Source organism: Planctomycetota bacterium (genome assembly GCA_016207825.1).
In the GTDB taxonomy this organism is placed as follows: domain Bacteria; phylum Planctomycetota; class MHYJ01; order JACQXL01; family JACQZI01; genus JACQZI01.
This window is the reverse complement of sequence record JACQZI010000012.1, coordinates 1-81,531: the sequence shown is the minus strand read 5'-3', so window position 1 is coordinate 81,531 and position 81,531 is coordinate 1. Positions and strand designations below refer to the sequence as shown.

64 protein-coding genes and 1 tRNA gene are annotated in these 81,531 nt (G+C 45.7%); 28 read left to right on the top strand and 37 right to left on the bottom strand.

The window, feature by feature from the left end:
- From HY811_06620 to HY811_06605, 4 genes are all read right to left on the bottom strand, one after another.
- On the bottom strand, positions 1-5,016 hold a 5,016-nt coding region (locus HY811_06620; protein MBI4834473.1), incomplete at its 3' end, for a PQQ-binding-like beta-propeller repeat protein.
- Between the two features lie 2 nt (positions 5,017-5,018).
- Positions 5,019-5,753 carry a hypothetical protein gene (locus HY811_06615; protein MBI4834472.1) on the bottom strand — a complete coding sequence of 245 codons (735 nt, stop codon included), beginning with the start codon at positions 5,751-5,753 and terminating at the stop codon, positions 5,019-5,021.
- Between the two features lie 8 nt (positions 5,754-5,761).
- A complete protein-coding gene (gene pyrF / locus HY811_06610; GenBank protein MBI4834471.1) occupies positions 5,762-6,664 on the bottom strand; it encodes an orotidine-5'-phosphate decarboxylase in 903 nt (300 codons plus the stop codon).
- A gap of 58 nt (positions 6,665-6,722) precedes the next feature.
- Positions 6,723-8,102, bottom strand: a complete 1,380-nt coding sequence (locus HY811_06605; protein ID MBI4834470.1) for an MFS transporter — start codon at positions 8,100-8,102, stop codon at positions 6,723-6,725.
- A gap of 119 nt (positions 8,103-8,221) precedes the next feature.
- On the opposite strand from HY811_06605, the gene HY811_06600 reads away from it, so the two are divergent.
- The 5 genes from HY811_06600 to secA all read left to right on the top strand — a co-directional run bounded on the left by HY811_06600 (position 8,222) and on the right by secA (position 15,572).
- Positions 8,222-9,211, top strand: coding sequence for a hypothetical protein (locus HY811_06600; protein ID MBI4834469.1), 990 nt, complete (start codon positions 8,222-8,224; stop codon positions 9,209-9,211).
- Between the two features lie 5 nt (positions 9,212-9,216).
- Positions 9,217-10,248: a WD40 repeat domain-containing protein gene (locus HY811_06595; protein MBI4834468.1), complete on the top strand. Its 1,032-nt coding sequence runs from the start codon at positions 9,217-9,219 to the stop codon at positions 10,246-10,248.
- A gap of 139 nt (positions 10,249-10,387) precedes the next feature.
- The gene (locus HY811_06590) at positions 10,388-11,896 is read left to right on the top strand and encodes a sodium-dependent transporter (protein ID MBI4834467.1); all 1,509 of its coding nucleotides are present in this window, start codon (positions 10,388-10,390) and stop codon (positions 11,894-11,896) included.
- Between the two features lies 1 nt (position 11,897).
- Complete coding sequence (locus HY811_06585; GenBank protein ID MBI4834466.1) at positions 11,898-12,098, top strand: MetS family NSS transporter small subunit; 201 nt, start codon at positions 11,898-11,900, stop codon at positions 12,096-12,098.
- Between the two features lie 867 nt (positions 12,099-12,965).
- Positions 12,966-15,572 (top strand): preprotein translocase subunit SecA, encoded by a 2,607-nt coding sequence (gene secA / locus HY811_06580; protein ID MBI4834465.1) that lies wholly within the window; start codon positions 12,966-12,968, stop codon positions 15,570-15,572.
- A gap of 92 nt (positions 15,573-15,664) precedes the next feature.
- Here the strand turns inward: secA and nrdR are convergent, their stop codons facing one another.
- Positions 15,665-16,126, bottom strand: a complete 462-nt coding sequence (gene nrdR, locus HY811_06575; protein ID MBI4834464.1) for a transcriptional repressor NrdR — start codon at positions 16,124-16,126, stop codon at positions 15,665-15,667.
- Positions 16,127-16,284: 158 nt separating this feature from the next.
- Between nrdR and HY811_06570 the strand changes: the two genes are divergently transcribed.
- The gene (locus tag HY811_06570) at positions 16,285-17,319 is read left to right on the top strand and encodes a hypothetical protein (protein MBI4834463.1); all 1,035 of its coding nucleotides are present in this window, start codon (positions 16,285-16,287) and stop codon (positions 17,317-17,319) included.
- Between the two features lie 54 nt (positions 17,320-17,373).
- Here the strand turns inward: HY811_06570 and HY811_06565 are convergent, their stop codons facing one another.
- Positions 17,374-17,562 carry a hypothetical protein gene (locus tag HY811_06565; GenBank protein ID MBI4834462.1) on the bottom strand — a complete coding sequence of 63 codons (189 nt, stop codon included), beginning with the start codon at positions 17,560-17,562 and terminating at the stop codon, positions 17,374-17,376.
- Positions 17,563-17,695: 133 nt separating this feature from the next.
- Between HY811_06565 and HY811_06560 the strand changes: the two genes are divergently transcribed.
- From HY811_06560 to HY811_06545, 4 genes are all read left to right on the top strand, one after another.
- Positions 17,696-19,240: a hypothetical protein gene (locus HY811_06560; protein ID MBI4834461.1), complete on the top strand. Its 1,545-nt coding sequence runs from the start codon at positions 17,696-17,698 to the stop codon at positions 19,238-19,240.
- A 63-nt stretch (positions 19,241-19,303) separates the two neighbouring features.
- Entirely contained in the window at positions 19,304-19,933 is a 630-nt protein-coding gene (locus tag HY811_06555) for a hypothetical protein (protein ID MBI4834460.1), read from the top strand.
- Positions 19,934-19,935: 2 nt separating this feature from the next.
- Positions 19,936-20,694, top strand: coding sequence for an energy transducer TonB (locus HY811_06550; GenBank protein ID MBI4834459.1), 759 nt, complete (start codon positions 19,936-19,938; stop codon positions 20,692-20,694).
- A gap of 16 nt (positions 20,695-20,710) precedes the next feature.
- Positions 20,711-21,502, top strand: coding sequence for a biotin--[acetyl-CoA-carboxylase] ligase (locus HY811_06545; protein ID MBI4834458.1), 792 nt, complete (start codon positions 20,711-20,713; stop codon positions 21,500-21,502).
- Between the two features lie 10 nt (positions 21,503-21,512).
- Here the strand turns inward: HY811_06545 and HY811_06540 are convergent, their stop codons facing one another.
- The 3 genes from HY811_06540 to HY811_06530 are packed head-to-tail and all read right to left on the bottom strand — an operon-like array spanning position 21,513 to position 25,677.
- On the bottom strand, positions 21,513-22,217 hold the full coding sequence (locus HY811_06540) for a hypothetical protein (protein MBI4834457.1): 705 nt from the start codon (positions 22,215-22,217) through the stop codon (positions 21,513-21,515).
- On the bottom strand, positions 22,214-23,869 hold the full coding sequence (rpoD, locus tag HY811_06535) for an RNA polymerase sigma factor RpoD (GenBank protein ID MBI4834456.1): 1,656 nt from the start codon (positions 23,867-23,869) through the stop codon (positions 22,214-22,216). The genes HY811_06540 and rpoD overlap by 4 nt, the downstream gene beginning before the upstream one ends.
- Positions 23,869-25,677 (bottom strand): DNA primase, encoded by a 1,809-nt coding sequence (locus HY811_06530; protein MBI4834455.1) that lies wholly within the window; start codon positions 25,675-25,677, stop codon positions 23,869-23,871. Before HY811_06530 ends, rpoD begins: the two co-directional genes overlap by 1 nt.
- A 181-nt stretch (positions 25,678-25,858) precedes the next feature.
- On the opposite strand from HY811_06530, the gene HY811_06525 reads away from it, so the two are divergent.
- From HY811_06525 to HY811_06475, 11 genes are all read left to right on the top strand, one after another.
- A complete protein-coding gene (locus HY811_06525; GenBank protein MBI4834454.1) occupies positions 25,859-26,932 on the top strand; it encodes a hypothetical protein in 1,074 nt (357 codons plus the stop codon).
- 60 nt (positions 26,933-26,992) lie between these two features.
- Positions 26,993-27,064, top strand: a tRNA-Ile gene (locus tag HY811_06520).
- A gap of 96 nt (positions 27,065-27,160) precedes the next feature.
- Positions 27,161-27,745 carry a class II aldolase/adducin family protein gene (locus tag HY811_06515; protein ID MBI4834453.1) on the top strand — a complete coding sequence of 195 codons (585 nt, stop codon included), beginning with the start codon at positions 27,161-27,163 and terminating at the stop codon, positions 27,743-27,745.
- A 5-nt stretch (positions 27,746-27,750) separates the two neighbouring features.
- Positions 27,751-28,776, top strand: a complete 1,026-nt coding sequence (locus HY811_06510; protein MBI4834452.1) for an alcohol dehydrogenase catalytic domain-containing protein — start codon at positions 27,751-27,753, stop codon at positions 28,774-28,776.
- A gap of 69 nt (positions 28,777-28,845) precedes the next feature.
- Positions 28,846-29,631, top strand: coding sequence for a 3-hydroxy-5-phosphonooxypentane-2,4-dione thiolase (lsrF, locus tag HY811_06505; GenBank protein ID MBI4834451.1), 786 nt, complete (start codon positions 28,846-28,848; stop codon positions 29,629-29,631).
- Between the two features lie 97 nt (positions 29,632-29,728).
- Complete coding sequence (locus tag HY811_06500; GenBank protein ID MBI4834450.1) at positions 29,729-30,301, top strand: flavodoxin family protein; 573 nt, start codon at positions 29,729-29,731, stop codon at positions 30,299-30,301.
- Positions 30,302-30,383: 82 nt separating this feature from the next.
- On the top strand, positions 30,384-30,977 hold the full coding sequence (nifU, locus tag HY811_06495) for a Fe-S cluster assembly scaffold protein NifU (GenBank protein MBI4834449.1): 594 nt from the start codon (positions 30,384-30,386) through the stop codon (positions 30,975-30,977).
- Positions 30,978-31,046: 69 nt separating this feature from the next.
- Positions 31,047-31,964 carry a glutamate formimidoyltransferase gene (ftcD, locus tag HY811_06490; protein MBI4834448.1) on the top strand — a complete coding sequence of 306 codons (918 nt, stop codon included), beginning with the start codon at positions 31,047-31,049 and terminating at the stop codon, positions 31,962-31,964.
- A gap of 24 nt (positions 31,965-31,988) precedes the next feature.
- The gene (locus tag HY811_06485; GenBank protein MBI4834447.1) at positions 31,989-32,348 is read left to right on the top strand and encodes a four helix bundle protein; all 360 of its coding nucleotides are present in this window, start codon (positions 31,989-31,991) and stop codon (positions 32,346-32,348) included.
- Positions 32,349-32,445: 97 nt separating this feature from the next.
- A complete protein-coding gene (locus HY811_06480) occupies positions 32,446-33,639 on the top strand; it encodes a pyridoxal phosphate-dependent aminotransferase (GenBank protein MBI4834446.1) in 1,194 nt (397 codons plus the stop codon).
- 80 nt (positions 33,640-33,719) lie between these two features.
- Positions 33,720-34,415, top strand: a complete 696-nt coding sequence (locus tag HY811_06475) for a hypothetical protein (GenBank protein ID MBI4834445.1) — start codon at positions 33,720-33,722, stop codon at positions 34,413-34,415.
- 420 nt (positions 34,416-34,835) lie between these two features.
- Here HY811_06475 and fusA read toward each other — a convergent pair whose 3' ends face one another.
- Entirely contained in the window at positions 34,836-36,926 is a 2,091-nt protein-coding gene (gene fusA / locus HY811_06470; GenBank protein MBI4834444.1) for an elongation factor G, read from the bottom strand.
- Between the two features lie 202 nt (positions 36,927-37,128).
- Here fusA and HY811_06465 point away from each other — a divergent pair, with 202 nt between their 5' ends.
- From HY811_06465 to HY811_06445, 5 genes are all read left to right on the top strand, one after another.
- A complete protein-coding gene (locus tag HY811_06465) occupies positions 37,129-37,653 on the top strand; it encodes an ORF6N domain-containing protein (protein MBI4834443.1) in 525 nt (174 codons plus the stop codon).
- An 8-nt stretch (positions 37,654-37,661) separates the two neighbouring features.
- On the top strand, positions 37,662-40,382 hold the full coding sequence (locus tag HY811_06460) for a valine--tRNA ligase (protein MBI4834442.1): 2,721 nt from the start codon (positions 37,662-37,664) through the stop codon (positions 40,380-40,382).
- 155 nt (positions 40,383-40,537) lie between these two features.
- A complete protein-coding gene (locus HY811_06455) occupies positions 40,538-42,232 on the top strand; it encodes a hypothetical protein (GenBank protein MBI4834441.1) in 1,695 nt (564 codons plus the stop codon).
- Positions 42,233-42,397: 165 nt separating this feature from the next.
- Positions 42,398-46,807: a PQQ-binding-like beta-propeller repeat protein gene (locus HY811_06450; protein ID MBI4834440.1), complete on the top strand. Its 4,410-nt coding sequence runs from the start codon at positions 42,398-42,400 to the stop codon at positions 46,805-46,807.
- A gap of 9 nt (positions 46,808-46,816) precedes the next feature.
- Positions 46,817-47,905, top strand: coding sequence for a terpene cyclase/mutase family protein (locus HY811_06445; protein MBI4834439.1), 1,089 nt, complete (start codon positions 46,817-46,819; stop codon positions 47,903-47,905).
- A gap of 82 nt (positions 47,906-47,987) precedes the next feature.
- On the opposite strand, the gene HY811_06440 is transcribed toward HY811_06445, so the two are convergent.
- The 10 genes from HY811_06440 to lepA form a co-directional block, all read right to left on the bottom strand.
- On the bottom strand, positions 47,988-48,680 hold the full coding sequence (locus HY811_06440; GenBank protein MBI4834438.1) for a hypothetical protein: 693 nt from the start codon (positions 48,678-48,680) through the stop codon (positions 47,988-47,990).
- Between the two features lie 468 nt (positions 48,681-49,148).
- Complete coding sequence (locus tag HY811_06435; GenBank protein ID MBI4834437.1) at positions 49,149-49,490, bottom strand: cupin domain-containing protein; 342 nt, start codon at positions 49,488-49,490, stop codon at positions 49,149-49,151.
- Positions 49,487-50,896 (bottom strand): NADPH-dependent glutamate synthase, encoded by a 1,410-nt coding sequence (gltA, locus tag HY811_06430; protein ID MBI4834436.1) that lies wholly within the window; start codon positions 50,894-50,896, stop codon positions 49,487-49,489. Before gltA ends, HY811_06435 begins: the two co-directional genes overlap by 4 nt.
- A 35-nt stretch (positions 50,897-50,931) precedes the next feature.
- Positions 50,932-51,801, bottom strand: coding sequence for a sulfide/dihydroorotate dehydrogenase-like FAD/NAD-binding protein (locus HY811_06425; GenBank protein ID MBI4834435.1), 870 nt, complete (start codon positions 51,799-51,801; stop codon positions 50,932-50,934).
- A gap of 35 nt (positions 51,802-51,836) precedes the next feature.
- A complete protein-coding gene (tatA, locus tag HY811_06420; GenBank protein ID MBI4834434.1) occupies positions 51,837-52,022 on the bottom strand; it encodes a twin-arginine translocase TatA/TatE family subunit in 186 nt (61 codons plus the stop codon).
- Positions 52,023-52,081: 59 nt separating this feature from the next.
- Entirely contained in the window at positions 52,082-53,512 is a 1,431-nt protein-coding gene (locus HY811_06415) for an adenylosuccinate lyase (GenBank protein MBI4834433.1), read from the bottom strand.
- A gap of 53 nt (positions 53,513-53,565) precedes the next feature.
- A complete protein-coding gene (locus HY811_06410) occupies positions 53,566-54,519 on the bottom strand; it encodes an FAD-dependent oxidoreductase (protein ID MBI4834432.1) in 954 nt (317 codons plus the stop codon).
- Positions 54,520-54,525: 6 nt separating this feature from the next.
- Positions 54,526-55,245 (bottom strand): LPS export ABC transporter ATP-binding protein, encoded by a 720-nt coding sequence (gene lptB, locus HY811_06405; protein ID MBI4834431.1) that lies wholly within the window; start codon positions 55,243-55,245, stop codon positions 54,526-54,528.
- 317 nt (positions 55,246-55,562) lie between these two features.
- Positions 55,563-56,951 carry a signal peptidase I gene (lepB, locus tag HY811_06400; protein ID MBI4834430.1) on the bottom strand — a complete coding sequence of 463 codons (1,389 nt, stop codon included), beginning with the start codon at positions 56,949-56,951 and terminating at the stop codon, positions 55,563-55,565.
- 1 nt (position 56,952) lies between these two features.
- Positions 56,953-58,767 carry an elongation factor 4 gene (lepA, locus tag HY811_06395; GenBank protein ID MBI4834429.1) on the bottom strand — a complete coding sequence of 605 codons (1,815 nt, stop codon included), beginning with the start codon at positions 58,765-58,767 and terminating at the stop codon, positions 56,953-56,955.
- Between the two features lie 205 nt (positions 58,768-58,972).
- Between lepA and HY811_06390 the strand changes: the two genes are divergently transcribed.
- On the top strand, positions 58,973-59,674 hold the full coding sequence (locus tag HY811_06390; protein MBI4834428.1) for an energy transducer TonB: 702 nt from the start codon (positions 58,973-58,975) through the stop codon (positions 59,672-59,674).
- A gap of 197 nt (positions 59,675-59,871) precedes the next feature.
- Here HY811_06390 and HY811_06385 read toward each other — a convergent pair whose 3' ends face one another.
- The 13 genes from HY811_06385 to HY811_06325 form a co-directional block, all read right to left on the bottom strand.
- Positions 59,872-62,730: a hypothetical protein gene (locus tag HY811_06385; protein MBI4834427.1), complete on the bottom strand. Its 2,859-nt coding sequence runs from the start codon at positions 62,728-62,730 to the stop codon at positions 59,872-59,874.
- A gap of 77 nt (positions 62,731-62,807) precedes the next feature.
- Complete coding sequence (locus HY811_06380; protein MBI4834426.1) at positions 62,808-64,154, bottom strand: hypothetical protein; 1,347 nt, start codon at positions 64,152-64,154, stop codon at positions 62,808-62,810.
- Between the two features lie 48 nt (positions 64,155-64,202).
- Positions 64,203-65,252 (bottom strand): hypothetical protein, encoded by a 1,050-nt coding sequence (locus tag HY811_06375; protein ID MBI4834425.1) that lies wholly within the window; start codon positions 65,250-65,252, stop codon positions 64,203-64,205.
- A gap of 49 nt (positions 65,253-65,301) precedes the next feature.
- A complete protein-coding gene (locus HY811_06370; GenBank protein ID MBI4834424.1) occupies positions 65,302-66,564 on the bottom strand; it encodes a hypothetical protein in 1,263 nt (420 codons plus the stop codon).
- A 190-nt stretch (positions 66,565-66,754) separates the two neighbouring features.
- Entirely contained in the window at positions 66,755-67,768 is a 1,014-nt protein-coding gene (locus HY811_06365; protein MBI4834423.1) for a hypothetical protein, read from the bottom strand.
- Between the two features lie 66 nt (positions 67,769-67,834).
- Positions 67,835-70,009 carry a hypothetical protein gene (locus tag HY811_06360; GenBank protein ID MBI4834422.1) on the bottom strand — a complete coding sequence of 725 codons (2,175 nt, stop codon included), beginning with the start codon at positions 70,007-70,009 and terminating at the stop codon, positions 67,835-67,837.
- Between the two features lie 102 nt (positions 70,010-70,111).
- Positions 70,112-70,357: a hypothetical protein gene (locus HY811_06355; GenBank protein ID MBI4834421.1), complete on the bottom strand. Its 246-nt coding sequence runs from the start codon at positions 70,355-70,357 to the stop codon at positions 70,112-70,114.
- 168 nt (positions 70,358-70,525) lie between these two features.
- On the bottom strand, positions 70,526-72,628 hold the full coding sequence (locus HY811_06350; protein MBI4834420.1) for a sigma-54-dependent Fis family transcriptional regulator: 2,103 nt from the start codon (positions 72,626-72,628) through the stop codon (positions 70,526-70,528).
- Between the two features lie 171 nt (positions 72,629-72,799).
- A complete protein-coding gene (locus HY811_06345; GenBank protein ID MBI4834419.1) occupies positions 72,800-73,573 on the bottom strand; it encodes a hypothetical protein in 774 nt (257 codons plus the stop codon).
- A 56-nt stretch (positions 73,574-73,629) separates the two neighbouring features.
- Positions 73,630-73,983, bottom strand: a complete 354-nt coding sequence (locus tag HY811_06340) for a hypothetical protein (GenBank protein MBI4834418.1) — start codon at positions 73,981-73,983, stop codon at positions 73,630-73,632.
- A gap of 115 nt (positions 73,984-74,098) precedes the next feature.
- Entirely contained in the window at positions 74,099-74,866 is a 768-nt protein-coding gene (locus HY811_06335; protein ID MBI4834417.1) for a trypsin-like peptidase domain-containing protein, read from the bottom strand.
- On the bottom strand, positions 74,838-75,029 hold the full coding sequence (locus HY811_06330) for a hypothetical protein (GenBank protein MBI4834416.1): 192 nt from the start codon (positions 75,027-75,029) through the stop codon (positions 74,838-74,840). Before HY811_06330 ends, HY811_06335 begins: the two co-directional genes overlap by 29 nt.
- 570 nt (positions 75,030-75,599) lie before the next feature.
- Positions 75,600-75,749 (bottom strand): hypothetical protein, encoded by a 150-nt coding sequence (locus HY811_06325; GenBank protein ID MBI4834415.1) that lies wholly within the window; start codon positions 75,747-75,749, stop codon positions 75,600-75,602.
- Between the two features lie 699 nt (positions 75,750-76,448).
- Between HY811_06325 and HY811_06320 the strand changes: the two genes are divergently transcribed.
- On the top strand, positions 76,449-77,657 hold the full coding sequence (locus HY811_06320) for a transposase family protein (protein ID MBI4834414.1): 1,209 nt from the start codon (positions 76,449-76,451) through the stop codon (positions 77,655-77,657).
- 279 nt (positions 77,658-77,936) lie between these two features.
- Here the strand turns inward: HY811_06320 and HY811_06315 are convergent, their stop codons facing one another.
- The 4 genes from HY811_06315 to HY811_06300 all read right to left on the bottom strand — a co-directional run.
- Positions 77,937-78,680: a hypothetical protein gene (locus HY811_06315; GenBank protein MBI4834413.1), complete on the bottom strand. Its 744-nt coding sequence runs from the start codon at positions 78,678-78,680 to the stop codon at positions 77,937-77,939.
- 17 nt (positions 78,681-78,697) lie between these two features.
- Positions 78,698-79,726: an RHS repeat-associated core domain-containing protein gene (locus HY811_06310; GenBank protein MBI4834412.1), complete on the bottom strand. Its 1,029-nt coding sequence runs from the start codon at positions 79,724-79,726 to the stop codon at positions 78,698-78,700.
- Positions 79,713-81,152 carry an RHS repeat protein gene (locus HY811_06305; protein ID MBI4834411.1) on the bottom strand — a complete coding sequence of 480 codons (1,440 nt, stop codon included), beginning with the start codon at positions 81,150-81,152 and terminating at the stop codon, positions 79,713-79,715. The genes HY811_06310 and HY811_06305 overlap by 14 nt, the downstream gene beginning before the upstream one ends.
- Positions 81,153-81,301: 149 nt before the next feature.
- Positions 81,302-81,531 (bottom strand): hypothetical protein (locus tag HY811_06300; protein MBI4834410.1); only part of this gene is annotated, 230 nt, incomplete at its 5' end.

The window sequence follows — 81,531 nt, the reverse complement described above, 5'->3', positions numbered from 1 at the left end:
AGTCTCTGTCCCGTCAAAGTTATTCAATAGACCTCTTTCAAAGGTGCAGCCGACTATCCAGTTCTTGGTGAAATTCGTATCCTGGCCGATGGTATCGGCCGTTGACACCGCCCCACCCGATGACACCTGGTATTGCTTTGATGCGTATAATCTGGTGGAATCCGTCACCTGGCTCGAAACCCCGGCCGTGGTCGTGGCGGTCCTGGTTCTTTCATTAGTTGCGCTTTCGCTGATACCATAGTTAAAGCTGTTTGTCAGTTCGGTCTTTTCCCCCACTTTATTCACCGAGCTCAAGCCCAATAATGCCGAATTGCCGTTCGTGCCGCTAGTCCCCTGGATATTTCCGGATAAATTATCCATAATCTGGATGGTTGAGCCCAAGCTTGTCTGGTGATTGGTCGGCCCCTTAAAGGTCGTCTGTTGGGACATATACATATTAACACGCTGGCTCAAGGCGTAATTCGCCCTGACTGCGCCGACCGAGGTATCGGAATTGGTTTCGCTCGTAATATTAGCGAGTTTATTCTCCACGCTCTGGTAACGGTATTCGCCGGAAAGAGTGAGCTTTTCCGTCATATTGTAATTTCCCTGGAGGCTCGTAACTTCTGTCTTTTCCCCTCCGACTAACGCACCTGAAACCAGGTTATAACTCTTCAAGAGTTCCTGGACATCATACCTGGCGCTAAGATTGAGTTTATCGGTCAATTTATCGCTAATGCTTGTCCCGTATTTGGCCGTGCCCTGCTGTATTACCGCGTTGGAGGACATAAATCCCGGCCGCAGGCGCTGGTAATAAACATCCGTGGTTATATTCTCTATCAGTTTTGAATCTGCCTTGATATAATACGCGCTTCCTTCTGAGGATGATAAATTAGTTACTTCATTAAAGGTCAATCCGCCGTTAAGTGAAACATAATTCGGGATGCCGCGCGATTCTGACTGGGCATATTCCGCCTTGACTTTAGTAGTTAAAGGCAGTTTTACCGTCAAATCCGCTCCGCCTAAGGTGTAATCCTTATCTAATTCCTCTTCGGATACATATCCCGTCCCGATTGTAACTTCGTCTATAGGCGAATAGGCCACCCTTCCCCCGTATACCCCTTCATTTAAATGAGTCCGGTCGGGCTCGTATTCGTAATCCACTACGATATACATCCCATTGCCGCTAAGGATATTGGTTGATATAATACTGCTTGTTGGGTCTACCGAATTAACAACCTGCTTAAATATAATACGCCCCATATCATAATCTATCTCGTAATCAACTCCCCTTGTTTTAATAATCGTCTGGGTGGGCAGATTGGTCAGTTGGTCGCGTGAGACAAGTTTTACCTCTTCGCTTCCCTCTATCACATTCTTGTGCTTAAGATAATAGAAGGAACCCCCGGTAGCGCGGAATTCATTGTGAGCGGCCACCTGGTATGCCCTGGCTCCAAACAGTTTTACCTCGGTATTCGGGATAAACAGATAATCAGCTCTATTATTATTCGTGTTCAAAGCCACCTTGGCTCCGTAAAGAGTCCGGTTATAGGCAAATAGCTCATTAGAAGCCAAGTCGGTCTGGTAATTACCCACCAATACCTGCGATGCCGAAGGCGTATGCTCGGCTGATAAATAGAACATCCCTTGCGTATTGGTGGCATCCCATGATACAGTGGAATCATCGCCGTATAGCGGATAATACTTGTCCGGGTCTATATAACGTGACATCGCCCGGTACCTATTACGATTGCTGTCGAATGATGAAGTAATCGTGTAGTCTTTATTATACGTGCCTGATAAATAATAAGCTAATCTGCCTCTGGCGTTAAACCCATCATCAAGCCCTTCGTTAACTTTATTCTTAGTTACGATATCTATATTGCCTGAGGTATCATTATAACCGGCAATGCCTTCGCCTAAGACAACGAGATTCAATTGCTTAATAGTTTCAGGGTTTAAACGTTCAAGTGTTGTCGGAACAGGAAAGTTCACTTTGCAAAGAAGCCCTTCCGTAACCCTGACCACTTTTGAACTATTGAACCCTTGAACTTGCATTAGATGCGTCCCGGGTGCTACTCCGGGCACGTGGTATTTGCCGTCTTTATCCGTGGTGATAATCGTGCCGTCTTCCATTATTATCTTGGCCTGGCCGACACCAACTTCCCCTTCATCCTGGATGCCGTTGCCATTGGTATCTTCAAACACCTTGCCGATAATCGTGCCCAAATCGAATATCGGGTCTGGCACGACCAGGACTTCCTCGCGGGCGATATTCGACGTGCCTTCGGTAACCGGGGGCTTGTTATACCAGAACCGGGCATAGGCGCGGTTTTCGTATTTGCCAAAGGCTACACCGCTTCCCACGACCAATTGATAAGACACTACCTTTGTGGTCGCCGTTGCGGTTGTCCCAAACCAGCCGGCATCATATGTTAGTGTATTTGTATCAAATCCGGTTGGGTCGGTCCGGGTGATATTACCAGCGCCGTCTATTAAAATGCTGGAACCCTTTATATATTTAAAGCCGGGCGGGATGCGGTCGATTAACTGGGTGGGGTTATTGATATCAGTAGGGTCAACTCCATTATTGGTTAAGGTTATCTTATATGTCACGACATCACCAACCATGGCCTTTTGCTTATTCGCCTTCTTGGTTATCTGGATATCTGCCGGGTCAAGAGGGTCGGCTCCTATAGCAACGACTTTATTTTGGGCACAACCACCGATATATATCATCCCATTTGAACCGATTGCAGGAGAAGATATGAACTCCATTGTTCCGGGAGGCGCCATTGTATACGACCAAAACCCATCTGGTCCCATAGCCATATAGACCTTTCCATCATCACATGAAAAAAACACATTGCTATGGCTATCCACAGCAAGCGCCGAACGAACTACGGTCGCAGATCCGACTGGTAAACTTATTGCCTCAACCGGTGCCCCACCGGTATCAGTAATACCATAAATCACAGGGTCTATTGCACCAGCCGCAGTCGTTCCAATATATATAGTTCCAAGAGGACCGATTGCCGGGGAGGAATAAATACTTCCCTGCGTATCAAACCTCCATTTAAGATTACCGGCAGTATTAATTGCATATAAATATCCATCTATGCTTCCAAAATATATTGTTCCATCTGAAGCAATGGCGGGCGATGAATAAACAGGGTCGCCGGAAGGCGTAGGATACATCCATTTTTCCGTACCATCAGGATTTACCGCGTATAAACGGCCATTAAAAGAACATGCATAGATGGTTCCGTCATCGCCGACAGCCGGTGAACCCTTAACTTCACCGCCTGTAGGAAAAGCCCATCTAAGTGTTCCTCCCGAAGTAATGGCATAAAGATTTCTGTCATCAGAACCGACATAAATAGTTCCGTCATTACTAATAGTGGGGGATGAAACTATCGGTCCTCCGGTTGCAAACGGCCATCCCGCTTTGGCAGAAGCATTATTAATATTATCTACTATAGCGTAAAGTTTCCCGTCATTGCATCCAAAATATATGGTGCCTTCATCATCTATAGCCGGTGCAGAGCGAATAATATTACTAACCAGATAGCTCCATTTAACAGTTCCGTTATAATCACGCATTGCATAAAGCCTGCGGTCATCACATCCGATATAAATAGTTTTTTCCTCTAAAGGCTTTCCTCCAATAGAAGGAGAACCATTAACCCCCATGGTAAACGACTTAAACCATTTTTCCGTGCTTACGTTTTTCCCAACTACCGGCACCTGACCGGTTTGTCTAAGATTATGCCGAAACTTAGGCCATGGAGTATCACCCAAAACAGCCCCGATTGAAACTATTTTAGTGGCTGATGAGACATTAGAAATACTATCTATTACTTCTAATCTAATTACTTGATTACCGGTACTTGCGTATTGATGTGTTGCCGTAGCCACCGTTGTCCAATCAATATCAAAAACACCGTCACTTTCCCAATCCCAACGATAGTGAAGCGGAATACCGTTGAAATCATCTTCTACGTCATAAGAATCCTCCGCATTCACATAAAATTCCGTGCTAAAGACACCGGCGGTAGGCGTAATCACGAAAATAGCGACCGGCGCGCTTATCACACCGAGAAGCCTGGTCGTATTGGAAACAGCTCCTTTGCTATCCATCACTTCCATCTTGATTGTTTTATCACCGCCGAATGCATACTGGTGCGTAGCGGTTATAACAGTTGCCCAACCGGTATCCCACACACCGTCATTTTCCCAATCCCAGCGGTATTGAAGCAAAAGGTCCAGGGCATCATCTTCCTCATCATAAGAACTTTCTGCATTTACCTCATAAATAGTTTGCAGTGTCCCTCCGGTCGGGGAAATGACAAAACCTGCCACCGGAGGCTTATTTACTTCCTCCTCTATTTCCCGGCTGGTAATAAAAGAAGCCAAGCTAATCCCTGCTCCGAGAAACAACGCCGTTTTCACGATATAACCGGCGCCTTGCGCGATGTATGTCATGGAAGAAGGGATTTTACCCGGCTGGTTTAAAAGTAATTCCTCATTCTTTACATATTTAACATCTGTTATACCAACCACGGTCTCTCCGATAGTGCCAAGCTTCCCTTGGCTTATTTGTATAATGCCCTGGGGAGTATCTTGATGATATGTAACATTATAATCAGGGTAATCAGAAGGTTGAAAATATTCAGATACAACAATCTTTCCGTTGACGTAATGATTAGGAGTAATCTCGTTAATTTGTTCCCCGAGTTGATCATAATCTAATCCGGCATAACCGCCTGCTATGTCATTATACAAGGTATTAATTACAGTCTGCGCCTTGCGGTAGTATTGCAGTTCGGAAAAATAATAATTCCCCCATTTATCCCCGAAAGAATCAAGGCATGCATTATGAAGTTTCTCAATAGCAGGTGAATCCGGTTTAATCCAATTATAAATAATTTCAATCAAATCAGGAGAACCGGCAACCGCCGGAACGATAAACATCATGCATACCAGCCAAAGGCACGCGCCGGTAAGCAACCCATTAAAATATCTTCCGGTTTTCATTATTATTTGTTTATTTCACCGAATTTCAAAACCTTACTATCGATAACCGATTTTGCCCCTTTATGGCCGAAATTCACCAGCTTGATTGTAATAATAGAACCCCTTCCCACGCATGTTGATTGAGCCAAACCGGTTATAGGAATATCTTCCGAAACCAGTGAAATAACCTGACGGTTTTTACCCTTATCGCTGCTCGTAAACTCCCGGCATATTATTTTCTTGCTGTTTGCCGGAACCGTATATTTGACCTTTTCGTCTGAAGCCAAAATATTACCATCAGTATTCACACCGTTGAAAGGCGTAATAAATTCCGGTATAATATTGCTTATATTGATTTTCAATTTACGCTCTATATCAGCCTGTTCTATTTCCAACGCCTGGAAACCTGCCCGTTTGAAAATGACCTTACGCGGTTTATCATAACTGTTTTTTTTCAATGATATTATAGATACCCCTTCCGACACAAGCGAAACTTCTTCCCAGAAATATGATTCGCCTTCAATTTGCTCTTCCCCTGCCAGGTTTATTTTAAAGAGGTATGAGCGGATTTCAGAAGCGGAATGCTTGCTGATACTGATTTCGTATAAAACCCACTGGCCGACGGCTAATTTCGGTTTGATTATCGCTTGGGAATCAGGTTTAGCCCCTTGCGGATAAATAACAGCTGAGTGATAAACAAGAAAGGCAATAAAAAAGGCGCTTAGGATCCGAATGATAATTTGAGGTTTTATAATCATCCATTCTGTTACTTGATTATCTTACGGATAGATTGTTTCATCTCAAGAACTGCCGAACGAACCGCATCGCTCCAATCACTCACGGAAGATTCTTTTCCCCTACCTGAAGGATGAATAATGCTTCTGGAAGCATTTATTACCGCACCTAATCCATCACGATTAAAACAGATTTTAATATCATCCGCGGTCGCGCCCTGCGCGCCGTAGCCAGGAACAAGGAAAAACTGCCTGGGCATCAGCTCCCTCAATATTTTGGCTTCCTGCGGGAAGGTCGCCCCAACCACAGCCCCGACACTGCTATATCCGCTTTCTCCAACTAACTCCTGACTCAAGTCACTAACCTTCCTTGCCAGGAAATTATATAACGGTTTTCCATCATCCAACAGTTTATCCTGAAAATCTTTGGAGCCGGCATTGGAAGTTTTCACAAGGACAAACAAACCTTTCCCATTTTCCTTAGCCGCTTTAATAAACGGTAACAGGCTATCCCCGCCTAAAAAAGGGTTCACGGTAACGGAATCTATTGCATCTGCATTTTTGCCCAGGTAAGCTTCGGCATAAGCTTCGGAGGTTGAAGGCACATCACCGCGTTTTATATCGGCAATGGTTAATAAACCCTTCTTCCTAGAATATTCCATTGTTTCCCAGAACGCCTTAACGCCCCACCATCCATACTTTTCATAAAAAGCTGACTGTGGTTTTACACCAACCGCATACTTGGAAATAATTTTAATAACCGCTTTGTTAAATTGGAGTAACAGACGGCTGATAGATTTATTATCAGCATTATCGCCAATGTATTTTTCGGCAAGCGCTTTAGGAATCAGGTCAAGCCTTGGGTCCAATCCAACGATGACACATGATTTTTTCTTCTGAATTGCTTCGGTTAATCTATCTGCAAAGTTATTCATAATTAACCAGTTTACGAAATAATCCGGCGCTTGTCAAAGGTATTTATATTTTGTGCGTTCAGGAACTGGTGTTTTCGTCCTCATCTCCGGTAAAAACCTGGAATCTCGGCCCCATAATCGGACGAACATGCAAGACATGGAAGAAAAGCTTCCAGGTGCTGACTAACTCCACTTTTTCCCGCACTTCTTTGATAAGCGGCAGGAAAATCGCCGAGATTAAAAGTCTCATTAAAGCCGATAGGACGAACAGATTCATTAATGCTGATATCAAATAAAAATGGCGGCCGAATACGATTAATTCGCTTGAAAGATAGTGAGAAATAAAACCACCGGTTATCGCCCCCAGAAACACACCGACATTATTAAACAAAGACTGGTACGCCACGCAACGGGCGCGTTTGGCCGGCGAAACCGCGTCAAACAGATAGTTCGCCGACGCCAGGTTAAACCCGCTCCAGATGAGCCCGGCCATAACCTGGCAAAAGAGTATCCAGTAAAAATTGGAGGAAAAAAGCCATAGAAGCGGCGGAAAAGCAATCAGCCAACCGGTCATCGACAATATTCTCTTGTTTCCAAAACGGTCGCCTAAACGACCCCAGTAACGCATCACCAAAAACAGAGTGATAACGTTGGTAGCATTAACAATCGTAAATTGAACATAGGAGAAGTTCAACTCACGCAGCATATAGACGCCGAAAAACGGTCCGGAAACCATTAGAGAAAAGTTAATGAGCGTAATATAGAAAACAAACCTGGCAAAATTGGATTTTGGCGAACGTCTTACGAAGTCCCACAGGGTAAACCGGTCCTTATGAGTCGCCTTGTAAACAGGCTCTTCTATCCTGGTCAGGTAATATACCGAAACACCTCGTGCGATAAATGCTATTCCAAAGATAAACCCGAATCCGATCCATTCGTTTACCGGTTTCCATAACTCAAGGATAACACCAGCCACTAATACGGAAAGAAAATTAAATACGGAGGCCAGGCGATTACGTTGCCCAAAATAATCACCGCGCTTTTCCGGGGCGACCAAATCCCCCATCCAACTGTTCCAAGCCGGGACGGTAAGATGAAGATAAGCAAAATAAACAGCCACGTATATGATAAGCAATAAAGCGCCGTATTCAAACCAACTAAAGGGCAATAAAAAAATAGGCACCCATGTAAACATATGAAAAAATGATGCGGCAACGACTATTTTCTTGCGATTCCCCGTCTTATCCAATAACTTCGCGGAAAACAATTGCGCAAGAGACCCGATAAGCTGTGGAATAGACGCTAAAAAAGCTATGAATAGATTGCTAGCTTTAAGGACATTAATCGCGAATGCCTGGATATTGGTTTCCCCAAATCCGGTCATTATAGAATAGGCACTGCCGTCTATAATGGAATACTTCAGGCTTTTCTTGTATTTATCATTCCGCTCTGCGCTCATATAGCCCGTTATTATACGCCTAATATGAAGATTGTCAAAGAAACTGATAACGCCGCTTTACCGATACAGTTATAATATTTTCCTTGTATTTATTATTCTCTTTGTTTATAATCCTAACCATGAAACCAATAAAGAAAACTGCCCGTCCGGCAGGAGGGCTCGACTTTAACCGGTTGAAAACATACTCAATCCGCAGCCGTAAAAACCTGGTGAATGTGAAACAATTCTGCCGACTGACGACTCCCCCCAAGGGATTCAAAAGCTTTATCGACGGTTTGCCGGATATACTGGCAGGCAGTTTTTTCCGCCAATTGGTCGACGAAATCACCAGGGCCTATAAAGGGAAATATCTAATAGGTGCCGGAGTCGGAACCCATGTAATTAAATGCGGACTTTCACCCGTTATTATCGACCTCATGAAAAAAGGCATTATCAAAGCGGTCGCCATGAACGGTGCCGGCGCAATCCACGATTATGAAATATCCCTTATCGGTGCGACTTCCGAAGATGTGGGAGAAAACATTAAAAGCGGCAAATTCGGCATGGCAAAAGAAACCGCGGCTTTCTTCGTAAAAGCCGGACAGGTGTCAATAGAAAAACAGCAGGGGCTTGGAAAAACATGCGGACAATTAATCTCAAAGGAAAAGAACCGTTATACAAGATACAGCATTATGGCAGAAGCTTTTAAACTCAATATACCATTAACGATTCATGTTGCACTGGGCACAGATACAATACACATGCATCCATTGGTTTCCGGGGCTAATCTGGGCGCTGCGAGTCTTTCTGATTTTAAAACCTTGGCGTCCCTGGTTGCCGGCATGAATAACGGCGTCTGGCTTAATATCGGTTCGGCGGTTATTCTCCCTGAGGTTTTCTTAAAAGCCGTTTCTGTCGCCCGGAACCTCGGATACAAACTGGATAAAATAACCACGGCCAATCTGGATATGATCCAGCACTACCGCCCGGTAATGAACGTGACCGGACGGACCGTTTCCCATGGAATTAACCTAACCGGCCATCACGAAATCATGTTGCCTTTATTACGCTGGAGTATTTTGTCAAAACTGTCCGCCACAGGCGGATCCGCCTTTGGCGGAAAAGGATAAAACAAATGCCTTACATTTATAAAATACGATTCGCTTCCGTTCTAATCCTTATCGGATTATTTATTATTACCCTTGCCTGCGCCGCGGCACCAGATGACAAAGAGTCACCGAAAGAAACCGCCGGGGAATTGCCTACCGCGGAGGCTCTGATACGGACTTTAACCGGGCATGAAAAAGCTATCCGTTCTATATCATTCAGCCCGGACGGCAAAACCATTGCCTCAGCCAGTGACGATACTACGGTAAAGCTCTGGGATATTACCACAAATACGGCAAAAGTCACGCTTAAAGGCCATACTAAAAAAATATGGTCTGTTGGTTTCAGTCCGGACGGGAAAATGCTCGCCTCCGGCGGCGATGACGGCATGATAAAAATATGGGACCCGGCAAACGGAAAAGAAATCCGGACGATTCAGGCGAATGATATTGTCTGGGCAGTCGTCTTCAGCCCGGACAGCAAGATACTTGCCGCCGCCAATAATGACGGGACGGTCAAGCTCTGGAACCCGGCCAGCGGAAAAGAAATCACGGTTCTTAAAGGACATAAAGGGCAGTGCTTCTCCATTGCCTTCAGCCCGGACGGCAAAACGCTCGCCTCCGGCGCGCATGATTTTGATATTATTTTATGGGATGTCGCCAGCGCCACCAAAATTGCCACCCTTTCCGGCCACGAGCATCTGGTCTTTGCGCTTGATTTCTCTCCGGACGGAAAAACGCTTGCCTCGGGAAGCTTTGATAATAAAGTAAAACTATGGGATATCGCCTCCCAGAAAAATACTCGCACCATCGAAGGTCACACCAGTTGGATTAGGACGGTAAAATATCATCCCAAAGGAAACATCCTTGCTTCCGGAGACCAGGATGGTGTTTTAAGGATATGGAATGCCACCACAGGTGAGGAAGTGCAGCCTTTCCAGGCCCACGAACAGGCGTGGCTACACTCATTATGCTTTAATCCCACAGGCACTATCCTCGCTTCAGCCGGCACCGACGGCGCGATACACCTCTGGCGTCTCAAAGGAACAGAGAAAAAATAATTGCGATTTATAGTTGCACTAACACACCTTCGTATTCGGCGCACCATGCCATCCGAGAAAAAACCTGCATAAATTATTGACTTGACAACGGATAAGGTTAAAATACGCTCTGATTATAATTTATTAGAAGGATATTTTTATGGCAGAATTAGGGCAGTTTAACCCTGATAACGAGCGTTCGGCTGACGGATGGACAAGCCGGCGGGCTTTTATTCTCGCTTCGGTAGCCTCGGCAATCGGCCTGGGCAACCTCTGGCGTTTTCCTTTTGTCTGTTATGAGGGCGGCGGCGGCGCATTCCTCTTTGTCTATTTGATTGCTATGCTTACGGCCGGTATCCCGCTGATGATTCTGGAATTCGGCTTGGGCCATATGATGAACTCGAGCGCCCCGCGCGCCTTTGCCCGGGTTAAGAAAGGCGTTGAATGGGTCGGCTGGCTGGCAATTCTTTGCGGATTTGTCCTGGTTACCTATTATGCCGTTATTATGGTCTGGTCCACGTTATATGTCGGTTATTCATTTAACCTTTCCTGGGGAAAAGACACAGAAGGATTTTTCTTTAATACCGTTTTAAATAAGATTCCTCCCACCGATATCCTTTCCATCGGGACGATTAGCTGGCTGTTAATCGGAATCCTTTTTGCGATGTGGATTTGGATTATCCTTTCCATTTGGAAGGGGGCCAAAACCGTCAGCAAGGTGGTCTATGTTACCGCCACCGTTCCTATCTTTATTTTAATCATATTCGTCATCCGGGGATTAACATTGCCGGGCGCGGTAGATGGCTTACGGTATTTGCTCACGCCGGATTTCAGCAAGATGCTTGACCCCAAGGTTTGGATTGCGGCTTATGGTCAAGTATTTTTCTCTTTGTCAATCGGCTTCGGCATAATGATTGCCTATGCCAGTTTCCTGCCGCGGAAATCGGATATCGTCAACAACGCTTTTATCGTCTGCCTGGGTGATACGGCTTTTTCTTTCCTGGGCTCTTTGGCTGTTTTCTCGGCGCTCGGTTATCTTGCCCATGAAACCGGCAAATCAGTTGCGGAAGTGGCTAAATGCGGACCGTCGCTCATGTTTGTCACTTACCCGGCCATTATAAGCACCTTGCCGTTAGGCCCATTATTCGGAGTGTTGTTTTTCGTCATGCTGGTTTTCCTGGCAATTGATTCGGCTTTTTCTTTGGTTGAGGCATTTACCGCCGGTGTTCTGGACAAGTGGGCGAAAAACCGTCCCTTGGTTAATATAATCATCGGCATCATCGGTTTTGGCGCCGGGATTTTGTTTACCACCCAAAGCGGCTTATATTGGCTTGATATCGTTGACCACTTTAACAGTGAAGTCCTGTTGATTATTGTCGGAATTTTGGAATGCCTGGTCATCGGCTATGTATTCGGCACGGGTAAAATAAGAAAATATGTCAATGAGCTATCCGAGTTCCGAATCGGGAAATGGTGGGACGCGATGATTATGTTTATCGCCCCGGCTATGCTGGCCGTTATGGGAACGCTTGCCGTCCTCAAACAAATCAAGGAAGGCTATGAAGGGTATCTCCCCAAAGCACTTTTCCTGGGCGGATGGCTGATGTTGATTGTCGTCGCTATTCTTGCCGTTGTTTTTAGTTTAATTAAAGGCCGTAAGGAGGAATAATATGAATTATTTATCACTTGTTGCTTTTGCGTCGGAAGCTCCGGTTATTTTACCAGGGAATAACCCGACCGGCTTGGGCTTTCCTGCTATTTTAATGGGGGTAATCTCGTTTGGATTGGTTTTCGGCGGGCTGGCTGTTTGCATTTGGATTGCCATGAAAGATACAAAGCAAGACCAATCAAAAATTACTGAAAGCAAATGAGGCAAACAGGCAAAAACCGATAAATCCATAATCACCTGCGCCGCAATATCCAATTCTGCAGACAGATTATTTCATTTATTACTTAATGCTTTATCTGTGTAATCTGTGGCATATTAAACAACCTTATGTATCCGGTGGCTTTCCCAATGCTTGTATTCTTCGGATGAGGACATTATCTTTTCGTATTCCTGGGGCTGAATAACCACGGCGATTATCCAGCGGACAGGCTCTCCTTACAGAGCATCATTAATCAGCACCTTCGTATAAAAAACCTCGACGAAATTATAATTACTTGTGATTGATTCAGTAACAGGCACACTGCCTTATACATAAAATAAGACCCCGCTCCCTATAGAGTAACGCTCCATGCCCTAATAGTATATCCCTGCCATCCTAATACCATATCATATAGTCCCTAATAGCATACACTATAGTCCTTAATGGCATACCCTATACACCCTAATAGCATACCTTATAGTCCCTAATAACATACCCTATAGTCCCCAATATCATATCCTATAGTCCTTAACAGCATACCCTATAGTCCCCAATATCATATCCTATAATCCCTAATAGCATACCCTATAGTCCCTAATAGCATATCCTATAGCCCCCAATATCATATCCTATAGTCCCTAATATCATATCCTATACCCCCTAATATTATATGCTATAGCCCCTAATATCATACGCTATATACCCAAGCCGGTTTTTAACTCCGCTCACTCTGAAAACCATCCCAGAGTAGGTAATTTGATTCTACAAAGTGCCAATAGGGAAGCTTAATAATTTATTCCTTCTTTTCTTCTTCTAAGATAACCTTAAAATAATTGCAACTTATCGGTTTACTTATTATAATCACTTTCCATGTTAGAACAATTAGGCGAAGGGATTTCTAATATACTCACCAGGCTTTTCGGCTCGCGTAACCAGCGCGTCCTGAAATCCATCCAGCCCTTAATCCCCCTAGTAAACGAGCTGGAACCCAAATTCGCCGCCTTTACCGATGCCCAGCTAAAGGAACAAACCGCCCTATTCAAAGAACGCCTGGAGAACGGCGAGACACTAGACGATATCCTGCCGGAGGCATTTGCCGCAGTGCGCGAGGCGTCCAAACGCACGACCAAGATGCGCCACTTTGATGTCCAGTTAATCGGCGGAATAGTCCTCCACCGCGGAACCATCGCGGAAATGGCAACCGGAGAAGGAAAAACCCTCGTCGCCACTTTACCGGCTTACCTTAATGGCTTAACCGGAAAAGGCGTCCACATCGTCACGGTAAACGATTACCTCGCCCGGCGCGACCGCGAATGGATGGGACCCATCTACGAAATGCTCGGGCTTACCGTGGGCGTCATCCAGAACCAGATGGGCTCGGAAGAAAGAAAGGCCGCTTACGCCTGCGATATTACTTACGGCACCAATAACGAATTCGGGTTTGATTATCTCCGCGATAATATGAGAACCCGTTTGGAATACCAGGTCCAGAGGAAATACCATTACGCCATCGTTGACGAGGTGGATAGCATCCTGATAGATGAAGCCAGAACCCCCTTGATTATTTCCGGCCCGGCCGAGGAATCCACGGATAAATATTACACCGCCGAACGGGTCGCTTCACGCATGCAAAAGGGCCGGGATTACGAGGTTAAGGAAAAAGAGAATACGGTCATCCTGACCGATACGGGCATAACCACCGCCCAGAACCTGATCGGAGTAGACACCTTCTACGACGGCAAGAACATGGAATGGCCGCATCACATCGAACAGGCATTGAGGGCGAAAGAGCTTTATAAAAAGGATAAGGAATATATCGTCAAGGACGGCGAGGTCATCATCGTGGACGAATTCACCGGACGCCTGATGCCGGGCAGGCGCTGGAGCGACGGGCTCCACCAGGCGGTCGAGGCAAACGAGCACCTGAAAATCAAGGAGGAAAACCAGACCCTGGCGACCATAACGCTACAGAATTATTTTAAGATGTATGAAAAGCTCTCCGGCATGACCGGCACCGCGGCAACCGAGGCGATGGAGTTTTTCCAGATATACAAGCTAGATGTCGTCACCATCCCGACCAATAAACCGCTCATCCGCAATACCTCACCGGACATGGTCTTCCGGACAGAGGAGGAAAAGTTTAACGCCATTATAGAAGAAATCGTGCGGATTAACCAGACCGGGCGGCCGACCCTGGTCGGGACGACTTCGATAGAAAATTCCGAGCGTTTGAGCGAGATGCTCAAGCGCCGCGGCATACAGCACGACGTCCTTAACGCCAAGCAGCACGAGCGCGAGGCGCAGATTGTCGCCCAGGCCGGACAACCCGCGCAGGTGACCATTGCGACCAATATGGCCGGGCGCGGAACGGATATTATCCTGGGCGAGGGAGTTGCCGCTTTGGGCGGTCTTCATATACTCGGCACGGAGCGGCACGAATCGCGCCGCATAGATAACCAGTTGCGCGGCCGCGCCGGCAGGCAGGGCGACCCGGGCTCTTCACAATTCGTCGTTTCCATGGAAGATACGCTTTTAAGGCTCTTCGCGCCTGATTGGGTAAGAGGGCTCCTGGGCAAGCTCGGAATGAAAGACGGGATGGCCTTGGAAAGCCGGATGATTTCGCGCGCCATAGAAAACGCCCAGAAAAAGATGGAATCGCATAATTTTGATATCAGGAAAAACCTGCTGGAATACGACATGGTAATGAACGAGCAGCGCAAGATAATCTACGGGCAAAGGCAATTGGTGATAGAAAAGAAAGACCTGAAGAAAATGATTGCGGAGATGATAGAAGACCGCGTTTACCGCGCGATAGATTTATACCTGCCGGAAAACGCCAAGAATGAAGATATGGATTACAAGGGACTGTCCGAATGGGCAAAGCGCAAATTTGGGATGGAAATAAGCGCGGAGAAATTATCAGCCGGAAGCATCAAAGAAATCGAGAAATTATTGCTTGATAAAACAAAAGAGGCCTATGACGAAAGGGAGAAAACACTGACCGAACCGATAATGCGGGAACTCGAACAATATATACTCCTGGAAAAGATAGACGAAAAATGGAAAGACCATCTTTACGCCATGGACCAGCTGAGAAGCGGGATAGGATTGCGGAGTTACGCGCAGGTTGACCCCAAGATTGAATACAAGCGCGAAGGCTATCAGCTTTTTGATACGCTGATTGAAGCGGTCAAGGAAGAAACAACCGACCTTATCTTCAAGGTGCGGATAGAAAAGCCGGAGATGGAAAAGCTGGAAAAGACCTGGAAGCCGACCGAATTCAAGCACCAGGAAATCGGCGCTTTTGAAGAGGTGAAAAGGGCAAAAGGCGGCACCAATGAAGAGAATAAAGGTGCCATGGCAACGGAGAAATCCAGGCCCGTAGTGGTCGGCGACAAAGTGGGACGCAACGACCCTTGCCCGTGCGGGAGCGGGAAAAAGTATAAGAAGTGTTGTGCGCAACGACAGTCCCGCTAATACGGGATAAATTCCGTCCCGCGACCCCGCCAAGGCGGGGAAGTCCCGATTATCCTATCGGGAACCTAATCGGGAGAGCGAAGTGACGTCCCTCACCTAATCTTATTCTTCAGCATCGGCTTTAATTCACGGATAAACTCATCGATATCCTTAAAATCACGGTAGACCGACGCAAACCTGACATAGGCAACCTTATCGAGCTTTTTCAATTCGCGCATGATAATTTCGCCTATTTTCTTGGAAGGAACTTCGCGCTCGAACTTATCGTGTATTTCGCGCTCCAGGTCGGCGATAACCCCGTCTATTTTCTGGGGAGAAACCGGGCGCTTTTCGCAGGCTTTATTGATACCGTTGACTATCTTATCGCGCAGGTAAACCTCGCGCGAGCCGTCTTTTTTTACCACGCGCAAACTGCTTCCCTCGCGCCGTTCGTAGCTGGTATAGCGCCGGTGGCAACGGGTGCATTCACGCCGTCGGCGGATGGCAAAACCTTCTTCGGCAAGGCGGGAATCAATTACCTTATCAGAATCCTTTTTGCAAAACGGGCATTTCATATTGATTAATCTTAAATTATTGGACGAATTTGTCAAACAATTTACGGATGAGACTGATTCAAAAAAAACCGCCACCTAAAAACGACCGGGGCAAATAGTCTTATTTACCCTTGACATTTGATGAAAAAGAATGTAGTATAGAATTTTTCGAGGCTAATATGAAACTGAAAACAACTTTTACGATTATCTTTTTAATACTTGCATCACAGGTATGGGGGGACGAGTTTGAACTGAAAAACGGTACCATCATAGAAGGCACCGTTAAAGAAATAAAAAATGACAAGGTCATCCTGAATTTGGGCGATGAAAAGGAGATGGGGCTATCCTTAAACGAATTAAAACCACATTCGGTTTATATAATCCGTCAGCAATTGATGGATACTTCAAACGCCCAGGAACACTGGACGCTCGGGGAATATTGCCTGAACAATAAACTATACGACTACAGCCGCAACGAATTTGAAAAAGCTGCCGAGATCGATGAAAACCTAAAAGAAAAGGCTGATGAAAAACTCGTGCTTATCGTGGAAGAAGAATCCACCACGATCATCGAAAACTCCGTAGAACTGATGAAACAGAACAAATACGAGGAAGCCCTGAATAACCTGCAGAAACTAATCAGTAAATATCCGGACAGTAAATACGCCGAAGAAGCCACCAAGGCGGCCGCCTTTGCCACCCAGATGATACGGCATAATATGGAAGAGGAAAACAAAATCAAGGAAGCGGAACAGAAAAAGAAAGAACAGGAACAACTAACTAAGAAAGAAATCGAATTAAGGAAAAAATATTCCGCTGAGGTGGTTAAACTGGTTAAGGAAGTAAACGAACTTAACACCGCAGGCCTTGAAAGCGAAGGCGAAAATAATTTCATCCAGGCGGATAAATTATATAAAAAAGCCATCGAGAAACTGGTTACCGCCAAATCGGCTTTAATAGCCGTGCTTGACCAAACCCGCGATGTCAATCTCTTGAGCGAGGGAAGGGAAAAACTGAGAGAAATCAACGGCTGGATGGTGACCATCTACAATAACCTGGGACAGCTCTGGGCAATGGAGCTCAATTTCCGGGAATCAATCAAATGGCTGAATAAAGCCCTGGCGCTCGACCCATCCAATAAACCAGCTTCCGACCTGAAGGTAAAAATAATCGAGTTGGAAGCCCAGCGTAAACTCAACCTGAACACAAAATAAAACCGTCCCGAAAGTTATCGGAACGGTTTTATCTTATTTTGCCCGACAATGCTATCAAGACTTGTTTGCTATCTGATAAACAGATATAGCAAGCGCAAAAAGCAGACATATCGCGGTGAATTCCATTATAGAATTCGGCGGAATTTGCCCGAGAGGAAATGGTTTCTGCATGATTCTCCACACAATACCCATAATCAAGCTTATTACGCTGATTATCAGGAACAGGGTTGACAGGATTTTCATTATTTTCACCCCCTTTCATCATGCGATTATAAGGCGTATTATATAGCGGCATAATTTAAAGTCAAGCATTTATTGACAGGCTTAACGAATTAATATAATTTAAAATGTTACTTTTATTTATAAGGAGTAAATCATGAAAAACCTGATGTGTAGCTTGGGATTTGCCGGGATAATTTTTATCATGGGATGCGGAACCCCTTCAACACCACAAACAACCGAGGCTCCTAAAACAGAACCGCCGAAAATCGAGAAGCCGGTTGTAGTGAAACCGGAACCGCCTAAACTTGAAGAAATCACCGAAACCGACCCGGAAAAACTATTGCAGATGGGTGAGATGCTGATTTATGAAAGGAACTACCAAAAAGCCTTGGGCGTATATCAGAAACTGCTTACCTTGGAACTGCCAAAAGAAGCTTTGGGCAGCGCCCACTATAACAGCGCCTGCATGTATTCTCTTCTTAAAGACAAAGAAAACGCGCTGAAATCACTGGCCTTGGCAATTAAATACGGGTTTGATAACCAGGAATTCATCGATGCGGATAAAGACCTGGAATTCGTCCGCGGAAGCGATGAATATAAAAATGTCATGAAGTTGATTCCCCCTATAGTTGAAGTTCCCCAGACCGAACAGGATGAAAAAGACCAGGAAGAAGCAATCGCTCTTATAGAAAAAGTGAGGGGCTTAAAATTCAAAGAACCGGTTAAGCATAAAATATTGACTTCCACCCAATTTGAGCGCGTATACGGGCAAAAAGCCGACAGCATCCAGGGTTTTTACCGCTGGGCGGATAAAACACTTTACATCAAGAAAGAACTCGACCCGGTCAAATTCAAAGCCACCAGAATACACGAAACTTTCCATGGATTACAGGATCAACTATTTAATATCTCCGAATTAAATAAAAAAGCTACCTCAACGGAAGGAAGATATATCCGGGACGCTTTGATTGAAGGGGATGCCACCCTGGTGCCAATCGAATGCATGCCTGAAAGCCGCATGGGAAAAATGCTTGAAATGCCGCCCCCATGGAAAAGCGCTAAGAACGATTCTGATTTCGGCCCCAAAATGGTCCAGTCTGTTTTGTCGCTTTACAATTATTCCATCGGGGCAAAGTTCATTAAAGCAATAAAAGAGATCGAAGGGTGGGAAGGCGTTAATAAGCTCTATGAAAACTTCCCTAAATCAACCGAACAAGTACTCCATCCGGAAAAATACCTTGAAGGCCAAGACCTGCCTGTAACAATCGAAATACCGGATTTATTACCGCTCTTAGGAGAAAGCTGGAAGCAATCCAAACCGGACACTCAAGGAGAATTCGTTGTTTTACTACAGTTCCTTTCCAACCCCAAAACAGGACCGGCGGCTGAAAGATATTCCATCGGCTGGGGCGGCGATACTTATATCGAACTATTTAATCCCAAGGAAAAAACTGGATTTACCATATGGAGCACGTCTTGGGATACAGAAAAAGACGCCAAGGAATTCGCCGAAGGGATGAGTTTGTTTATAGAAGCTTCTATTGAGGAGCAAATTGACCCCGTAATTGCGGATAACACCCGGCGCTACGATTACGGCAAAACATCCGATGCGGTTTATCAGAACGGAAAATCCGCTATTATCTTGCAGGGAATCCCGAACAACCTTTTTGACGGGGTAATTAAAAAACTGCTCCAATAATTACTTTACAAAACGATACCTTTTATATAGAATACAAAGGTCGTTCTTATAAGGAGTTTTTATATGAAAGTAATCGGATATATTCTCCGTTTGACGAACTGGCTGGTAGCGGTTGGATTCGGAGTAATCGGATTTGCCTGGGCATCTGATATCATCAATATCGTAATGATTGGTAATTTTATCGACCAAATCAATACCAACCCATCGGTGCGAATGGTCGCTTTATTATTGACCGTATATATTGTCCTTTTTAACCTGCTTTATTTCTTGAGCCACTTGTTTGTCCGCCAATATGCAACCCATATAAAACTGAATGTGGCAAGCGGTGAATTCTCCATTTCACTCTCGGCAATAGAAAATTCCCTGCGCCGGGCGGTAAAGAAACTGGCCGAGGTGCACGATATCCACATCCGCATCAGGAAGGACAAAAAATCTGAAGCGAAACCGATAGTGATTACCGCCTATTATTCCGCCTGGGAAGGGACTAATGTCCAGGAAGTAACCGCAAAAATCCAAGAAATGATACACATGAGGTTTCAGGAAATCGTCGAGGTAAAAGAACCTCCTGTCTTCCAGTTATATCTTACCAACATAGTGGAACGCGACCATAAAAAATCCGACAGCAAGAAAAAATCAGACCTTATTGAGCAGGGAATGTTTTACGGTCCCCAGTATCCGGTTGATAGCGAATAGTTATGGCCGTTGAAACAAGAAAGATTTCCGGGATAAAACTCACTTTAATTATTTCTGTAGCCTTTCATCTGGTAGTTTTAATAATACTGCCTGCATTAAGTTTCAGCAAGCCTTACCAATACACCTCCCGCGACCTTGATTTTATCTTCGAAGAACTGCGGGCACAGCCGAACAATCTGAAATCAGAGCAGCCGGAACCGCCGCAGGACGCCCCTAAGGTAACACCCGATAATCCGGAAGCAAAGCCACCGGAAACTCCTCCTCAAACTGAAGAAAAAGATGTGTCAGAAAAAAACATATCTGTCTTGCCTGAAGAAATAAAGCCTATTGAACAAAAGGATGAACCGTATGCAAAGCCTGAAGAAACCATTCACTCTACTCTTACGCCGGAACAAGCCCAGCAAAAACTGAAAGAACTGGAAGAATTCTACGATAGAAGCAACTTAACGCCGGAATTAAGATTGCGCCTGGCCGGAGAGAATAAACCCTACCTAAAAAGGGTGCAGGAGCAAATACAGGCGAAATATTTTGTCCCAGAAGAAGCTAAGAGGCAAAAACTTTCCGGCAAAGTCACCGTAAAAATAACGGTCAACCCCAAGGGCGAGATTCTGGATGCCGAAATAACCAATCATTCCGATTTCCCCATCCTTGATATGGCCGCGCTTGAAACTGTCAAAGCGGCCGCTCCCTTCCCGGATATTTCTAAAAAAGTGGATATGCCTTCATTAACAATAATTGTTCCTTTTATATACCAGAAATAAGCCGCTAAAGATAACTATGTTAGAAGAAACCTGGTTTGAAAATTTGCCTGTTAAGACAATCGGGCGGCAGATACGTTGTTTCAAAAAGGTTACCTCCACTAACGACCTTGCCTGGCTGGAAGTTTCAAGAGGCAGCCCGGAGGGAACGGTTATCTTTGCCGATGAACAGTTGAAAGGCAGGGGACGATTCAATCGTTCCTGGCATGCACCCAAAGACGCCGGTATCTGGGCATCTGTCATTTTAAAACCGGATATGCCCATAGAAAAATCATCCTTATTGATGGTCATCGGAGCAATTGCCATTTGTAAATTATTAAAAGACAAATTCCAGCTTGACGCCAAAATCAGGTGGCCCAATGACGTCATTATTAATGAGCGAAAAATAGCCGGCATTATCGTGGAAACCAAGTGTATCGCTAGCAAACCAGAAGCCATGATTTTAGGCATCGGGTTTAATATTAACATGAAGAGCGAAGAAATCCCGGCTGATTTAAACCAAATAGTCACTTCATTATATATGGAAACAGGCGCTTTAATAAACCAGAAGGACATTTTCCGCCAATTTTTAATGTATCTTGATAACTGGTACCAAAAAGTGCTTAGTAAGCAGGAAAATGAAATATCGGATGCCTGGAAAAATATGTCCGGAATCATCGGCGCAGAGATCGCCCTAGAAGTTGAAGGTAAAACAGTGGAAGGAAAAGTAATCGATATTGACCTTCACAAAGGGATCACCTTAAAAACACAGGAAGGTGCTAAGGTATTCAGGGGCGAAAATGCAACGCTCCTACGCTGCAAGAAAAGTTAATCACCTTTTCTTACAGGTACAAAATCCGGGAACAAGAACGGCAACGGATAATCTCCTTGCCCCTCATCAACTCGTTAATTTCTTGGGGGGAAACATCCATGAAGCACCCCTGGCAAACATCTTCTATCACCTGTGCTAAAGCGGTTTTATTAGTTGTATGGGCGATTATTTTCTCGTAAATAGTCATAAATCCGGAAGGAACTTTTTCCGCAAACTCGCTTCTTTTTACGTATAATTCTTCGAGCGCTTTATTGACTTCAGCCACCGCCGTATCAACTTCTTTTGCCACCTCATTACGCTTCTTCAGGGCAATATCCAACTCCTTCTGGACACTTTCCGCATCCTTCTGTATTTGTTCGGCACGAGAAAAGGAACCAAGGATTTCGTCTTCCAAAACACTCATATCAGCCTTAACGGAGCTGATTTCGTTCAGGATGGTTGAATATTCTTTATTGGTCTTAATGGTATTCAGCTGGACGTTTAACTTGACGACTTTTTCCTCTTTTTCCTTAAGCGCCAGTTCTTTCTGGTCTATCTCTTTCCTTGAATCCTTGTGGCTGTTTTGAAGTAAGGCTAATTTTTCCTTCAGGGTATTAACCGCTTTATCTTCTTCCCCCAGAACCAATGGTTTTTTCCTTTTTTCCTCTTCCAGTGCATGAATTTTTACATCAATTTCCTGTAAATCCGTCAGTACTTTAATCGTATCGTTTATCATTCTTCTTTTGCACCTGTTTTCTCTAAGAAATTAATTAATTTACGGCTTCGGATAGGATGCTGTAATTTCCTCAGCGCCTTGGCTTCTATCTGCCTGATTCTTTCTCGCGTCACGTTAAATATCTTGCCGACCTCTTCCAGGGTATAAGCATATCCTGTTTCTATGCCGTAACGAAGCTTTACTATTTCCCGTTCACGGAAAGAAAGCGAGTTAAGGACATCATTCAAGCGTTCCCTAAGCATATCCTGAGTTGCCGCTTTAAGAGGCGATTGAACACGGCGGTCTTCAATAAAATCCCCAACCTGGCCGTCTTCCGAGTAGCCGATGGGCTTATCCAGCGAAACGGGATAACGCGAAATCTTAAGCACCCTTTTCGTCTCGTCCAGAGGGATATGGGAATTTTCCGATATTTCTTCCACGGTCGGCTCGCGCCCTTTTTCCTGAAGTAATTTCTTGGCGGTATTTTTAAGACGGCTCATCGTTTCGACCATGTGCACCGGAATCCTGATTGTCCGGGACTGGTCGGCAATCGCCCTGGTAATGGCCTGCCGTATCCACCAGGTAGCATAGGTTGAAAATTTATACCCGCGCCTGTATTCGTATTTTTCCACGGCACGCATCAAACCGGTATTACCCTCCTGGATTAAATCAAGAAAACTTAAACCCCTGTTGCGGTATTTTTTGGCAATGCTTACCACCAATCTCAAGTTGGCGCTGGACAATTTCCTTTTAGCCATTTCGTATTCCTGCACCCGGCGGCTTATCTCCTTTAACCGTGCTTTCAGGTCGTTGTCATCCTCAAAGACCAGCAACTTTAAACCGAAAAGTTCTTGGTTCAACTCGTTCAAACGAGATTTATTCTTCGCCGATTTCCTGATGATATCCAGCTCTTTCATTATACCGCTGAACCTTTTCGAAATATCTTTCAACCTGTCAACTACAGGATTGATTTTCTTTGTCTGGACATTAAGATCCTCGGTTATTTTCACCCATTTCGCCTGAATGCCCGAAACCTTTCTGGCTACAGCTTCTTTCTTTTTACCGGCAAGACTGTTATTGGCAAGAATACTGTAACTATCCTGTGCTTCTTTTAAAAATTCTTTCAGCTTAGTAATAATCCTGGGAAGCCTTTTTATGATGCTGACTTTGGATAGGTCTATCGCGGCTTCTGCCCGAAGTGTCCTGTCGTATGCGATATTCCCGTCACGTACATCTTCCAGGACTTTAATAGTTTCCATTATCGCCACCGGTGATTCCAACACCTTTTCACGATACCTCTTACGCGTGGATTCTATCTTCTTAGCCAGAATCAACTCCTCCACACGGGAAAGTAAAGGAATTTCGCCCATCTGGGTAAGGTAAAGCCGGACCGGATCATCAATATGGGAAACCTTTTCCTCAGGTATCGCACTTTCCGTCACGCTATCCCCGTCTTCCCCTTTAGCCGGCTCTTCCGTTATATCATGCTCAAAAGGACGTTCCTCGTCAACCAACTCGATTCCCTGGTCGTCAATCATGGTCAAAAGCTTATCAAGCTTATCCTGGGAAATCATATCAGCCGGAAGAACTTTATTGATTTCGTCGTAGGTAAGAAACCCGCGTTTCTTGCCGCTTTCTATAAGTTGTTTTAAATCATTATTTATTTTTGTCATTATTTACTCCTCACTTTATGAAGCAAGGATTTCCTCAACTCCAGGTATTTTTTCTGGGCGTTGCGGAAACTTTCATCGTCGCCTTTGCACAAAGTTTCCTTCAATTCCTTCTTTAATAAAGGAATTTCTTTGCTCTGCCTTCGCTGTTTGCTGAAGAATTCAATCTGTTCATCCAAGTGTTCCCGGCAGGCCTCTTTGTCGCTGATGATATTGCGTTCCGTCACTTCGATCACCTCGTTGACGCAAGCCGGGTCATCAGACAAAACAGACAAAAGCGTATCCAGTTCAACCTTACCGTATTTATCATAAACCCGGAAAATCTCTGTAATAATCCTCACATAAGGAGGGGAGGAAAAATCCTCCGATATCAGGTTCTTCCGGATTTTGTTAATAGTGTCGTTGTTGATAATCATCATCTCAATAATATTCCTAAGCGCCATCACCCCGGCTGAGTTTGTCTTTCGCACCGCGGTTTCTTTGGGCGCCGGAGCATAGGCGAATTTCTTCTGTTTCTCCCGTTCGGCCAAACGCAGACGCAAGACATTCTCCTTGGTCTGGGTTTCTTCGGCCAGACGCTTAATCAATAAATTCCTTTTGACGATATTAGGAATCAGTGAAAGCATCTCCAGCACCTCGTCAATCGCTTTCGCCTTCTCATCAAGGTTGTTTAAATCATACTTATTCCTGATAGACGCCATCCGGTAGCTGAATAAATCCTTTGCCTGGTCTATCGCCCTGGCAAAGACATTCGCGCCTTTCTGGACGATGCAATCGTAAGGGTCGAGCCCCTTGGGCAATTCAGCGATATTCAAATCCAGCTCCTCGGACAAAAACATATCAAGCGTCCGCGCCGAGGCTTTTTCTCCGGCGATATCGGCATCGTAAACCAAAACCACCTTATTGACAAAACGCCGAAGGAGTTTTATGTGGTGTTCGGTCAAAGCAGTCCCCAAAGTCGCCACCACCCATTCCAGTCCCGCCTGGTGTGCCATCATCACGTCCGTATAACCTTCTACGATGCACAAAAGCCCCTTTTTATCCGCGCTTTCCTTGGCGAAATTCAGTCCGTATAGAGTCTTGCCTTTGCTGAAAATAGCACTCTCCGGAGAATTCAGGTAAACCGGCTCGGTATCATCCAAAGCACGTCCGCCGAAGCCGACCACCCGGTCGCGGCTGTTGAATATCGGGAACATCAGACGGTTCCTGAAGCGGTCGTAATATCCTTCCCTCTCCTTGCGCGGCAATATCAGGCCCAGCTCCGCCAGATGATCTTCCTTAATTTTATCCTGCCTGGAAGCCCTAAGCAGATTATCCCACCCTTCGGGCGCGTAACCCAAAAGAAACCTGCCGATAGTCCCCTGTTTAAACCCCCTTTTGGCAAGATAGGCGCGGGCGGCTTCCCCTTCATCCGAACCGCTTAATTTCTTGTGGAAATAATCCGTCGCCCAGTGGTTTATTTTAAGGTAAGTCGCCCTTTTCTTCTCGTTATAATCTTCCTGCGGGGTCGGATTGGTGATCAATCTTATCCCGCTTTTCTCGGCCAGTATCTTGACCGCCTCGATAAAATTCACCTTCTCGAACGCCATGACAAAGGTAAAAACATTTCCCCCTTTATGGCACCCGAAACAATGGTAAATCTGCTTTGCGGGCGACACTAAAAACGAAGGGGTCTTTTCGTCGTGGAACGGGCATAAAGCCTTGTAACCGGAGCCTGATTTTCTAAGAGGTAGGTATTCGGATATAATATCTACGATGTCATTCGCCTGCTGAACTTCCAGGATGCGTTCTTCGGGAATTAATTGTCCCATTATGGAGTTATATCTCCTTATAATAAGGACTAAAAGCCTGTAATAACGGAAACTATTTAGTATAACCCGTTATTTACGCTTTGTCAAGTTATAATGATAAAAATGTTATTTTATCCAAACCACCTTTTTCTTGCGTAATCTGCCGGCTGATATTACAATATCCTCTTTAATATAAAAAACCATGGCGACGACCCAGAAATTACTGACATTTAATCCCGTAAGTTCCAATCCGGAATTTCGCCCGTTTAAAGGGGTTGAAATCGCAATCAACTTCAGGTTATTCTGCTTGCCCGAAGGCGCGGTTATTGCCTGTTTTGTCAGTATCTACGACCAGTCCACTCCTTATAGTTTCCATTATGCGCTGGATATCTCCAATCCGGAGACGAAAGAGCTTTTTGAGAATACGATTAAAGACGGGCATGTGCTGGTAAACCTGACGCTTCAAAACGGCGAACAGTTCACGGAATCAATCCCGGCCCGGGCAGAAGAAACAAAACAGCTGCTTTACGATGCGGAAAGGTACAATAGCGGACTGCCCCATCTTTCTGGCAGCGTCGCCGTGGAAAAATTCCTGTCTGTTTTCCACTTATATTTCCCAAAATCCGGCATAGATTCGTGGAATATAACGGAAGAGCACCTTAAAAACCCGCCTCCTCAGGAACTGCCGCCAACCCAACAACCGCAAACCGGGCAAAAAACATTACCTATACCGTTCCATCCTAAAAAATCACTGCTTAAACGGATTCTTTTATTCATCGGACTATTGATAGGAACAGGCGTTGTTTCATTCTTCTTTGCGCTTTTATGGGAAGACGCCTGGATAATAGTCTCGCTCATTATGTTTATACTGTTATTGCTATTAGCGCGCAGCATTAGGTTGTTTATTTTCACTTCGGAAAAAGGCGAACTTTTGCCGGGGCTTTTGGGATTCCTTTTGGTAACCTCTCTTGCCGCCAGTTGGGCTATGGCCGGCGGCTGGTATCGGCCTTTGGTTTACTTTGATATCTCTAATTCCGCAGACTACGACATCCTGATTAAAGTAGACGGCAAGGAACCTGAAAAGCTGGAAAAAAGCGGTCATATCAGCAAGTTCTTATGGACGGGTCCCCATAAGCTAACCGTTATCGAACCGCAAACAAACCGTGAACTAACGCAAATACCTATAGAAATTATTTTAGGACAGTTCCCATTAAATTGGAAACACCACATCCAATTGGATAATTCAATCCTGCCTGATAAATTACCCTCCGATTGATGCAAGGATAATTTTATTGACTCTGATAAAATCTAATGATATAAACACCACTATTATTGAGGGCCCATAGCTCAGCGGTAGAGCAGCGGACTCATAATCCGTTGGTCGTAGGTTCGAACCCTACTGGGCCCATTAGAAACTCTTAGCGAAGACGCCTCTTTAAAGGCGGATGAGCTTTAGAGTTTCTTATCCCTGAAGCTTGCGAAAGGGACTAATTCATAAATTAATATGCCTTCATCAAAATACCAATCCATCCTCAAAGAATTTAGGCGAATCGGGCGTATCACCTACGAACTGGGCTATAACAACACCCACAGCGGCAATATCTCCGTCCGGGTGGGCGATAAAATACTGATTAACCGCCGCGCTGCCATGCTCGGTTTTTTGGAGGATAAAGATATCGTTGAAGTGCCCTTGAACAAGGAAAGCCCTGCTGATAACAAAGCCTCCGTGGAGCTAAATTCCCACCGGGCGATACTGAGAAATACCCCGGCAAAAGCGGTTCTGCACATGCATCCGCCCAAGACCATCGCGCTTTCGCTTATAATGAAATCAGTCCCGCCGATTACCGTGGAAGGGAAGCTCTTTTTCAGGAAGCCGGTCCCGGTTCTTGTCTTAAAACACGCCACCGGTTCCAAGGAAATGGAAAAGGCGCTGGTTAAAGCACTAAAAACCCATCCGATGGCAATAGTACGCGGACACGGTACCTTTACCGTCGGCCAAACCATAGAAGAATGCCTGCGCTATGCCTCCATGCTGGAAGACAGTTCCAATATAACATTTCTTACCAGATTATTAAAAGCCAAGAGGTAATTAAAATGCGCGTGGCAATGTACTACAATAATAAAGATATCCGTATCGAGGAACAACCCAAACCACAGGCGGGCAAAGGGGAACTCGTTATGCGGATAGAGGCAAGCGGTATCTGCGGAAGCGATGTTATGGAATGGTACCGCATAAAAAAGGCACCGCTGGTTTTAGGGCACGAGGTCGCCGGCGTTGTGGATGAAATCGGACAAGGCGTGACCAAGTATAAAAAAGGAGACCGCATCGTCGCCGCGCACCACGTTCCCTGCAATACCTGCCATTATTGCCAAAGCGGCCACCACACAACCTGCGATACTTTAAGACAAACTAATTTCCATCCGGGCGGATTTGCCGAATACGTTCGCCTGCCGGCAATAAATGTCGAGCGAGGTGTCTTTAAGATACCGGAGGGCATCTCTTTCGAAGAAGCCACTTTTACCGAGCCTTTGGCATGCGTCCTGCGCGGGCAAAGACAGGCAAATATTAAAAAGGGGCAAAGCGTGCTTGTCATCGGAAGCGGAATCGCCGGGCTCTTACATATAAAATGCGCGCGCGCCTTGGGAGCGGGCAAGATATTTGCCACGGATATTGACGATTTCCGGCTGGATTCGGCAAAGAAGTTCGGAGCGGATTTTGCCGTAAAATCGACCGAATACTCACCTGCCATGTTACAAAAGAATAATGACGGCCGTCTGGCTGATTTGGTTATCCTTTGCGCCGGCGCGACAAGCGCGGTAAAGCAGGCGTTGGAATCAGTGGAACGGGGGGGGACGATTCTCTTCTTCGCCCCGACCAATGATGAGGAAATCACCGTCCCGATAAACAAACTCTTCTGGAGGAACGAAGTCACCATGACCTCTTCCTATGCGGGAAGCGAAAAAGACCATCTTGACGCCATGGAATTAATCCGCTCCAAGAAAGTCGCTGTCAAGGATATGATTACCCACCGCTTTGGATTAAAAGATACGGTCAAAGGATTCCAGCTCACTGCCCGCCCGGATAAATCTATTAAAATAATTATTGAACCACATAGATAAAGATGCTAAACTCCAATATCCAAATTGGAATTTGTGATTTGGAATTTGGTGCTTTTAAAAGGAGGACATATGGATTGGGGAACGAAAAACAGGTTAAGCCAGCTTATCCAGCCTGACGGACATTGTTTCTTCTTGCCGATAGACCACGGATATTTCCAGGGACCGACCAGGTGCTTGGAAAAGCCGGACGAGACCGCCAAGCCGCTCCTCCCCTATTGCGACGCCTTGTTTGTTACCAGAGGGGTTCTACGCGCAAGCATCGATGCGGTCAAGGCGAAACCGATTATCCTTCGCGTTTCCGGCGGCGCGACCATGGTCGGCAAAGACCTGGCAAATGAAGGGCTTATCACCTCAATTGAAGAAATCATCCGGCTTAATGCCACGGCAGTCGGCATATCCGTATTTATCGGGAGCGATTACGAAAAGGAATCTCTTCTTAATCTCGCCAAACTCGTGGACGATTGCGAGCGATACGGCATCCCGGTAATGGCAGTGACCGCCGTGGGCAAGGAACTGGAAAAACGGGAAGCGCGGTATCTGGCGCTTTGCTGCCGCGTTGCCGCGGAATTAGGCGCGCGGGTGGTCAAGACCTATTGGTGCAAAGACTTTGATAAAGTGGTCAACGGCTGCCCGGTCCCGGTAGTTATGGCGGGTGGCCCGCAATGCGAGACGGAAAAAGAGGTGCTGGAATTCGTCTATGACGGCATGCAAAAAGGCGCCATAGGCGTAAACCTGGGCAGGAACATCTGGCAAAGCCCGCAGCCGGTCGCCATGGCAAAAGCGCTTCAGGCGATTATACACGAAAAAGCCGATGTGAAAAAAGCATTAGCTATATTTAATTCTGCTAAAAAATAATCTTAGTGTCTTGACCCCGCTCAGCTTTACTTCGGGGATACCCAATTATAGGGAGTCCCTGACGAAAGGAACGGGATGCCTTAGTGGCAAGATTATAATGAAAATATTGGGAATTTACGGAAGCCCAAGGAAGAACGGGAACACACAGCAATTGCTGGATGAATTCCTTAAAGGCGCTAAAGCCAAAGGCGCCCAAATACAGAAAGTGTTCCTCGGCAAGATGAAAATCACTCCCTGCATGGAATACTACGCCTGCATGAAAACCGGCAATTGCAGTATTAAAGACGAAATGACAGGACTTTATAAAGATATAGAAAAAGCAGATGTGATTGCGCTTGCCTCGCCCATATTCTTTTACGGATTAACCGCCCAGGCAAAGGCATTGGTGGATAGATGCCAGGCGTTTTGGGCGCGGAAATACATCATTGAAACCCGAAGCTCCAAGCTCCAAGCTCCAAGCTCCAAACGGAAGGGATACTTTATATCCACTGCGGCGACGAAAGGGAAAAAGGTATTTGACGGCGCCAAGCTGACAGTCAAGTATTTCTTTGACGCGCTTGATGCCAAGTATAGCGGACAACTCCTAATCGGCTTGGCTAAATATAAAGATAATATAACCAAACACCCGACCGCGCTGAAAGATGCGTATAAAATGGGAAAGGAAGCCTAAGAGGCTAAAAGCCTATGAGACTAATATTAACTCTTAGCCTCTTAGACTCTTAGCCTTATAGACTTTAATTAAGGAGGAAAGTATGGCAACAGGATACACAGAAGAAGTAATGGAACATTTCAGGAATCCGCGAAACGTCGGCGAAATACCGGATGCGGACGGCATCGGCGAGGTCGGCAACCCGGTCTGCGGCGATATGATGACCTTCTACATCAAGGTGAAAGACAAGAAACTCGTCGATGTCAAGTTTAAGACCTTCGGCTGCGGCGCGGCGATTGCCGTTTCCAGCATGACAAGCGAAATGGCTAAAGGCAAGACCATCGACGAAGCCCTGCAAATCACCCGCAAATCCATCGCCGAAAAGCTGGGCGGGCTCCCTCCCCAGAAAATGCACTGCTCTAATCTCGGCGCGGACGCGCTCCACAAAGCGATTGAAAACTATCTTAATAAAGGCAAGCCCAAGAAAGAAGCAGAGGCTGCCGTAAAACACGCCGCGGAAGAGGAAGGGCATGCCGAGGAATGCGCCTGCCCGTATTGCAATAGCCCTGTGGATAAGAAATCCGCTTTCTGTAAGCCCTGCGGGAAAACCTTTATCAACTGCCCCAAATGCGGGATGCTGGTCAGCGAGAATGTCTCAGAATGTCCCGAATGCCATGCGGAGATAAAAAATACGTAATGTTGTCATTCCCGCGAAAGCGGGAATCCATTCTGGACCATGGTGACGGTTTACTTATAGAACTGATAAATAGAAAGGGTCATAATGATAGAATGTGTTCCGAATTTCAGCGAAGGTAGGCGTCCCGAAGTACTCGATAAAATCATTTCAGCGATAACATCAATCAAAGGCGTTACTCTCTTGGACCGCGAGATGGATAAAAGCCATAACCGCTCGGTCGTGACATTCGTGGGCGAAGCAACTGCCGTAAAACAGGCCGCCTTTGCCGCCGCCCAAAAGGCCATGGAATTGATTGACCTCAACAAGCACGAAGGCGAACACCCCAGGATGGGCGCGACGGACGTCATCCCTTTTATCCCGCTTGAAGGCAATACCATGGCGGATTGCGTCAAGCTTGCCAAAGAGCTCGGCAAAGAAATCGCCGACAAACTCCAGATTCCCATTTACCTATATGAAGAAGCGGCAACGGTTCCGGAACGCAAGAGTTTAGCTTATATCCGGCAGGGCGAGTTTGAAGGAATCCGCGAGGAAATCGGCAAGAAACCGGAAAGGAAACCTGATTTCGGGCCGGAGAAGATACATTCGACTGCCGGTGCAACCGTGGTCGGCGCCAGGGTTTTCCTGATTGCTTATAATATCAATCTCAACACCTCTGACGTAAAAATAGCCAAGAAAATAGCCAAAACCATCCGCGAATCAAGCGGCGGACTGCCCGCGGTCCGTGCTCTGGGCATATTCCTTGATGATAAAAAGATCGCGCAGGTAACCATGAACCTCGTAAACTACAAAAGGACCGGATTGAAAACCGTATTCGAAGCGGTAAAAAAAGAGGCCGAAAAACTCGGAACCTCCGTAATGGAAAGTGAACTTATCGGACTCCTTCCTGCTGAAGCTTTAAAAGGCGTCTCTCCAAAAGAACTATTAATGAATAACTTTACGGATGACATGATAATCGAGAATAGGCTTAGGAAGTTAATTAGTGATTAGTTAAATAGTTAATTAAGAGGGATTATGGCCGGATCGTTTTACGACTTAAAGATATGGCAAAACGGCTATGACTTATTAATGAATGTCTATGATATAACAAGCCGTTTCCCCAAAGAAGAATTATACAGCTTGACCACCCAGCTGAGAAACTCGGCTAATTCCGTTATCGCTAATATTGCGGAATCCCACGGCCGGTATTACTTTGCGGATAAAATCCGCGTCCTTTATACAGCTCGGGGCGAAGCGGAAGAAACCAGAAGCCACCTAAGGGTTGCTTTGGGAAGAAAATATATCCCGGAAGAAACCTTCTCAAGGATGGATAAATCTTATGAAGGTTTGGGCAAAGGCATCAGTAGCTACATTAAATCTTTACGAAAGGAATAACTACTTCTCTAATTAACTAGTTTACTAATTAACTGTATTTAAAACTAATTAACTAATTCACTAATCAACTAATTAACTATAACAAAGGAGCAAGCATATGATTCTCTCCCACAGAATAAGCGCGCTAACCGAATCGGTGACGCTGGGTATTTCCGCCAAGGCAAAACAGATGCAGGCAGACGGAATCAATATCATAGATTTCTCGGTAGGCGAGCCGGATTTCGATACGCCGGATATCGTCAAGCAGTCTGCTATAGAAGCATTGAACAAGGGCTTTACCAAATACACCCCAACCAGCGGCATCCCGGCGCTTAAAAAAGCCATCATAGAAAAGCTGAAAGCAGATAACGACCTCACTTATCTCCCTTCGGAAATAATCGTCTCGGCAGGCGCCAAGCACGCCATTTTCAACGCCATACAGGCAATCTGCAACCCGAAAGACGAGGTGCTCGTTCCGACTCCTTACTGGGTAAGCTATCCGGAACAAATCAAGGTGAGCGAAGCCAAATGCGTCTTTGTGCCGACTTACGAAGCCAACGGATTCCGCCTGAAGGCAAAGGATGTCGCCGCCAAGGTTACCCGCCGGACAAAGGTAATCATCATCAACAGCCCCAACAACCCGACCGGCGCGGTTATCGAGCCCAAGGAGCTAAAAGCCATTGCCGAGCTTGCCGTTAAGAAGAATTTCTTTGTCATCTCCGACGAAATCTACGAAAAACTTATTTACGGCAATGCCAAGCATGTCTCCATCGCCTCGTTTAACAATAAGATTAAAGACCTGACCGTGGTGATTAACGGCGTTTCCAAATCCTATGCCATGACCGGCTGGCGAATCGGATTTGCCGCCGGGCCGGCGTATCTCATTTCCCTGATGGCCCAGATGCAGGGGCACATCACCTCCAACCCGACCTCGATTGCCCAGTATGCGGCGGTGACGGCATACCAGAAAGGCGAGCCGTTTGTCCGGAAGATGAAGCAGGAATTCGCCAAGCGGTGCAGTTATCTCTACAAAGCGCTTAACGCAATGCCCCACTTAAAATGCCACCAGCCGGAAGGGGCTTTTTACGCCTTCCCGAATGTCTCCAAACTATTCGGCAAGACCTATGAAGGAAATACGATTCCCGATTCGGTAAAACTCTGCGAATTGTTGCTGACGCGGGCGCATATCGCGGTAGTGCCTGGGGACGCCTTCGGCAGTAACCGGAACATCAGGTTTTCCTATGCCAATTCCATGCCAAACCTGGCAGAAGGAATGAAAAGATTGCAGAAATTTCTTAAAAGCGTAAGATAAAACCAATATAACCACAGAGGGCACAGAGAACACAAGGAAAAAGAAACAATTAAGAACAGTTTGCAATAAGAAATAATAATATGAGTAAAAACGATTTCAGAAGATTGCAAATTAAAATTCAAACAAACATCAAAAATATATTTTCGCTAGAACCGAAAAAAGCTTCTGATTTGTTAAGCCCGGCTGAATGTAATATATGGGCAGAAAACATATCTTCGTTATTAACTCATATTGTTTATCATATAAAGAAATTTGAACGACTAATTAAGAACGCAAAGAAGGAAAATTATGCTGCGGACAAATGGAGCGACACATTGTTTTCCCTAAGCCCAAGCGATCCGGCGGGATGTTTAGAGGATATCAAACAAACAATTTGCGAGGTTTTAAAGGATTATGTCGAGTTAGATTATGTGTTATATTCAACACAGTTGAAGGAATTTGTTCTTGACAAAAAGAACTATCTAAATTTAAGAGGGAAAGATAAATCTTATATAATTGATACTAAAAATGTTTCAGTAATCCAGAAAAGTCTACAGACACATAAGAAATTAGATAGTGCCACAATTAAATCATTTGTGTCTTCAATCAGAAAATTAACTTTCTTGTTTCGGGAATTCATGACGCAAATTACAATACTATCAACCACCACTTTAATCGAAAGAATCGCATGGTCATTAAGAAAGCTAAACGAAACTATCATTTTGATATTATGGGAAATTTATGAATTTGAACCAATAATGTTTACCATTCAAGCATCTATAACTAACGCTGAGTAATCATAAAGGGAACAGTCTCCACACCTAACGAGCTTTAATTTTCACGCCTATCTTTTTCGCACATCAGAGGTAGATTTTTAGCACCTATAAGGAAGATTTTAAGCACAGCATAGGAATACTTTTGGCACAGCTGAGGAAGATTTTTGGCACAGTATAGGAGTATTTTAAGCACAGTGTAGGATGATTTTAAGCACAGCGCGGGAAGATTTTTGGCACAGCTAAGATAGATTTTTCGCACAGCATAGGAATATTTTGCGCACAGTAGAGGAGGATTTTTGGCACATATAAAGCAGTTTTTTGGCACAGCTAAGGTAGATTTTTAATACCGCTTAGGAACCCACCCCCCTCCCCCTAGGTGCAGTCTAAAACGCTTATATTGATTTGTATCTCAATTAAATGAGGTTTTAGGATGATAGAAGCTTATTTCGCGTTCTTTTCTTTGATGACTTCTTCCGCGACTGCCAAGGGGACCTGGATATACTTTTCAAAATGCATGGAATAATTAGCCCGGCCGCTGCTTAAGGTGCGCAAGGTCGAGACGTATCCGAACATCTCGCCCAGCGGCGCTTCGGCATCTATAATCTGCAGGTCGCCCCGCGCCTCCATTCCCAATACCTTGCCGCGCTTTGAACAGATATGCCCGACAATACTGCCCATGTATTCATTCGGCGTGGTTATTTCGAGCGACATATAAGGCTCCAAGAGCACCGGAATTGATTTCTTAAAGGCGCGCTTGAAACATTCCTTCGCCGCGGTGCGGAAGGCAAGGTCGGATGAATCGACTTCGTGGAAAGAGCCGTCCACCAGTTCCACACGGACATCCACCACCGGGAAGCCGGCAAGGACGCCTTTTTGCATGGCTTCTATCACGCCTTTTTCCACCGCCGGAATATATTCCCTTGGGATAGCGCCGCCGTGGATGGTGCTTTCGAACTCAAAGCCGCCACCCGCCTGGACCGGGGAAATAACCAGCTCGACATGCGCATACTGCCCATGGCCGCCGGTCTGCTTGATATGTTTATATGATTCCCGGCTTTCTTTAATAATTGTTTCCTTGTAAGCGACTTTGGGATGCCCGATTTCGGCTTCTATATCAAACTCGGTTTTCAGGCGGTCAACGATTATTTCCAGATGCAGCTCGCCCATTCCGGAAAGGATGGTTTCGTCGGTTTCCTGGTCGACGTGGACGGTAAAGGTCGGGTCTTCCTCTGCCAGACGGTTAAGGGCTTTGCCCAGCTTATCCTTATCCGCACGGCTTTTAGGAAGGACGCTGATGGCGATAACCGGCGCGGGGAACTCGATGGCTTCCAGTATAATCGACTGCTCTTCGTCAGCGCAGAGCGTATCGCCGGTCGTGGCGTGGTCGAGCCCGATAACCGCGGCAATATCACCGGCAAATATTTCAGGTATGATTTCGCGCTCGTTGGCGTGCATCTGGAGAATCCTGCCGATGCGCTCCTTGCGGCGCTTGGTGGCATTGTATATGTAAGAACCGGTTTCAAGATGTCCCGAATAAACCCGCAAATAAATAAGCTTGCCGATATGCGGGTCGGACTGTATCTTAAAAACCAGTGCGGAAAACGGCTCCGTATCCGCCGCGCAGCGGAAAATCGATTTCTCCGCGTCGTCCGGATGGTGCCCGATAACCGCTGGCAACTCCATCGGCGAAGGCAGATACATGGTTATCGCGTCGAGGAGTTTCCTGACGCCTTTATTCTTAAACGCGGTCCCGCACAGGACCGGCACGATTTTGTTGGCAATAGTGCCTTTGCGGATAGCCGGGATAAGTTCGGCTGCGGTTATTTTATCCTTTGAGTTAAGGAACTTTTCCATAAGCGTGTCATCCAGCTCCACCGCTTTTTCCACCATGATATTATGGTATTGCAGGGCGAGTTCGAGATAATCCGCCGGAATCTCTTCCACGCGGAAATCCTTGTCCTCGGAATCCTTATCATAGACATATGCCTTCATTTCCACGAGGTCAACCACCCCGCGGAAAGAATCCTCTTTGCCGATGGGTATCTGCATCGGGATGGCGTTGGCTTGGAGGTCTTCCTCTATGGTCTTAAGGACGCCGAAGAAATCCGAGCCGACGCGGTCCATTTTATTGACAAAGGCTATCTTGGGGACGTTATATTTTTCCGACTGGCGCCAGACGGCTTCTGATTGTGGCTCCACTCCGCCCACCCCGCAGAATACGGCAATCGCGCCGTCCAGGATACGCAGGCTCCGCTCGACCTCCACGGTGAAATCCACATGACCAGGGGTATCTATGATATTAATCCGGTGGTCGTTCCAGTAACAGGTGGTCGCCGCCGCGGTAATGGTAATCCCGCGCTCCCTTTCCTGCTTCATCCAGTCCATCTGGGATTCGCCGTCGTGCACCTCGCCCATCTTGTGCGACTTGCCGGTGAAGAAGATGATTCGCTCGGTCAGGGTGGTCTTGCCGGCATCGATATGCGCCATGATGCCGATATTGCGGACTTTCGAAAGGTCAATCAATCTTGCCATAGTTTTTAGCTATCAAAGTAATATTATCGGCTTTATCACGTCTGGAAACACGTTTATTTATTATACACTAAATATAATGAAAAAACAAGCTAAACCGAGCCACAATAGACCCTATTTTCATTGACTGCCGAGGGAAAAGATAGTTTTATAGCATAGCTTTAATTTATTGTACACGGATTAAGCTGATAAAGCAGATAAATTCATGAAAGAAACATCTCTAATTCCTGTAGAGCGGATTGAAGATGCCATCTTATTTATACGTGGGCATAAAGTTATATTAGATGACGACTTGGCACGCCTTTACGGAGTGGAAACAAGACAACTGAAAAGGCAGGTTAAAAGAAACATAGAAAGATTCCCAATTGATTTCATGTTTACAATAACAAGGGAAGAATATCGTCAAATTTTAAGGTGCCAATTTGGCACCTTAAAGAGAGGCTCTCATTCAAAATACCTTCCTTACGCTTTTACAGAGCAGGGGGTAGCAATGCTTTCCGGCATCTTAAACAGCAAACGCGCCATTCAGGTTAATATTACTATAATGAGAGCATTTGTCAAGCTGCGCCGGATACTTTCATCCCATAAAGAATTAGCCAAAAAGCTGGAAGAACTGGAAAAGAAATATGATATCCAATTTAAGGCGGTATTTGATGCCATTAGACAGCTGATGTCCGAAGAAGAGAAACCTAAGCCGAAAATCGGCTTCCATCCCGGTAAAAAGATTTAATAATAAATATGGAATCCGTATATAATCCTCAAACGGTTGAAGAACGCATCTATAAGTTCTGGGAAGAAAAGGGCTATTTTCACGGCAAGGTCGATGCCCAGCACAAGCCCTTCGCCGTGGTGATTCCCCCGCCCAACGTCACCGGCATACTCCATATGGGCCACGTGATGGACGAAACACCGCAGGATATCATGACGCGCTTCCGCCGTATGCAGGGTTATAACACCGTCTGGATTCCGGGAACAGACCACGCCGGCATCGCCACCCAGAACGCGGTCGAGAAAAGCCTGCGCAAGGAAAACCTCAGCCGCCATAAAATCGGGCGCGAGAAGTTCGTCGAAATGGTCTGGAAATGGAAGGAACAATACGGCAATACCATTATCCAGCAATTGAAGCGACTCGGCTGTTCCTGCGACTGGTCGCGCTTGCGCTTTACCATGGATGAGGATTATTCCAAGGCGGTGATGGAAGTATTCATCCGGCTTTATAAAAAAGGATTGATTTACCAGGGGGATTACATTATCAACTGGTGCCCGCGCTGCCAGACCGCGCTTTCCGATGAAGAAGTGGAACACCGGGATATCGAAGGCGGGCTTTACTGGATAAAGTATCCGATGAAAGATAAGAACGCGGATGTTACTCAAATAATGGTCGCAACCACCCGCCCGGAAACGATGCTGGGCGATACCGCGGTTGCCGTCCATCCGGATGACAAGCGCTATAAAGATTTAATCGGGAAAACGGTGATACTCCCCCTGGTAAACCGGGAAATCCCGATAATCGCGGATTCCTTCACCAATCCGGAATTCGGCTCGGGCGCGGTGAAAGTGACGCCTGCACACGACCCGAACGACTTCGCCATGGGACAGCGGCATAATCTCGCTTTCATAAAGGTCATCGGGCCGGACGGCAAGATGAACGAGAACGCCGGGGCTTATAAAGGGCTGGACCGATTCGAGGCGCGGAAGAAAGTCATTGCGGATTTGGAAGCGCAGGGCTTATACGATAAAAAAGACAAGCACATGCACGCAGTCGGGCACTGTTACCGCTGCGAGACTATGATAGAACCATATCTCTCGCTCCAGTGGTTTGTCAGGATGAAGCCGCTGGCCGAACCGGCCATCCAGGCGGTGAAAGACGGCCGGGTAAAATTCTTCCCGGAAAGATGGGATAAGGTTTACATGGAATGGATGACCAACATCCGCGACTGGTGCATCTCCAGACAGCTCTGGTGGGGACACAGAATCCCGATATGGTACTGCGGAGCGAAGCGACGCCCCGATGACCATCGGGATAAAACATCGGAACAATGTCCTCCGATTGCAAGCAAAGATAAGCCCGCCAAATGCCCGAAGTGCGGGAATACGGAACTCACACAAGACCCGGATGTTTTGGACACCTGGTTTTCCTCGTGGCTGTGGCCTTTCGCGGTATTCGGCTGGCCCAAGGAAACAGCGGAACTGAAATATTTCTACCCGACCGCCTGGCTTAACTCCGGAAAAGACATCCTTTTCTTCTGGGTTTCGCGCATGATAATGGCGGGCATTGAATTCGGAGGAGATGTCCCGTTCAGGCATGTTTATATCCACGGAATCGCACGGGACGACAAGGGCAGGAAACTTTCCAAGTCGCTCGGAAACTCTCCCGACCCGATAGATTTAATGACCAAATACAGCGCCGACGCCTTAAGGTTCGGCATCATGACCAATATCCCGCTGGGCGGCGATATCAACCTTTCCGAAGAGGTTTATGTCTCCGGCCGCAATTTCTGCAATAAGCTCTGGAACGCCTCAAGACTGATACTGACTAATCTGCCTACTAGTGAAGAAGTGACAATGAGCAATGAACAATGTTCACTGTTACCTGCTAATTGCTCATTATCTTTCGAGGACAAATGGATTTTAAGCCGGCTTAATTCGACCATTGCCGATTATACTAAAGCGCTGGAGTCTTATGAATTCAGCCAGGCGGCGCATTCGGTTTACCACTTCTTCTGGGGCGATGTCTGTGATTGGTACCTGGAAATGATAAAACCGCGGCTTTACAGCAAAGAGCCGGGCGGAGATAAGGCATTAAAATCCAATCTGCTCCATTTGTTTAATACTATCTTACGGCTATTGCATCCGCTTATCCCGCATATCACCGAGGAGCTCTGGCAGAATTTCCGGGAAAAAGGCGGCTGGTCGGAATCCGTGATGATTGCCCCCTGGCCGGAAAGCGATTCCAAACTGATTTATAAAGAAGCCGAAGATGAGATGAAACTGGTCATGGAAATAATCCGCGCCGTGCGCGATATCCGGAATAAAATGGATATCGATAAAAAGCAGGCGCTCTCCATCATCGTTTCCACGGCAGATAAGGGAACGACTGGCATTATCGAAACGCACCGCAAGATGATTGAACACATCGCCAATATCTCGTCTACGGATATCAAGGTAAAGGCGAAAAAGCCCGACCACTCGGCGACCGAAGTTATAAGCGAAGGCAAATACAAGGTGGAGGTTTTTGTTCCCCTGGAAGGAATCATCAATTTAGACGCGGAAAAGAAGCGGCTCCAAAATAAGCTGGCTAAAGCCGAGGAGCAGCTTACCCGCTCCAAACAACAGCTATCCAACCGCGAATTCAGGAAAAACGCACCTCCGGAAATCCTTGCCAAGGAAGAAGCAAAAAATGCCGCGCTGGCCGAGCAATTTGGCAAGCTTAAAAAGAGCCTGGACGACCTCCGGTAATTTTAACGAAAATATTATTTTTATCAAAACTTTTGGCTGTTTTGATTGTATTATATAAGGGAAGAACCTCGCCCTTGAGGCGTTTATTAGTTGACAGGCTGACATGTATTGAGTATTATGATATAATATAATGGTTATGAAAGGAGATTGTATTTATGAAACGTCTTTACATACCGGCTTTAATCCTCATTACCATCGCTATTTTCGGGATAAAGCCTGTGCAGGCGGCCGATGCTTTAAGCGAGGCGCAGAGCGGGTTTAATTCGGCGCTTCAATACAATGACGTAGAAAAAATACGAGCCGCGGTCAAGAATATAGCGGGAGTCAATAACGATAAAGCCATGAAATTACTCATTTCACAACTGAGCAGAATTTCTGCGGATACGCAGTTTCAGGCATATTGGGAAGTCGTCAAAGGATTCCCCCTGTTTACCGACGTATCTGCTTTTGAGGAGTTGGCCGATTATATTATTACCAATAAAACCAGGCCGGTCAGCCGGGATATCACGGCCGTTTTAAAAGATAATAATTCAGACGGGCTGGTAAAACTCTTCAAAAAACTACTTGAAAAAGGCAACGGAGCCCTGCGCGAACAAGCAGTTATCAACCTGGGGCTAACCAAAAACAAGAACGCTATTGCTCTTTTGGTTGAATTCCTGCAAAGCAAAGACTGCCAAAAAGACCAGGATTTAACCAAGAAAACCATTGAAAGCCTGCATGCCTTAGCAGGAAACTCTATCGGCTGGACCGCCGAGAATATCCAAAAATGGTGGGAAAAACACATGAACGATAATGAGGATGCGCTCTTCGTAAAACCGGAAGTAACAGGAGAAGGCACGGGAACAGCGCTGGATTTTAAAACCGTTGCCGTCCAAGCAGGCATACGCAGGATACCCAAAGACAAAATAATTGTCATCAACAGCGATTGTCCCGGTTGCGAAAGAATCGGTAAAACCATGGAAAAAGGCTGGGACCATAATTATGACCATATCCAAAGCATACTTGAACGGATGAAAATACCGCATACAGTCGTTAAGAAATCAGAATTCGATACGGAGGCATATAAAATAGATGACAAATGGGTGGTTATCATGAACTGCAACCATATCCGTGAGCATTGTGTCTGCCCGACCTGCCAGGCTTCGGACCAGAAAGGCGGACTGCGCAGCGTTACCTGTGCCGGTTGCGATAAGCACACCCCTTTCGCTAATATGTTGAGCCAAAAAGGCGTTGAGAAAATCAGGAATTTCGTCGCTAACGGCGGTTATTTCTTCAGCGAGGACTGGGTTCTGGAAGAAGTGGTCGAACGCGCCTGGAAAGGCGTGGTGGGACATACAAAATATTACCCGGCTGAAAAGAACGTGGGTATTTTCCCGGCACCAGGGCAAACAACCCACCCTTATCTTAAAGATGTCTTTGACAAGCCCAAACCTGCTGCAGGCTCAAACGATAACCCCGCCGACGACGGCAGCGGCACAATAGCCGTCAAGCGCACGAGCATCGGAGAAAATAAATGGAAAATCGATGCAGATGCTCCCGACCTTAAGGTATTAAGAGCAAATGAAGTGGTCATCTTAATAGTTTCAGAGGACCTTAAAACGGACGACCCGAAAAGCGGCGCCGTTGCAATTACCTTTGCGGCAGGGCCGGGCGGGCAACCCATAGCGCCTTCAGCGTCAACAGGAGGGAATGACGGCTATGTCGTGGGTAAAAAAACGGGAGGGCAGGTAATGCATGTATTGAGCCATTTCGGCAAACAGAAAGACGCTTCGGATGAATATGCCCTGCAAAACCTCATTTTAAATTTCATTATGGAAGCAGTGGAACGTTTGAACGTGCGTAAAAAATAATACTCTTGATAAAAACCAATAAACGGACGGGAGCAAAACCGTCCGTTTTTTATTAGATAAAAAAGATGCTCGATATTACTATTACCATGTTTTGATTTGACGGTTTCATCATCTTTTCTTATAATACCGCCAACGAAACAGGTTTATCATTCGTATATTTTGTATATGAAAAAACCGCTAAAGGTTTATTTTATTATCCTGGCGCTCATTGCCTGCCAGCTTTTATATACCGCCTTATCTAAAGCCCAAGATGAACCGGCTGAAGGCAAAATAAACTCGCGGGCTTATGTCCCCATCAGTGCGGACGCCGTCAAGCTAATAGAAACCGGGCTTGAAGCGGCTAAAAACAGCGACTGGACCAATGCTGTGAAAAAATACCAAGAAGCCATGGAAAAATATCCTGAAAATATCGTTCCTTATCCAGAAGAGCCTAATACCTTTGTTGGGGTTAAGTATCTTTGCCGGCAACTATTGTCAAACTTGCCGGCTGAAGGAAAAAAAACTTACCGCGATATCTTCGACCCTTCAGCCCGGACGCTCCTGGAAACCGCCCAGACAACCGGCGATCAAGGTTTCTTAAACCAGCTTGTCGAACGTTACCTTTACACTTCTTATGGGATTAAATCCACTTACCTTTCCGCCTTGTCCCGTATGGAAAAAGAGGAATTTGATAAGGCCGGTAACCTTCTGGAAACCATTACCGGCATACTTAAACAAACTGACTCAAAAGAAATCCCGATGAACCAAGTGCTTGCCTTCCGCGCAATCTGCTACAGCCGCTTGAGGCAAATAGACCGCTTGCAAACACTTTACGAACTTATCCTGAAAGATTATCCCGAAATGAAAATACTTAAACATGATTCCGCTTTGCTCCTGGCTGATTTCGCCAAAGGGGAATTAGCCAAACTCAAATCCATGGAACTGGCCGTAACCGGTGATTGGGATACCTACGGAGGCGATAACCGCCACTCAAAAACCATGGGCTCCCGCATTGAAACACAACCGCCCCTGATGTGGTCGTTTGATATACCTTCAAACCGCGTTATCCCATCTAACATCGGATTTTCCGGGCAGTTGCTCCCCCAAAACAGATACCTGCCCTATTTCCCTTCGGTTCATAACGGCATACTTTATCTGGGAACGGAAACCGCGGTTTATGCATTGAATCTCATTACCCTTAATGAAGGCAAACAACCTGATATCATCTGGAAAGTGGAGAGCGGCTTTTTCAATAACCCCGTTTATGAAGAAAGAGCGGTTTTTCCTATAACCGTTTCGCAGGACAAGGTATTCGCCAACCTCATCACCTCCACCTCAGGAGGCCTTAAGGAACAAATTTACCCCAGTTATTATCTTGATGTAAAATACCCATTCCCCCACCGGACACTTTTCGCCTTGAATGCCTCCAACGGAAAAATCATCTGGTCGGCGGGCGAGGAAACCGATAAACGCGATTTCTTTAAGAAAGCATCTTTCCCAATGCCCCCGGTCGTTGATTATAACTGCGTCTATGCCGTGGCGGTTTATAACGAAAACGATACCGACCTGCCTCAGCAATACCTCTGCTCTTTCAATGCCTCTACCGGCGAGCTATACTGGAAGACATTCGTCACCTCTGGAATCCTGGAAGTAAACCTATTCAATAATCCGGCGCGGGAAATAATGCCTTCCATGGTTACGGTTGATGATGACAGCATCTACTATTCATCCAACGTCGGCGTAATTTCCGCAGTAGATAAACATACCGGCATGATAAAATGGGTGAAAAAATACAACCAGATGGAAATAACCGTCACCCGCGGTGACAGCCCGGTCAGACTACCGCTTCTCTGGGCGAATAACCCGCTCATAAAAACCCAGGTGTCTGATAAACACATCCTGATCGCCACCCCCATCGATTCTAATTATCTTTACGCGCTTGATGGGGAAACCGGCAAGGAACTCTGGCAATGGGAAGGAAGCCCCCTGTCGCCCGTGCGTTATGTTCTGGGCATAAAAAATAATATCCTGTATCTCGAGGGGGAAAACAGCGTCATCGGGATTGATATCTCAAAAGAAGGCAAGCGCGCCTGGACTTATGAAAATCAGTTCAAAGGAAAGGGAGGACTAACCGACCAATCGATTTATTTGCCTGCACGGAATGCGTTGATGATGTTTGACCTGGCTACTAAAAAATTACAGGCATCATGGGAATGGAATTCTTTCCCAAATACAGGGGTTATCATTGATCCGAACACAACACCGCCTGTTACTGTAAACGTAAATATACCGGCCGGAAACATCCTCATATCGGATAACGTCTTAATCATAATAGCCGAGGGGACGGTCAATGCCTTTTACGACTGGTCCGGAATGGAAACATGGTTCAAGCGACAACTGAAGGAAAAGCCGGATGATGCCTACCTGATACAACAGATAGGCACGCTTGCCCTTAAGAACAAGAAATATTCGGAAGCCGTTTCTTTATTCAAACAGGGGTTAAGCGCAGCAGAAAAGAATCCCAATGCCGGTCAACTCACCAATATAATCAATAACCACCTTCACCGCACATATTTTGAATGGGCGAAATCAGACGAAATAACCGGCACGAACCAAGCCGTTGATTGTCTGGAAAAAGCCCGTGCCTATTCGCCCGGCCCGTATTCCTTTGTGGAAACCACCCTTGAACTCGTCCAAGCCTATCAAAAATCAGGACAGTGGGAAAATACCGTCCGGGAATACCAGCTCCTGATAGAAAAAATGCCTGATGAAACCTATAACGGCGAACGGATCTGGGATTTCGCCCGTCTGGCGATTGATTCCGTCATTACTAAAATAGGGTCAACCGTTTACGAAAAACAGGAGCAAAAAGCCCGCACGCTTTACGAGGTGGCAAAAAGCTCCGCCGACCGCATCAAGCTCATGGCAATCTATAAGCTCTACCCAAACAGCCGTTCAGCCGAGGACATCATTTATAACTTCTTGGAAAGCGCTTACCAGAAACAGGATTATGCGGACGCAACGGAAAACGGGATGCTTTTCATAAAAACATTTTCTTCATCGGCGCATCTCCTTCCGGTTTATCTGAAACTGGCGGAATCTTATGAAAAAACCCTGATGTTCGGCACTGCCAAGACACTCTTGAAAAAGATGCTTAAAATATTCCCGCCTGATACCGTGATTACCATCCAGAACAAGCAATTAAGCCTTAAAGAATATGTAAAAACCAAACTGGATTCGCCCGAATACGCCTACCTGCAGGCGGACAAACAAACACTGAAGCCTTTCAGCCCGCCCTTGAAACTAAAAGGCAGTCATACGAATACCGAAAGCGAAACCGTATCACTTAACGACCAAGCGGATTTCCCATCCGGCAACTCGGGCAATCTTATACTTATTGTTGAAGATAAAATAATCGGGCTGGATTCCGACGCCAAGATAAGCTGGACAAAAAAGACGGGCTTAACACTCCTTCCTTCTGCCTTCCGGGTAAGCGGCAAAATCATTGCCTTAAGCCGTGAGGCAATTGCGGCTTATGATGCGCCCCCGCCTACGGAGACTCCCGATAATGGGGTGTCCCCGAAGCAAAGCGGAGTGGGGTCGTCCCGCGGAGCGGAGAGGAGCGCGCCTGATTGGTTCATCGACCTCCGCAGTAAATCCGAAATACTCGTCCGGGGCGAATTATGGGAAAGCCATCTTTTCCTCATTACCCAGGATTCCAAAAACCCCATGAATTACCGCCTTACCGTATTCGATATTTCCAACGGCAAAGAACTCTGGTCTTTCCCCTTTGCGGATAGCTTACTTGATACGATAATCATCTATGATGAAGAAATCATCCTGCCTGTATTTAAAAACATCACCATCGTGCTGGATAAAAGCACCGGGAAAATGCTTAATTCCGTAAAACCGGAAAACAATTCGGAAGAATTACGCAACTATCATTACGACCAGTCCGGTAAATTATACCTCTTTACTACTTTAAGGATTATTGCCTATGATATTGATAATAAAAAGATACTCTGGAAATCCCCTACCCCGGCTGACATCCTCCCCGAAACCGTCAAGGCAAATGAAACGCACCTGTTCTTCTTCACCACACGGGAAAACCAGACACCTGATCAACCGATGCCGCAGGTAGCCTTTGAACTTAACATGCTGGAACGCGCAACCGGCAAACCAACCGCTTCCGGCATAAAATGCCCTGTCTACATAAGTGATATCGGTGTTGACGAACGGATGGCTTATATCATCGCCCTCAATGAAGGAAATAGCAACGAAATACAAATATCCGGACACCCAATCAAAAACACGCTTGAGCTAAAAGAATGGAAGGAAACAATCAGCCTTGAAACCGGCACGGCTTCAACCGTTTCCCAGGTATTATTTACCGATAATCATATAATCATCAACGTGTCAGCCTTTAACCCTGACGATAAAAAATGGTTGCCAATAATCATGATATTTGATAAGATAACGGGTAAAGAAATCCAGAAAATAGAAGGCGAGCTTAAAAGCAGCGGCCAGCCGGAAATACGGGTCATCGGCGACCGGCTTTGCGTGATTCAGGATAATACGATATACTTGTACCATTAGATTTTAATTATGAAAAATCTTGATGTTTATTTGGGATTTGGGATTTGGTTATTGGTGCTTATCGGCACGCTGATATCCGATGAAATCACCAAGCCTACCCCGGAAGAGGCGCAAAAGAAACTGATAAAAACCGCCGCGGAAAAGGGGTTAAAATGGCTTGCTGAGCACCAGAACGAAAACGGCTCCTGGACCTGCAGAATAGGATGCAAACTCAACGAAGGCTACATCGGCAAAGAGACAAACGATAATATCGCGGTCACCGCACTGGGCGGAATGTCCTTCCTGGCGCAGGGGAGCACTCCCGGGCGCGGCAAATACGGGGATAATGTCAAAAGAACTTTGGAATTCATACTCGATTCCTGCCGAGAAAGCGACGGCTACATCACCAGATACGGCACAAGGATGTATGAGCACGCCTTTGCCACCATGTTCCTGGCAGAAATTTACGGGATGAGCCCACGGGATGACGTCAAGACCAAGCTCAAAAACGCCGTCAACCTGATTGTCCAGTGCCAGAACAAGGACGGCGGCTGGCGCTACCAGCCCTCGCCCATTGACGCGGATATCTCGGTGACGGTCACGACGCTTCAGGCACTGCGCGCGGCAAGGAATGTCGGCATTGCCGTCCCCAAGAACGTGATTGAAAAAGCCATGAAATACGTCCATGACTCCGCCAATACCGCCGAAGGGCCTTTAAAAGGCTCTTTCAAATACCAGCTCGATGCCGATGCGCGGACATCCCAGGCGCTGACCGCGGCGGGCGTCGTCGCCCTTATGAGCGCGGGAGATTACTCCTCTGCCAAAGTCATACAGGGGCTAAACTGGATTCTGACCAACCAGCAATATCCCATCCCCGTCCCGGAAAACAACCATTATCCGTATCATTTTTATTACACCCATTATTACCTTTCCCAGGCGCTCTACCAGGCGGGCGAAAAACAGTGGAAACAGTATACGGATATCATGCTACCCGGAGTCCTGGGCGGGCAGAAAGACGACGGCCACTGGGAAGACGATGTCGGCGAAACCTACGCAACATCCATGGCAACGCTTATCCTGCAACTGCCTTCGGAATACCTGCCGATATTCAGTAAATAAATTTAAATAGATACTTCACCACAAAGGCACAAAGAACACAAAGGAAAATAAATAACCCGCTCTGTGCCCTCCGTGACTAATATCACCACAACTTTAGAGAAAAATACTTCTTGGCAACTTCGATAAAGCTCCACGCCAAAAGCACAAACCATAAAGCCGTGCTGACCTGCGTCTTAATGGAATAATCCGGCGCTTTGAGTGCCATAATAATGAGGATTATTGCGTAGACAAGAAGCGTCAATATGGTCAAGGTCACTTTTAACTTGGATGCCTTTACTTCGGGCGATTTCAGGGGTTCACCAAGCCACGGATGATAATAGAGAGAAAGCAATATCACGTGCCCCAGCCAGATGGCGTAAACCGTGAATAAGAACTGGAAGATAACCGGGTTCTCGATAGCCTCGGTATGGATAATCAAACCCCAGATTAAGCTGCCAAGGATAAGGAAAGGCAGGTGACCGTAGCCGATTTCCACATGGGTGGTGATATTGAATTTCCCCTGAAGCGTTTCCATTATCTCGCCGAACAGAGACCACATAACAATCCCGGCAAAAACGCCCATGAGATTGGCAAAAAACTGATTATCCGTAATAACCCCGTAATGGAGCAATCCGATAACAATCAGCCCGCAGGCCAAGCCGGCGATGATGGTAGGCTTAAGTCCGGCGCGGTATATTTTAGCCAGAATGATATGGGCTAAGGCGAAGATGACTAAAGAAATGACAACCGTTGACCAGAAGGGATAGAGTGCCAGAAACGATAATACGCTTTCCATACTATATGCCTCCTTGGCATTTATGGGCAGTTCATCTGTCCAATTGGATAACAAGTATATTTAATACGAGGGCATTGTCAAGTAATATCTGCCAGAAATATGTATATTTTTTTGACCAGGGGAGAGCGTATATTGCCGAGGGAGAGTATAACCGTCGTAGAGGAGCAGGGTAACTGTTGCAGGGGATGGCGGTAACTGTTATAGGCTGGAAGTAAGTATATTGCCAGTATAGAGTATAACTGTTATGGGCAGGGGTAATAACTGTTGCAGGGATAGCTGGGAACTGTTGCAGGTAATAGTGGTAACTGTTATAAGCTGGGGGTAAGTATATTGCCGGTATAGACTATAGCCGTTGTAGGGGGTATGGGGTTGTGTTGCAGGTGGGGCGTACGCCAAGAGGGGGTGGGGGGAGGTAGTCCCCCTTCGTTCTTACAGGTTGATTTTCTTAGGGTTATAGTTTTATGCCTGTTATTTCTTTTTATTCGGCACCAGGCAGAGAAATTTTAATGTGTCTTTACCGGTATTCCTGAAGCGGTGTAGCTTGTCCGGCGGGACATAGACGACATAACCTGCCTTAAAAGGTTTTACTTCTTCTTCAAATATCAGCTCCCCGGTTCCTTCCAAGATAAAAACCTCATGTTCGTAGTCATGGGTATGACGGGGTGTCGTGCTTTCCGGTTCAAGCTCAAACATGCGCATGGCAAAGTTAGGGGCTTCCTTCTGGGAAATGAGCCAGCGTATTTTGACACCCTTGACGCCTTCTACTTCCACCGGGCGGGCAGGGACTTCCTTATAGTCAATTACTTTCATGATTTTAGATATTTGTCTATAGAGCGGGCGGCAATCTTGCCTTGGCCCATTGCCTGAATCACCGTGGCGGCGCCGGTAACGATGTCGCCTCCGGCATAGACGCCTTTTTTAGTGGTGGCAAGCGTGACGGGATCGGCTTCGATATTACCCCATTTATTAAGCTTGATATCAGGGGTAGCACTCAATAATAACGGATTCGGACCGTTGCCGATAGCCACTATAACCGTATCCACTTCCAGTTCGAATTCCGAGCCTTTGATGGGAATAGGCCTGCATCTGCCGGAATCATCGGGTTCTCCCAATTCCATTTTGATACATTTCATTCCGCGGACGAATCCGTCCGTATTGCCCAGGATTTCCACGGGATTGGTAAGCAGTCGGAAATCTATGCCTTCCTGTTCAGCGTGGTGGATTTCATCACGGCGGGCAGGCATTTCATTATGCGAACGGCGGTAGACGAGGTACACCTTTTGGGCTCCAAGCCTTAAAGCCGTGCGTGCGGAGTCCATGGCAACGTTTCCCCCGCCGATTACGGCAACGCGCGGACTGCGTAAAACAGGCGTATCGTACTCGGGGAATAAATACGCTTTCATTAGATTGGAACGTGTCAGGTATTCATTTGCCGAATAAACGCCGAGGTAATTTTCGCCCGGTATTTTCATGAAGACGGGCAACCCGGCACCTGTACCTACAAAGGCAGCATGATAACCGGAGTTAAAGAGTTCATCAAGCTGGGTGATTTTCCCGATGACCATGTTATGCTGGATATCTACGCCAAGCATTTTGAGATAATCCACCTCTGTCTGGACGATTGCCTTGGGAAGGCGGAATTCCGGGATGCCGTATATCAAGACGCCGCCTGATTTATGGAGGGCCTCAAAGATAGTCACGTTATGCCCCATTTTAGCCAAGTCACCGGCGCAGGTCAGGCCGGACGGTCCGGCGCCGACAACTGCTATTTTCCTGCCTGTTTTTTCCGGAATATCAGGTTTCTTGACAGCACCTTTGGTACGTTCTATATCGGCAACAAAGCGTTCCAGGTATCCGATAGACACAGGTTCGCCTTTTTTAGCAAGAACACACACTTTTTCGCATTGTTCTTCCTGGGGACAAACGCGTCCGCAGACGGCTGGTAATGCATTGGTTTGTTTTATACTCCAGGCGGCTTCGATAAATTTGCCTTCGGTAATCAGTTTCAGAAATTGTGGAATATTTATTTCTACAGGACAACCTTCCATGCACTTGGGTTTTTTGCACTGGAGGCAGCGAGAGGCTTCCAGCATGGCTGTTTCCGGGGTAAAACCGTGGGGGACCTCATTAAAGTTCTTTACGCGCTCTGCCGGAGTTTGCTCCAACATCTTCTGGCGCGGCACTTTTTCTTTCTTAGGCTTATTCTCTTCTGTCATTTATTTGCTCTCTGCTATAAGCTTCTTGCTCAAAGCTACTTCTCTTGCTTCAAGGCCTCCCGTGCCAAATCCGTGCATCTGGGCGAGCCGCGGTAGTGTTCCATTGCCCGCTTTTCCTCGGTTAAATAAGTCCTTAAACGTTTGGCAAGCTCGTCGAAATCCACCAAGTGTCCGTCGAATTCAGGACCGTCCACGCAGGCGAACTGGGTTTTGCCGCCAACCGTAACACGGCAGACACCGCACATGCCGGTGGCATCGAGCATTATCGGATTAAGGCTAACCATTGTTTTCAGGTTGTACTCCCTAGTAACATTGCAAACAACCCTCATCATAGGAACGGGCCCGATGGCAACGACCAAATCTATCTTATCGCCGCGGGCGATAATTTCTTTCAAGACATCGGAAACGAATCCTTTCCTGATATAAGAACCGTCATCCGTGGTCACAAGCAATGCATCCGAGGCAGCACGCATTTCATTTTCCAGGATAAGCAAATCCTTGGTGCGGGCGCCGATAATGGAGATGACTTTATTGCCGGCGCGTTTCATGCCCTGGACTATCGGATAAACGGGCGCCACGCCGATACCGCCGCCGATGCAAACGACCGAGCCGAATTTTTCTATATGGGTAGGCTTACCCAAAGGACCGACAATATCAAGGATAGAATCCCCGGCTTGCAATCCGGCAAACTGGACGGTTGATTTTCCGACTGACTGGTAAATCAAAGTAAGCGTCCCTTTGAGAGGGTCAGCATCACAAATGGTAAGTGGAAACCTTTCGCCTTGTTCATCCAGGCGAATAGCGACGAATTGACCGGGTTTGCGTGCCCTGGCAATCAGGGGCGCTTCGATTTCAAACCGATACACACAGGAAGACAATTCTTCCCGTTTGACAATCTTATACATGGACAGCCGCTACGCTTTCTTTGAACTAAAACCTATTATTTAGGTTTATCAGCTTCTTCTTTTTTAGCATCTGCTTTGGCTTCATCCGAACCTTCTTTCAAGCCTTTCTTAAACTCCCCGGCTGATTTGCCAAGACTGCGCGCTAAAGCAGGCAATTTGGTTGCGCCGAAAAGAAGCAGGATTATCCCCAGAACAACTAACCATTCCCATCCGCGAGGCATAATTATCTCCTTAATAGTAATATAATTTTACCTTAAATAACGCTCGTTGGCAAGTAAAATTAAACAGAGAGCTTCGCGTTAATACCCAAAAGGCTGCGGTATTTCCTGATTACCGGGTTAACTTTATTTTTTATAAAGGCTTCGGCCTGCTCTTCTGCCAGGCCGATATAATCACAGGCATTGAAAGACGAAGGTAATCCGACACCGAGAATCGGATCCTGGCGCAGTTTACGGATAAGGTCGTTCGGTTTTCCCTGTTTGGAGAGCTCAAAAGCCTCCATGGATAATTTCCTTACACGTTCGTGCAAGAGCTGGCGATCCCCTCCCTTTTTGGTCTTTTCCATCATGATGCGTTCGGTAACGAGGTATGGAAGATTTTCATCTATGTTTTTCTTAATGACGGCCGGATATACTTTTAATCCGCGGACGATATTTATATAAATATTAAGCAGGGCATCCGTGGCGAGGAACATTTCGGAAACGGCGAGGCGCCTGTTAGCGGAATCGTCCAGGGTGCGTTCAAACCACTGCTGGGCGGCGGTAAAAGCAGTGTTGGTATTATTGACCATGACAAACCGGGAAAGCGACGCAAGGCGTTCCGAGCGCATGGGATTCCTTTTATACGCCATGGCTGAAGAACCAACTTGCCCTTCACCAAAAGGCTCCTCCATTTCGCCGAGCCCCTGCAATAACCTGATGTCATTGGAGAATTTATGGGCGGACTGGGCGATTCCGGAAAGAAGAGAAGCCGCCTCGAAATCAAGTTTCCTGGGGTAAGTCTGCCCGCTTACCGGATAAGATTCCTTAAAACCGAGTTTTTCGGTGAATAGTTTATCAAGAAGAATAACCTTATTTTTACTGTTATTAAAAAGGTCAAGAAAACTCGCCTGAGTTCCAATGGCGCCTTTTGCGCCGAGGCATTTAAGGGAGCTTTCCAGTTTTTCCAGGTTTTCCAAGTCCATCAACACATCCTGAAGCCATAAAGCGGCGCGTTTACCCACGGTGGTGATAAGCGCCGGCTGGAAATGGGTAAACCCCATGGTCGGTTGAGCTTTATATTTTTCCGAAAAACGCGCCAGTGAATCGACCAGGTTAACCAACTGTCTTTTTATGAGCCTTAAGGCGTCGCGCAGGATAATGATATCAGCATTATCCATGGCCAGGGCACTGGTGGCGCCGAGGTGGATAATCGGACGTGCCTTAGGGCACTGGTCGCCGTACGCCTTGATATGCGCCATGACCTCATGCTTGGTAATTTTTTCGTATTTAAGCGCCGTGGCGTAATTTATTTTATCTTTGAAACGTTTCATCTGGCTTATCTGAACCGGACTTATTGGAAGCCCAAGCTTTTTCTCTGCCTCGGCCAGAGCAATCCAGATAATACGCCAGGTGCGGAAGCGTTTTTCCGCCGAAAAGGCATAAAGCATCTCGGCACTGGCATAACGTTCTGACAACGGACTTTGATAGACTTTGAACTTATCGCTCATAATAACTTATTATAAAGGAAGCCTTGAAAATATGTCTAATAAATTCAGACTGTTAATTATCCCCATTGAGAAGTGATTTTAGCCCGCTGATTGATAAATTTCTCTGCGGATAAAGCGGCAATACAGCCTTCGGCAGCGGAAGTTACTGCCTGGCGCACCTTTTTGCAGGTGACATCGCCGATGGCATAAACACCTTCTATAGATGCTGACATATTTTCCTTGTTTATTTTAAGACAGCCTTCGGCGTCGGTTTCCAATTGGCTCCGCAGGAAATCCGTAATCGGCTGGTTGCCGTGTAAGTATACAAAGATGCCGGAAACATCCAGGTTTGTTTTAACCCCCGAAGTGTTTTCAATTGCCACCTTATTTACAAAAGTATCACCGGAGATTTCACTTACCCGGGAAGCAAAAACCGGTTCTATCTTGGGGTTATTTTTAACCCTTGGGGCGCTTTCGGTATCAAATTCTTTGCGGTGGGTGACCAGATATATTTTACGGGCGAATTTGGAAATGGAATCGATATCATCAAACATTTCCACACCGTCCCCTGTCACGGCAACATCGCGCCCGTTAAAGAAAGCGGCATCACAGGCAGCGCAGTAAGCAACCCCCTTACCGATAAATTCGGCTTCACCTTTGATGGTAGGTTTCCTGCCGCGCGCTCCGGTGGCGATAATAACCGCTTTGGCAAAATACGAACTGTCACCCGTAAAAACCTCTTTCGGTGATGCCTTAAAATCCACCCCAATAACCTTTGACTCAATGAATTCGGCTCCGAAACCCATAGCCTGTTTGCGGAAACGGGAAAGCAATGACCGGCCTGTTTCGGGCTCCAAGATACCAGGGTAATTTTCTATCTTCTGGGCAAGGCCCATAGCACCTTCTGCAATACTTTTATCTATAACGAGCGTTTTAAGTTTGGACCTGGCAGAATAAATAGCCGCCGAGGTCCCGGCCGGACCGCCGCCGATGATAATAACATCATTGATTTTTTGCTCCTGGTTATCCATAAATAATTAAAGCGTAAACTTTTCCCCCAAATAATGTTTGCGGGCAAGCGGATTACACATTATATCCTTGGGAGTTCCGTTGCACAAAATATAGCCTTCGTCGATGATATATGAGCGGTCTGTCACGGCAAGTGTTTCACGGACATTGTGGTCCGTTAGAAGGACTCCGATATTCTGCGATTTAAGTTTACGGACGATATCCTGTATTTCCGAAACGGCAATCGGGTCAACCCCGGAAAAGGGCTCATCCAGAAGAATAATTGCCGGAGATGTTATAAGAGCGCGGCTGATTTCCAAGCGGCGCATTTCGCCGCCTGAAAGAGTACGGGCTTTTTGCTTGGCTAATTTCAATAAGCCGTATTCTTCCAGTATTTTATTAGCCCGTTCCGAATATTTAGATTTATCGCCTTTCAGGGTCTCCATAATAGCCATAAGATTATCTTCCACGGTCAATTCGCGGAAGACGGAAGATTCTTGGGGAAGATAACCAAGCCCACACCTGGCACGGCGGTATATGGGAAGATCTGTTATATCATTACCCTTAAGCCAAATTTGGCCTTCGGAAGGAGATATAAGCCCAACAGTCATCTTAAAAGTGGTTGTTTTACCGGCACCGTTGCGCCCCAAAAGTCCTACTATTTCTCCTTCATTTACTTCAAAACTAACACCGTTTACAACACGCCTTTTACCGTAAATTTTTACTAAATCTTCTGTTTTTAATAGCATAATCGATTCAAATCATTAGGCTTTATTCATTGTGGAAAACTTGTGGATAAAGCCAAGAGCTGTTTTTACGTGCTCTTAATTATTTTGTAGTTATATCTCCTTTATAATTTAAGCAGTTAGGAATTCATGTGCCCATTACCGTTTGGTAACATCCTATCATATTGATATTAAAAGCGTTATACATCATCATTGTTTTAGCATTATCGACGATTATTTTAAATAAGTCCAAATAAAAAGCGTTTTATTTATGTTTTTAACTCATTATAATCATTAAAGTTAGATAAAATATCGTTGTGGAAAACAAAAATACCTCATTTTTATCGAATTATCTTTATATTACGCAGAGGCCAGTAAACAAACAGAGCTTTTCCGAATATATTATCAAAATCTACAAAGGGACAATCCTCTTCTATTGTCTTTTCTTCTATTATCTGGTCTATAGGAATTTTATGCGTATTCCCCCAGATATCCCCACCCTTACCATCAGCCTCTTTATAAACCTCCACATACCCGCTTATTTCCCTGGTGGATGAAGCATCACATTGTATAACCTTCCCGTTTTTAAGGTAGAATGTTTTCATACGCCAGGCGCGGCTATCACGGCTGTTAGGAACATTATCCCCTATTACAAAATATTTATTTCCCCCGATTTCCTGCGTTTTATCCGAGTTATTCGGGCTTAATTCATAATAAATATCACGATACAGGTTAATATCCCGGAAACTTACCTCTGTTTTATATGCTTCAATAGTTATCTGCGGATGAGAAACAACGATATAATCGTCATCCGGCAATTCATTATAATCATATTCACTGATTATTACCCCGTCAAGTTTGATATAAACTATTTTATCATAATTAAGAAATTCCACCAGATGCTGTTTTAACGGGATAAGTTTCTCGTTAATAGAAACTATTTTCTTCCCCTTATATTCCAGATAATTCTCCTGGTCCGTAGAAAGGTGCAGGTTAAACACGCCTGAAAACGTATTCATCTTAACGCAAACGGCACTACTGGTTCCGGAAAGCACGCATTTGAAACCAATCTTTATATCAGTAACCGTATGCTCTCCGGTTATTCCACCACCCCTTCCGATATAATTATCCTTAATATCGCCATTCAATTCCAAGCTAACCTTACCGTCCGGGCTTTTATTCGCATAAAGCTTTAATTGGTTATTCGTTATTTCATACAATTCCGTTGAAGAAGGCAACGCCCATCTTTTCTTAATGCTGTCTGTCACGGGAACCCAGCTCCAAACAGGCAGCCAGATAGATTCCTGGATATCCAAAGGCTTACGTGCTATTTTATATTCACTCTCTCCTTTCGGCCGGTAATACATATTCCCATATTTTGTTTTTATTTCTTCATTAGGAATCCCGACTACCCGTTTAATGAAGTTCTTGGTCCGGTCAAGAGGGTATTTAAAAAGGATAACGTCATACCGTTCTATGGGACTTATCAATAACCTGAATTTATCCGCAATAATCCTATCACCGGTCCTGGGGTCACCCCTTAAAGTAGGTTCCATTGAAGCGCTAGGTATTTTAAAACCGTCTATACAAAAACACCGGATGGTCATAGCCAGGACAAAAGCTATCAGGAATATTTCTAAATTACTCCTAAACCACTCAAGTGTCTGGTTCAGTTTATTGCCATCGCCGGCCGGAGTCACATTTATCTCAACCGATCCATTAGATTCCATTTTAATCCTCTTTCGTTGAAAGCACGGAAAGAAAAGCCTTTTGCGGTATTTCCACTCGCCCGATACTCTTCATTTTCTTCTTTCCTTCTTTCTGTTTTTCCCAGAGCTTGCGCTTCCTGGTAATATCTCCTCCGTAACACTTGCCTGTCACGTTCTTGAGGTACGGCTTGATATTCTCTCGGGCGACAATCTTTTTACCGATACCCGCCTGCAGGGCAACCTCAAACAGGTGCCTGGGAATTTCTTTGCGAAGTATCTGCAGTATCCGCCTGCCTTTAGCCTCCGCCCCATCACGGTGGATAATGACGGATAACGCATCCACTTCAACCCCGGCAACCAGTATTTTCAATTTGACCAGATCAGCCACTTCGTAACCCATAAATGAATAATCCATGGTCCCGTAACCGCGCGTAGCTGACTTCAGCTTATCGTAAAAATCATAAATGATTTCCGCCAGCGGGATATCATAAGTCAGGATTACCCTGGTAGAACTGATATATTCCGTGCGGATTAGCCTGCCGCGCCTTATCTCGCATAAATGCATCATGGTCCCTATGGTATCCGAAGGAATGATAATGCTCATTCGCACAACTGGTTCCCTGATTTCCACCAAAACGCTTTCATCAGGAAATTTTGCCGGATTATCTATCCGTAATGTTATTATCCCTCCGGCTTCCCGTACCAGGATTTCATAGGTTACGTTCGGGGCGGTTTGTATAACCTCGACCCCTTCTTCTCTGTTTAAACGTTCCTGTATGATTTCCATATGAAGCAACCCTAAAAACCCGCAGCGGAAGCCGTACCCCAATGCCTCCGAAGTTTCCACTTCATACTGGAAAGAAGAATCATTCAGGCTCAATCTTTCCATCGCCGTCTGTAATTGCTTATACGTGCTCTGGGTGGAAGGATAAATCCCGCAGAAAACCATCGAGATGGGGTCTTTATATCCGGGAAGCGCCTGGACGCCTTCCTCTTTTTTCAAGCCTATCGTATCGCCGATTTTCACATCCCTGATATTTTTAATTCCGCTTATGACGTAGCCGACTTCACCGGCCTTAAGCTCTTTGCATGCAACCATCTTAGGCTTAAAAATGCCGACTTCTTCCACCTTGAATTCATGCTTGGCATTAAGCATGATAATTTCATCTCCCTGTTTAAGTATCCCGTTAACGACCCGGACATAAACCACCACGCCCCTGTAGGCGTCATAAACAGAATCGAATATCAAGGCCTGGGTAGGATTCGCCGCGCTGCCGCGCGGGGGCAGCACTTCTTTGATAACTCTCTCCAGCACTAACGCCACGTTTTCACCGGTTTTGGCGCTTACCAGTGTTATTTCTTCCGGCTTAATGCTAAGGACATTTTTCATTTCCTCCTTGACTTCTTCGGAATGCGCCAGAGGTGCATCAATCTTATTAATCAAAGGAATGAGCTGGAGGTTGGATTCTATGGCCAGCAGTGTATTGGCAACTGTTTGCGCCTGGACGCCCTGCGTAGCATCTACCAGGAGCAATGCACCTTCGCAGGCTTTGAGGCTGCGCAAAACCTCGTAACCGAAGTCAACGTGGCCGGGGGTATCGATAAGGTTTAAAAGATATTTCTGGTTGTTATATGTATAATCCAGTGAAATGGCTTTGGCTTTTATGGTAATTCCGCGCTCCCGCTCTATTTCATTGTCATCCAGGAACTGATTCCTGAATTCACGGGCAGTAACCGCACCGGTCAACTCCAGGATACGGTCTGCCAGGGTGGATTTCCCGTGGTCAATATGCGCGATAATACAAAAATTGCGTATATTGCTTATCGGAACATTCATAAGTCGTTAATTTAAGCAACATATCATGTTATTGTCAAAAGATATTGGCTTCGTCGTGACCCCTCACCTATTTGGCGTTAGAAACTTTTCTGATAAATTTGGAGGGTTTATCAGAACCAAATAGGTGCGGGGCGAACGGCTTCGAAGCCATCGCAGTTTTTTACTTGACCTTTTTGGGATTTTGGGATATTATTGTTTTAATAATATGCAAAGAGCGAAAATATTCGGGAAATCCAAGCCGTGGCTGGTTTCTTTTGTGATACACGGATTGTTTTTAGGCTCGGTTATTTTACTTTCCGGCCATGGTGCGGTATCAAACGGGCCGGTAATATACTCTTCGAATATCAACCTGCAAGCGCCATCACAGGAAACTTTGATAACGGAAACGCATTTCCCATCGTTTTTTAACGATAACCTGTTTGAGGAGGTAAAGAATATCATTGTTACCGAAGAACCCATTGATATTTCTTCCGATATGCCGACTGATTTTATAACCGACCTTACTGAAAAGAATAATATACCGGATGCGATTGCTGTCTATGTCCCCTCTGACTCCGCTTACAAACGCCTCGGCCCCAAAAAAGAGCTAAAACCAACCCCCAGGCAGGAGACTGCTACAACGCTATTTGTTCCGGCAAAACCGTTAAATGATTCGGCTGTCAACAAGGCGCCGGTTTATCCCAAAAAAGCGCGTGAATTAGGGCAGGAAGGGCTGGTCCTTTTATCCGTGGAAATATCCAGGGAAGGCACTGTATCGAAGGTCGAAATAATTAAATCTTCCGGTTATACCGTTCTTGACGAATCAGCCATTGCCACTATCAAGACATGGAAATTCACGCCTGCCATGATAAACGGTGAAGCGGTTGAATGCTCCATCAAGATCCCCATCAGGTTTAAACTAACTTAACAATAAACTTTTTGGTCATATTTTAGTCTTCGGGCCACCATCCCTTTTAGAACTTTGTCTTGGTCTTATTCGAAATCCTAACCAACTCGGTTAGCAATTATACCCGAATTTATTGGAATATCAAAACAGGCGATTAATTTTTATGCTGAATTGTTGGATTTTAATAACAGAAACAATTATCTTTATTTCTATCTGATTTATTTCTTTAAAGGCAAGAATTCAGCAGAAACAACTGCTTGAATCTTATCGCCTTCCTTGCGCTTACCCGCGTCAATTATTACCACATTATCAAGCGGTAATAATTTTAATCCTTCAGTAGCCGATTTAACTTCTGGTTTCTTGATAAATTCAGGAAGTAAACATCCTACAGGCGGTCCCCCATAATCCTGCCGGAATTCCACCTCAATGGTAATGGTAATTTTGTTGTTTTTCTTATCAAATTTAAGGGTTTGGGTATAAGGCGGTTCAATTTCCTTGGCAATACGGACTTCCCAGGCCGGGTCTCCATAAAATACCGTGCTGTGGCAACAAACGGTAGGCGCCTTGGTGAAATCTGCCGCGACCTGATGCAGGTAAACCGATTCCGCATAGGTAAACTGTCCCTGGAGCGCCATAAAGTAATTGACAATATTCCAGGCATAACAGGGCTGTCCTTGCGGCAGGGTATGGCCGAAAAACTGGTTGGTTCCATTATGAATCCATGCCAACGCCATACAATCCATATCCGCGATATGGCCAATATAACAATTACCGGGTGAAAAATATATTTTTGAATTAGTGGTGCTGATGGGATAGATTTGTTTGGCAAGATCATATCCAAATAATTTACCGCCCTTGGATAAGATCATCCCGTTCGGGTAACTGTAACCAATCTGCCAATCGTGTTCAGTAGCGTGTCCACTGGTGGACATCATCTGGTATTGATTGGTATTCAGGATATCTACGAAAGACTTGGTGGTATCATCCGGTCCTTTTTGCTTTTCCACTGGTTTACCAGGTACCTTAACGGTCATCGCGTTCTTTTCGCCCTCGGAAAACGCCAACCCCTCATTGAAATAATCAAGCCAACCACCGCCTATTCCGCTTAAGGCCTTGGTAATATTAAGATTGTCCGCCTTTGCCATCCGCAGGCAATCCTCGTAATTATAGCCGGTAATGATTCCCCAGATAGCATCTTCATAGGGATCTTCATCCAAATCGCGCATCATCTGCTTGGCGTGGAAGATGAATTCACGCGAGACCTCGGTCGGCTGGGCGATAAATGCCACATACTTAGGCGTATATTGTATCAGCTCTTTCATTAATGACGTGGGATCATTACCTTCATAAACAAACACTTTCGCATTGTATTTATCCGTAAAGGCTGTTACTACGTTAATCCAATTTACATCATCCTTAGTGGCTTTACTAACGAGAATGGCGTAATCTATTTTAATCCGCTCAGAAGGGTAATCTAAAAACGCGCCGCTTGCCTTTAGTATTTTCTTGTAACGTGGCTCTTCCCGGATATTATCCAGGTCAGAATCTTTCTTCAGATGGGCGAAATCATCCCAGCCAGCCTTGATTGATTTTTCCAAGTAATCTAATGCTTCCTGTTTATCACCCCTCAGCGAACAGGCGCATGCCATATTATACAAGCTGTTGACATCATTGGGATTATCTTTAAGGATCTCAAGAAAAACCTCTTTTGCCTCTTTAAACTTTTTAGCTTCCAGCAATTGGACAGCCTTTTGTGCCAGCAAGGCGCGTTTTTCCTGCGGGTCGGATGCTTCTTCGATTGTACCATCAGGCTTAGGTATTAACACCTTGAGTACAAGAGCAACGTTAGCTTTTGTCCAAACCATAAGACGATAACGGATATTACAACCGACCTTCGGAAAAACCACCATGCCCTCATTATCCGACCGCGCTCCGGCAACCGGCCTCCACTCGCCGCTGTTATATATCGCCAGCCAAATCATCGTATTGTGCGGGTTGTGCGAACATTTCATATCAATGACATCGTTGTAGCGTTCGGTTTTATCAACCATCGGCTTGGCGATAAGATATTTTTCTATAGAGGGAGGGTAGACTTCATCACCTTTTAAAGATAGGTTACGGAAAGTTTCACCGCCTTCTTCGCCAGGATAAACCCAGTAAATTTTAGCTGCCTTTTTCTCTTTATGGTGGATAAACCGGCGGAAGTATTCCGGGTCAGTGGGCGAACCACCCTGGCCGGAGTCAATATCCAGCCACTCTTTGGTAAAGGGATCATAGACTGCGGCCCAGGTATGATTATCGTTTACCTCCGGCCACCAGACAGCCCTCACGCCGGTGGCAGCAATGCCGTAAGTGCGCAGGATAGCAATCAGCGTATTGGTCTGGTCTGTACACCGCCCGGTCTTGGCTTTAATCGCCTCAATCGGGTTCATATCCGGCATCCCGCGCGGCGCGTAAGGGACGTTTTTGCCCACCCATTCAGTATTAATCTTATAAAGCATTTCCTTGAAGCTTTGGTCTGCAGCTTTATGGTCTTTCCCATTAATACGTTTGGCGAATTCATCTACGATTGCCCTTAACTCGGCATGATTCCAGAAATAAGAACGCCAATCAACCAATTGTTCGGTAGTGGCGCGATAAGTCAGGACAAAGCGACGGAAGGTATCTTCATCCAAGTCGCCGGCCCATGGAAAGGTTTGCCGTGCCTGATAGCCCAGTTTGACATTGGTCAGAAGCAAATCCGCGGTGATATTTGACGCATCCGGTATTGCCTTATCCATACTCGGAAAGAAATAACGGTAACCGGTTTGGCTAACCAGGAAACCAAGGGCAGGGCTGTATTTTCCCGGAACGCTCTTGATGGCGGTGATTAGCTGCGGCTTATTGTCGCCGGCTACCTGGAAGGCGCGCTGGACTTTTTCCCGGTATTCATCAGGCACTAATTTAAGAGCCTCCTCATCGCTTAATGGGTTGCCGGTATCCGGCTTTATAGGCCAATCCTCCTTGCTAACACCCGCGCAACTTGCTAATAAAGCGACCAAAACGAACAACATTATTTTACCACACAATTTATTCATAATTTTATCCTTATTTAAATTTATCTGTATTTCACGGGTTGTGGCAGAAAAAGGTTCGTTTTCATTATCAATAAAGTTTAATCCTGGATGATTTGATCGTTAGGCTTAGAATTCAGCACAAAATCTTTGAACTCCTGTTCTATTTCTTCCATTGGTTTCCCGATGCAATCCTGCAAAAGCTTGGGCCCATCCAGTTTATTCTTAGATGCCAGACACATATCGATAAAGCTTTGTAATAGCCTTTTTTTATAGAGATAGCATATCAAAGAACGCGCCTCCGCAAGTGTTACCGAATCCGAGCACTGTTTCATTTTAGCGAACTTACTCAAAGGCGGGTAGTTGCCGCTGCGCACGGCGTTTTGGATGGAGGGCAAACGCCAGTTGTTATACCCAAAGGTTACACTTCCCATATCCAAATCAACTGTTGGCTGCTCAAAGAAAGAAGCAAACCCTTCATTAAGCCAATCATCAGGAAACCCGCCGAAATTGATATCGATATAACCATGGGTGATTTCATGAAAAACTGTCCCTATACCTGAGCCGGAATAGGTATACAATGTCTTTTCCGAAGGATAATATACTCCCATTGCCTGGCGATCCTGGGGCATTTTTTGGGCAAACTCATTCTGTCCAGAAAAATATACCATCAAAAAAGTTGTCTTTAGCTCTTTATTAAAATATTTTTTGTATACTTCGTTATAAAAACCGGCCATGTATCGTGTTACTTCTTCGACCTCATTTTCGGCGGTGTTGCAGGCAATGATATGGCCCGGGATATATCTCATTTTAAAAGTTATCCCAAACCTGGTTTGAAGTTTTTGCTTGTATTCTTCAAGCAATTTATTCACTTCATTTTTAAATTCTTCTTCTTTAAGCCATTTGCCATTGAATTTAAAGAACCCTTTTTTGAGCTGGATTTCATCCTCGGTCATCCATTGCCCTTCATACTTTTTATAACCGAGCTTTTCCCTGGCCTTTTTATGGTCAGGAAAAATTCCCATTGCCTTGCGGTATTCGGAAGCGGCAAAATCGTTCTTTTTGGATTGCTCCAGCCATGCGCCTAAGGAACAAAAATTATCGGCTATTTTCTCCCTGGCGCCGGACAATTTCTTATGATATTCTTCTGATAACTTATCATAGCCTTCCGGCTTAACGGACTGAATAGTTTCTTCAAGTCCTTTTTTAGCTTTGGAATTACCGGGCTCATAAATAAGAGCCTCCTTGTAGCTTGCTTTCGTTTCTTCCGATAGGTTATTCTTTTTGCACCAATCCGCCAACTTTATAAGTTCTTCGGCGTTTTTCTTATTTGTCGCCTTTAGTTTGTCCTGATATTCTTTTATAAAATTGTTGCCCGCTCCGCTGGCCAATAAAACAATCCCGAATAAACAGGCAAGTATCAGATTTTTAGCTTTTGCTGTTCGCATATTCATTTCCTTAATCATTCCTGCCTTTCCCTTCAAGCCCGGTTTTTATTACTTCTTGGTTTCCCTGGCATTCTTAGCCAGTTTGGCATCGACCAGGAAGTTGGCAACCAGCTGATACATGGATGAATTCCCTTTATCATCTTTAAACCCCAATGCCTGCATATAAAAATGGCTGATAACATGCATTATCACCCCTCGTTTATTGCGTTTTTTGATATAATCGCTTGACCCTTTTTCATAACCGCTGAATACGGGATTATATTCACCTCCGCCATATGTCCAGCAAACAACCACTTCGTTTTGCTGGTATTTCTTTTTCATACCTTCATCGCCGACAATGAGCACGGTAATCTCAGCAGGCCTTTCCAGCTTAAAATATTTGAATCCTGTATCAAGGACCCACTTAAAATCACCTGCTTTCTCAGGAAAAACATCTCTCAAGAAAATATGTTTTTCCATCTTTTCTTTCGGTTTAACGGAAACCTGCTCTTTTTCCTGCCCCCCGCCCATGCCACCGCCCATGGTCGGCTTGCCGATACCCATTGTTTTCAGGTAACCGGGCGACACTTTGCGTATCACCGTATCCAGGCACCAATCGGTGGTAAACAAATATCCGCCTTTGGAAAGAAATTCTTTTATCCGATTGGTATCCGTTGAATTCAAATCTTTCACGAAACAGTTGCATAAAATCGCCGCGACATCTTTGAAATCATATTTTTCTATCTCGCTTTTCCGTAAAGGCGTATAGGGAATCTTTAAAGCCGTCAGGACTTCCTGGACCTTATCGGAGTATTGATCAGGATCTTTCGGATCAGCCCCTAAAACCAAAATCTCTTTGGCTTCAAGCCTTGCCATGGTTGTCAAATCCGCTTTCCGGGATACCGTCATCCTGTCAAGCACGTCTTGGGCAGGCTTGTCTCCACCTTTGGTTTCGGCATCATCTTTGGGGCTTTCTTTGGGTTCGTCTTTTTTATCATCGTTTTTTGATTGTTCCCCAGAACTCTCTTTTTCATCACCATCTTTTGCCGGTAATTCACTATTTAAAATAAATCCCGCCATTATCAAAAAAAAAACTAACAGCAATACAATATTACGCACAAGCCCTCCTTTTTACTGCCATAAACATTGCATTAACAAGTATAATTAATCAGTTGGCAATATCAACCCTTGCCGTAAAATACATATTAGCATCTTCTTTTTCCGTCAGTGTTTCCAGAAGCGCACTCAGGCTGTATTCGACTTTCCCGGAGAATTTTTCCGTCCCGTTGACGACCACGGTAACCGGTTTGGAAAGGTTAACCAACTTTTCGTTCAGGAATACGGTTATCCCACCTACATTTTGCGTGGTTATCTCTATACGGTTATCCGCTTTTATTTCGGCGTTTATCGTCACACCGCGGAACGGCTTATCGATTTTGAGCCAGTAAAAGTATTTTTTGAATTTATCCAGCGGTGTCCAGGCAACGATGGACGGGTAAGGATTGCGCTTAAATTGCTGGAGCCATTTGCCTGTTTCACTGTGTTCTTTTGCGCCCGGAACAAAATGCCCCTGCCCGGGGTATTCCTTGTATTCAAAAACATAGCCCTTGGGTTTTTCTGCCTGGAGTTCTTTCAACGCGTCGCGCATCATTCGCGATGTTTCCAAGCGGTCAAAATCCGTATCCTGCTGCCCGATATTAATGCTGATGGGGGTATTGTAAAGGCTGTGCATGATGGCTTTAGCGTTATTGCCGTCTGTTCCGCCACCGAAGCCAAAAAGCCCTGCAAAATAATCCGCGTTAATGGCGCCGACAATCGGGGTTCCCCATCCGCCCATGGAATAACCGCCCAGGTAGACTTGGTTGGTATCTACGGGGTAAGTGCGTTTGAATTCCTTAAGCATTTCTATCACGGAAAGGATTCCGCTTGTTTCAGCCCAGCCTACGGGCGAATTATCGTCCAGGACGCGCGGAACAAGTCCGGCTGGGATGCGCAATTGTTTTACGAGGTCCTTTGCCTGCGCCCATCCTTGGTCGTTTATTCCGGATACATTTCCGCCCCCGTGGAGGTAAATAATGAGGGAAGAAGCCTTTCCCGCGGGTTTACCGTTTATAAAATATTTAAGCTGGTATTGTTTGGAATTCAGGATTGTTTCCGGATATTTGCCGCATTTCGCCTTTTTATTTATGTTATCCCAGATAATCTTATACCATTTTTTTACCTCATCGCTTTTTATCACGTCTGATTTTTTGATTTCTGTCAATAATTCCATCCGGTTACCATCGTTATCCGCGGCAACATATTGCGCGATAAGTTTTGGCAGCGGTGTTTGGTTTTCCGAAGGTGGATTTGATTCAGCCTGTACCAGTAAAATGCTCAAAAACGCTATTACAATGATAAGCAAACCTAAAATTTTAATGCCTTTTTTCATGGTTATTACTCCTATCATTTTACAGTTTCTATTTCTATTAGCCAACAAAAATATTCTTTCCGCCAGAAACAGCACGCCGGCTGTCGGGCAGGGCGGGATGTGATTTGGTATTAGGATACGCCAACACATGTTGCATTTTCAAATTCAAGATAGCTAGTATCATCTATTTCCACTCCCGCCCTTCCTTATTTTATTTTTTCTTGGATTTGCTTTGCTCGCGCCAGAGTTTACTTAACCGGGCATCAATCAGGAAATTAACCAATAGTTGATACATTGAACAGTTGGCATCCACATCGGGATTACCGTCAATACGCTGGTTATAATGGTTTGCCACATGGAGAATCACGCCTTTTTTAGGGCGCTCTCTCAGGTAATCACCCGAATCATCCTTGTAACCGCTGAATTTTGGGTTATATCCTTTGGCATTGGGGTCAAGGCACCAGGTTACCGCGATAATATTGGAACCGGCTTCCTTCTTCAGGGATTCCGGGCCGACCACCAAAACGGTTACGTCATTAGGCTTTTCAATCTTGAACATACGGGCCCCTTTCCTGAACATCCAGGGCAACTGTGTTTGCCCTTCAGGAAAAACAGTCCGCAGGAAGATATGTTCTCCGGACTTTTCAAATGCGTTTATCTGCACAGTATGGTCTTCCGCCTGGGTAATGTTTCCGGCTTTCAGGTAACCGGGGCAGACTTTTTGCAGGAAAAAGTCAAATGCCCAGTCCGTGGTAAATATATAACCGCCGCTCTCCAGAAATTTCTTGACATTATCACTCGCCTTTTGCCTTAGCGTAACTTCGGTGCAGTTTACTACCATGACCGCTGCCTTGGAAAGGTCTTGTGTTTCCAGTTCCTCATGGTTTGTCAGGGTATAGGGCAGTTTAAGCGCATTCATGACATCCTGCAAATGGTCACGGATAAATGTATTTTTATCCTCGGGTGTTTTGGCATCCACGAGTAAAATATCTTCCTTGGTCAATTTTGCGACCGTGGTCAGGTCTATTTTACGTTTGACGGACATTGTTTCGTAGACCTTTTTGGCAGAATCGTCACCGCCCTCAGGTTTGGCAGGCTCTTCTTTGTTTTCCTCAGCATAAGAAAACATGATATGGCCGCTTTCAAAAACCCGGCACGTGAATATCAAGACAATACCTGAGAGAATAATCGCCACGGCCAAGGACGGCAATTTAACACTCGTCATACTAATCCCCTTCTTTAATTTGGCAATAATAACGGGCCGCTTCAAATTAAATTATTTACGGCACTCTTACGGAGGGACTCCAACGCAAACAGCATCCTCAAATTCCAAATAACTACTATCCGCTATTTTAACACCGGCACGTTGCCCGCCGCCGATATCGCCGGATAATTTATATACGATATAATAGGTTTTGGGAGCGGTCGTTACCTGCCAGCGGTTCATATTAAGCCGACAGGTGCCGTTGGTAAAAACTCCTTTACTGATAAGAGTATCCCCGCTATCCCACAAACCGTTGTTATTCGCATCGCACCAGACCTGCACTTCTATCTTATTATCAGGGCAGGCTATATTAGTATATGCCTTCACTCCTTTATCTATCCTAAACCTCTTCCAGCGGGCTGTCCCCTCTATAGTCTTCATCTCAAACTTTACATGAGCTATCGATTGCCCCATCTGCACGGATTGACCGTTAACCAAATCCGTCCAGTTGGAGGTATCAACTATAATCCCACCGGCGATATAACCTATATTCCAATCAGATAAAGTCGGAGTTTGGGTTATCTCTGATGTGGAAAAATTAGCCCGGAGTTTAATAGGAGTATATTTAGGAAGGATATTTGCCAGATCTGTCCCGGAAGCAACATTAGAACATAAAACAGTTCCATTATAACCGTGCAAGACATCCACGGTAAAAATCGTATTGGCGGGCGTTGTTCTAGTATAGGTCAAAACACCCCACGAAACCAACCCGTCAGGGCTGATTATTGGAGAAACATAATTACCGGACAGTAAATAAATATTAAGAAAGGAACCTGAATGAACTGGATTGGTTGTCCCTGATGGAGCACTTTCATATTCTACTCGAATATAACCGTTACCACCCGTCCCATAAGTCGTTCCGCCGGTGGCAACAACCAGGTTTACCCCTAATGTCAATGTCCTGGCGAGCAGTTTAATGGAACCTCCCGCCCCGCTGCCGCTTTGGGTAGTGCCCGCATTAGTAGTTCCATTGTTACCCTTTGCAAAAATCCCTCCTGTTACATTAATATTATTTGCCGCTATATAAATAACACCTCCACCATTTGCCCCGACAGCGCCTGCCGTATTATTTCTTCTTCCGCCTGAGGCGGCACCGGCGCTTCCAAAATACATTTTGGATAGGCTTGCGATTCCATAAATTCCGCCGCCGCCGCCATTGCCACCAGCTTGCCCTGAACCATTCCCTCCTAAACCGCCATTAGGATTTGTTCCTGTTGCTCCGCCTGCCCCTCCTGTCCCGGCTGAACCAGCCGTGGCATGTCCGCCGCCACCACCGCCTCCACCAGTTGGGGAGGAACTGCCATCGCTGCCTCCGCCACCCCCGCCGCCGCCGCCGGGTGTGCCCGCTACGCCTCCGGCAGAAGCGCCATCGTCTGTCCCGCCACCACCGCCGCCTCCCTGAAGCTGGGTGCCTGGCGCAACAATATTGATGCCGCCTCCCACCGCCGTGCCGCCATTGCCACCGCTGCCATTATAAGTCTCACCCCCGCCGGCAGAAGTTCCGGAAAATCCACCTGAACCGCCCCGATACCCTTTTCCTGAAACATCAATCGTGCCGGTGACGGTAATCGTTCCGGTCGCGCGAAGATATAACACACCTCCTTTAGCTCCGTCAAAAGCATTACAGGTAAGAGTATGGCCAAGACTGACCGTTACGCTAGTATAATTCGGCACACGCTGGACCATTATCTTTTGTATAGCAGAATCGCCGTAGTCTTTGGTTAGTGGCGTATCTAATGTAAGAGTGTTAGCGGCAATATTACTAATCCGCTTGGTTTCATAATTTCCCACATTGGTATTATCAGCCGAAGTCCCCTTAAGGTTAATAATAACTATCTCATCGCCGATTGCCAATCCGGCCGGTGCGCTGCTTAAAGTAATAGTTGCATTACCGGTATTTATTACACCGGTCGTAGAAAAATTAACCGCGTCAGCCGTGCCGCGCCCGCAAATAGAACCCGTGTTAAGATTATTGCTGCCTGTTGTATTGCCTGTTCCATCTGCCCCGTTACCGTTATCAAGGCTATATTGAATAATGACACTATTATTCGAGTCAAATGGAATGGTAGAGTTAAAAGCGCCTGAAGAGAAGGTAGTCTCGGACCAAATCTCGGAATAGGCACGGCCCACCACAAATAGACCGAAAAGGATTATGATAATCCCCAAATCCCTGATTTTCCGGTTGCCTGTTTCACTTTTCATAAAACGCCTCTTTTTTATATTGCCGTTTTATTCCAGCCACCCCGACTTTTGCCTTGTGGCGGCCCCATTCTGCCGAAGGCCCCTGTTAATCGGGGGGTCCTCCTAACGAAACGGAGCGGGGCCTTTATATTTGTTTCGCCGCCAACCCGTCAAACACCCATTCTTAAAGAAATAATGTTCCTTAGAATTAGTTTGCGGCAAGATATAGATCCATTCTTCGGAAACCGGGCCGAAATCTTTTTTAGGCTTAAACCATTTAGCCGCCGGCTTGCCGCGTAACATAACGATATCGTCCGTGGCAAGCGGAGGACAGGCAAATCCGGCTTTGGCAGTTTTATAGTTATTCATATTTTTCGATATACATTAAAATATATAGCAAATATCGTGCCAAACAGCGGGAAAAGACGATGAACCGATAAAACACGCCAACCCTAATCAAATCAAGGCGTTAGGACAGAATAGCTTAAATCGAAGTAAATGGTCTTAACAAGTGGTGTAAACTGCGGTTTACAGCCGTTACCGGCTAGTAACATCCGGGATGGTGATTTTTAACCGGCGGATTTTTTTATGCAACCCGACACGGCTGCAGCCAAGCAAGCGGGCGGCTTTGGTGACATTGCCCTGCGATTTGGCGAGAGCCTCTTTGATAATGTCCTTTTCAGAATTTCCCATCAAATCCTTAAGGTTCGTTTTACCGCTTCCCAACATCAAAGCCTTCCGGGAATAATTCTGGATAGTTTCTAAAAGCATTGTTTCCGTAATAGTTTTAGTTTCAGGGTATAAAACACAGATGCGTTTTATTTCGTTTTCCAGTTCCCGGATATTGCCGGGCCAGGAATAGGCGGTGAGGAATTGCAGAGCCGAAGAAGAAATTTCAGGCAGGTCGTTGATTACCCCGCCCCACTTTGTTTCCCGATAGAATCTGGATTGATCGGGAATCCCCCTGTGGGAAACAGGTTTCCGGTTGTGGATTAAAACCGGAGCATATTTCCGGAGGAAATGCCGGATTAACAATGGAATATCGCCTTTGCGTTCACGTAAAGGAGGAAGATTTATTACGATAGTGTTAATCCGGTAAAAAAGGTCTTCACGAAAGAGTTTACTCCCGACCAGCTGCTCGATAGGCTGGTTACTGGCAAAGATAAAACGGGTGTTAACCGGGATAGGTTTCTGGGCGCCGAGACGCCAAACGAGTTTTTCTTCCATGACACGCAGGAGTTTTTGTTGCATGGACGGAGACATATTAGCAATCTCATCAATAAAGAGCGTTCCGCCGGAGGCGAGTTCAATATAACCTTTTTTATCTTCTTTGGCGTCTGTGAAAGCGCCTTTGGTATGGCCAAAAAGGGTTGTTTCTATAAGTGTCTCCGGAAGCACTCCGCAATTAAATGGTAAGTAGGTTTTGTTTGTGCGATGACTATGTGAATGGATGGCATTAGCGATAAGCTCCTTTCCGGTTCCCGTTTCCCCCTGGATTAAAACGGGTAAATCGGTAGGCGCAGTCTTTTCTATCAGGTTATAAACTTCCTGCATTGCGGTAGACGTGCCGATAATGATTTGTTTGTTCGGCGAAGCCTCGTAACGATGGGTAAGGATATCAACAAGCGGCTGGCACGCATATTCACCCGTGGTTTTAGATGACTCCAGTTGGCGGAAAAAAGACTCGAATTCACGCGTCTTTTCATAAAACCAAATTGTGTTCAATTTATTTAAGGAAGGCCTGATTCGTTTTTCTATCTCTTCAGCTTTTTCAGGCATCTTACTAAGGGAATAACATCTGCTTAAGAAAAGGCTGGCTTCGCAAATAAGGTCATTAAGTTTCAGCCTGCGGGCATTTTTAAGGATATTATTCAAAAGCCAAATAGCGTTACTTAACTTGTTTTCCAAAGCATCAATCTGGGCAATGTGGATTTGTGATTCCAATACCCACTTAGATAATTCCATATCCCCGGCAGATTTAATGGCTTCCTGAAACGCCTCACGCCCTTTAATATAATCTCTAGTCTGGATAAAATACTCTCCTTTGAGGTGCTGGTATTCTGCAGACAACATTTCTTCTGAAGCAACCATCCTGCTTAAGGGGAGATAATCTTCAACCAGCTCCTTTACTTTTTCGTAATTCTTATGGTAGAGATAGCAGTATCCCAGTCCGACCAGGTTATAAAGGTGCTGGAATTCGCCCATCGGATGAAAATCATTGCCGTATTTTTTATAATATTGCTCCACTTCGTCAAAACGTTTCAGGGCTTGATTCATATTCCGGATAGCCGAAAGGCAAAACCCTATCTGCTGGACCGCATAGGCTATATATGCAGAGTGCATCTTATTCTTCAAGGCCACGGCATACGCTTTATAAAAATTATCCAGGGAGCCGGATAATTCCGTTAATTGGAAATAGACCATTCCTATACGGCAATATAAAGAGTGTTCTTCCTGGGGTGTATAAGACAAGCGAGGAAGTTTTTTCACGGCAATTTCGCCGTGGCGTTTTGCTTCAACCCAGTCTTTTTTCAGTATGGCGGATTTGATTTGCTCCAGATAACCCGCCAGACCGTGTGACCCCGTACCCCGATGCTTTCGGGATCCGGGCTGGTCGGATAAGGGTTCTCGTTTCGGCATAAATATATTTATACAAAGAGAATCGGCAATTGTCAAGCTGAAAAAGAAATGAAACAACTCCATTCGCTGAGCGAAGCGGAAGGGAGCGCCCCAACTTATATTAGGAACTTGTCCCGAACAAAGCCGGAGGACGCCCCCATCGCTGCCCATTCCTCACTACGCGCTACAGGTCTACACCCGGCTCACCTGGATTTCCAGATACAACTGCTTGTTGGCCTTGACGAAATCCACATGGGATGCCCCGCCCGTAACAAAGCTTTCCAAACCGAGTGCCGGGTCAACATACCGCTGGACTAACTGGTTAATCTCCGTGTTGACGGCAGAAATCGTGCTGTCGTCCAGGCTTGACCTTAAAACGGCCCCGCCGGCTTTAATCAGCCTCTGGCCCAGTGCGGCGCGCAAATCGCTTTCCACCCCGACAGGGCAGATGCGGTAAGGGCCGCCTTCGGAAGTATCGCCGGAACGCAGTTCGCGGATGATTTTGTTCTCACCCGTAATCCAGAATCCCGCCACCGCCGCCGGTCCCAAACCCAGCTTTTTGAATCCGGTCAAAGGCAACGTCCTCTGGGCAATGCCTTTGAGGTAACGTTGAACCGCGCCTGCCACCCGTTCCTTGAACTTAACGGCCCCGTTTTCAAACATGGCTTGCCAGTTCGCCTTGAACTTCTCGTAAGCCCGCTTGATATTAGCCGCAAACTTGGCGGTAATTGCCGAAGCCGGCAGCCCTTTTTTGGAAACGTAGCCCGGATTGGGATAGGATTGGTATTCCTGTTCCGCCCTTTGCGCGATAGTATCAAGGAATGCCTCTTCGGTAGGAATGCGGTCGAGCATGCGCTCATCCATCCTGCCTGCCTTGGCATCGAGCCCGCTGTTCCAAAAAGCGCCTATCTCCGGGTCGGCGGTTTGGGTTTCGTCTATCGCCATTTTCAAATATGTCTGTCTCATCTTTCTCACCCCCTTTCTATAATTCAAGTATTAATGATTAAAGAGCAAAAATATCATTATCTGCGGCTTTCCAACTCCTGAATCAAATCCCAGTAGCTATTCCGGAAGCCGTCGTGCGTGCCATATTCTCTTTCCAGTTCATCCCACATGACCAGCATCAGCACCTCCACGATTTGAGGACGCAAGGACGGTTTTTCTTTATCCAACCTGAATAACGCCTCTTTAACCGGCAAGGTCTCCTCCGGACGTGACTGCCGGAAGAAAACCATGAGAGCGGTAAGGCTCCGAAATTTGGAAAGCGCTTTTGTGTGCTCTTTTACCAGGGCAAAACTCTTTTCATAGAGCCTCCGCTTTCCCATTAAATGGATGGACAGGTATTCGTAGGTGTTCAACTCGTCCGGTCTTTTCATAACTCTCACCCCCTTTCGCTTTCACCACAAAGGCATCCCGTTCCTTCGGTACGGGACTCCCTATCAATTGGGTATCCCGCTACGCACAGCGGAGCGGGGCAAAGAACACAAAGGCTTAGTGACTTGGTGTCTTGGTGGCTGAATCTAAAAACTCATATATTGTTTGTATAGGAACTATTCCCGCCATCGTAGTAACAAGCTGATTACCGCATAGCCGAACCCATACCGCAATTCCAATCAGTTCATGAGTATCTGCCGTGTAGACCGGCCCCCCGGAGTTTCCCGGTAGAACAGGAGCGGTGATTTCTACTGAATCAAAGTTGATAGCTGAGATTATTCCTGAAGACGGTCTGGGATTTAAGCCTAACGAACACCCGACTACATAGACCGGGGCAAACAGATAATACCTATAGTCCCTATCTGCTAATGCAGCAGTTTTTAGATTATAGTTGTCAGCTTTCAGACTAAGCAATGCCAGGTCTTTGTTTGTGTCTGTTAATACAACGGAAGCAGTAATCGTGGTAAAGGTAGTATTGCTATAATCATAGAACGTAATGCTTACTTCTGCATATTTTCCAACCACATGCGCAGCAGTTAATACAAATAGTTCAACCGTTGAATTGTTCAACTGTTCACGAGTTTCTTTTGAACTATTAAGCTTTTGCCCTGAGGTCCCGAGACCTTCAGGATCTAGGGAAACTATTGAACTCTGAATCACAACGCCAGACCCTATTCCATTGGCAGTTGTGATTCTTACTGTCGGGTAAAGCATCTCGTCATATTCCCGTTGATAAGGGTTGTTACCCGTTTCTAAGGGCCGAATGATGATCACACCTGCCTGGCTGGCAGACAGGTCAGGCGGCAGTTCCGGCGGCTTGGTCATCCACGCCGTAAACCAAATTCCCCCTATCCCCAAAACCAGTATAACCATTAATCTGTGCAATCTGTGGCTCAACATAACTCACCTCTCTTTCGGAGGGTGCTGACTGCTCGCTACTCCCGCCAGAGGCGAGGCTCGCCCTTTCGGGCGGCACTACTTCCGCCATAGGCTGACCCGCCTTTGGCGGGCACCACTTCTCCCAGTCCCTCCACTATATAGGAGTTTGTCTTAAGTTTTGGACAAAAAAAGGGTGCGCCTAATTCCCAACCCTTTAAAAAACAATAAGATAGAGATTTAGATATTTTAAAGCCGGTGGCGATTTTTGGACAGAATAGGGGTTAATTTAAGCCGGAAAGATAGGGCTTTTTTACCTTTAGGGCAAGCACATAATAAACCTTGGAGCGTGAACAATCCATCTGGGATGCGGTTTCATCTATTTCGCCTTTATTATGGTAAAAAGCGATGATGATATCCCTGTCTTTGGCTTTTAAGCGGAGTGTTATACGGGTAATAAGGGCGATGATTTCCCTGGTGGTAAAAGAGGTGTGCCCTTCGTCTGTAACATGGACAAGCCATGAATAATCATGCCGGATAGTTTTAAGGATATTAGCCAGCCGGCATTTGGAAATATCGCATTCCCGGCAGGTCTTGCGCCATCCGAAATTATTATAATATAAGCAATGGATTACAGATAAATCCTCGGGCAGATGGATGATTATCCGGGCAACTAGATATGTTATTTCCCTGACAGTGAAGGGCTGTTTTTGGTGTGCAGGCTTCCCGTGGAAGCACAGGTTATCCTGTTCATCCTGATAGGAGTATCCGTCATCCCCATCATAATCGTGCTTGGAGTCATAAAAGCGGTGCGTATGTCATTACGGCTCACCTCCGTCCATTCTATGTAATATTAATCGGGCGTCCCCCGTCCCGACGTCACGTCGGGGTGGTAGTTCCAGCGGCTTTCCCTTCTTTTGAGCTATTGAACAATTAAACTTTTAAACTCTAATACTCCTTCCATATATACTACAACTGAACTATAGAAAAGTTTTAAGAAAAATGAAAAAATGAGCAGAAAAACAAGATTTCTTAGGGCATAATGGGTATGGTCGACCAAAATAAGGGGGTTAGGGCGGGGGTACCTCCCCTCCCCCTGCCGGAAACAAGGGGTTTTATTGCCGGCCAAAAGGCATGTGTTCTTAAGGAGCGAGGCGTTATCTTGCCTTCTGTAATGGGGCTGATCGCCGGGCATAATCCGGTTAATTATGGGGTACAAAAGCTGTTATTGCCGGATATGAACCGTGTGTATTGAGGATACAAGATGCGTATTTATCGGCCTCTTGCACACCCTTTTTGCCCTGCAAATATACCCATCATAGCGGGCGGATACGGTATAAATGGACGGCGAGGCGTTATCTTGCCGGGCAAGATGGCGGTATTCATGGCTGGAGAGGGCTATATAAACCTGCGGCATCCATAGGTGTACGAAGGAAGCGCGATTCATAGCCTTTATCGGGCTGGTTGGCAGGAAATTATTTGGGGCCGGTAAATCCGTGTGGTAAAATACTGTTTTAATAAGGAGTTTTTTATGTTAAAAAGGTTATTGATTATCCTGACTTATCTCGTGGATTATTGGGCCGGCTGGATTTTTTATTATTTCAGCCAGCTTATCGGAAAAACCTTCAGGCTAATTGAATCTGCCAAAACTGTATTCTTTACCCCCTCGCCTTATCTGTCAGAACTCCATTATTTGAAGCAGGAAGTGCGGCGGCTTAAATACGCCAACACCCTGATGAGGCAGGAACTGAATAAAGCCAAGGCCAAACGCCTCTGCCTCTGTAAGAAACTGCAAATAATCTATTTTAAACTCAGGTTTAATATCTCATTGAGTAAAATCAAGGAATATCTACCCATTTCCAAAACCTCTGTCATTAATTACCTCAGGCAATTGCAGAAAGGCATTTCCAATCTGGCATCGCGCAGGCGCATCTCGTATATCTCGCCTTATCGCACGCCGCTATGTATCACCGCGCTTATCTGGGAGATGCACGGGGATAATCCACACTGGGGACGCTGGAAAATAGCTTTTGCAATATGGAAACTCGGAGTATATGTCTCGCCGTCTACGGTGCGTAATATCCTGAATTCACCCAAACCGGATTATCGCAGGCCGGAGAGCCAAGAAGAAAAGATAAAAATGAGGGAAATAATCGGCAAGTATCCGAACCACATCTGGAGCATTGATTTTACCACGGTTTATATCTGGTTTAAACCGTTATATATCCTGGCAGTGATAGACCACTTCTCCAGAAAGGCGATGGTTATTGCCACTACATTCCATCCTACGGCGGAATGGACGATAGATAAGATAAAGGAAACGGCATTGAAATACGGCACTCCGAAACACCTGATTACTGATAAAGGGACTCAATTCACCGCAGGTGATTTTATCCGATACTTAAGAGGCGTGGGGATTACTCATCGTTATGCCTGTATCAGAAGAGCGAATGGGAATAGCAAGGTAGAAAGGTTCTTCCGCTCGCTCAAGTATGAGCTCTTAAATCTATATTTATTCTTCTCCAAGGCAAAGGTAGATAGGCTGTTGAAAGACTATCTGGCTTATTACAACGAATACCGGACGCACGAGGCATTGGATGGACGGGTGCCGAATGATAGGTATTCCCATAAACCAAGAGATAAACCGGATAAGAATGACAAGGCAATTAAAGGAACGGTGGAACGGATTCAATTTGCCGATGGATTGTTAAATGCTTACAGAATTAAGCAAGTAGCTTAGAGCGAAGAGCTTGAAATAGCCATATTTTACTATAGGCGGGAGCAGTTTATCCGAAAGGCAAATAAACCCGGTTATTTAAGGTTTAAACAGACTACCTCCCACTCTCCAATAACCAATTTCTATCATTTAAGACAAGAATTACCAGAAATGAAAGCGTAATAAGCAGATTTTAGGTGGCCAAGCTATGTCTTAACAAATACACTTAAACCCAAAGCATTATAAGTATATGAGGCGGCCGAGGCGCTGTTATAGGTGAAGTTGGTCAAGCGGCGCGCCTTGTCATTTGGTCTGAATATATTCACCATTTTTCAATTCAAATATAGCTTCTCTTTCCTTATAAGTATCATATTCAATGTTACATCTAATAGAATAAACTTTTTTATCATCCTGGCAGAAAAACTCATATAATCCGCTTTCGCCGATGCCGACCTTAAAGAATTCTTTAAAAGCTCCATTTTCCCATTTATAAATGAATAAGGTTGAGCTCCTATGGGCTTGAGCATAAAGAATTATCTCATCTTTTCCATCCATATCAACATCTAATGTTCTAATATATTTTAAGTATTGTGCAGACGGTATTTTTAGTTCGCTTAACGTAAAGTCATCCCCTTCTTTATGAACAACCAAACAGCCAATCCACTCAAAATTCAGCCAATCCCCATACGGGAAAATTATATCTTTGGTAAAACCGTCAGTCAGGCTTGCGTATAACCAATACTTAATAAGAGGCTCTAACCCAGAAAGGTATGTTTTCATTAATTGCGCATCGTTTTTTACATTATCTAAAACAGCTTTGATTAAATCCTTATAATGCTCAGGATAATAAGCACTATAGTATTTATCTAAATCCTCCTTTTCTTTTTTCGTGCCATCTTTAAGTATTTTTATTATTTCTTCGACATGAATTTTATTGTTCTGATTTTCTTTTCGGCCAGCGCTATTGAGAGTATTACAATTAGCTAAAACCATGCAAACAATAAAAGCACCAATATAAATCAATGTTTGTTTTAAGTTTATTTTCATATCTCTATTTCTCCTCATCACTCGATATCGAATAATTTATAGCCATCAACAGTTTCGCCAGTGCTGAAGATGGTTATTACTTTATTTCTATAAGCTTCCGCATCTGCCCCTGTCCCATTGTATAGTTGAATTGCTTCAGACCATGATTTCCAATCTGAAGTCTTTTTTCCATCTTTAAGAATATTCAGATGTGCTTTATAGAATAACCACCTAATTCCCCATTTTATAGAGTCTTCTACATTTATGGTGCCCTCTGTTAATCCTTTCGGGATATCATAATTAAGTGTAGTTTCCGTTCCATCATCATGCCATTCATATCCTTTCTTATCAGCTCTGCCGGCAAGATTTTCAAGAGCACCTCCTCTAATTACCTGAAGAATATCATTCCCTGCTGCTGGATTATTCCCTAAAGTTGATTCAACAAATGCCATTGCTTTAATGAGACTGGGATCTATCTCTTTATCTCTGTCATATCTCCAATATAAACACCAAAACTGTATCAGGCGATCATACTTGTTAAATTTAGCAGCTTTATATTTTTGGATTCCCGGTATAATGGAGCCGTAGAGCTGAAAAGTGTCACCTGTATACAAAAATGGGTCTTTAATTAAGTCGGCTGGTGATGAAGAACCAAATTCTTTCCCTTTATAAATAAGGGTTAGTACATTATTAAAATCGCCGCCTATTCTTTTAAATAGTTCACTTAATCTATCCCCGTGTTCAGCTATAGCCAGTATGTCAAAATTGTTGTTAGCTAATTTAAGTTGCCACAACCCCCACGGGTCTACATAATTCCCCGGATTATTATCGCAATACGTATACAGGTTGATTCCGGCTTCATACCCAATCGGGTCTCTCCGGGTAAATCGTCCCCAAGTTGGACGATACTGGCGTTCCCGGCTATGCTGTGTCCCGCTCTCGCTATCCCATTCCCTCCCCGTAAACTTATAGCGTTGAGGCACTATCTCGCTATCCACAATCAGGTCGCCAAATGTCCCGTAGATATAAGTATTCACCACAGATTGAGAAGAGTCAAGCAGGTTCACGACACTGCCGAGGCCGTCCTGCAGGTACCAGCCCGGCGGTAATATACACCCGGTAACTGTTCGGGCCGAATATATCGTAGAACACGTTCGCGCCATCGTAGAAGTAATATTCCGTCGTCCCGTTAACCGTTTTACTGATACGCCTGCCCATGGCGTCTATCTTGTAAGCCGCGCTCGTCCCTGTTGTTGAATACACCGTCTGATGGCCCTCATAATCAAAACCCCATTCCTGCATCACCCCGCTTGCTGTATTGGTTTCGGTAATCAGGCTTCCCGCTCCATTATATTTATCCGTGAAACACACACCGCTTGGATTCGTCCACGAGATGCATTGGTTCGCGTTATTATAGGCGTATAGGGTCGTCTCTCCGCTGTTTTTGGACATGCGCGTCCGGTTGCCGGGTTCGTCGTAATAATAATCCGTCTGCAAGGTCATCCCGCCGCTCACCAGGGTTTCCGTAATCAGCCGGTAATTGGCATTATAGGTATAGGTAAATGCCCCGCTGGAGCCGCCATTATACCCCGCCATGGTCACTCGATTCCCCACTTTATCATGCGTATAAACAAAGGAAGAGATTAAGGCCGAGGTTGAGGTTGAGTTTGAGACTAAGGTCAGCCATCTGGTCGTGCTGTCATAAGTATACGTCACGGTCGCGCCGTTGACGAGTGTTTCCTTGGTGCGCTGCCCCAAGGCGTTGTAATCATATCCAGAGATATTGCCGGGCATGCCCGCAATCGCAATGCTTTTCAGGCGCCGTGCCTTGTCATAGGTATAGGTTACGGTGCTTCCGCTCTGGGAAAGCGTCTTTCTCACCCCATCGTTATAATAGCTATAGTCTATCGCCATAGCCGGATTATACATGTAGTCCGTCACCTTTGTCAAGCGATTTAGCGAGTCGAACTCGTTTGCCGTTGAGGTATTGGTATCACTTATGTTGATAAGGTTGGAAACCGCATCATAAGAAGTTGATACCGTTGATAAGTTGGGATAAGTCTTGGTAATCATCCGGTTGATATTATCAAAGGCATACTGGATATTCACTCCCGCCCCGTCTGTTCTGCTGGTGACATTCCCATTGGCGTCATAGCCGGTATACGTGGTATTGGTGATTACCCCGGTGGGATTCGTGATGTCATATCCGGGCTGGTCGGTGCGCACTAAGCGGTGCTGGTCGTTATAGGTGTAAATGGTCGGCACACTCGTCCCGCCTTTGGTATAAGTCAGCGAGGTCATGAGATCCTCCACGTTATAGCCATAGCTCACCACGTTATTCAATGCGTCTGTCGTTGTCGTCAATCGTCCGCTTATGTCATAGGCGTTGGTCGTGGTGTTGCCATTGGCGTCATAGGAATTGGTGGTCTCAGTGCCGGGGGTGCCGGTCACGAGACGTTTTATGAGGCTGAAAATGAAAGCGATAAATCCCATTACTTCAATTATATCAAGTGGTTACATCCAAGTCAACAATAAATATACATCTAAAGAAAAGGGGCGCATTTGCCCCGCCTGCCTGCTGCAGACAGGCCTGACGGCGAGGCAGGAACTACGCCCCTTAACCTTAGCCTTTTTCTAGTGACCTACACCTGGCTAACCTGGACATCCAGCCGGAGCCGTTTTGACGCATCAAGGATGAGATCCACGTGGGTTATACCGGCCGTCGTAAAGTACTCCAATCCCAGTGATGGGTCAACGAATCCCTGGACAATCCGGTTGGTGATGGTATTCTGCTCGGCGATGACGGCCGCGTCATAGTTGTTCTTGACTATGTTCGCTCCCGCCTGGACAAGCCGGTGTTCCAGAGCCGCTT

Coding starts and splice junctions, on each gene's coding strand:
- HY811_06615 (MBI4834472.1), bottom strand. CDS start 5,753: ATGATTATAAAACCTCAAATTATCATTCGGATCCTAAGCGCCTTTTTT.
- pyrF (MBI4834471.1), bottom strand. CDS start 6,664: ATGAATAACTTTGCAGATAGATTAACCGAAGCAATTCAGAAGAAAAAA.
- HY811_06605 (MBI4834470.1), bottom strand. CDS start 8,102: ATGAGCGCAGAGCGGAATGATAAATACAAGAAAAGCCTGAAGTATTCC.
- HY811_06600 (MBI4834469.1), top strand. CDS start 8,222: ATGAAACCAATAAAGAAAACTGCCCGTCCGGCAGGAGGGCTCGACTTT.
- HY811_06595 (MBI4834468.1), top strand. CDS start 9,217: ATGCCTTACATTTATAAAATACGATTCGCTTCCGTTCTAATCCTTATC.
- HY811_06590 (MBI4834467.1), top strand. CDS start 10,388: ATGGCAGAATTAGGGCAGTTTAACCCTGATAACGAGCGTTCGGCTGAC.
- HY811_06585 (MBI4834466.1), top strand. CDS start 11,898: ATGAATTATTTATCACTTGTTGCTTTTGCGTCGGAAGCTCCGGTTATT.
- secA (MBI4834465.1), top strand. CDS start 12,966: ATGTTAGAACAATTAGGCGAAGGGATTTCTAATATACTCACCAGGCTT.
- nrdR (MBI4834464.1), bottom strand. CDS start 16,126: ATGAAATGCCCGTTTTGCAAAAAGGATTCTGATAAGGTAATTGATTCC.
- HY811_06570 (MBI4834463.1), top strand. CDS start 16,285: ATGAAACTGAAAACAACTTTTACGATTATCTTTTTAATACTTGCATCA.
- HY811_06565 (MBI4834462.1), bottom strand. CDS start 17,562: ATGAAAATCCTGTCAACCCTGTTCCTGATAATCAGCGTAATAAGCTTG.
- HY811_06560 (MBI4834461.1), top strand. CDS start 17,696: ATGAAAAACCTGATGTGTAGCTTGGGATTTGCCGGGATAATTTTTATC.
- HY811_06555 (MBI4834460.1), top strand. CDS start 19,304: ATGAAAGTAATCGGATATATTCTCCGTTTGACGAACTGGCTGGTAGCG.
- HY811_06550 (MBI4834459.1), top strand. CDS start 19,936: ATGGCCGTTGAAACAAGAAAGATTTCCGGGATAAAACTCACTTTAATT.
- HY811_06545 (MBI4834458.1), top strand. CDS start 20,711: ATGTTAGAAGAAACCTGGTTTGAAAATTTGCCTGTTAAGACAATCGGG.
- HY811_06540 (MBI4834457.1), bottom strand. CDS start 22,217: ATGATAAACGATACGATTAAAGTACTGACGGATTTACAGGAAATTGAT.
- rpoD (MBI4834456.1), bottom strand. CDS start 23,869: ATGACAAAAATAAATAATGATTTAAAACAACTTATAGAAAGCGGCAAG.
- HY811_06530 (MBI4834455.1), bottom strand. CDS start 25,677: ATGGGACAATTAATTCCCGAAGAACGCATCCTGGAAGTTCAGCAGGCG.
- HY811_06525 (MBI4834454.1), top strand. CDS start 25,859: ATGGCGACGACCCAGAAATTACTGACATTTAATCCCGTAAGTTCCAAT.
- HY811_06515 (MBI4834453.1), top strand. CDS start 27,161: ATGCCTTCATCAAAATACCAATCCATCCTCAAAGAATTTAGGCGAATC.
- HY811_06510 (MBI4834452.1), top strand. CDS start 27,751: ATGCGCGTGGCAATGTACTACAATAATAAAGATATCCGTATCGAGGAA.
- lsrF (MBI4834451.1), top strand. CDS start 28,846: ATGGATTGGGGAACGAAAAACAGGTTAAGCCAGCTTATCCAGCCTGAC.
- HY811_06500 (MBI4834450.1), top strand. CDS start 29,729: ATGAAAATATTGGGAATTTACGGAAGCCCAAGGAAGAACGGGAACACA.
- nifU (MBI4834449.1), top strand. CDS start 30,384: ATGGCAACAGGATACACAGAAGAAGTAATGGAACATTTCAGGAATCCG.
- HY811_06485 (MBI4834447.1), top strand. CDS start 31,989: ATGGCCGGATCGTTTTACGACTTAAAGATATGGCAAAACGGCTATGAC.
- HY811_06480 (MBI4834446.1), top strand. CDS start 32,446: ATGATTCTCTCCCACAGAATAAGCGCGCTAACCGAATCGGTGACGCTG.
- HY811_06475 (MBI4834445.1), top strand. CDS start 33,720: ATGAGTAAAAACGATTTCAGAAGATTGCAAATTAAAATTCAAACAAAC.
- fusA (MBI4834444.1), bottom strand. CDS start 36,926: ATGGCAAGATTGATTGACCTTTCGAAAGTCCGCAATATCGGCATCATG.
- HY811_06465 (MBI4834443.1), top strand. CDS start 37,129: ATGAAAGAAACATCTCTAATTCCTGTAGAGCGGATTGAAGATGCCATC.
- HY811_06460 (MBI4834442.1), top strand. CDS start 37,662: ATGGAATCCGTATATAATCCTCAAACGGTTGAAGAACGCATCTATAAG.
- HY811_06455 (MBI4834441.1), top strand. CDS start 40,538: ATGAAACGTCTTTACATACCGGCTTTAATCCTCATTACCATCGCTATT.
- HY811_06450 (MBI4834440.1), top strand. CDS start 42,398: ATGAAAAAACCGCTAAAGGTTTATTTTATTATCCTGGCGCTCATTGCC.
- HY811_06445 (MBI4834439.1), top strand. CDS start 46,817: ATGAAAAATCTTGATGTTTATTTGGGATTTGGGATTTGGTTATTGGTG.
- HY811_06440 (MBI4834438.1), bottom strand. CDS start 48,680: ATGGAAAGCGTATTATCGTTTCTGGCACTCTATCCCTTCTGGTCAACG.
- HY811_06435 (MBI4834437.1), bottom strand. CDS start 49,490: ATGAAAGTAATTGACTATAAGGAAGTCCCTGCCCGCCCGGTGGAAGTA.
- gltA (MBI4834436.1), bottom strand. CDS start 50,896: ATGACAGAAGAGAATAAGCCTAAGAAAGAAAAAGTGCCGCGCCAGAAG.
- HY811_06425 (MBI4834435.1), bottom strand. CDS start 51,801: ATGTATAAGATTGTCAAACGGGAAGAATTGTCTTCCTGTGTGTATCGG.
- tatA (MBI4834434.1), bottom strand. CDS start 52,022: ATGCCTCGCGGATGGGAATGGTTAGTTGTTCTGGGGATAATCCTGCTT.
- HY811_06410 (MBI4834432.1), bottom strand. CDS start 54,519: ATGGATAACCAGGAGCAAAAAATCAATGATGTTATTATCATCGGCGGC.
- lptB (MBI4834431.1), bottom strand. CDS start 55,245: ATGCTATTAAAAACAGAAGATTTAGTAAAAATTTACGGTAAAAGGCGT.
- lepB (MBI4834430.1), bottom strand. CDS start 56,951: ATGGAATCTAATGGATCGGTTGAGATAAATGTGACTCCGGCCGGCGAT.
- lepA (MBI4834429.1), bottom strand. CDS start 58,767: ATGAATGTTCCGATAAGCAATATACGCAATTTTTGTATTATCGCGCAT.
- HY811_06390 (MBI4834428.1), top strand. CDS start 58,973: ATGCAAAGAGCGAAAATATTCGGGAAATCCAAGCCGTGGCTGGTTTCT.
- HY811_06385 (MBI4834427.1), bottom strand. CDS start 62,730: ATGAATAAATTGTGTGGTAAAATAATGTTGTTCGTTTTGGTCGCTTTA.
- HY811_06380 (MBI4834426.1), bottom strand. CDS start 64,154: ATGCGAACAGCAAAAGCTAAAAATCTGATACTTGCCTGTTTATTCGGG.
- HY811_06370 (MBI4834424.1), bottom strand. CDS start 66,564: ATGAAAAAAGGCATTAAAATTTTAGGTTTGCTTATCATTGTAATAGCG.
- HY811_06365 (MBI4834423.1), bottom strand. CDS start 67,768: ATGACGAGTGTTAAATTGCCGTCCTTGGCCGTGGCGATTATTCTCTCA.
- HY811_06360 (MBI4834422.1), bottom strand. CDS start 70,009: ATGAAAAGTGAAACAGGCAACCGGAAAATCAGGGATTTGGGGATTATC.
- HY811_06355 (MBI4834421.1), bottom strand. CDS start 70,357: ATGAATAACTATAAAACTGCCAAAGCCGGATTTGCCTGTCCTCCGCTT.
- HY811_06350 (MBI4834420.1), bottom strand. CDS start 72,628: ATGCCGAAACGAGAACCCTTATCCGACCAGCCCGGATCCCGAAAGCAT.
- HY811_06345 (MBI4834419.1), bottom strand. CDS start 73,573: ATGAGACAGACATATTTGAAAATGGCGATAGACGAAACCCAAACCGCC.
- HY811_06340 (MBI4834418.1), bottom strand. CDS start 73,983: ATGAAAAGACCGGACGAGTTGAACACCTACGAATACCTGTCCATCCAT.
- HY811_06335 (MBI4834417.1), bottom strand. CDS start 74,866: ATGACCAAGCCGCCGGAACTGCCGCCTGACCTGTCTGCCAGCCAGGCA.
- HY811_06330 (MBI4834416.1), bottom strand. CDS start 75,029: ATGGCGGAAGTAGTGCCGCCCGAAAGGGCGAGCCTCGCCTCTGGCGGG.
- HY811_06320 (MBI4834414.1), top strand. CDS start 76,449: ATGTTAAAAAGGTTATTGATTATCCTGACTTATCTCGTGGATTATTGG.
- HY811_06315 (MBI4834413.1), bottom strand. CDS start 78,680: ATGAAAATAAACTTAAAACAAACATTGATTTATATTGGTGCTTTTATT.
- HY811_06305 (MBI4834411.1), bottom strand. CDS start 81,152: ATGGGATTTATCGCTTTCATTTTCAGCCTCATAAAACGTCTCGTGACC.